109 protein-coding genes, 7 tRNA genes and 1 pseudogene (2 of these 117 cut by a window edge) are annotated in these 111148 nt (G+C 59.6%); 83 read left to right on the top strand and 34 right to left on the bottom strand.

Translation table 11 applies throughout. From position 1 onward, the window contains the following. A protein-coding gene (locus AB4Z35_RS09335) for an MlaA family lipoprotein (RefSeq protein WP_442096770.1) crosses the window boundary here: on the top strand, window positions 1–468 show its 3' portion. 222 nt of this gene lie to the left of the window's left edge; only the last 468 of its 690 coding nucleotides appear in the window; its start codon lies beyond the left edge, outside the window; its stop codon occupies window positions 466–468. Window positions 469–514: 46 nt separating this feature from the next. On the opposite strand, the pseudogene AB4Z35_RS09330 reads toward AB4Z35_RS09335, so the two are convergent. After that, window positions 515–580: pseudogene (locus AB4Z35_RS09330) on the bottom strand (PilZ domain-containing protein); the annotation flags it as partial. A gap of 276 nt (window positions 581–856) precedes the next feature. On the opposite strand from AB4Z35_RS09330, the gene rssB reads away from it, so the two are divergent. Both rssB and rssC read left to right on the top strand, forming a co-directional pair. Continuing rightward, window positions 857–2038 carry a two-component system response regulator RssB gene (gene rssB / locus AB4Z35_RS09325; protein WP_033052723.1) on the top strand — a complete coding sequence of 394 codons (1182 nt, stop codon included), beginning with the start codon at window positions 857–859 and terminating at the stop codon, window positions 2036–2038. Continuing rightward, entirely contained in the window at window positions 2038–2520 is a 483-nt protein-coding gene (gene rssC / locus AB4Z35_RS09320; RefSeq protein WP_116261680.1) for an anti-sigma factor antagonist RssC, read from the top strand. The genes rssB and rssC overlap by 1 nt, the downstream gene beginning before the upstream one ends. A 223-nt stretch (window positions 2521–2743) precedes the next feature. Here rssC and tal read toward each other — a convergent pair whose 3' ends face one another. Both tal and dusA read right to left on the bottom strand, forming a co-directional pair. Further along, window positions 2744–3670 carry a transaldolase gene (gene tal, locus AB4Z35_RS09315; protein ID WP_150758837.1) on the bottom strand — a complete coding sequence of 309 codons (927 nt, stop codon included), beginning with the start codon at window positions 3668–3670 and terminating at the stop codon, window positions 2744–2746. A 178-nt stretch (window positions 3671–3848) separates the two neighbouring features. Then, a complete protein-coding gene (gene dusA / locus AB4Z35_RS09310; protein WP_442096769.1) occupies window positions 3849–4847 on the bottom strand; it encodes a tRNA dihydrouridine(20/20a) synthase DusA in 999 nt (332 codons plus the stop codon). A 123-nt stretch (window positions 4848–4970) separates the two neighbouring features. Here dusA and AB4Z35_RS09305 point away from each other — a divergent pair, with 123 nt between their 5' ends. The 3 genes from AB4Z35_RS09305 (at window position 4971) to AB4Z35_RS09295 (ending at window position 8001) form a co-directional block, all read left to right on the top strand. Then, complete coding sequence (locus tag AB4Z35_RS09305; protein ID WP_442096768.1) at window positions 4971–6074, top strand: site-specific integrase; 1104 nt, start codon at window positions 4971–4973, stop codon at window positions 6072–6074. Between the two features lie 63 nt (window positions 6075–6137). Continuing rightward, window positions 6138–7052, top strand: a complete 915-nt coding sequence (locus AB4Z35_RS09300; RefSeq protein ID WP_442096767.1) for an endonuclease/exonuclease/phosphatase family protein — start codon at window positions 6138–6140, stop codon at window positions 7050–7052. Between the two features lies 1 nt (window position 7053). Next, entirely contained in the window at window positions 7054–8001 is a 948-nt protein-coding gene (locus AB4Z35_RS09295; protein WP_442096766.1) for a hypothetical protein, read from the top strand. Between the two features lie 69 nt (window positions 8002–8070). On the opposite strand, the gene AB4Z35_RS09290 is transcribed toward AB4Z35_RS09295, so the two are convergent. Genes AB4Z35_RS09290 through AB4Z35_RS09260 form a run of 7 tightly spaced genes read right to left on the bottom strand, consistent with a single transcriptional unit; the run spans window position 8071 to window position 10838 of the window. Then, entirely contained in the window at window positions 8071–8340 is a 270-nt protein-coding gene (locus AB4Z35_RS09290) for a pyocin activator PrtN family protein (protein WP_442096765.1), read from the bottom strand. After that, window positions 8337–9005 (bottom strand): hypothetical protein, encoded by a 669-nt coding sequence (locus AB4Z35_RS09285; protein WP_442096764.1) that lies wholly within the window; start codon window positions 9003–9005, stop codon window positions 8337–8339. Before AB4Z35_RS09285 ends, AB4Z35_RS09290 begins: the two co-directional genes overlap by 4 nt. After that, the gene (locus AB4Z35_RS09280; protein WP_442096763.1) at window positions 9002–9418 is read right to left on the bottom strand and encodes a hypothetical protein; all 417 of its coding nucleotides are present in this window, start codon (window positions 9416–9418) and stop codon (window positions 9002–9004) included. The genes AB4Z35_RS09285 and AB4Z35_RS09280 overlap by 4 nt, the downstream gene beginning before the upstream one ends. A 58-nt stretch (window positions 9419–9476) precedes the next feature. Continuing rightward, window positions 9477–9794 carry a pyocin activator PrtN family protein gene (locus tag AB4Z35_RS09275; RefSeq protein ID WP_442096762.1) on the bottom strand — a complete coding sequence of 106 codons (318 nt, stop codon included), beginning with the start codon at window positions 9792–9794 and terminating at the stop codon, window positions 9477–9479. Next, entirely contained in the window at window positions 9787–9966 is a 180-nt protein-coding gene (locus AB4Z35_RS09270; RefSeq protein ID WP_442096761.1) for a hypothetical protein, read from the bottom strand. The genes AB4Z35_RS09275 and AB4Z35_RS09270 overlap by 8 nt, the downstream gene beginning before the upstream one ends. After that, the gene (locus tag AB4Z35_RS09265) at window positions 9953–10237 is read right to left on the bottom strand and encodes a phage antirepressor KilAC domain-containing protein (protein WP_442096760.1); all 285 of its coding nucleotides are present in this window, start codon (window positions 10235–10237) and stop codon (window positions 9953–9955) included. The genes AB4Z35_RS09270 and AB4Z35_RS09265 overlap by 14 nt, the downstream gene beginning before the upstream one ends. A gap of 10 nt (window positions 10238–10247) precedes the next feature. Next, on the bottom strand, window positions 10248–10838 hold the full coding sequence (locus AB4Z35_RS09260; RefSeq protein ID WP_442096759.1) for a hypothetical protein: 591 nt from the start codon (window positions 10836–10838) through the stop codon (window positions 10248–10250). A 426-nt stretch (window positions 10839–11264) separates the two neighbouring features. Between AB4Z35_RS09260 and AB4Z35_RS09255 the strand changes: the two genes are divergently transcribed. Together AB4Z35_RS09255 and AB4Z35_RS09250 are read left to right on the top strand one after the other, a co-directional pair. After that, on the top strand, window positions 11265–11795 hold the full coding sequence (locus tag AB4Z35_RS09255) for a hypothetical protein (RefSeq protein ID WP_442096758.1): 531 nt from the start codon (window positions 11265–11267) through the stop codon (window positions 11793–11795). Continuing rightward, window positions 11792–12157, top strand: a complete 366-nt coding sequence (locus tag AB4Z35_RS09250) for a hypothetical protein (protein WP_442096757.1) — start codon at window positions 11792–11794, stop codon at window positions 12155–12157. Before AB4Z35_RS09255 ends, AB4Z35_RS09250 begins: the two co-directional genes overlap by 4 nt. A gap of 17 nt (window positions 12158–12174) precedes the next feature. On the opposite strand, the gene AB4Z35_RS09245 is transcribed toward AB4Z35_RS09250, so the two are convergent. Continuing rightward, window positions 12175–12906, bottom strand: a complete 732-nt coding sequence (locus AB4Z35_RS09245) for a S24 family peptidase (RefSeq protein ID WP_442096756.1) — start codon at window positions 12904–12906, stop codon at window positions 12175–12177. A 79-nt stretch (window positions 12907–12985) separates the two neighbouring features. Between AB4Z35_RS09245 and AB4Z35_RS09240 the strand changes: the two genes are divergently transcribed. From AB4Z35_RS09240 to AB4Z35_RS09070, 35 genes are all read left to right on the top strand, one after another. Next, window positions 12986–13246: a hypothetical protein gene (locus AB4Z35_RS09240; protein WP_442096755.1), complete on the top strand. Its 261-nt coding sequence runs from the start codon at window positions 12986–12988 to the stop codon at window positions 13244–13246. A 332-nt stretch (window positions 13247–13578) separates the two neighbouring features. Further along, window positions 13579–14097, top strand: a complete 519-nt coding sequence (locus AB4Z35_RS09235) for a phage regulatory CII family protein (protein ID WP_065940031.1) — start codon at window positions 13579–13581, stop codon at window positions 14095–14097. Next, window positions 14090–14317, top strand: a complete 228-nt coding sequence (locus tag AB4Z35_RS09230; protein ID WP_442096754.1) for a TraR/DksA family transcriptional regulator — start codon at window positions 14090–14092, stop codon at window positions 14315–14317. The genes AB4Z35_RS09235 and AB4Z35_RS09230 overlap by 8 nt, the downstream gene beginning before the upstream one ends. Beyond that, complete coding sequence (locus AB4Z35_RS09225; RefSeq protein ID WP_442096753.1) at window positions 14307–16523, top strand: VapE domain-containing protein; 2217 nt, start codon at window positions 14307–14309, stop codon at window positions 16521–16523. Before AB4Z35_RS09230 ends, AB4Z35_RS09225 begins: the two co-directional genes overlap by 11 nt. Continuing rightward, window positions 16516–16875, top strand: a complete 360-nt coding sequence (locus tag AB4Z35_RS09220) for a PA0613 family protein (protein WP_442096752.1) — start codon at window positions 16516–16518, stop codon at window positions 16873–16875. The genes AB4Z35_RS09225 and AB4Z35_RS09220 overlap by 8 nt, the downstream gene beginning before the upstream one ends. Window positions 16876–17401: 526 nt before the next feature. Further along, window positions 17402–17746, top strand: coding sequence for a phage holin family protein (locus AB4Z35_RS09215; protein WP_442096751.1), 345 nt, complete (start codon window positions 17402–17404; stop codon window positions 17744–17746). Between the two features lie 141 nt (window positions 17747–17887). Next, window positions 17888–18445 (top strand): terminase small subunit, encoded by a 558-nt coding sequence (locus tag AB4Z35_RS09210; protein WP_442096750.1) that lies wholly within the window; start codon window positions 17888–17890, stop codon window positions 18443–18445. Between the two features lie 4 nt (window positions 18446–18449). After that, window positions 18450–20468 carry a phage terminase large subunit family protein gene (locus AB4Z35_RS09205; protein WP_442096749.1) on the top strand — a complete coding sequence of 673 codons (2019 nt, stop codon included), beginning with the start codon at window positions 18450–18452 and terminating at the stop codon, window positions 20466–20468. Window position 20469: 1 nt separating this feature from the next. Further along, window positions 20470–20676 (top strand): phage head-tail joining protein, encoded by a 207-nt coding sequence (locus AB4Z35_RS09200; protein ID WP_442096748.1) that lies wholly within the window; start codon window positions 20470–20472, stop codon window positions 20674–20676. Further along, window positions 20676–22157 (top strand): phage portal protein, encoded by a 1482-nt coding sequence (locus tag AB4Z35_RS09195; protein ID WP_442096747.1) that lies wholly within the window; start codon window positions 20676–20678, stop codon window positions 22155–22157. Before AB4Z35_RS09200 ends, AB4Z35_RS09195 begins: the two co-directional genes overlap by 1 nt. Then, window positions 22154–23308 (top strand): head maturation protease, ClpP-related, encoded by a 1155-nt coding sequence (locus AB4Z35_RS09190; RefSeq protein ID WP_442096746.1) that lies wholly within the window; start codon window positions 22154–22156, stop codon window positions 23306–23308. Before AB4Z35_RS09195 ends, AB4Z35_RS09190 begins: the two co-directional genes overlap by 4 nt. Further along, entirely contained in the window at window positions 23305–23652 is a 348-nt protein-coding gene (locus AB4Z35_RS09185; RefSeq protein ID WP_442096745.1) for a head decoration protein, read from the top strand. Before AB4Z35_RS09190 ends, AB4Z35_RS09185 begins: the two co-directional genes overlap by 4 nt. A gap of 60 nt (window positions 23653–23712) precedes the next feature. Beyond that, window positions 23713–24708, top strand: coding sequence for a major capsid protein (locus tag AB4Z35_RS09180; protein ID WP_442096744.1), 996 nt, complete (start codon window positions 23713–23715; stop codon window positions 24706–24708). 2 nt (window positions 24709–24710) lie between these two features. After that, window positions 24711–25025, top strand: a complete 315-nt coding sequence (locus AB4Z35_RS09175) for a head-tail joining protein (RefSeq protein WP_442096743.1) — start codon at window positions 24711–24713, stop codon at window positions 25023–25025. Continuing rightward, a complete protein-coding gene (locus AB4Z35_RS09170) occupies window positions 25022–25687 on the top strand; it encodes a hypothetical protein (RefSeq protein ID WP_442096742.1) in 666 nt (221 codons plus the stop codon). The genes AB4Z35_RS09175 and AB4Z35_RS09170 overlap by 4 nt, the downstream gene beginning before the upstream one ends. Further along, a complete protein-coding gene (locus tag AB4Z35_RS09165) occupies window positions 25680–26204 on the top strand; it encodes a hypothetical protein (protein WP_442096741.1) in 525 nt (174 codons plus the stop codon). Before AB4Z35_RS09170 ends, AB4Z35_RS09165 begins: the two co-directional genes overlap by 8 nt. Further along, entirely contained in the window at window positions 26201–26782 is a 582-nt protein-coding gene (locus AB4Z35_RS09160) for a phage baseplate assembly protein V (RefSeq protein ID WP_442096740.1), read from the top strand. Before AB4Z35_RS09165 ends, AB4Z35_RS09160 begins: the two co-directional genes overlap by 4 nt. A 57-nt stretch (window positions 26783–26839) precedes the next feature. Then, window positions 26840–27046: a hypothetical protein gene (locus AB4Z35_RS09155; protein ID WP_442096739.1), complete on the top strand. Its 207-nt coding sequence runs from the start codon at window positions 26840–26842 to the stop codon at window positions 27044–27046. A 4-nt stretch (window positions 27047–27050) separates the two neighbouring features. Further along, window positions 27051–27377 (top strand): GPW/gp25 family protein, encoded by a 327-nt coding sequence (locus tag AB4Z35_RS09150; protein ID WP_442096738.1) that lies wholly within the window; start codon window positions 27051–27053, stop codon window positions 27375–27377. After that, entirely contained in the window at window positions 27374–28264 is an 891-nt protein-coding gene (locus AB4Z35_RS09145; RefSeq protein ID WP_442096737.1) for a baseplate assembly protein, read from the top strand. Before AB4Z35_RS09150 ends, AB4Z35_RS09145 begins: the two co-directional genes overlap by 4 nt. Continuing rightward, complete coding sequence (locus AB4Z35_RS09140) at window positions 28257–28895, top strand: phage tail protein I (RefSeq protein WP_442096736.1); 639 nt, start codon at window positions 28257–28259, stop codon at window positions 28893–28895. The genes AB4Z35_RS09145 and AB4Z35_RS09140 overlap by 8 nt, the downstream gene beginning before the upstream one ends. Next, window positions 28892–29419 (top strand): hypothetical protein, encoded by a 528-nt coding sequence (locus AB4Z35_RS09135; RefSeq protein WP_414920539.1) that lies wholly within the window; start codon window positions 28892–28894, stop codon window positions 29417–29419. The genes AB4Z35_RS09140 and AB4Z35_RS09135 overlap by 4 nt, the downstream gene beginning before the upstream one ends. Beyond that, the gene (locus tag AB4Z35_RS09130; RefSeq protein ID WP_442096735.1) at window positions 29400–32234 is read left to right on the top strand and encodes a phage tail protein; all 2835 of its coding nucleotides are present in this window, start codon (window positions 29400–29402) and stop codon (window positions 32232–32234) included. The genes AB4Z35_RS09135 and AB4Z35_RS09130 overlap by 20 nt, the downstream gene beginning before the upstream one ends. 55 nt (window positions 32235–32289) lie before the next feature. Continuing rightward, entirely contained in the window at window positions 32290–33867 is a 1578-nt protein-coding gene (locus AB4Z35_RS09125; protein ID WP_442096734.1) for a phage tail protein, read from the top strand. A gap of 68 nt (window positions 33868–33935) precedes the next feature. After that, window positions 33936–35096: a phage tail sheath subtilisin-like domain-containing protein gene (locus AB4Z35_RS09120; protein ID WP_442096733.1), complete on the top strand. Its 1161-nt coding sequence runs from the start codon at window positions 33936–33938 to the stop codon at window positions 35094–35096. Window positions 35097–35108: 12 nt separating this feature from the next. Next, on the top strand, window positions 35109–35612 hold the full coding sequence (locus AB4Z35_RS09115) for a phage major tail tube protein (protein ID WP_442096732.1): 504 nt from the start codon (window positions 35109–35111) through the stop codon (window positions 35610–35612). A gap of 11 nt (window positions 35613–35623) precedes the next feature. Continuing rightward, a complete protein-coding gene (locus AB4Z35_RS09110) occupies window positions 35624–35941 on the top strand; it encodes a phage tail assembly protein (protein ID WP_442096731.1) in 318 nt (105 codons plus the stop codon). Between the two features lie 132 nt (window positions 35942–36073). After that, on the top strand, window positions 36074–38614 hold the full coding sequence (locus tag AB4Z35_RS09105) for a phage tail tape measure protein (protein ID WP_442096730.1): 2541 nt from the start codon (window positions 36074–36076) through the stop codon (window positions 38612–38614). A 9-nt stretch (window positions 38615–38623) separates the two neighbouring features. Next, the gene (locus tag AB4Z35_RS09100) at window positions 38624–39469 is read left to right on the top strand and encodes a phage tail protein (RefSeq protein ID WP_442096729.1); all 846 of its coding nucleotides are present in this window, start codon (window positions 38624–38626) and stop codon (window positions 39467–39469) included. After that, complete coding sequence (locus AB4Z35_RS09095; RefSeq protein WP_442096728.1) at window positions 39444–39653, top strand: tail protein X; 210 nt, start codon at window positions 39444–39446, stop codon at window positions 39651–39653. Before AB4Z35_RS09100 ends, AB4Z35_RS09095 begins: the two co-directional genes overlap by 26 nt. 72 nt (window positions 39654–39725) lie before the next feature. Next, window positions 39726–40766 carry a phage late control D family protein gene (locus tag AB4Z35_RS09090; RefSeq protein ID WP_442096727.1) on the top strand — a complete coding sequence of 347 codons (1041 nt, stop codon included), beginning with the start codon at window positions 39726–39728 and terminating at the stop codon, window positions 40764–40766. 54 nt (window positions 40767–40820) lie between these two features. Further along, window positions 40821–41480: a glycoside hydrolase family 19 protein gene (locus tag AB4Z35_RS09085; protein ID WP_442096726.1), complete on the top strand. Its 660-nt coding sequence runs from the start codon at window positions 40821–40823 to the stop codon at window positions 41478–41480. Then, window positions 41471–42016: a lysis protein gene (locus AB4Z35_RS09080; protein ID WP_442096725.1), complete on the top strand. Its 546-nt coding sequence runs from the start codon at window positions 41471–41473 to the stop codon at window positions 42014–42016. The genes AB4Z35_RS09085 and AB4Z35_RS09080 overlap by 10 nt, the downstream gene beginning before the upstream one ends. Before the next feature lie 149 nt (window positions 42017–42165). Next, complete coding sequence (locus AB4Z35_RS09075; RefSeq protein WP_442096724.1) at window positions 42166–42960, top strand: DNA adenine methylase; 795 nt, start codon at window positions 42166–42168, stop codon at window positions 42958–42960. Between the two features lie 806 nt (window positions 42961–43766). Next, window positions 43767–44363 (top strand): hypothetical protein, encoded by a 597-nt coding sequence (locus AB4Z35_RS09070; protein WP_442096723.1) that lies wholly within the window; start codon window positions 43767–43769, stop codon window positions 44361–44363. An 89-nt stretch (window positions 44364–44452) separates the two neighbouring features. Here AB4Z35_RS09070 and AB4Z35_RS09065 read toward each other — a convergent pair whose 3' ends face one another. The 5 genes from AB4Z35_RS09065 to AB4Z35_RS09045 form a co-directional block, all read right to left on the bottom strand. Continuing rightward, window positions 44453–45844: a HEPN domain-containing protein gene (locus AB4Z35_RS09065; RefSeq protein WP_442096722.1), complete on the bottom strand. Its 1392-nt coding sequence runs from the start codon at window positions 45842–45844 to the stop codon at window positions 44453–44455. 605 nt (window positions 45845–46449) lie between these two features. Further along, window positions 46450–47343, bottom strand: a complete 894-nt coding sequence (gene cas7c / locus AB4Z35_RS09060; protein WP_150814317.1) for a type I-C CRISPR-associated protein Cas7/Csd2 — start codon at window positions 47341–47343, stop codon at window positions 46450–46452. Then, window positions 47340–49130 (bottom strand): type I-C CRISPR-associated protein Cas8c/Csd1, encoded by a 1791-nt coding sequence (gene cas8c, locus AB4Z35_RS09055; protein ID WP_150814318.1) that lies wholly within the window; start codon window positions 49128–49130, stop codon window positions 47340–47342. The genes cas7c and cas8c overlap by 4 nt, the downstream gene beginning before the upstream one ends. After that, a complete protein-coding gene (gene cas5c, locus AB4Z35_RS09050) occupies window positions 49127–49801 on the bottom strand; it encodes a type I-C CRISPR-associated protein Cas5c (RefSeq protein ID WP_150814319.1) in 675 nt (224 codons plus the stop codon). The genes cas8c and cas5c overlap by 4 nt, the downstream gene beginning before the upstream one ends. 794 nt (window positions 49802–50595) lie before the next feature. After that, on the bottom strand, window positions 50596–50973 hold the full coding sequence (locus AB4Z35_RS09045; protein WP_150814320.1) for a hypothetical protein: 378 nt from the start codon (window positions 50971–50973) through the stop codon (window positions 50596–50598). Window positions 50974–51572: 599 nt separating this feature from the next. On the opposite strand from AB4Z35_RS09045, the gene AB4Z35_RS09040 reads away from it, so the two are divergent. Beyond that, window positions 51573–53024, top strand: coding sequence for a DUF1254 domain-containing protein (locus tag AB4Z35_RS09040; protein WP_442096784.1), 1452 nt, complete (start codon window positions 51573–51575; stop codon window positions 53022–53024). A 286-nt stretch (window positions 53025–53310) separates the two neighbouring features. Here AB4Z35_RS09040 and AB4Z35_RS09035 read toward each other — a convergent pair whose 3' ends face one another. Further along, window positions 53311–53520 carry a hypothetical protein gene (locus AB4Z35_RS09035; protein ID WP_442096721.1) on the bottom strand — a complete coding sequence of 70 codons (210 nt, stop codon included), beginning with the start codon at window positions 53518–53520 and terminating at the stop codon, window positions 53311–53313. 734 nt (window positions 53521–54254) lie between these two features. Here AB4Z35_RS09035 and AB4Z35_RS09030 point away from each other — a divergent pair. After that, a complete protein-coding gene (locus tag AB4Z35_RS09030; RefSeq protein ID WP_442096720.1) occupies window positions 54255–54635 on the top strand; it encodes a DUF6124 family protein in 381 nt (126 codons plus the stop codon). A gap of 105 nt (window positions 54636–54740) precedes the next feature. Beyond that, a complete protein-coding gene (locus AB4Z35_RS09025; protein WP_442096719.1) occupies window positions 54741–54962 on the top strand; it encodes a hypothetical protein in 222 nt (73 codons plus the stop codon). Window positions 54963–55259: 297 nt separating this feature from the next. On the opposite strand, the gene AB4Z35_RS09020 is transcribed toward AB4Z35_RS09025, so the two are convergent. The 6 genes from AB4Z35_RS09020 to AB4Z35_RS08995 all read right to left on the bottom strand — a co-directional run bounded on the left by AB4Z35_RS09020 (window position 55260) and on the right by AB4Z35_RS08995 (window position 60931). Then, complete coding sequence (locus AB4Z35_RS09020) at window positions 55260–56021, bottom strand: transporter substrate-binding domain-containing protein (protein WP_442096783.1); 762 nt, start codon at window positions 56019–56021, stop codon at window positions 55260–55262. A 115-nt stretch (window positions 56022–56136) separates the two neighbouring features. Beyond that, complete coding sequence (copD, locus tag AB4Z35_RS09015; RefSeq protein ID WP_442096718.1) at window positions 56137–57060, bottom strand: copper homeostasis membrane protein CopD; 924 nt, start codon at window positions 57058–57060, stop codon at window positions 56137–56139. A 3-nt stretch (window positions 57061–57063) separates the two neighbouring features. Beyond that, a complete protein-coding gene (gene copC, locus AB4Z35_RS09010; protein WP_277536417.1) occupies window positions 57064–57447 on the bottom strand; it encodes a copper homeostasis periplasmic binding protein CopC in 384 nt (127 codons plus the stop codon). 52 nt (window positions 57448–57499) lie between these two features. Beyond that, window positions 57500–58402 carry a copper resistance protein B gene (locus tag AB4Z35_RS09005; protein WP_442096717.1) on the bottom strand — a complete coding sequence of 301 codons (903 nt, stop codon included), beginning with the start codon at window positions 58400–58402 and terminating at the stop codon, window positions 57500–57502. Window positions 58403–58412: 10 nt separating this feature from the next. Then, window positions 58413–60119, bottom strand: coding sequence for a copper resistance system multicopper oxidase (locus AB4Z35_RS09000; protein WP_442096716.1), 1707 nt, complete (start codon window positions 60117–60119; stop codon window positions 58413–58415). A 110-nt stretch (window positions 60120–60229) separates the two neighbouring features. Beyond that, window positions 60230–60931 carry a murein L,D-transpeptidase catalytic domain family protein gene (locus AB4Z35_RS08995; RefSeq protein WP_442096715.1) on the bottom strand — a complete coding sequence of 234 codons (702 nt, stop codon included), beginning with the start codon at window positions 60929–60931 and terminating at the stop codon, window positions 60230–60232. 81 nt (window positions 60932–61012) lie between these two features. Between AB4Z35_RS08995 and AB4Z35_RS08990 the strand changes: the two genes are divergently transcribed. Further along, window positions 61013–62593, top strand: coding sequence for a L,D-transpeptidase family protein (locus AB4Z35_RS08990; RefSeq protein ID WP_442096714.1), 1581 nt, complete (start codon window positions 61013–61015; stop codon window positions 62591–62593). A 79-nt stretch (window positions 62594–62672) separates the two neighbouring features. Here the strand turns inward: AB4Z35_RS08990 and AB4Z35_RS08985 are convergent, their stop codons facing one another. Further along, complete coding sequence (locus AB4Z35_RS08985; RefSeq protein ID WP_442096713.1) at window positions 62673–63140, bottom strand: hypothetical protein; 468 nt, start codon at window positions 63138–63140, stop codon at window positions 62673–62675. A gap of 202 nt (window positions 63141–63342) precedes the next feature. Here AB4Z35_RS08985 and AB4Z35_RS08980 point away from each other — a divergent pair, with 202 nt between their 5' ends. Next, the gene (locus AB4Z35_RS08980; protein ID WP_442096712.1) at window positions 63343–64956 is read left to right on the top strand and encodes a sensor domain-containing diguanylate cyclase; all 1614 of its coding nucleotides are present in this window, start codon (window positions 63343–63345) and stop codon (window positions 64954–64956) included. 69 nt (window positions 64957–65025) lie between these two features. Here the strand turns inward: AB4Z35_RS08980 and AB4Z35_RS08975 are convergent, their stop codons facing one another. Next, window positions 65026–65352 (bottom strand): hypothetical protein, encoded by a 327-nt coding sequence (locus AB4Z35_RS08975; protein WP_442096711.1) that lies wholly within the window; start codon window positions 65350–65352, stop codon window positions 65026–65028. Window positions 65353–65690: 338 nt separating this feature from the next. Between AB4Z35_RS08975 and AB4Z35_RS08970 the strand changes: the two genes are divergently transcribed. Further along, entirely contained in the window at window positions 65691–66521 is an 831-nt protein-coding gene (locus tag AB4Z35_RS08970; protein ID WP_442096710.1) for an arylamine N-acetyltransferase family protein, read from the top strand. A gap of 55 nt (window positions 66522–66576) precedes the next feature. Here AB4Z35_RS08970 and AB4Z35_RS08965 read toward each other — a convergent pair whose 3' ends face one another. Further along, complete coding sequence (locus AB4Z35_RS08965) at window positions 66577–66882, bottom strand: BrnA antitoxin family protein (protein WP_442096709.1); 306 nt, start codon at window positions 66880–66882, stop codon at window positions 66577–66579. 3 nt (window positions 66883–66885) lie between these two features. Continuing rightward, window positions 66886–67167 carry a BrnT family toxin gene (locus tag AB4Z35_RS08960; RefSeq protein ID WP_442096708.1) on the bottom strand — a complete coding sequence of 94 codons (282 nt, stop codon included), beginning with the start codon at window positions 67165–67167 and terminating at the stop codon, window positions 66886–66888. A 252-nt stretch (window positions 67168–67419) separates the two neighbouring features. Here AB4Z35_RS08960 and AB4Z35_RS08955 point away from each other — a divergent pair, with 252 nt between their 5' ends. Then, window positions 67420–68937, top strand: a complete 1518-nt coding sequence (locus AB4Z35_RS08955) for a nucleobase:cation symporter-2 family protein (protein WP_442096707.1) — start codon at window positions 67420–67422, stop codon at window positions 68935–68937. A gap of 148 nt (window positions 68938–69085) precedes the next feature. On the opposite strand, the gene AB4Z35_RS08950 is transcribed toward AB4Z35_RS08955, so the two are convergent. After that, window positions 69086–69161 (bottom strand) — tRNA-Asn (locus AB4Z35_RS08950). A 227-nt stretch (window positions 69162–69388) separates the two neighbouring features. Between AB4Z35_RS08950 and AB4Z35_RS08945 the strand changes: the two genes are divergently transcribed. Beyond that, window positions 69389–69619, top strand: a complete 231-nt coding sequence (locus AB4Z35_RS08945; protein ID WP_007978659.1) for a hypothetical protein — start codon at window positions 69389–69391, stop codon at window positions 69617–69619. On the opposite strand, the gene AB4Z35_RS08940 is transcribed toward AB4Z35_RS08945, so the two are convergent. Beyond that, window positions 69616–69825 (bottom strand): hypothetical protein, encoded by a 210-nt coding sequence (locus AB4Z35_RS08940; RefSeq protein WP_116261663.1) that lies wholly within the window; start codon window positions 69823–69825, stop codon window positions 69616–69618. The two genes, AB4Z35_RS08945 and AB4Z35_RS08940, sit on opposite strands and share 4 nt — an antisense overlap. Window positions 69826–70062: 237 nt before the next feature. Continuing rightward, window positions 70063–71259, bottom strand: a complete 1197-nt coding sequence (locus AB4Z35_RS08935; RefSeq protein ID WP_007997526.1) for an amino acid aminotransferase — start codon at window positions 71257–71259, stop codon at window positions 70063–70065. 335 nt (window positions 71260–71594) lie between these two features. On the opposite strand from AB4Z35_RS08935, the gene uvrB reads away from it, so the two are divergent. Continuing rightward, window positions 71595–73610 (top strand): excinuclease ABC subunit UvrB, encoded by a 2016-nt coding sequence (gene uvrB, locus AB4Z35_RS08930; RefSeq protein ID WP_429366653.1) that lies wholly within the window; start codon window positions 71595–71597, stop codon window positions 73608–73610. Window positions 73611–73839: 229 nt separating this feature from the next. Here the strand turns inward: uvrB and AB4Z35_RS08925 are convergent, their stop codons facing one another. Then, window positions 73840–75330, bottom strand: coding sequence for an MDR family MFS transporter (locus AB4Z35_RS08925; RefSeq protein ID WP_442096782.1), 1491 nt, complete (start codon window positions 75328–75330; stop codon window positions 73840–73842). A gap of 49 nt (window positions 75331–75379) precedes the next feature. Further along, window positions 75380–76468, bottom strand: coding sequence for an HlyD family secretion protein (locus AB4Z35_RS08920; protein ID WP_442096706.1), 1089 nt, complete (start codon window positions 76466–76468; stop codon window positions 75380–75382). Window positions 76469–76710: 242 nt separating this feature from the next. On the opposite strand from AB4Z35_RS08920, the gene gltX reads away from it, so the two are divergent. The 10 genes from gltX (at window position 76711) to AB4Z35_RS08870 (ending at window position 82792) form a co-directional block, all read left to right on the top strand. Beyond that, window positions 76711–78192 carry a glutamate--tRNA ligase gene (gltX, locus tag AB4Z35_RS08915; RefSeq protein WP_108230026.1) on the top strand — a complete coding sequence of 494 codons (1482 nt, stop codon included), beginning with the start codon at window positions 76711–76713 and terminating at the stop codon, window positions 78190–78192. Between the two features lie 295 nt (window positions 78193–78487). After that, window positions 78488–78563: transfer RNA gene (locus tag AB4Z35_RS08910), tRNA-Ala, on the top strand. A 79-nt stretch (window positions 78564–78642) separates the two neighbouring features. Continuing rightward, window positions 78643–78718, top strand: a tRNA-Glu gene (locus AB4Z35_RS08905). A gap of 53 nt (window positions 78719–78771) precedes the next feature. Further along, window positions 78772–78847, top strand: a tRNA-Ala gene (locus AB4Z35_RS08900). Between the two features lie 80 nt (window positions 78848–78927). After that, window positions 78928–79003, top strand: a tRNA-Glu gene (locus AB4Z35_RS08895). A 185-nt stretch (window positions 79004–79188) separates the two neighbouring features. Further along, a complete protein-coding gene (locus tag AB4Z35_RS08890) occupies window positions 79189–79728 on the top strand; it encodes a TetR/AcrR family transcriptional regulator (protein WP_442096705.1) in 540 nt (179 codons plus the stop codon). 29 nt (window positions 79729–79757) lie between these two features. After that, a complete protein-coding gene (locus AB4Z35_RS08885) occupies window positions 79758–80591 on the top strand; it encodes an alpha/beta fold hydrolase (RefSeq protein WP_442096704.1) in 834 nt (277 codons plus the stop codon). A gap of 48 nt (window positions 80592–80639) precedes the next feature. After that, window positions 80640–81089 carry an acyl-CoA thioesterase gene (locus AB4Z35_RS08880; protein WP_442096703.1) on the top strand — a complete coding sequence of 150 codons (450 nt, stop codon included), beginning with the start codon at window positions 80640–80642 and terminating at the stop codon, window positions 81087–81089. A 165-nt stretch (window positions 81090–81254) separates the two neighbouring features. Next, window positions 81255–82214 carry a tRNA dihydrouridine synthase gene (locus AB4Z35_RS08875; protein ID WP_442096702.1) on the top strand — a complete coding sequence of 320 codons (960 nt, stop codon included), beginning with the start codon at window positions 81255–81257 and terminating at the stop codon, window positions 82212–82214. 131 nt (window positions 82215–82345) lie between these two features. Next, entirely contained in the window at window positions 82346–82792 is a 447-nt protein-coding gene (locus AB4Z35_RS08870; RefSeq protein ID WP_007986945.1) for an Hsp20 family protein, read from the top strand. Between the two features lie 196 nt (window positions 82793–82988). Here the strand turns inward: AB4Z35_RS08870 and AB4Z35_RS08865 are convergent, their stop codons facing one another. After that, on the bottom strand, window positions 82989–86267 hold the full coding sequence (locus tag AB4Z35_RS08865; RefSeq protein ID WP_442096701.1) for a sensor domain-containing protein: 3279 nt from the start codon (window positions 86265–86267) through the stop codon (window positions 82989–82991). Between the two features lie 67 nt (window positions 86268–86334). Then, window positions 86335–87225 (bottom strand): LysR family transcriptional regulator, encoded by an 891-nt coding sequence (locus tag AB4Z35_RS08860; protein ID WP_007997545.1) that lies wholly within the window; start codon window positions 87223–87225, stop codon window positions 86335–86337. A 147-nt stretch (window positions 87226–87372) separates the two neighbouring features. Between AB4Z35_RS08860 and leuC the strand changes: the two genes are divergently transcribed. The 21 genes from leuC to AB4Z35_RS08755 form a co-directional block, all read left to right on the top strand. Next, window positions 87373–88803: a 3-isopropylmalate dehydratase large subunit gene (gene leuC / locus AB4Z35_RS08855; protein ID WP_007986951.1), complete on the top strand. Its 1431-nt coding sequence runs from the start codon at window positions 87373–87375 to the stop codon at window positions 88801–88803. A 2-nt stretch (window positions 88804–88805) separates the two neighbouring features. Next, entirely contained in the window at window positions 88806–89450 is a 645-nt protein-coding gene (leuD, locus tag AB4Z35_RS08850; protein WP_442096700.1) for a 3-isopropylmalate dehydratase small subunit, read from the top strand. Window positions 89451–89595: 145 nt separating this feature from the next. Then, the gene (locus tag AB4Z35_RS08845; protein WP_442096699.1) at window positions 89596–90363 is read left to right on the top strand and encodes a class I SAM-dependent methyltransferase; all 768 of its coding nucleotides are present in this window, start codon (window positions 89596–89598) and stop codon (window positions 90361–90363) included. A 50-nt stretch (window positions 90364–90413) separates the two neighbouring features. Beyond that, window positions 90414–91496, top strand: coding sequence for a 3-isopropylmalate dehydrogenase (gene leuB / locus AB4Z35_RS08840; RefSeq protein ID WP_007997553.1), 1083 nt, complete (start codon window positions 90414–90416; stop codon window positions 91494–91496). Between the two features lie 66 nt (window positions 91497–91562). Beyond that, window positions 91563–92675 (top strand): aspartate-semialdehyde dehydrogenase, encoded by a 1113-nt coding sequence (gene asd, locus AB4Z35_RS08835; protein ID WP_007975660.1) that lies wholly within the window; start codon window positions 91563–91565, stop codon window positions 92673–92675. Window positions 92676–92954: 279 nt separating this feature from the next. Beyond that, window positions 92955–93965, top strand: a complete 1011-nt coding sequence (locus tag AB4Z35_RS08830; protein ID WP_442096698.1) for an aspartate-semialdehyde dehydrogenase — start codon at window positions 92955–92957, stop codon at window positions 93963–93965. A 205-nt stretch (window positions 93966–94170) separates the two neighbouring features. Beyond that, entirely contained in the window at window positions 94171–96798 is a 2628-nt protein-coding gene (locus tag AB4Z35_RS08825; protein WP_442096697.1) for a FimV/HubP family polar landmark protein, read from the top strand. Between the two features lie 282 nt (window positions 96799–97080). Then, complete coding sequence (truA, locus tag AB4Z35_RS08820) at window positions 97081–97905, top strand: tRNA pseudouridine(38-40) synthase TruA (protein WP_033052338.1); 825 nt, start codon at window positions 97081–97083, stop codon at window positions 97903–97905. A gap of 63 nt (window positions 97906–97968) precedes the next feature. Then, window positions 97969–98595: a phosphoribosylanthranilate isomerase gene (locus AB4Z35_RS08815; RefSeq protein WP_007997562.1), complete on the top strand. Its 627-nt coding sequence runs from the start codon at window positions 97969–97971 to the stop codon at window positions 98593–98595. A gap of 217 nt (window positions 98596–98812) precedes the next feature. Further along, window positions 98813–99733 (top strand): acetyl-CoA carboxylase, carboxyltransferase subunit beta, encoded by a 921-nt coding sequence (accD, locus tag AB4Z35_RS08810; protein ID WP_442096696.1) that lies wholly within the window; start codon window positions 98813–98815, stop codon window positions 99731–99733. After that, window positions 99730–101037, top strand: a complete 1308-nt coding sequence (gene folC, locus AB4Z35_RS08805; RefSeq protein ID WP_442096695.1) for a bifunctional tetrahydrofolate synthase/dihydrofolate synthase — start codon at window positions 99730–99732, stop codon at window positions 101035–101037. The genes accD and folC overlap by 4 nt, the downstream gene beginning before the upstream one ends. Further along, window positions 101021–101674: an SPOR domain-containing protein gene (locus AB4Z35_RS08800; protein ID WP_116261647.1), complete on the top strand. Its 654-nt coding sequence runs from the start codon at window positions 101021–101023 to the stop codon at window positions 101672–101674. The genes folC and AB4Z35_RS08800 overlap by 17 nt, the downstream gene beginning before the upstream one ends. A 98-nt stretch (window positions 101675–101772) precedes the next feature. After that, a complete protein-coding gene (locus tag AB4Z35_RS08795) occupies window positions 101773–102333 on the top strand; it encodes a CvpA family protein (protein WP_007975669.1) in 561 nt (186 codons plus the stop codon). A 41-nt stretch (window positions 102334–102374) separates the two neighbouring features. Then, window positions 102375–103880, top strand: coding sequence for an amidophosphoribosyltransferase (gene purF, locus AB4Z35_RS08790; protein ID WP_007975670.1), 1506 nt, complete (start codon window positions 102375–102377; stop codon window positions 103878–103880). An 81-nt stretch (window positions 103881–103961) separates the two neighbouring features. Next, window positions 103962–105173 (top strand): O-succinylhomoserine sulfhydrylase, encoded by a 1212-nt coding sequence (locus tag AB4Z35_RS08785; RefSeq protein WP_007995100.1) that lies wholly within the window; start codon window positions 103962–103964, stop codon window positions 105171–105173. Then, on the top strand, window positions 105170–105946 hold the full coding sequence (locus AB4Z35_RS08780) for an SDR family oxidoreductase (RefSeq protein ID WP_442096694.1): 777 nt from the start codon (window positions 105170–105172) through the stop codon (window positions 105944–105946). The genes AB4Z35_RS08785 and AB4Z35_RS08780 overlap by 4 nt, the downstream gene beginning before the upstream one ends. A gap of 232 nt (window positions 105947–106178) precedes the next feature. Beyond that, window positions 106179–106254: transfer RNA gene (locus AB4Z35_RS08775), tRNA-Val, on the top strand. A 53-nt stretch (window positions 106255–106307) separates the two neighbouring features. Beyond that, window positions 106308–106384: transfer RNA gene (locus AB4Z35_RS08770), tRNA-Asp, on the top strand. 462 nt (window positions 106385–106846) lie between these two features. Continuing rightward, window positions 106847–109678 (top strand): xanthine dehydrogenase family protein molybdopterin-binding subunit, encoded by a 2832-nt coding sequence (locus AB4Z35_RS08765; RefSeq protein WP_442096693.1) that lies wholly within the window; start codon window positions 106847–106849, stop codon window positions 109676–109678. Beyond that, window positions 109671–110210 (top strand): (2Fe-2S)-binding protein, encoded by a 540-nt coding sequence (locus AB4Z35_RS08760; protein ID WP_007982256.1) that lies wholly within the window; start codon window positions 109671–109673, stop codon window positions 110208–110210. The genes AB4Z35_RS08765 and AB4Z35_RS08760 overlap by 8 nt, the downstream gene beginning before the upstream one ends. 2 nt (window positions 110211–110212) lie before the next feature. Further along, on the top strand, window positions 110213–111148 hold the 5' portion of the coding sequence (locus AB4Z35_RS08755) for a c-type cytochrome (protein WP_442096692.1). Its footprint extends 303 nt past the window's final position; only the first 936 of its 1239 coding nucleotides appear in the window; the start codon lies at window positions 110213–110215; its stop codon lies beyond the right edge, outside the window.

Here is a 111148-nt window from a genome sequence, read left to right as displayed (position 1 = left end):
CGGAACATCGGTGATGTGCGCAACCTGGCCAACGATATCCTGCAGGCCAAACCTCGCGCCGCAGGCGTTGATACCGCGCGGATCATTTTCAACACCACCTTCGGCTTGCTGGGCGTCATTGATGTCGGCACCAAAATGGGCCTGCAGCGCAATGACGAAGACTTCGGTCAGACGCTGGGTTACTGGGGTGTCGGCAGCGGCCCTTATGTGATGCTGCCTCTGCTGGGGCCAAGCACCTTGCGTGATGCGCCGTCCAAGTACGTCGACAGCTACACCGGCGCTTATCGTTATGTAAACGACGTTCCGGTGCGTAACTCGTTCTACGCCCTGGACATCATCGATACCCGGGCCAACCTGCTGTCGAGCGAGAAGCTGATCACCGGCGACAAGTACACCTTCATTCGTAATGCGTACTTGCAGAACCGTGAGTTCAAGGTGAAAGACGGTCAGGTCGAAGACGATTTTTAACGTCGACCGGTAAATTGAGAAGGCGGCCATCAAGGCCGCCTTTTTTGTCTGCGAAGACCCGCATGCGGATGAAATCGCGCTTTTCGCTGTAGTCCCGACCGGTTTGACTCATGGAATCGATCCTTCCATTGGGTTACGGATTTGCCTGTTCTTATAACTCTCTGTGATTTGACAAATAAAGACGTCAAGCGACCATCGGCGTGAGCTTGAAACGCCCCGCGGATGGGAGTACCGTCTGCGCCTTAGAAGGGCACCTCTGGTGTACATGTGTGTAGGGCTAATGCCCGAAAGCGGTGCGACAGAGAGGCTAGAAAGCGAATCCAGTAGTCAGCGCCGGGCCAAAGTCCCCGCCTGCTACGCCAACCTAATTCTGGCGCCGTTTGCCCACATGCCAAAAACCAGTGCCACGCTGCTGATAATCGATGATGACGAAGTAGTGCGCGCGAGCCTCGCCGCCTATTTGGAAGACAGTGGTTTCAGTGTCTTGCAGGCCAGCAATGGTCAGCAGGGTCTTCAGGTATTCGAGCAAGACAAGCCCGACTTGGTTATCTGCGATCTGCGCATGCCGCAGATGGGCGGACTCGAACTCATTCGCCAGGTGACCGAACTGTCGCCGCAAACGCCGGTGATCGTGGTGTCGGGTGCGGGCGTGATGAACGACGCGGTCGAAGCCCTGCGCCTGGGCGCGGCGGACTACCTGATCAAGCCTCTCGAAGATCTGGCCGTGCTCGAGCACTCTGTGCGCCGGGCCCTGGATCGCGCGCGCCTGCTGCTGGAGAACCAGCGTTACCGCGAGAAGCTGGAAAAGGCCAACCGCGAGCTCGCCGCCAGCCTGAACCTGCTCCAGGAAGACCAGAACGCCGGTCGCCAGGTGCAGATGAACATGCTGCCGGTCAGCCCCTGGACCATCGACGAGTTGAAATTTGCTCACCAGATCATCCCGTCGCTGTACCTGTCGGGTGATTTCGTCGACTACTTCCGGGTCGACGAGCGCCGGATAGCCTTTTACCTGGCGGACGTTTCCGGTCATGGCGCCTCTTCAGCCTTCGTCACCGTGCTGTTGAAGTTCATGACCACGCGCTTGCTGTTCGAATCCAGGCGCAGCGGCACCTTGCCGGAGTTCAAGCCTTCAGAGGTTCTTGGTCATATCAACCGGGGCCTGATCAGTTGTAAGCTGGGTAAACACGTCACAATGGTCGGTGGAGTCATCGACGAGGAGACCGGTTTGTTGACCTATAGCATCGGCGGTCATTTGCCGTTGCCTGTGTTGTACACGCCAGACAGTGTTCGTTATCTGGACGGGCGTGGTCTGCCAGTGGGCCTCTTCAACGAAGCCACCTATGAAGATCACGTACTGGAACTGCCGCCGACGTTCAGCCTGACGCTGATGTCCGATGGCATTCTGGACCTTTTGCCAGAACCCACACTCAAAGAAAAAGAGGCGGCATTGCCCCAACGGGTCAAGGCTGCGGGCGGCACCCTGGATGGGCTGCGGCAGGTTTTTGGATTGGCCACGCTAGGGGAGATGCCGGATGATATCGCCCTGTTGGTGTTGAGCAGGAATCTTTGATGAGTACCGGTAGAATCCAGTTCGCCGAGCAGGATGGCACCTTCGTCCTGAAGTTCGTCGGTGAAGTTCGCCTGACCCTGTGTTCGGCGTTGGATGCGACTATTGAGCGGATCTTCAGCGCGTTGAATTTCAATTCGATCGTGATCGATCTGACTGAAACCCGCAGTATCGACAGCACTACACTTGGCCTGCTGGCCAAGCTGTCGATCCTGTCGCGGCAGAAAGTCGGCCTGCTGCCGACCGTCGTCACCACCCACGAAGACATCACGCGGCTGCTGCAGTCCATGGGCTTCGAGCAGGTGTTCAACATCGTTGACCAGCCTGTACCGTGCCCGGAATGCCTGGACGACCTGCCAGACCAGGATCAGTCCGAAGAAGTGGTGCGGATCAAAGTGCTCGAAGCGCACAAGATCCTCATGGGCCTGAACGACACCAATCGCGAAGCCTTCCATGATCTGGTGAATGCGCTGGAGCGACACTGATCCCTTGAGGTGATGCTGTCTTGTCTGGCTAAACACAGATTCGCCATTCACCACAATCCACTGTGGGAGCGGCGGTGCGGCGATCCGGCTTGCCCGCTCCCACATTGGTTTTGCACTGAGCGCACGATTCGATTTCAACCCACAATCCCTGTGAGTGCGAGATTACTGACAAAAAAGGGCGAACCCACCAAGGTTCGCCCTTTTTGCATTACACCCACTCAGATCACAGCTTGGCCTGCAACAGCGCCTCAAGCTTCTCCTGATCCCGCGCGAACTGACGAATGCCTTCAGCCAGTTTCTCGGTCGCCATCGCATCTTCGTTGGACTGCCAACGGAACTGCGACTCGTTGAGGCTCAGGCGTGCTTCACCGGCATGGCCAGGCGCCAGTTTGCGCTCAAGCTTGCCGGTATCCGCTGCCAGCTTGTCGATCAGGTCCGGGCTGATGGTCAGGCGGTCGCAGCCGGCCAGTTGCTCGATCTGGCCCAGATTGCGGAAGCTCGCCCCCATGACCACGGTCTTGTAGTCATTGGCCTTGTAGTAGTTGTAGATGCGGGTTACCGACTGCACGCCCGGATCGTCCGCGCCGGTGTAGTCGTTGCCGTTGGCTTTCTTGTACCAGTCATAGATACGGCCCACGAACGGCGAAATCAGGAACACCCCGGCGTCGGCACAGGCGGCTGCCTGAGCGAAGGAGAACAGCAGGGTCAGGTTGGTCTGGATGCCTTCCTTTTCCAGGATTTCGGCAGCGCGGATGCCTTCCCAGGTGGATGCGATCTTGATCAGCACGCGGTCGCGGCCAATACCGGCCTTGTCGTACAGCTCGATCAGGCGATGCGCACGCTTCAACATGGCGTCAGTGTCGAACGACAGGCGCGCATCGACTTCGGTGGAAATACGGCCCGGGATCACTTTCAGGATTTCTTGCCCCACGGCCACGCCAAAACGGTCGCTGGCCAGGCCCACATCGCCCTTGCAGTCGTTGACGCTGGCGTTCAGCAGCCCGGCATACGCAGGAATGGCCGCGGCCTTGAGCAGCAGGGAAGGGTTGGTGGTGGCGTCCACCGGTTTAACGCGAGCGATAGCTTCGAAGTCGCCGGTGTCGGCAACCACGGTGGTCATTTGTTTGAGTTGTTCCAGCTTGGAAGTCATGGGCGTGCTCTGTCCTTTGGGTCTTATGACATTACCCGAGCGCTGACAGCCACTCAAGGGCGTGTATGTGTATCAATGCCCCCTGTGGCAACAACCTGAAAACGGATGTTTGAAAGGTGGGGCGCGGTATCGAAGAATACGATGCCGAAACGCCTCACAGGTTCAACGAGACCGACCGTTAACGCCCTTCGAGCAGCGCCGCCGCCTGATCCAGCAACGCCAACGGATCTTTCGCCTTGTGAATATCCACCGACAACAGCTGCCGGAACTTGCGCGCCCCCGGAAATCCGGTGCCCAGGCCCAGTACGTGGCGGGTGATGTGGTGCATGGAACCACCGGCATCGATATGCGCCGCGATGTAAGGCCGCAACTGCGCCAGCGCTTCGGCGCGGCTGATCACCGGGGCCGTACTGCCAAACAGCTGTTGATCCACTTCAGCCATCACATAAGGGTTGTGATAAGCCTCACGGCCCAGCATCACGCCATCGAACGTCTGCAAATGCTCATGGCATGCCTCCAGCGTCTTGATCCCGCCGTTGAGAATGATCTCCAGCTCAGGAAAGTCCGCCTTCAACCTCGCCGCCACGTCATAGCGCAGAGGCGGAATGTCCCGGTTCTCCTTTGGCGACAACCCCTCCAGAATCGCAATGCGCGCGTGTACGGTAAAACTGGTGCACCCGGCATCCCGCACGGTGTCGACGAAATCACACAACTCTTCGTAACTGTCCCGCCCGTTGATCCCGATCCGATGCTTCACCGTCACCGGAATCGACACCGCATCGCGCATCGCCTTCACACAATCGGCCACCAACTGCGGATGCCCCATCAGGCACGCGCCGATCATATTGTTCTGTACCCGATCACTCGGGCAGCCGACATTCAGGTTCACCTCGTCGTAACCATGCTCCTGCGCCATCCGCGCGCAAGCAGCCAGGTCCAGAGGAACACTGCCACCGAGTTGCAGGGCGAGCGGGTGTTCGGCTTCGTTGTGACGCAGGAAACGGTCGTGGTCACCGTTGAGAAGCGCGCCAGTGGTGACCATTTCGGTGTAGAGCAGGGCGTTTTTCGATAATAGGCGTAGGAAAAAACGGCAGTGTCTATCGGTCCAATCCATCATCGGCGCCACGCTGAAGCGGCGCGACGGCTCAGAGCGGGTATGGCTAGTGTTTACTGGCATTTCAGGTTTTTCGAAATTCATTGATACTGATCTTTTATACAGCGGTTTTTACCCATTTTTCCTTGTTTTTCGAAGTCTGTTGCTACAATGTAGCAACCGAGATCAGCAATGTAGCAACTGGAAATGGGCACGATCACATCACGCAAGCGCAAGGACAACTCGACGGCCTACACGGCGCAGATACGGATCAATCGGGACGGGAAGACAGTTTATCAGGAAAGCCAGACCTTCGACCGCAAGCAGGTCGCCCAGGCCTGGATCAAGCGCCGCGAGACGGAGCTGGCGGAGCCCGGTGGTATCGAGCGCGCGAACCGCAAGGGTGTGACGATCAAGAAGATGATCGAGCAGTATCTGGACGAGTACGAAAAGATCCGCCCGCTGGGCAAAACCAAAAGCGCGACGCTGAATGCGATCAAGGACACCTGGTTGGGCGAGCTCGACGACTCGGCATTGACCAGCCAGAAACTGGTGGAGTTCGCCCAATGGCGAATGGGCAAGGAGGGCGGTGGTGTCCAAGCGCAGACGGTCGGTAACGATCTGTCGCACCTCGGCGCGGTGCTGTCCGTGGCGCGGCCGGCGTGGGGCTATGAGGTCGATCCGCTGGCCATGCCGGATGCGCGCAGGGTGTTGCGCAAGCTCGGCATGGTGAGCAAAAGCAAAGAGCGCAACCGCCGGCCGACGCTGGAAGAACTGGACAAGCTAATGGCGCATTTCTTCGAGATGCAGACCCGGCGTAAAGCCCAGATCGACATGCCGAAGATGATCGCCTTTGCGCTCTTCTCGACACGCCGGCAGGAAGAAATCACGCGAATCCGCTGGGACGATCTCGACTGCGCCCGGCAGGCTGTCCTAGTGCGCGACATGAAAAACCCGGGACAGAAAATCGGCAATGACGTGTGGTGCCATCTGCCTGACGAAGCCTGGGCGATCCTGCACACCATGCCTAAGGTGGAGAGGGAGATCTTTCCCTACAACGCTAAGTCGGTGTCGGCTTCTTTTACCCGCGCGTGCCCGATGTTAGGCACCGATGATCTGCATTTTCACGACCTGCGGCATGAGGGGGTAAGCCGGCTGTTTGAGATGGACTGGGACATTCCCAGGGTCTCGAACGTCTCTGGCCATAGAGACTGGAACTCGTTGCGACGCTATACGCATTTACGTGGGCGGGGTGATAAATATCAGAAATGGCCTTGGCTGCGCAAAATATTAGCTATGAGCGCTGAATGAAATACTATGCTTCTTTGTCAGTACCTTTGCCCGATAATGTTTAGGAAAGTCTGTGGGTGAGAGATGGAATTAAATATTGCATGGTGGAACACTGGGATGTCTCCACCGACGACGAAGAGAAGCGCACAGGGCAAGAGAGAGGCTGAAGGGTTTTTAACCGTATTGCGGCACCTGCTTATTGACGACGAAATTGATTTGTTAGGGCTGTGTGAGGTCGGTCCGTTGGAGATATCAGCGATTGGGGTGCTTCTGGAGGGGTTAGAGGTAAGAGACTTTCGAGTTTGCTCGTTGTATAGTTCGAGTGGTAATAGTGTTAATGATTTTTGCGTTATCATTAATGAGCAGAAATTAAAGTATTTAGATCACCAATTTGTAGATCGGCGAGACGAAGCTAGAATATTTTATAAGGCTGGAGTTAAAGTTAGATTTAGTGTTTGTGAGGAATCTATTTTTAACGTTTATCTTTCGCATTGGCAGAGTAGGCGTTCGGTGCCTGAAAAGCCTCATAGGGCGGGATTGGGTAGCACCCTCAGAGACTCAATCAATACGGTGTTTCAGACGAGTGGTGACAACTCCCATGTCATACTGATGGGCGATTTCAACGATGATCCGTACGAAGATTCAATGACTCACCACCTGAAGGCTACGCGCGATACAAGCTTTGTCCTGGCCAATAAGCGTGTGTTGTACAACCCCTTTTGGAGGGAGATGGGAGCATTGATTCCGTATGTGCATACTGATCAGCCGTTGTGGAATTATCCTTACGGTACTTGCTATTATAAGCAAAATAGAGAAATGACTTATTGGAAGACGTTCGATCAGATATTGTTTTCTTCATCATTTTTTGGTCAGAATCAGTGGCACCTTTCGGAGTGCTCTACTAAAATCTACTCTCTGGTTGAGTTTGGCCGTTATTTTGAAGATTGGAGTTCGGTTTCTGATCATTTACCAGTTTCAACAAAAGTTATGAGGGTCTGATATGTTTGATTTCGTGGGGGCTTTCAAGCGAGGCGTCAGGGCAGCTAAAGATCTAAATAAATATCAGCTTGAAATTGACGAGATTTTTTCAGAGCTGTCCAATAAGTTTTTGGAAGCTACCCATGGTGATTTTACTATAGAACGTAATGACTCGTTCATCTCCAGCGCGTCAGCGGCATTAGATGTGTTGGCGGGTACCCCGCCTCGCTCACAGAATCAATCTAACGGCGCAATTTTTATGCGTTCTATGAAAGATTCCAGTAAAAAAATAAGGCTCGCAAATTGGGTGCAACAACCCAAAGGCTTTACTTTTGTATTGCAATTTGAACAGCGTGAAATAATTTCAAAAAGCAAGGCTGAGCTTGGTGCTGCATTAGAAGAATTTTTAAGTTCCCCTATTGTTGGTAAGGCTTATTTAAGTCTACTTCAAATGCTTGAAGTGGATACGCAAAGTAAACAAGAGCTCGTAGTCCGCCAACTGAAAGCGGTAGAGGTTCATAGGGCGCGCGGTCATGGGTATACCGCTAAACCGGCGGCGGCGAAAACTGCTTCTGGTGGTAGGTTAGTTGCGAAGCCTGCCGCAGCGGCCAAACCTGCCGCAGCTAAGCCAGCAGCCAAATCTGCAGCCAAGCCAGCGGCCAAACCTGCCGCAGCCAAACCTGTTGCAGCCAAGCCAGCGGCCAAACCTGCCGCAGCCAAACCTGTTGCAGCCAAGCCAGCGGCCAAACCTGCCGCAGCCAAATCTGTTGCAGCCAAGCCAGCGGCCAAACCTGTCGCAGCCAAACCAGCGGCCAAACCGGCGGTCAAAAAACCTGCAGCAGCCAAGCCCGCCGCTGCAGCTAAGCCTAGGCCTCCCGAAGTAATTGCGCCAAAAGCTGAGGTGTTCAATGAGGGGGTGGAAATGAAGCCTGGAGTCACTCAAAGTCCGCCAACGCCGGCCAACCAGTGACCAAAGCGGCTGACTCTTAGCATTGAGATACTCAAAAAAGGCCGACTTATTTTTCAAGTCGGCTTTTTGTTATGCGGCTCTGCCCATGAATTTGTTTTGTTCTTTGGCGGCTTTTTCTCTCTGCTTGTCAATGTAGTCTGCAAGGTCTTTTAGATATACGCCTAAAGCTGCTTTTTGACTGTCAGCTCCTAGTCGAACAATCGGTAGATCAATTTCTCCTGATAAACATTTCAGTTTGAATTTTTCGACAGTCAGATGCATATAATCCTCGCAAACACGGGCTAATGGTATTACGGCTTGAGCATTGTATTGGGCCATCAGTAAAAATAAGGTGTTCATTGCTCCTCCTCCCACTGAGCCACATTTAAGACGGCGGCCACTGGCTGTACTGATATTGAAGCGTTGCTGAGCATAAAGGACTCGCCGGCCTTAGCTGGTTTGGGAGCCTCCTCTGCGCACACGCCATCAATGAATAGAAGCAACGGATTATTAGCGCACTCTCGGCCTGTAGGCTGCTGGTCGACCAGAACGGCGTGCTTCCAAGCTCGACGCATCCACGCGGAATAACCTGCTCTGTACGCATAATGCTCACGCGAAAATTTGGCAGACGTGCTCGCACCAGGGGGCGTAATGTACGTCCCACGTTGTTTGCAATACTGCAGCCCCTCAGGTACTGGAAACTCTTTCTCGAACTCGACGCGTTCATCAATCTGAGCGACCTTGACGGCTTCCTGCTTCAGAACGTCCTGAACATGCAGAAGTGGTTTATACCCCACGACAGGCTGCGCGAGCGGGCCATTTTGAGCAATTAGCGTTGCATCAGGTGTCGCTGCCCTGCGCAGCTTTTCGTGGGGTATAAGTGCCTCGGCAGTGGCGCTGAGAGGGGCAATAATGCCTGCTGCTGCGCAGCAGAGGCTGTTTGTTTCCTGCGCGTCGAGGCTCGTTTTGGCGTTTGGGTCGAGTAAGTCGAAGCGCTTGCCGGTATTGGTGAGGATCTGGCTCATGCTGCCTCCTGTTCTACTGGCTCCAGCAGGGCGGCCATGGCGAGCGCTTGTTCGCGAAGCGCGACAGACTCACGTTCGAGTTTTTTGCCGGTGCGGAATGCGGCGAATGTCTCGGCGGCGATCCTGAGTTTTTCCGCGATGGCCAGCAGGGTTTTACGTTCTGGTTCCCCCAGTTTCGAAGTGGCCAGTGCGCTCTCATGGCGGGCGTACAGTTGTTGGTGGTGTTTCCGAGCCTGGTTAAGTGAAAGCTCCAGGTTGCGGACGGTTTGCGAGTTGTCGGATTGTTGGATGGCCATGCCTTCATCAATGCCCTCTACGCGTCCGTCGATGAGGCCGCCGCGGTAGCCGGCCCAATAGGTGAGGGCGATGAGCAAGATGAGGACGATCAGTGCGCAGATTTGAATTGCGGTCATGTGGTGTGCTCCTGGTGATTTCATCGGCTGGTGGTGGCAGCCGTTCGGTTTGTGGGTGTTACTCGTTGGTCTCTTCCTGCTGTCGCTGCATGTCTTCGTCGGCCTTATAGGCACGGATGTCGATCAATGAGGCGACGTGCCGGATATGTGCGTACTTCGGTGCCTTGCGGCTGGTGTCCAGCGTGGTGATGGGAAGCTGGATGCGGCCGCTGCTGATCTCGGCTACGAACGATTGCTCGTTGAGGTTGCGGAAATACTGCTCGCGCACTTTGTCCAGCGGGATCAGGACGTCGCCGAAGATGCGGTAGAGCAATTCGACGGTGGCTGACTCCGGTGCAGGGTGCAGGCGGAGTGGGTTTTGTGCTGCGTTACTCATGGCTTTGTTGGGCCTCCTTGCGTGGTGTTCTTGCCGGATGGTTCCAGGCGTTCAGGCAGTGGCGTTTGGTCAGCTCGCGCAGATGCTCGGGTACTTCGAGGAGCGCGGCATTGCGCTCCTCTCGTGTCCGCATGGCGATGATCTGGCGGGCGTATTCCCTAGGCCACGTCACGGGTGTCTACCGGGATGTCGGGTAGCGCCAATCCCAGTTGCTCGGCCAGCCAGCGAATGCCGGGTTGTTTGACCCGGGTTGATTGGCTGTACTGCATGCCGAGTTGATCGTGATACCAGTGGCCGTCCTTGACCCGCAGATAGTCGCGATCACGGGCGGGGTAGGACGGCAGGTTCCGTTCGTTGAGCAGGTCCTTTTCGCGCATCAATTTGATGAGCTTTGGCCGGGTCAGGGCAAGTTGGCTGGCGGCTTGAGCGAGCGTGCGTTCCATGGCATCCCCCTCATGCGGCGTGTGCGGCAGGTGTCGCCACAGCAGCCAGATGGTTAATGGACTCGACGACCTTGCAGTAGATCTCGACATCGGTGCCGCACACGGTGAAGCATTTGGTGCGTGGACTCTTTACACCGATGCTCAGGATGGTGGTGACACCAGGGCGGGTATGGGTGCGGTGGATCGCGATATGGATGGGCAGTTCGAAACCCAAGTCGAGGCTCAGGGTGCCGCCGGTGATGACCAGTTCGAACACGCGTTGCTTGTCCTGGAGATCAAACCGGCCGTATTTGCGGCTTGCGTGAGGCAGGTGCACCAAGTCGTCCGTGTTGCTCGGGTAGAAAGGGCCGTTGGCGATTTCTTCGATAAAATCGGCCAGCTTGAGGTGCATTTTCTTTTCGTTGTTCAAGGTCAGCGTGTGGCGTTCACTGCCCAGTTCGACGACGAAAATGGTCTCTGCTGTGCCACGTTCAACCTTGAGGCGGAAGGCCACGCCTTCACGCTTGGGTGCGGACCGCAATACGTGGTTGAAGGTCTCGGTCAGGTTCACCTGGGCGTTGAGCAACTGCAGGGTGCGGTTGTCGAGTTTGAATTTGCTCATGCTGCGTGCCCCCCGCCGTTAGGTTCGAATTTGGTGGGCGCGGTGGGGGCTTTCTGCTTTGGTTTGGTGGGAGCAAACGAGCAGCCGCATTCACGGGCTAGGCGGCGAATTTCGAAGATGCGGAAGGGGTTAGCTGTGGCCGGATGGACGTGTAAGGTTGTAATGGTGTGCATGATGTTGCCTCGCTCTGTGGTGGAAGAGTGGGGCAAATATCAACCAGTGGTTGCTAAATGTCAACCTTTGGTTGATTTATCGATTGTTATTTTTCGTTCATTGATCTGTAGATTGAACAAGTTTCCTATTTTGAGATGGGTTAGTTAATCGTGTTTTTAACAATATGAGCTGCTTGAAGGTGGTTCAAAAAACGTGTAAGTTTGCATAAATATTTATTCTTTTATTAGGGATGTTGCCTTAAGAAAGTATGGAGTGAGTATATTGATACCTACACATCCCGCTGTGCCCAGCGAGTCGGTTGACGATGCGCATGTAGAGCTGGCACCTACAGAGGCAGAGGCTATTGAACCAGCGCCATCAGAGCAAGAAGTTACACCTCATATCTCGTCAGTACAAAGTCAACCTATTGAGGCTAAAAAAAGGGGGCAACGTAAATCTTTAACTAGCGCTAGACGAGAACTCAGTGAGAAAGAGTTTTCATCGCCTGCGGTACTGAAACTGATATTAGACGATCTTGATAGATTGGAGGAGGACAAGTCAGAACTGGCTTCATTTAGGGAAGAGTATCATCGTGTAGATAAGGCAGTCGCAGTGTTGACTGAGAAATTCAAAACCAACGTTGCCCTCGAGGTTTTGTCTCTGGGAAGCATCACTGTAGGGGCAGCGGCAATAGGTTACGCCCCGAACGTTTGGAACGCGGGGGGTGTCACACCTTACCTTCTTCTGGCTTTTGGAGTCCTACTCGTAGCGTCTGGTATTGGTGCGAAAGCGGTGAAAATATGAACTTAAAACTTCAGTCGATCGCTGATAAAGGTGATTTGACCAAAGAAAGATTAGTTATAAAGGTTCTAAAGAATACCGATATTGCTGACTACGTGATTCTTAGGACGGGGTGCGGGACTAATGGTGTTCCAACTACGAAAGTGCACAATACCCTTTGGCTTGCATCGAAAAAGCTCGCTGCCGGTGATCTTGTTGTAATTTACTCAAAGGCCGGGGCTAATAGTGAGAAAGAACTTAGTGGTGAGCGTACGGCGCACTTCATATATTGGGGGAGTACGACCGCATTGTGGGGGGCAAAAGATAAAGTTGCAGTTTTACTGCATGCCCCTGAGTGGGAGTCAAAAACCGTAGAGGAATTGTGATTTATAAAGTTGGCTCTCTATTCCGGAATGAATGAGCCAACTACTTTACCACATATGTGAGTTTCCTCTGTAATATCGATTATTGGATATTGAGGATTGATGGGTTTCAAATATTGACGCCCTGCATCTGAAACTAGAACTTTAAATGTGGCTTCATTGGTTCTAGGAACCCGGGCTATGACGCGATCTCCTGTTTTGGTTTCTGCTTCCGGATCTACAAATATAATACAACCCGTTGGGTAACTGCGGCCTGGGGCAGGATTTGTCATCGAGTCGCCCATTACTTTCAATGCGTATCCTTGGTTGCTAATCGGTACAGGGCAAGACAACCAGGAGTCAGCATCGTAAGCCTCAAAATTTGAAATCGCTTCGCACCAAGCGCCGGCCTGAACCCAAGAAATCAACGGTACTTTTCCAAAGCGTTGTCTAACTTCGCTGACGTTGCTCCCACCACTGACGGCGGGCTGATGACTATTTCTACCGCTGGTTTGTTCTTTAGGCAAAACACCGTACTCCAACCACTCCCGGCGTACGTTCAGCCACGAGCAGAGCGCAGTCATGCTATCTGCTTCTGCCATAGCTTCGCCGTTCAACCATTTGCTGATGGCTTGCGTAGTTTTCTCAACCCCCAAGCTCTGTAACTGGCGGTGAATGTCCACACCACGGCCTCGGCTACGTACGCCGGCATCGTCGAGGGCTTCGTGTAGGCGCTCGCTGAAAGCTGCGCGGAGTGCATTTTTATCAACCATGAGTTGAGAGTCTCATAAAGGTTGCGCAATAGTCAGTTGATCTATAACATCAACCGTAAGTTGATAAATGGAGGCTGTCATGTTGGACCCCGCAGATTTTCCGAACGCCATTGCGTTCGCGTTTGAGGCCGTAGGCGGCATCGGGGCCGCCGCGAAGGTATGCAATAGAAGCTATCAGGCATTGAACAAATGGCGTCAGGCTGCATGTCTGCCGCGAACGGATTACACCGGTGAAACCAAATACGCTGAGCTGTTGGCTACTGCGGCGAAGAAGAAAGGCAACGCTTTCCATGCCGCTTGGTTGCTGAATGCGTCGGCTCCTCAAAAAACCGCTGCTTAGCAAGAAAAAAGGCGACCCAAAGGCCGCCCAGTTCCTCCCGACACGCACCACCACAGCGCTGTCGGGTCGCAGTAAAGGTAGGCGGGCACACCACATGCTAACCACCTCCCTTTACTGCGCTTTCCAAGGCACGGAATGCCTTGGTGTTGCTGCCTTTTCCACCACAGATTGGGCAGCGGTTGCGCCAGGGGTGAACAAAGGATTGTTCGCCCCGGCACGGTGCCGGTGTCGATCCTGAAGATCTAGCCGGCGTTTGGGCCCTTTCAAGCCACGCGGCAAATGTATCACCACTGCATGTCGCGCGGCACTGGCAACTGTTAAGGATTAATGCCATGAGCCGAATCGCTTTGAGTTCTGTTGAGCGGGCGCAGCGGGAAGTTCTGCCGCTCGACCTCGCGCTTTACCATGCCGCTCGGGATTACCCGGGCGGTGCCGCTGCCATCGCCGCCACCACCGGCAGAAACGCCACCACGCTGCAGCACAAGCTTTCCCCAACCCATCCCAGCCATACGGTGAACATTCAGGAATTCGGCGAGATCCTGGAGTTGACCAAGGATCGCCGCATTCTGGATGCGGTGCATGCCTTGGTAGGTGATACGACCTGGCAGGAGCTGGCCGAGGCGTACACCAACGACATGCCCGAAACGCTGACCACAGGGATTGCTGAGTACTTCCGGCAGGTGGCGGATTTGGCTGATACCTGGGCCAAGAGTATCGGCGATGGGGTGGTGACCGACGATGAACTCGCCGCGATTCGCCTGCAGGTGTTTCGGGGGATTCAGGGGCTGCTGGGGATGTTCAACCGCGCCACGTACGTTAACCAGACGACGCGGGGTGCTGATCGTGGCTGATATTGCTGATTTCGCTAACGACCTGGTGCAGGAGCGGATCGATCAGGCGCTGGCGGCGCGTAATGCCGCCAAGTCTACGTCGGTGGTTCATTCGTTTTTGTTCTGCGAAGGGTGCGACGACCCGATTCCTGATGCACGCCGAGTCGCATCTCCGGGTTGCACGCAGTGCGTACAGTGCCAGTCTATAGATGAACAGCGGGAGGCTCGCCATGCTCGATGAGGTGTTGGGGCAATTCGCAGACTATGGCCTTGAGCCTGAGCAGCCGCTGATTTTCGGCAAGCTGACCCGCTGTAAAACGGCGCAGGACATGGGCAAGGAAAAGAACGGTTGGTATGTTGTCCACGAGCACCGAACGGAGAAAGGCGAGACGCTGATTTTCGGCAGCTTTGGTGATTGGCGTTCGGGTGAGACACAGAAGATCAAAGTCAAAGCCGGGCGGATGTCGCCAGAAGAACGTGAGGTGATACGAGCTCGGCAGGAGGAAGCCAAACGTCGTGCTGCCGAGATCGCTGCCAACGCGGCCCGTCGTGCGGCGAAACGGGCAGCGGGGCTGTTCAAACGCATGCCGGAGAAGGGCCGCAGCGACTATCTGGATCGAAAGCAGATCGTTGGTTTCGGCGTTCGATATGCACCGCACTCCGGCGCGCTTTTGGTGCCTATGTGCAACGTTCGCGATCAGATTGTCGGCCTGCAGGTGATTTTTCCATCCAAGCAGGAGGACACCGGCCGGGACAAATCCTATTGGCCGTACGGCATGTCGAAGGAGGGTGCTTTCCACCTGATCGGGCCGCACCCAGAGCCGGGTGAGCCGGTATTGGTGTGTGAGGGCTACGCCACCGGCGCCAGCCTGCACATGGCGACCTCGCTGACGGTGGCCATCGCCTTCGATGCGGGCAATTTGCTGGTGGTGTGCAAGGCCATGCGCGAGCGCTTCCCTGGTTGCCCGCTGATTGTGTGCCGGGACGATGACTGGAAGACCAAACGGCCGAATGGCGAGCCATGGAACCCCGGTGAAGAGAAGGCGAACAATGCCGCACTGATCGTCGGTGGCCAGGTGGTCGCGCCGATCTTCTCCAGTGAGCGGGAGGACAAGTGGACCGACTTCAACGACCTGCATGTTGCCGAGGGTTTGGAAGCGGTGCGCCGCCAGGTGTTGGCGGTGGTCAAACCACCGGCTGCAGGTGGTTGGAAAGACATGCTGGCCCGCAGTGAGAGCGGTGCTCTGATTGCGCATATGCAGAACGTCGAGCTGATTCTGGCCAATGACGAGCGCTGGGCTGGGGTGATCAGTTACAGCGCGTTCAGTTCGAAGATCGTGAAACTGCGCGCTGCACCTTATGGCGGCGGCACTGGTGATTGGGCGGACATTGATGATGTGCGGGTGATGAAGTGGCTCGCGCAGCAGTACAACTTACGGGTGAAAGCCTCGCATGTGATCGAGGCGGTGAGCGTCGTTGCGCATGACCATGCATTTCATCCAGTGCGTCAGTACCTGCGCAAGCTGGAGTGGGATCGTGTACCACGTCTCGAAAGCTGGCTTACGGATGTCATGGGCGTTAAGGCCACTGATTACTCTTCGAAGGTCGGCAAGCGTTGGATGATGTCTGCCGTGGCCCGGGTGATGAAGCCAGGCTGTAAGGCTGACTCGGTGATGATTCTGGAAGGCGCTCAAGGCGCGGGTAAATCGACGGCGATGAGTATTCTCGGCGGCGAGTGGTTCATGGATACGCCGTTTGCGCTGGGTGACAAGGACGGCTTTCAGGCGATCCGGGGCAAGTGGATTGTTGAGTTGGGGGAGCTGGATAGCTTCAACAAGGCTGAAAGCACCAAGGCTAAGCAGTTTTTCTCGGCGTCCACCGACACCTATCGCGAGAGTTATGGCCGCAGAACCATGGACGTGCCACGCCAGTGTGTATTTGTGGGTACGACCAACCAGGACGAGTATCTGAAGGACGCCACGGGTAACCGGCGTTATTGGCCTGTGGCCTGTACCAAGGTGGATCTAGAGTTGTTGCGCACGATGCGCGATCAGCTGTGGGCCGAGGCGGTGTTCTGTTATGACGCGGGCGACCTTTGGTGGGTGACGCTGGATGAAGCGGCAATGTTCGGCGAGGAGCAGGATGAGCGCTTTGTGGTGGATGAGTGGGAAGGGCCGATTCTGACCTGGCTCGAAGAGTCGCAGATCGGCGAGACCACCACCGGCAGTGATGTGCTGACCAGTGCGTTGAAGTTGGATTATGGGCATTGGGGCAAGCCGGAGCAGATGCGGGTGGGGGCGATCATGCATCGGTTGGGGTGGCGTCGTGTGCGTTTGCCCGCGTTGGTTAAGAGTGGGCAGCGGCCTTGGGCTTACAAGAAACCGGCAGGGTGGGGTGGTGCCTCGGCGTTGCAGCGAGAAGCGTTCGAGGAGCCTTGCTTTGATTAAGGAAGTCGATTCGCTGCTCAGGTTGTGGGCGCAGGAGCTGCATTCCGACCTGTCGAAAGGCGGGCTTGCTGGGGGCAACATGGTCGCCATGATGATGGAGAGCAACGGTCAATTGATCCGTGGCCGGCGCGCAAGCCGTGCGCCGCTGGAAAGCTCTCTCGACATTGAGCTGATTGTGACCAAGCACCTGAGCGCCGACCTGGAGAAGGTCGTGCGGGAGCACTACTGCAATTTCGATATCGACATGCGCTTACGGTATGCGCACTGCGGTTGTGGTCGCGACACGTATTACCAGCGTCTGCATGACGCGCATCTGCACATATTTGGCATGTTAATGGGGATGGCTGCGTGACCCCAGGCATGACCTCGGCTGTTGTTGTCCCATTGGCCCGTCTTGTCTCGCTGCATTCTGATGCAGTGGGACAGGTGCGGGCCTTGTCTTTGTTGGGCTGTCCCACCGTCCCGCCACCAAGTGCCTCCCGCCCGTGTAAGCGTAGCGGGCAGCAGTACGCGCGGTTCACGCGCATGCGTGTTATTTAAATTCTTCCTTTACACGAGAAGGAAAGAGATAAGTAGGACAGTGGGGCGAAGCCCCGAATTTAGGTTCTCCCAGGCGTCCCACTCCGATTCCGAATGGTAGGACAGATGGGACGCCGCCGAAACTGCAGAATGCCGGGGTGGGATATTCGCCGACATTCGTTAGGCGTTCACCCGGTGTTACCCACTTATTCGCCGGGTGGCATTAAACCGGGGTTGCTGCCACCGGAATCGACCTGTAAAAAGTAGTCATCTTCGATAGGTGCGACCGCAGAGAGCGGCAGGCACCACACCACCAAACCCGGCCATTGCGTCGGGTTTTTGCGTTTATGGGGAAGGCGATGACGAATGAGCAACAGGCGTTGGTAGATATGCCGGTTTGGATGGTGATTGTCCTGTCGCTGGTCGGCGGCGTGTCCGGCGAGATGTGGCGGGCAGACAAGGCTGGTGTGCGAGGTTGGCCGCTGGTGCGGCGGTTGGCACTTCGGTCTGGTGCCTGCGTTGCGTGTGGGCTGTCGACGATGATGCTGTTGCATGCCGCCGGGGTTTCAATTGTGGCGGCAGGGGGCATCGGATGTTTGACAGCCATGGCCGGCGCCGATGTTGCCATTGGGTTGTACGAACGCTGGGCGGCGAAGCGGTTGGGCATTTCCGATCTGCCCCCAACTAGCGGCGGGTCGGCCTGAAATCGCCGGGGACCCTGGGGTTATCCGGTGGGTACGGGGTCGGAAACCCGCGGGAAAGTGTTAGCGGACGGTTCACCAGCTTAGTGAACTGGGGTGAACAGGTGAACCCCCGAATTCATGGGGTGAACAGGACATTCCATCATGACTGTAATCAGTAAAACGGAGTTCGCCGCACGGCGTGGCTGGGCCAAATCGTATGTGTCCAAGTTGGCTAATCAGGACCGATTGGTGCTGACCGAGGATGGCAAGGTGGAGCTCGAAGCCACCGAAGCACTGCTGGCCGAGTCTGCCGACCCAAGCAAAGCCGCCGTTGCCGACCGACACGAACGCCTTCGTCTTCAGCGGGAAGCTCAAATCACCGCTGAAGAATCTGCGGTGCCGCAAGTCGGGCAGGCGGTGGACTTTCAAAAGTCTCGGGCGCTGCGGGAGCATTATCTGGCCCTGCAAGAGCAAGCCAACTTTCACAAACAGCAAGGAACTCTGGTGGAACGCGTCGCGGTGGAAACCGGTGCCTATAACGCGGGCCGACTACTGCGCGACCAACTGCTGGGCATGCCTCCGCAGCTTGCACCGGAACTCGCCGTCATGACCGACCCCTGGCAGATCGAAAAGCATTTGACGGCGGCTATTCGTCGCTCGCTTGAGGACGCAGAGCGCTTGTCCTCGGCGGATCTTGAACACGCCCTGACCACGAGTTAAACCAATGCCCACGGAAATCCCCGACGGTGCAGAGGTGTACCGGGAGGCATATTTCCGTGGTCTTCATCCTGACCCGGACGTCTGGATCGATGAGTGGGCCGACGAGTACATGCGCATCCCGCGTGACACTGGTGCGGCCGAGCCCGGCCAGTACCGCACTTCACGTACACCCTATGCCCGCGAGCCGATGCGCTGCTTGTCGCCGGCTCACCCCTGCAAGCGCGTGGTCACCATGGTGGCCTCGCAGCTGATGAAAACGCAGATTGCGTTGAACTGGATCGGCGGCCTGATCCACATGGCGCCCTCCAATATCCTGACGCTGTTGCCGAGCCTCGGTCTGGCCAAGCGGGTGTCCTCGCGGATCGGTAAGACCATCAAGGCCACCCCGGTCTTGCGTGAACGTGTGGCCTCTAGTCGCTCGCGGGACTCGCGCAACACCATGGACACCAAGGAGTTCGAGGGAGGGTCGTTGTACGTGACCACCGCCGGCTCCGCCGCCAACCTGGCGGAGCTCTCGGCGCGCTACGTTTACGGCGATGAGATAGACCGTTGGGAAGTGGATATCGGCGAAGAGGGCGATCCCATTGAGCTGGCGGAAACGCGCGGCAGTACCTTCGGCCGCAACGCCAAGTTTTACTTCTCCAGCTCACCAACGATCAAAGGCGCCTCGCGGATCGCCGATCTATTCGAGGGTAGCGACCAGCGTCACTACTACGTGCCGTGCCCGACCTGTGGGCACATGCAGACTCTGGAATGGGAACGCCTGCATTACTCAATAGATTACAGCGTGGTGCATTACCAGTGCGCCGGTCCTGACTGCGACGTGCTGATCGATGAGTACCACAAGGGCGAAATGCTCGCCCAGGGCGAATGGCGGGCTCACGCCGAAGGTGACGGCGAGACAGTGGGTTTCCACCTCAATGCGCTGTATTCGCCGCTGGGCTGGATGGACTGGAAATCACTGGCCAAGCAGTTCGAAAAAGCCAAGAAGGCCCAAGCCAAAGGCGACCTTGAACCCATGCAGGTGTTCTACAACACCCGCCTGGCGAAGGTCTGGGACAGCGCACAAGAGCAAACCAAAGCCGATGTGCTGAGACAACGCGCTCGGTTGGAAAGCTATGGTCTGGGTTCGATACCGGCCGGTGTGTTGATGCTCACCGGCGCCGTCGACGTTCAAGCCAATCGCCTGGAATTCATGGTGATGGGCTGGGGTGTCGGGATGGAGCGTTGGATTGTCGACTTCCAGGTGGTGCCAGGCGATCCCGCAGACGAACGCACATGGGCTGCGTTGGATGAATTGCTCAAGGCTAAATATCGCCATCCGTGCGGTGTGGGTCTGGGCATTCTCGCCACAGGCGTCGACTCTGGTGGTCACCACACCGATGAGGTCTACCAGTTCTGCCGCGTTCGTCGCTGGCGAAACGTGTTCGCCATCAAGGGCGCGAGCAAGCCAGGTAGACCGGTGATCGCTCAGCGGCCTTCGATGGTTGACGTGACCTGGAAGGGCCAGACCGAACGCAACGGTGCCGAACTGTGGTTTGTCGGTACCGACACGGCGAAGGACTGGATCTACAACCGCTATCCGTTCGAGGCCGGGCCTGGTGCATTGCACTTTGCTAATGACCTGCCGGATGACTTTTTCGACCAGTGCGTTGCGGAGCGCAAGGTCGCGCGCTACGTGCGCGGCCACAAGCGCATCGAGTGGGTCAAGGGCAAGGCCGAGCGTAACGAAGCACTCGACCTGATGGTGTACTGCCTGGCCATGGCGCATTACCTGGGCCTCAACCGTTACAAAGAACACGACTGGGAGCGGGTGCGTCAGTCGCTGGCGCAATCGGGTCTGTTCGACGAAGCCTTGGGCATCAAACCGATTCAAGGCGAACGCGTAAGCACTACCGGTCAAACAGATCCGGCTGCTGCACCGCAATCAACACGACAACTCGCCGCTTCGGTTGTGCCCTCGCGACCCGCAACACCACCTCAACGCCGCAGCTCCAGCAGCGGTTACCTGAAGAGACGCTGATATGTCATTTACCCAGAAGCACCTCGACGCAGTTGAGGCGGCGATAGCTCGCGGTGAAAAAACCGTGCGTTACGCCGACCGTACCGTGGAGTACCGCACCGTCGACGAGCTGCTCAAGGCGCGTGAAGAAATCCGTACGTCACTGATCAGCGCAGCCGGGCCACGCTCTCGGGTGGTTCGGTTGTATCACGGAGGCAAAGGACTCTAATGGCCCGCCACTATCCGACGCTCACCCGTAACGGATTCGTGTTGCCGTCGAACATCAAGGCCAGTTACGAAGGCGCCGGTGAGGGCCGACGGTCTACTGGCTGGGATGCACCCGACAACGGGATCAACAGCATCAACACCCCGGCACTGCGTAACTTGCGGTCGCGCTCCCGGGCAGCGGTTCGCAATGACCCGTATGCCTTCAACGTGATCGATAAGCGCGTCAGTAACTTGATCGGTACCGGCATCACGCCGCGACCGAAAACCGACGATGAAGTCCTGCGCAAGATTCTGCAGGAGCTGTGGGATGACTGGGTTGATGAATCGGACGCCGATGAGCGCACCGATTTCTACGGCCAGCAGGCGTTGGTGGCTCGAACGGTTGAAACATCAGGCGAATGTTTTGTACGACTGCGACCTCGCGGTCTGGATGAAGGTCTCGCGGTTCCGCTCCAGCTCCAGATTCTGGCCCCGGAGTTCGTGCCGCATGACAAGTTCGAAACAACCAAAGCCGGCAACATTATCCGCGCCGGGATCGAGTTCACTCCAGGTGGAAAGCGGGTGGCGTATTGGATGTATCTGGCGCATCCGCGTGATGCGTCGTCGTTGAACGCCGGTTACAACCAGCTGGTGCGGGTGCCTGCCTCGCAGGTGTTGCACATCTTTGAGCCGGTCGAGCCCGGCCAGTTGCGCGGCGTGCCTCGATTGTCACCGGTGCTCAAGCGCCTGCGCAGTCTCGACAATTACGACGACGCGGTGTTGTTCCGCCAGGAAGTGGCCAACCTGTTTGCCGGTTTCATCAGCCGGCCGGCACCGGATTCAGGACCCACACCCCGGGATCCGGTCACCGGCCAACCCTTGAACCTCGATCACGACGGCTTCACGCCGATGGTGGCGCTGGAGCCCGGCACCATGCAGGAGCTGGGACCCGGTGAAGAAGTCGAGTTTTCCAAGCCGCCGGATGCCGGTAACAACTATCCGGACTTCATGCGACAGCAACTGATGGCGGCGGCAGCCGGCACCGGCACGCCTTACGAGATCCTCACTGGCGACATGCGCGAGATTAACGACCGTGCATTACGCGTGGTGCTCAACGAGTTTCGGCGGCGGCTGGAGCAGCTGCAATTTGGTGTTTACGTACACCAGCTGTGCCGCCCAGTGCGCGCGGCCTGGATGGACATGGCGGTGCTGTCCGGTGTCCTGGTGCTGGAGGACTACGCGCAACGCCGTCGTGAATATTTGCGGACCCGTTGGGTGCCACAAGGCTGGGCTTACATCCAACCGGTGCAGGACGTTCAGGCTCGACGCATGGAGGTGCAGGCCGGCTTTGCATCACGCAGCGAAATGGTCTTGCGCACCGGCTACGACGCTGAAACCGTCGATGCAGAAAACGCCGCCGACCTGGCCCGTGCCACCGCGCTTGGCCTCAATTACAACACTCTCGCCATCCTCGAAAAGATCGACGACAAGGAGCAAGAATGAGCAAGAAAACCCGCCCGCGCATTTATGACAAGGCCGGAAAGCTGGTCAAAGTCGAGGACAAGAGTTGGTATGCGTTGCAAGCCAGCGGTGAAGCAAATCAGCGCACTATCGAAGTATTTGTCTATGGCGAGATTGGCGGTTGGGGCATTACCGCGAATCAGTTCTCCCGGGACTTGCGAGCCATGGATGACGGCGTGTCGCCGGTGATTGCGGCCTTCAACAGCATTGGTGGTGATCTGTTCGACGGTCTGGCCATGCATAACGCTCTGGCTCGGCTGGGTGAGCGTTGTACTGGCCGCATTGATGCATTGGCCGCCAGTGCCGCCAGCGTCGCCGTATGCGGTGCCCATCGGGTAGTGATCGCGGCCAATGCCATGATGATGATTCATAACCCCTGGACCCACGTGGCCGGCGATGCCGAGGACTTTCGCAAGGTCGCCGATGTGCTCGACCAGACGACGGAGGCAATCATCGCTTCCTACAAGTCGAAAGCGCCCAACATTGACGAGGAGGAACTGCGTCGACTGGTTTCTGCGGAAACTTGGCTGACGGCCAACGAAGCGGTGGCGTTGGGTTTGGCCGACGAAGTCGGGGACGGCGTCAAGGTCAAGGCCTGTCTAGGCCAGGGCGCGGTGCTGCAGCGTTACCAGCGTGCGCCGGCCGAGTTGCTGGCCCAACTTGACGCGCCGGAGGAGCCGGATCCGGACACTGAGCCTGAAGACACGCCGCCGACGCCGCCCGTGGTCGACTCGACCAAGCTGGCGCTGATGATCACCCAGCGTTGCGCTGAGGCGGGGATCAGCAACCTGGTCGCGCCACTGCTCAGCTCGACCAAGCTTGAAAGCGAAGAAATCGTGCAAGCCGGTTTAACCCGCGCCAAGGCCGTGAATGACCTGTGCGTTGCAGCGCGATTGCCTGAATTCAGTGCCGAGTATGTCGCGGCCGGCTTGGATGCGGCGGCGGTTCGGGCGCGCTTGTTCGACAAGATCGTCAGCAGTGGCAAAGGCTTCGAGATTGATAACAGCCTGCCGCTGGACGACGACAAGCCGCTGCAGTCCCAAGCCAAACAACCCAATTCCGGTTCGATCTGGGCGGCGCGCAAAGCTGCTCACGGTGGTAATCCCAACACTGCTCGAGGAGCACATTCATGAGTCACATCCAACGCGAACCGGTTCACGCCGGTGAGTTCCTGCTGTCCGAAGGTGCCGGGCAAATTTCCCGCGAGGTGATCAACGTCGCAGCCGGTCCTGCGCTGATGCCTGGACAGGTGCTCGGTCTGGTCACGGCGACAGGATTTTTTACGCCGTACGACCCGGAGGCTGAAAACGGCAGCGAACACGCAGCCTGCATCCTGTTCGGGCTCTTGGGCGAGTCTGATGTTACCCGCCGTGCGCGGGCCGTCGTGCGCTTGGCGGAAGTCAGTGAAGCCCATCTGACCGGGCTTGATCCCGCCGCCGAGCAAGCCCTGGCCGAGCGATTCATCATCGTTCGATAGCCCATCTGAAACTTCCCCAACCCCGCCCCGAGCGGGGTTTACTTTTTCTGGAGTACCTTCATGGCCGATATCGCCATTTTTGAAGAGCAGGCGTTCTCTGTTTCTTCCCTGACCCATGCCATCAATGAGCAGGCCTATCTGCCCGGACGCATCAGCAGTCTCGGCCTGTTCCAGGAGGAGGGCGTCACCACCCTGACCGTCCAGATCGAAAAAGACGGCGACACCTTGGCGCTGGTACCCGCCGGCGAACGCGGCACTTCGGGTTTGGTGGTCGGTGCCAGCAAGCGTGATCTGATCCCGTTTAACACCGTGCACCTGCCGGAGCGCTTCACCATTCGCGCTGATGAGGTTCAGGGCATCCGTGCCTTCGGTGAGCAAACCGAGCTGCAGGCAGTCCAGGATGTGGTCAACGCACGGCTGGCCAAGGCTCGCCGTCAACTGGATGCCACCCATGAATTCCAGCGAGCCGGCGCCCTGAACGGCCTGATTCTGGATGCCGATGGTCAACGTGTGCTGCTTAACATCTATGACCGCTTTGGTGTCCAGCGCCAAGAGCTGTCGATGGGCCTAAACGCCGCCGACACCGAGGTGCGGGTCAAGTGCGGTGACGCGCTAGACATGCAGGAGGATGCGCTGGGCAGCACCACCAGCTCGGGCTCCCGTGCGTTCTGTGGCAAGACGTTTTGGAACAAGCTGGTGGCGCATAAATCGGTCAAAGAAACCTACCTGAACAGCGTCCAGGCAGCCGCGCTACGCGGAGATGCGCGAGATAGCTTCGAATTTGGCGGGATCGTTTGGGAGCGTTACCGCGGCAAGGTCGGTGGAGTGGCCTATGTCCCGGATGATGAAGCGCGCCTGGCGCCAGAAGGGGTACCGGATCTGTTTATCTCCGCGTTCGCTCCCGCGGACTACATGGAAACGGTCAATACCCTGGGTATTCCGTACTACAGCCGAATCGAAACGCTGCCGTTTGGCAAGGGCGTGGCGGGCGAAGCCCAATCCAACCCCTTGCACCTGTGCACGCGTCCGCGCGCGCTGCTTCGCCTGAAGCTCTAAGCATGAGCTTTCGGGACCTGGTCGATGACATCGACAGCACCGTGTTCGACACCCTGGCTGACACTGGTTACATCGAAGGTCGCCAGGTCCTGGGCATGTTTTCTGCGCCTTGGCTTCAGCCGCAGATGGGGCGGCTGAACACAGGCCTGCGGGAGCCGCGCTTTGTCATTCGTGTGGCCGATGCCGACGGAGTGGACAAGACGCAGACGGTGCGTATTGATTTGCCGGCGCTGGACGGCGGCGGCGTTTATACCCTGGTCAATGTCGAACCCAGCGGGGATGGTCTGGTGGCACTGATATTGAGGATGCAGGCATGAGTGTTGGGAGTTACTACAAGACATCCGCCAACAGCGCGATGATCACGCTGCAGCCTTCAGCCTCCGATCTTCAGGCCTTCCAGGAATTTGCGGCACGGGTGCCGAAGGCTGCAGCAAATGCCCAGCGGCGGGCGATCAACAAGACCCTCGGATGGTTGCGCACCCAGATCGCGCGCACGGTCGGTAAACAGGAGCGCATCGCGGTGGCTGCGGTTCGGCAACGGCTGCGTAGCTACCCGGTCAAGGGGAGCACCGGACAGGGCAAACTCTGGTTCGGTATCAACCCCATCGAAGCGAGCCGCATCGGTCGCCCTCGGCAGGGCAAGGCAGGCGTGTCGGTAGCAGGTCGTCGGTACCGGGGGGCGTTCTTCAAACGGGTTTACGGCAGTCGGGCTGATATCTGGATACGCACCGGCAGCAAGCAATTTTCTGTCGATGATTACCCAGACACTCACGCATCCACCGGCGGAGGTCATCGCTCAGGATGGATCGCGGAAAACGACAACCGATTCCCTTTGGCGAAAGCCAAGGTTTCGCTCGAAGACGTTCGTCCGCATTTCGAGTCGTGGACCCGGCGCGCCAATGAGCGATTACTGGTGGTGCTCAAGCAAGAGCTGAATTTTGAACTGCAGAAATCTATGAAGGGGAGCTCGCGTGTCTGATCAACCATTCAGCCTGGATCAACTCTACAGTGCGATCGAGCAACATCTGCGTGAGGCATTGCCTGCTGTGCAGTTCGTAGCTACTTGTCCGGATATCCGGGACCGGGTGGCCCTGCCTGCGGTGTTTCTTGAGCTGGCCGAGTTGGAACCGGGTCGAGACATCGGTACCGGCGAGGCGACGCTGGTGGCCAAGTTCGAGGCGCGGGTAATCGTGGCGCCCGAGCAGGCCCATCATCAACAGAAGGCCGCGCACTTGGCTGCGCAAATTGCCGTGCTGCTGCGCCTGCAAAATTGGGGTTTGGCGGTCGAGCCTGCCGAGTTCATTCAGGCCTCGCAGGACTGGACCAAACCCGAGCTGGATGGTTACACCGTCTGGGTGGTGGAATGGACGCAGCAGATCTACCTGGGTGAGATCGAATGGCCCTGGCCGGATGAGCCGCCCGGCACGCTGCTGATCGCCATCCATCCGGGCGCGGTGGACCCTGACGAGTCGCTGGTGGCGCCGGAGGCTGGATGAATTACGCCAATGCCGAACACGACCGCATGCTGGCCGGACTGGTCAAGCATTGCTACGTGGTCGCCCTGGACTTGGCGGCGGTGCCGCCGGTGTGTCGGGTGTCGGACGGCGAATGGGTCAGCGCCTGGGTGCGCTGGCACAGTTTGGCCGCCGGCAAGGCCCGGCACTGGCGGGTGCCGAGCATGAACGAGCAGGGCGCGTTGATCAGTGCCAGCGGTGACGTGTCACAAGGCACCTTTGTGCCGGGGCTGTACGGCAACGCGGGACCGGCCCCGGACAGCCGCGACCATGTCGAGCGCTGGCTGTTCGACGATGGTGGCTCGCTGACCTACGACTGGCAGGCCAAGCGTTACAGCATTGTCCTGCCGAGCGGGTCGGTGGACATCGAAGTCGGCAGTTCGGCCGCCACCGTGACGGATAACGCCGTGGTGGTGACGTCCGGCGCGATCGCCCTGGACGGTGACGTGACGATTTTCGGTGATGTGCTGATCAATGGCGCGTTACGCGTAACGGCCGACATTCTCGGCGGCGGATCGATCATCGACACCGCCGGCAACACGCCGAACCACCAGCACTAAACGCAACCCCTTTAACCAGCCCGCCGCGTGCGGGCTTTTTGTTACCTGGAGAACACTGTGGCCAATCCCACTACCCCCAAGGCCGAGGCGGAAAGCCCGCGACCGATCACCTACCAGGACAGCGCGTTCACGTCGCGCACCCTGATCATGAACAGTGGCCGACAGCATGCGGTAGCGGTCGGCCAGGTCACGGTCAGCAGTGCCGACGCCGAGGCGCTGGCGTTCCTCGACAGCGACCCGGCTTTCCAGCGCTTGCCGGAGTAAACCCATGATCGGAATGGACCGCCAGACGGGGCAGCCGATATCGGGCATCGAGCACTTGCGCCAGTCCATTGCCGACATCCTCGGCACGCCGCTGGGCTCGCGGGTGATGCGGCCCGAGTACGGCAGCAAGGTGCGCCGCTTCGTCGACCTGCCGGTTAACGCCGGTTGGAAAAGCGCCGTGCAGGCCGAGGCCGCCCGCGCCCTGGGGCGCTGGGAAACACGCCTGACGCTGGAAAGCATCCAGGTGATCGCGGTGCTGGATGGTCAAGTGCGCTTTCGCTTGCGCGGCACCTTCAACGATTTGCAGATTGAGACTGAGGTGGACGCATGAGCACTCTGGACCTGGCCAGCCTGCCGGCGCCGACCGTGATCGAGGTGCTGAGCTTTGAAGAGTATTACCAGCAGGCGCTGACCGAGTTTCGCGCGCTGATGGGTGCCAACTGGAACGCCGACCTGGAGTCGGACCCGGTGGTCAAGCTGTTGGAGCGGGCGGCCTATGAAAAGCTGATGACCCGGGCCCGGATCAATGACGCGGCCAAGGCGCAATTGGTGGCCTATGCGCGCAAAACCGACCTCGATCACCTGGCGGCCAACTACAACGTCAAGCGCCTGACCGTGATCGAGGCCGACCCCACGGCTGTGCCGCCGATCGAAGCGCAGTACGAGGAAGACAATTCGCTGATGGAACGGGTGTTGCTGGCCTTCGAAGGCATGGCCGTGGCGGGGCCGAGCGGCGCCTATGAGTTTCACGCGCTGTCGGCCGATGGCCGGGTGGCCGACGCCAAGGCCAGCAGCCCGAGCCCGGCCACGGTGCTGGTGAGCATCCTTAACCGGCTCAATGGGGGCGTGGCCACCGAAGACCTGTTGAACAATATCCGCCTCGCGCTGAGCGATGAGACCATTCGCCCGGTCGGCGATCGGGTGATTGTGCAGTCGGCCGAGCTGATCAATTACGAAATTGAGGCGGTGCTGTACCTGTACCCGGGCCCGGAAAACGAACTGAGTCTGATCGAGGCCAACGCCTCAATGAAACGCTACGTCAACACCCAGCGCCGTTTGGGCCGCGACATTCGGCGCTCGGCGATCCATGCCGCGCTGCATGTGTCGCGGGTGCAGCGGGTCGAGTTGATCAAGCCGGCGGCGGATGTGGTGATCGCTGATCACCAGGCGGCCAACTGCATCCGCTCGCTGGTGACGATCGGGGGCACCGATGAATGATGCCAGCCTGTTGCCGTCCAACCGCACGCCGCTGGAGCAGGCCCTGGCGCAAGTGGGCCTGGAAAACCCGGGGCTGGCGGACGTGCTGCGCGACACCAAGTCGCCGGAAAATTGCTCGGCCAACATGCTGCCCTGGCTGGCCATTGAGCGCAGCGTGGACCGCTGGGACCCGGAATGGTCGGAGGACATCAAGCGCAAGGCGGTGCGTGCGTCGTTCGAGATTCACAAGCGCAAGGGCACGATCGCGGCGTTGCGCCAGGTGGTCGAGCCATTCGCCGACATCATCGAGATTGCCGAGTGGTGGCAGCTGGAGCCGATGGGGCCGCCGGGCACCTTTAGCCTCGGCCTGGCGTTGCTCGATACCGGCCTGAGCGATCGCGGCATTGCCGAGCTGGAACGGATGATCACCGACACCAAGCCGGTCAGCCGGCACCTGGTGGGCCTGAGTATTACCTACAGCCCGAACGGGGTGTTTCACCTGGGCGCGGCCGTGTTCTCGGGCGATGAGGCCGAAATCCTGTCGCCGGAGCTGATGGCAGGGGACTTCCTGGACCTTGAGTTGATCATGCTGGCCAACGACCTGAACTATTTCAGCAACCACCTATTACCCGGACTGATGAGGGTTACATGAGCGAACTTTCAGACCGCCAGCGCGCCGCCATCGAATTGCTGGAGGCGGCGGCGCAAGTGGCACACGACATCGTGCACAAGCCGGCCAGCGAGGTCGTCGACACCGAGTCGGGACCGGCTCCGACCTTTCAGGCGCTGTCGGGGATGATCACCAACCTGGTGGGCGGGCTGTTGCTGCCGCGCCGCGTGGCGATCGCGTCGGCGGGCACGGCGCGGGCCTTGGATGTGAATTATATCGCTGGGGTGTCGTTCTTTGACGTGACCCTGGATCAGCCGCACTGCGCGCTGACGTTTCTCAACACGGCGGTGCCGGCCGGTTATACCTGGTCGTTTACCGTGCGCCTGGTGCAAGGCACCGGGGCCAACCAGGTGACGTTCCCGGCCGGCATTCAATGGTCGGGCAACCGGCCGCCGTTGCTGTCGTATGAAACCGGCGCGGCCGACCTGGTGACGTTCACCTGGGATGGTGCGCATTGGCTCGGGCTTTATGAGGGGGGTTGGTTCAATGTTTCAAGTCCCGCTTAACAGTCGCCGCCCGACCAGCCAGAAAGCCACGCTGGCCAATGCCCTGAGCATGATCGAAGGGCACCACCGCTTCCTGCAACGCAACACCGGCGACACCCTCGACGCCACGGTGCAGCACTACGTGCAGAACACTCAAGGCGTGCTGGCGAACAACCGGCATTTCATCGCGCATTCGCAAATGGAGTACCAGCCCAACGGCGACGGCACCACCGAAGGCCAGGCCTTGCAGATCCTCGGCTATGCGCATGCCTACCTGGCCACCCGCGACCCGCGTTACCTGGAGGCGGCCGTGTGGTGCTGGGAAGCCTACGAGGCGTATTTTTACGTGGGCCAGCCGATCCCGGAGACGCCGCAGCGGCGGATAGCCAACTGGATTGTCAATTCCAAGGAGCCGGTGCTGGCCAACTGGCCGATCAACGCCGCCGAGCCCACGCACAGCGGCTTCAAGGGCGTGGAATTCACTTTCAGCAACGGCGCGCTGGCGATTCCGCACGGGGCGCCGCACTGGGGCGAGTACCTGGACAAGGCCACGTTTGCCTTTGACGGGGCGCTGGCCTGGGACGCGATCAACGCAACCGTCAAGGGCGTGAAGCCGGACGGCGCGACCGATTGGGATCAGGCCGGCGTGCAATATGACGTCGATTGGATCATTGCCTGGACCGGGCAAAAAATTAATTGGGATGGCGACGTGTTGTCGGAGGGCCACCCGCTGGCCGAGCGCGGCCGGGTCCAACTGAAAAACACCAGCCTCAACGGCGTGCACAAGTTCAACTATGCGACCCGGCAGCCGGTCGAGCACGGCGGCTACCTGATCCCGCGTAACGCGGTGCAGCACAACCGGCCGCTGCATGTGCCGCTGCTGGGCAGTGTCAACCAGATGGGCAACGCGGCGGACGGTGAAGAGTGGTACATGGACGCCTGTTATCTGCTGTGGCGGATCACCGGCGAAAGTCGCTACAAGAAGGCCATGGACGCGTGCCGCTTCACCGCGCACGAGTACACGCAAATCGACTCGACCGACCGCTTTTTTCGGCAGAGCACGACGGCGGGCACGCCATTTACCGATGGCATTTCCTATGAGTTCACCTACCCGGAGGCGGTCACGCCGGTGCTGGGTCGCGACTCGCTGGGCTACATCACGATGCAGACCGACGCGGCCGCCCAGGTGTCGATCGAGCAGCAATCGGTGTGGTTTCGCATTACCCCGGCGTCGCTGGTGCGCACCTGTTACGGCGGCGTCGACATCAACAACGGCCCGCTGACGGCCAAGGTGGAATTGACCATTTCCCAAGACAAGACCGAGGGCAGTGGCATCAAGTACGGCTGTGCGCTGCCCAAGTCGGTGTCCAGCGTCGAGCTGGTGACGCACGACATACCGCTGTCGCAGTTCAATCGCCTGACCAAGGACGACGGCAGCGAGTACATCATGGCCGACCTGCGCGCCGTGTCGAGTTCGGACGATATCGTTTCGGTGGAGAGTTACGAACCGGCGATTTTTGAAGGGCGCGCCGGCACGGTGGTGAAATCGTTTTTCCCCGATGATGAGGGCTGGTACTCGATCGGGCATTACCTGCTGGCCAGCGAAAAGGCGCCGATGCAGAGCATCACCTATCGAGCGGACGGCTATTTCAACTTGCGCTTTGCCGATGACAACGGCTGGCGCTGGTGGTGGATGCTGCCGCCGACTGGCGACGCCTTTGTCACTTTGCAGATTCGCCCGGAGGACGCGACGCTGTCGGGTTATCAGCCGGGCGCGGCGGGGCGGCCTGACCCGGCGGCGCCGGTGTATTCGCAGATTGAGGAATTCAGCATTTTGATGGATTCGTCGGACACCAACCTGACGTTTGAATATTACTGCGTCAACGAGCTGCCGCCGGCCTTCGCCGAGGAAGACGGTTACACGCTGCAATATCGGTTGACGGTCAGCGGCCAGGCGAAGTTTCGGGCGCTGGTGGGTGATTGCACGATTCGCGATTACCGCAACGATTCATTGGCCTATTGCCCCGGGGTGATCCCGTTTTCCAACATCTACTCGGAGGGCGCCGACCAGATCGGCGCGTGGCACGGCATGCCCTACCCGGGCTATCAGTACCCGTTTATTTACTGCATCGATCCGCTGGACCAGTACGTCAACGAACTGAAGCACATGGTCGATTTTCTGTACGACTCGCAGCAGTGGTATCAGCAGCGGTTCGGCCAGCTCGGCCCGGGCGCCTCGGCCTACGTGTGGAACCGCTGGGATAACTTCAAGTACGGCGACCCGGACACCTGGACCATGCACCACTGGGGCGACGGTACTGCCTGGAGCGGCTACCAGTCCCGGGCCTTTTTCGGCGCCTGTCGCGCCTGGTATGAACTGGTGCAGCAGGGCAAGCCGGTGCCGCCCAAGCTGATCGCCTACGCGGAAAACTGGATCACCTGGTTGATTCAGTTTGTGAAGGCGCACAACGGGGTATTGCCCACGGATTTTCCCATGGCCAGCGTGCCGCAGCCGGTGCCGGACGACTTCACCGGGCACATGACCGGCCTGTGGCTGGCTGGGGCCTGTATGGCGGGTTTGGCGGGCAGTCAGGTGGCTGAGCTGGATGTGCTGATCGAGGCCTGCGTCAGCGAGCTACAGCAGCACTACGTGGTCACGCCCGTGCCGGGCCAAGCTATGAACGGCAGTTGGTCGCCGGGGGTGCGCCTGGGCACCGATAACGGCATGTTCTTCGGCTTTTGGGCCGGGGAAATCCTGCGCGGCCTGAGCCTTTACATTCAGTACCGCACCCACGGGCCCGGGGCGAACATCTACGGCGCGCCGCTTCCGGCGTAGCCATTCAAGGCCCCGCCGGTAAGGCGGGGCGCAGACTTCAACACAAGGCGCAGGTATGGCAGAGCAGGATATTATTTATATCGCGATGCTGACGGAGGTAGGCGCGGCGCAGTTGGCCAAGTCCATTGCCAACGGGACACCGTGGAAAATTCCCAAGATGGCGGTCGGGGATGGCAACGGGGTCACGCCGCTACCGTCGAAATTGCAAAAGAAGCTGATCGGCGAAAAATACCGTTTCAATTTGAACCGGCTCACGGCGCAAAGCGAAAAGTCGGCGATCGTCGCCGAGGGTATTCTGTTGCCGGAAATGGGCGGCTGGTGGGTGCGCGAGGTCGGTCTGTACGACGACGCCGGGCTACTCATCGCCGTGGCCAGCTACCCGGCCACCTACAAGCCGGTGCGCGAGCAGGGCAGCGGCCGCACCCAGGTGATCCGCCTGGTGATCCAGGTCAGCAGCACGGCCACCGTGCAAATCATCAACGACCCGAACACGGTCACGGCCACCCTCGGCGTGGTCCAGGAGGCGATCGACCAGGGCGAGGCGGCCAGCGCGCGCAAGCTGAAGACGCCGCGCGCCATCGCGCTCACGGGCGACGCCACGGGGCAGGGCCAGTTCGACGGCTCGGCGCCGTTGAGCATCGCCCTGGCGCTGTCCAAGACCGGCGTCGCCGGGGGCACTTACACCAAGGTTACGGTCGACGACAAAGGCCGGGTGAAGTCGGCGGGCAATCTGGCGGCGGCGGACATTCCGGCGCTCGATGCCAGCAAGATCACCAGCGGCACGCTGGACCGCAACACCACCGGCAACGCGGGCACGGCGACCAAGTTGCAGACCGCGCGCAAGATCAGTTACAGCGGCGACCTGGCGGGCAATGGCCTGTTTGATGGCTCGGGCAACGTCGATATCAACTTGACGCTGGGCAACAGCGGCGTGTCGGCCGGCAGTTACGGTAAGGTCCGGGTCAATGCCAAGGGCCTGGTGGTGGAAGGCATGGGCCTGACGGCGGCGGACATTCCGGCGCTCGATGCCAGCAAGATCACCAGCGGCACCCTGACCCGCAACACCACGGGCAATGCGGCCAGCGCGACGCAGTGGCAGACCGGGCGTCTCCTGAGCTTTTCCGGCGCCGCCACTGGCGGGGCCTGGATGGATGGTTCAGCGAACGCCCACGTGGCGCTGACGTTGGCCGGCTTTGATGCCAGCGCCATGGTCTCGGGTCAACTGCCGCTGTCGCGCGGCGGGACCGGCGGCTGGGACGCGGGATCGGCCCGGGCGAACATTGGCGCCGCGTCGCCGGCGTCGCTGTGGCACAGCGCCAATGGTTTCTGGTGGGACAAAAACACCGGGCTACTTGTGCAATGGGGTGTCCGCGAACTCGGGGACGCACCCGGCGGGATGTGGAACGTGCCGTTTGGCTTCAACTGGTACTTTGATACGGCGCCTTTCATTGTCTTGCCGGTGATTACCCAACTGCCTGGCGGCAATGTCGCGGCCGCGACGGTGACGTGTGCCCTGAACGAAGGTTCCATGACCACCGCCGGCTTCACCCTGAGTTTCGCCGAATGGAACAGCAATGTGCAGAACATCGGCGTGCGCTGGCTCGCCGTGGGCTACCGCATGACCCCGATGTAATTCAGGCAATACCCGTTTCACGCAACCGCCAATTGGGCGGTTTTTTCGTTTCTTAGGAGAGCGTTTTTATGAGTGGCTTCTTTCACGGTGTCACGACCAGCCTGGTCGAGTCCGGCGCCCGCATTATCAGCTTGCCGTCGTCGTCGATCATCGGCCTGGTCGACACCTTCACCCCGGGGCTGGGTCTGGTGGAGGACAACGTGCCCACCCTGCTGACCAGCCCGCGCGAGGCGGTGGCCGCGTTTGGCGCTAACTCGCCGATCACCAAGGCCGCCCTGACGATTTTTGACCAGGCGGCGGCGGTCATTGTCGCGGTCGGTGTGACGTCCTCGGGCGAGGCGGCGGCGCTGACCAGCGCAGTGATCGGTGGTGTCCAGGCAAATGGTAAGCGCACCGGCCTGCAAGCCCTGCTGGACGGTAAGAGTCTGTTCAACCTGCAACCGCGGCTGGTCGTGGCGCCCAAGCACAGCGCGACCGAGGCGGTGGCCATGGCCATGGGGGTGCTGGTGGGCAAGCTGGGTGCAATCGGCATCGTCGATGGCCCGGGCACGACCGACGAGGCGGCGATTGCCTACGCCACCGAGCTGAGCAACAAACGCCTGTTCCTGGTCGACCCGGGCATCAAGCGCTGGAACACCACCACCGACGCCGAAGAGATCCTGCCGGCCTCGGCCATGATGGCCGGGCTGTTCGCGCAGACCGACGCGCGTTATGGCTTTTGGTCGTCGCCGTCGAACAAGGAAATCGCCGGCATCACCGGCACCGGCCGCGCCGTGGAGTACCTGGACAACGACCCGTCGTGCCGGGCCAACATCCTCAACAACGCCAAGATCACCACCATCATTCGCGACGGCGGTTATCGGGCGTGGGGCAACCGCACCCTGTCCAGCGACGAGAAATGGTCGTTTGTCACCCGTGTGCGCACCGTCGACATGGTCATGGCGGCGATCCAGGCGGGCCACCGTTGGGCGGTCGACCTGGGCATCACCAAGACCTACATCAAGGAAGTGACCGAAGGCCTCAACGCCTTTATGCGCGACCTCAAGGCCCAGGGCGCGGTGATCAACTTCGAGGTTTTTGCCGACCCCGAGCGCAACACCGCGACCCAGATCGAGCAGGGCAAGGTGGTCTGGTCGATTCGTTTCTCTGATGTGCCGCCGGCGGAAAACCCGATTTTCGAAGTCGAGGTAACCAACCAGTGGATGACCGAAGTTCTCGACGTAGCCTAAGGAGGCGCGCAAATGATTCCTGAAGTACTGCACAACACCAACATGTTTGTCGGTGGTATCAGCCTGCAAGGCGATGTCCCGAGCCTGAATTTGCCCAAGCTGGCGGTCAAGGTCGAGGAATACCGCGCCGGCGGCATGGATGCGCCAATCGACATGGACATGGGGCTGGAGAAGCTGGACGCCAGTTTCACCACCAACGGCGTGCGCCGCGAGGTGCTGAAGCACTTCGGCGCCTTCGATCAGACCGGCTTTAACGCGTCGTTCCGGGGCGCGTTCAAGGGCCAGAAGGGCGCGACTAAGGCGGTGGTGGCCACCCTGCGTGGCGGCCTGCGTGAAGTCGATCCGGGGGAGTGGAAGGCGGGCGAAAAGGCTGAGTTCAAGTACGCGGTGTCTGTGACCTATTACAAGCTGGAAATCGACGGCCGGGTGATGTTCGAAATCGACCCGGTCAACTGCGTGCGCGTCATTGATGGCGTGGATCAACTGGCCGATGTACGCGCCGCCCTGGGCATTTAAGGATTAAGACGATGACGACTACCAAGACACTGCCTAGCTGGCTGGAACTGACCGACGAGGGCGCAAACATCACCTTGCGCAAGGCTTCGGACATTAACCAGGTGAAAGTCCAGCGCGTTAGCCTGCGCGCGCCCACGGTGGCCGAGTTGCGCGCCGCCACCCTGCAAGCCGCTGGCGATGCGGAAAAGCGCGAGGTGATCCTGTTCGCCTCGTTGGCGGACGCCGGCACCAAGGACATGGAGGCGCTGACGATCGTGGACTACAACCGCATTCAGGCCGGTTATTTTCGCCTGGTCGAAGATGATGAGCCTTACCCCTACGACAATTAAGGCGGTGGCCAAGCGGCTGGCCCGGGAGACGCATTTCTCGGCCAGCGAAATCGAAGCCATGCGGTTCGACCGCATGCTTTGGTGGCTCACGGATTGAGCCTTTCCCTTCGTTACGCGTAACAGGGCATTCCTATGGCAAACAAGATGGCGCTCGGCCTGGTGATCGGCGGCGCGGTCAGCTCGACCGTGGGCGCCGCATTCCGGGACGTGGAAAACCGCGTCAAGTCGCTGAGCGACAAGGGCAAAAAAGCGCGGGTGCTGCAAAGCAGCATCGGCGAAACCATGCGCCTGCAAAGTGAGTGGAAAAAGGCCCACGACGCGGGCGAAAAAGGCGCCGCCGGGTTGCTGCGCCGCCTGGAAAACAACCTGACGGTGCTGCGCAAGGAGGGCATCGAGGTCGGCCGCCTGGCGCGCGAATATGACCGCCTGGGCCGGGCTGGGCGCAGCGCGGAGTTGCAGGCCAAGGGGCACCACCAGATTGACCAGGGCAAGCAGGGCCTGCGCGATGGCATTGCCCAGGCCACCATTGGCACCGGCCTGGTGGCGATCCCGGCCAAGGTCAGCGCGGACTATCAAGCGATCATCCGGGACATCGCGATCAAGGCCGGGGTGGCCAAGACCGACCAGGAAGCGCAGATGTCGCGCCGGGTGATTCAGACGTCGCAGGACGTCGGCATGGGTCGCAACGACGTGGCCAACGTGGTTAACCAGCTGGTCGGCGCCGGCATGGAGCTGCGCCAGGCGCTGGAGTTCGCCCCGGTGGCCGCCAAGTTCGTCGTCGGTCAGGGTTCGACCGGGGTCGACACCGCCAAGATGATTTATGCGTTGCAGAGTAACGCCAAAATCACCGACCCCAGGCAGTTGGAAAAGGCCTTGGAGGCGGTCGCCTTCCAAGGCCAGGCGGGCAGCTTTGAAGCCAGCGACATGGCGCGCTGGTTCCCGGAATTGCTGGCCGGCATGCAGAAACAGGGCATCACTGGCATGGATGCGGTAACGCAACTGGGCTCGATGCTCCAGGTGCAGATGAAGACCGCCGGCACCGCCGACGAGGCGGCCAACAACCTCAAGAACTGGATCGAAAAAATCGGTTCCGGGGATGTGGTCAAGTCGTATGCAGACGCGGGGATTGATTACCAGAAGTCGCTCAATGACGGCATTCAAAATGGCATGTCGACGCTGGAGGCGAGTTTTGGCTTGGCCAAGCGGTATGTCGAAGCCACCGACCCGAAAAAGGCTCAGGCAATGGCCGAGGCGACGGCCAAGATCAACAAGGAGACCGACCCGGCCAAGGCCAAGGAAATGCTCGCCAACCTGGAGCAGATGCTGCGCACCGGCGACATTTTCGCGGACATGCAAGTCAAGTCAGCGCTGGCGGCCTACGTGCAGAACAAGGCCTTGTATGACCAACTGAAAAAGGACGCGGGCAACGCCTCGGGCATCCTCGACAAGAACCTGGCCGAGCGCCGCGATACGTCGTCGCAAAAGTGGAGCGAGGCGCTACAAGCGGGCAACGATGCGTTGCGCAGTGTGGGTGATGCGATTCGCCCGGCCACCGATGCGCTGGCCAGCGGGTTGGCCTCGGCGGCCAAGGGCATCACCAGCATCAGCGATGCGTCGCCGACGCTGGTCATGGGCCTGACCGGCCTGGGCGCCAGTGCGCTGGCGGCCATGACGGTGCTGAAAACCATCAAGATCGGCCGGGGCGTGTTCAACGTCGGCCGGGGGCGGTTGGGCGCGCGTGACGGCGGCGCCCCGGATGACGATGCGCCGGCGCCGTCAGTCGGTCGACGCCGTGATCCGGTGGACCCCGGCCGGACAGTGCCCGATGCCCCGGGCGGGGGCAAACCGGGCGTCCCTGCCGCGCACATTCAAAAGGTCTTTGTGGTCAACGCCGGGGACTTCGGCGGGCCGGGCGCGGGGGACGGCAGTCGGCGCGCGCCGCGTCGATCGCGCCGGCCCGGGACGCGACCGCAACCGGCCCCGCGTCCGTCGCCGCGACCGGCACCACCACCGGCACCACCACCGGCGCCGTCGTCCGCTGGGTTGGGCTTGCGGGATGTGGTCGGGACGGTGAGCAAGCTGGGCAAGCTGGGCAAGGCGCTTCCGGGCGAAACGGTGGTTGAGGCGGGTATCAAGGTCTTTGAGACGTACAACACGGCCAAGACCGACGACGAGAAGGGCGAAGGCTACGGCGCCGCCGCCGGCGGCCTGGCGGGGACCGTGGCCGGTGCGGCTGCCGGTGCGGCGATCGGTTCGGTGGTGCCCATCCTCGGCACGGCGGTGGGCGGCATGGTCGGCGCTATGCTGGGCGCGATGGGGGGCGAATCACTGGGGGCGATGCTGGGCAAGTCGACGCTGGCCAAGTCGCTGTTTGGCAGTGAGTCGGCGCCGGGGGATGTCGTGCGCTCGATGACGGCACCGGCGGGTCCGCCGCTACCGCCGTCGCCGCTGTTGCTCAAGCCGGAGATCCAGCCGGCCGCGATCGATCAGAAAATCACCTTTGCCCCGCATATGCCGATCACGATCGAGGGCGATGTAAAGGCCCCGGCAGAGTTGACCCGCCAGCTGGACGCGATGTTGCAGGACCGATTCCGCGACTTTTCGCGGGAGCTGGAAGACTCGGCCCGTCGGGCCAATGCTCGCCAACTGTACGACAGCCCGCACGTCGGGTAAGGAGGTGCCATGGCCTACATGGAACAGATGCAAAGCACCCTTGCTTATCTGGCGTCGGCCGGTGAGGCGGGGCGGCGCAGCCTGGACGGCATGCTGGGCCCGGTCAACGGCGCGATCAGCGAAATCACCGGCGCCGCCTCGGAGCTGGAAAGCCTGCCGATCGTGGGGCCGATCGTCGGCGAGAAACTACAGCGGGTGATGCGCGGCATCGGCACCGCCCAGGCCACTGTCGGCCGGGTGGTATCGGTCTACAACCAGGCCACGCGCGCCGCGTCGCAGATCGATGAGCGCTTAGGCGTGTTGGGCGAGCAGGCGGCCCGGGCCAAAAGCGCGATCAACCAGATCGCCGGCAAGCTCAATCCGGCGTTGGCCGACATCCTGCCCACCAGCGCGTTTGCCCCTAACGAAACGCCGGCGGTGGAGGCGATCAAGGCCTTTCCGCACCTGCTGATTCTTCAGCCGCACAAGACCACCGCGCAGCCGTATTACTTCAACCTGGACACGGCCGCCTTTGACGAACTGCGCCGGCAAAGCGCGTTCCGCTGGGCCAGCCAGGAGCGGCTGACGCGGCGCCAGGCGCAACAGGCGGTCGGCATCGGCGATGAGAAAATGACCCTCAAGGGTGCGATCTTTCCCGGGCACAAGGGCGGGCTCAAGCAGCTGGACACCCTGCGCAGCATCGGCAACCAGTTGCTGCCGCTGGGGTTGACCACCGGTTATGGGCTGGTCCTGGGCGATTGGTGCCTGACCAACATCGAGGAAGAACAAAGCGCCCTGTTGCAGGGCGGTATCCCGCGCAAACAAGCCTTTACCCTGGAGTTTGTCCGCTATGGCGAGGACTTGCAGAACCTCTGACGGAGACGTGTTGTTCACCCTCTGTCACAACTATTACGGCCACCTGGACGGCAGCGTCGAGGCGGTCCTGGCGGTCAACCCCGGGTTGTCGGTCGAGGTCCAGCCGTATCGCGGCGGGCTGCTGATCGTGCTGCCCGAGCTGGCCCGGGCCAGCGATGACCAGGTGATCCAGTTGTGGTCTTAAGCGTTACGCGTAACGGCCTGTTGAAATCCCCCCGAGCCCCGCCTTAGTGCGGGGCTTTTTCTTGGAGCCGCCATGACCCCCTTGTTTCGGATCGTTGCCAACGGCAGCGACATTACCCGCCTGATCAACGACCGCCTGCTGTTGCTGCGCACCCTGGACAAGCCCGGCATGGAGTCGGACGAATTCGAGTTGCGCATCGATGACCGTGACAGCGCCGTGTCGCTGCCCGATCGCGGGGCCAGCATCGAAATCTATTTAGGTTATGCCGAGACCAGCCTGGTGCGCCTGGGGCGTTACACGGTCGACGAGGTCGAGTTGTCCGGCCCACCGGATACCCTGGTGATCCGGGGCAAGGCCAGCGACATGCGCGGCAGTGGCAAGACCACGCGTAGCGGCAGCTGGGAAGGCGTCAGCCTGGCGGCGATCGTGGCCACCGTCGCCCGGCGCAACGGCTGGGAGCCGGCCTGTACCGTGGGCACGATCGTGCCCCGGGCTGACCAGCTCGGCGAATCGGATTTTAATTTCATCACCCGGCTGGCCAGGCAGCACGATTGCACCGCCAAAGTGGCGGACGGCAAGTTGCTGGTCATGCCGCGTCAGGGTGGCGTCACGGCCAGCGGCAAGGCTTTGGGGGTCGTGACCATCACCCGGGCCGACGTCAGCCGCTTTTCATTCCGTCTCGGCGATCGCTCGACCCACAAGGCGGTGAATGCGCAGTTCCAGGACAAGGCCACCGGCAAGCTGACGGTGGTCAGTCTGAGCAACGCCGACGCGCCGGACGGCCTGCCACCGGTGCATACCGATCGGCATATTCACCCGAACAAGACCGCCGCCGAGCAGGCGGTCAAGGCGCGCCTGGCCGCGTTCAACCGCTCGACCGCCGCCGTGCGCCTGGAAATGCCCGGGCGTACCGACCTGTTCGCCGAGCGGGTGATTAACGCCTCGGGTTTCAAGGTCGGGCTCGATGGTGAGTACCTGGTCGATTCCCTGGAGCAGGTATTCACCCAGTCCGGCTGGTCGACCACCGTTGAATGCAACGGCGGCAAACAGGGCAAGGCCAAGGCCAAAGGCAAGAAGCCCGCCGCGCCGCTGAGAGTCGTTTCCCCGCTGTAATCCCTATCCCTCTGACCGCCTACGGGCGGTTTTTTTATGCCTGGAGTTTATGCAATGGCTTACCCCCCGCTGACCCAACAACACCTGCTGGCCATCCTGCCCAACTGCCGGCCGGTGGTCGGTGCGTTCCTGCCGGCGCTGAATCGCGCCATGGCCCGTTTCGATATCAACACCCGGGCGCGCCAGGCGGCGTTTCTGGCACAGATCGGCCATGAGTCGGCGCAACTGACCAAGCTGTCGGAAAGCCTGTACTACAAGGACGCCGAGCGGGTCGCGCAGTTGTTCAAGTATGGCTTTGACCTCAACCATAACGGCCGCGTTGATCCGGCCGAGGTTGAGTTTGCCCAGGGTTATTTGCGCAATCCGGAAAAGCTGGCCAACCGGGTGTATGGCGGGCGTTACGGTAACGGGCCTGAAGCGTCCGGCGACGGCTACAAGTACCGCGCGCGCGGCTTGATCGGCATCACCTTTCGCGACAACTACCGGCTGTGCGGCAAGGCCCTGGGCGTGCCCCTGGTCGAGCAACCCGAGCTGCTGGAGCAGGCGGAATACGCGGCGCTGTCGGCGGCCTGGTTCTGGTGGGATCGGAACTTGAGCGAAAAGGCCGACCTCGGGTTGTTCGACGGCATCAGCAGCGTGATCAACGGCGGCGGCAATGGCCGGGCCGAGCGCCGCGAGCTGTGGGCCACGGCCAAGGCGGTGTTATGCAGATGATCGACCTGATTCCGTCGGCGCTGCGCCCTTGGGCGGTGGCCCTGGTGCTGCTGGCGATCGCCGGCGCAGCCGCTGGCGGCGCCTGGAAGGTGCAGGACTGGCGTTATGGCAAGGCCTTGGCCGAGCAGGCCGGCCAGGTCGATCAGGCTGCCCGCAAGCGCGCCGAGGATGCCCTGGTCGCGCTGGCTATCGAGCAGGCCAAGCGCGGCGCTCTGGAGCGCCGCCTGCAAGTCAACGATGAAACCCACTACAAGGAGCTCAAGGATGCAAAGGAAACTCAGCAACGCCTGTCTGATGGCCTTGCCACTGCTACTGTCCGGCTGTCAGTCCTTCTTGCCGCCGGCTCCGACCGCGCCGGCGGTGACGGACTGTCAGCCACCGCCAGCGCCCGCGGCGTGGTTCATGGCCCCGCAAGAAGCCAACTTGACCCAGCGCATGCTCAACGAATTATCAGCATCACCGATGCCGGCGACCAAGGATTGATCGCATTGGCGGCCTGCCAGGCCTATGCCAAAGAAGTCTCAACACCGAAGTGAAAAGAGCGACCGGTCTGGATGCGTCAACATCCAACCCGGCCGCCGTCCCTGCAGATGGTCCCTGCAAGTCCAGCCAAGGCTCTTGCTCCGTGCACAAAGCGCGGCGAGCCTAGCACCTGTTTATATATACAGTAAAGGTCTTGCTCCCTATGTCTACTCCCATCATTCCTTGGATGGGCGGCAAACGCCGCCTGGCCGACCGCCTCATTCCTCTTTTCCCGCCACACGAATGCTACGTCGAAGTCTTTGCCGGCGGTGCCGCGCTGTACTTCATGCGGCCCCAGGCTGCGCCCGTTGAAGTCCTCAACGACATCAATGGCGACCTGGTGACGTTGTACCGCGTCGTGCAGAACCACCTCGAAGAGTTCGTGCGCCAGTTCAAATGGGCGCTCAGCTCGCGTCAGGTATTCGAGTGGCAGAAGATGACCCGCCCCGAAACCCTCACTGACATCCAGCGCGCCGCGCGATTCTTCTACTTGCAGCACCATGCCTTCGCCGGCAAGGTCACCGGGCAGACCTTCGGTACCGCGACCACTGGCCCAGCCATCAACCTATTGCGGATCGAGGAAAACCTTTCGGCCGCTTGGCAGCGCCTGTCCGGTACCTACGTCGAAAACCTGCCCTGGCTCGAGTGCGCCGAACGCTACGACCGTCCCCACACCTTCCACTATATGGACCCGCCGTATTGGCAAACCGCTGGTTACGGCGTGAACTTTCCGTTTGAGAACTACGAGCGGATGGCTGACTTCATGCGCCGCTGCAAAGGCAAGGTGATGGTCAGCATCAACGATCACCCAGACATTCGCCGGGTGTTTGGCGGCTTTTATTTCGAGACGCTGGACATTCGCTATTGCAACACTAACCAGCGGCAGGGGAAGGCCGAGGTAAGTGGTGAATTAGTGATCATGAATTGGGAGCCTGCATCGCTAGGTGGATTGTTTTAGTTACCAAAGCTGCCCGCCTGCGTATAGGGTCAACACCAGGTTTATAAGGCGAACGGTCTCAATGTAGGCAATCATTATCAACGTGTTGGTCATATTTTTTCTCGCAAAGGTACGGCGCCGCGTAAAATGCGGTGCTGTATTGTCGGGGGGCGGCGTTGCTGTTTAAAACCTTACTGCTTGGTGCGTGGGTGCGTCAATAAGTTGGGGGTGCGGTTTCTGATGATTTTTCACGTATATGCTTTTATTTCCATCTTTTTTTCTGTGTTGTATTGGCTGTAGTGCCCGGTTTATAAGGGTTTTGTGGGTTTGTGGCTGTCTGTAAATTTTTTTTGTGGCATGTCGAAAAGTTGAAGTCCTAACTTTGGATGTGAAAGCAAAAAGCTATCGTGAAAAGTTAAGTTAAAAACCAAGGTTAGGAATTGAAAGCAAAAAGCTATCGCGAAAAGTTAAGTTAAAAACCAAGGTTGGGAATTGAAAGCAAAAAGCTATCGCGAAAAGTTAAGTTGAAAACCAAGGTTAGGAATTGAAAGCAAAAAGCTATTGCGAAAAGCTAAGTTAAAAACCAAGGTTAGGAATTGAAAGCTGAAAATTGCCGCAGAAAGCTAAGGTAAAAATCTGAAGCTATCACCTATCGATCACGCGAAACCTCATAAGGCATATGAAGCCTTTCCTCCAGCTACGCGGAGAAAGGTTATTTTGCAGGTAAAGCTTGGGCGGCGGGGCCGACGCCAAGTGTGCCAATAGGTCTGTTAACATCTCTCGATTGGTGACCGACGAATCTATGGTTCAGAGAAGGATTAGTTTTAATGGTAGGGACTGCGCCGGCATTGATTGCCTTCATTTCTGCAATTTTGGTTGGGTTCGTTACCCATTTTGTGGCTGAGGACTATCGTCGATTCAGGGATGGCCAGGCAGTTGCGGCATCACTAGCTGGTGAGCTGGACTCAATAACGTCATCGCTACCAGATTTGCACCATGGCCTCGCCGATATGAAAGATATGCTCGAAAATCTACAACCGCTGCCTTTCCCGGAGTTTCCAGACCAAACCAGCCCAATTTTCGAGGCAAACACCACAAAGGTTGGCTTGTTGGGGGCTGAATTGGCAGGTGAAGTAGCCTACATCTATGACCAAATCAGTGCGTTCAGAACGTCATTTCAATTGCTTTCAAAGCATCACCCAGTGATGCCGGAGTCGTGGAGCTGCGCGCTTGTAGGACGCTGCATGCTACTTATAGAAAGCAACGAACATAGGGCTCGAAACCTGATCGTAAAGCTGAAGGATAACTCGTCAACTAATTACGTGATGTCTAGGCCTTTTGGTGCCGCAGTCATTTTTGGAGGTACCCTAATTGGCCTGAGTAGCTTATTCGGAGCCGCATTCAGTGCTTTGGCTGCCTCCTAAAAACAAGCCCATCGAGAAAAACATCGGTGATGCACCACCGCACTGTCACCAGTCCGGCAGGACCTGTAGTCGGCGACGATGCTGGAGGATTAAATGCCTTCGTAGTCCCCGGCTCCATGGATCGCGTTAGCAGTCGAGAGCATACGCTTCAGGTAGTCGAAGTCGGCGACCTTGATCGCCTCTTCCTCGGTGTAGCCTAAACGCACTAGCAGACTCAATGTGAACAGCACTCGCAGGCGGTAGGTTAGCGCAACGAGGGCTGCACCTTTGAGCGCTTTGGCTTCCCCAAGGGGATCGTAGTGGGCGTGGTAATTTCTGGTGTTTACCGTTCCCCGGACTATTTGGTGTATCGCATCTTCGTCGCCAAACACGGCGCCGAACCTGTCAATGAGTTGGTGTAACCGCTCCGCCAGCGAGATCTCATTGCCATGTGCGAGCTTTCCATTGAGCCACACCCGTTCGTCTTCCGGACATCCTGCTAGGATGGCCCGGACCTTCTCCTTATACTCAACTTTCGGCCATTTCCGAGTATCAAAGGTCCGGCGGTGGAACGCTTCGACGGCCTGCGCGATGGCGAGGAATTTGGTGTCTGCGTAGCGATGGCTGCCGTCCTGAACAGAATAGTGATGATGGAGGGCCGGCATCAGGTTATCGTAGTCATTGAGCCAGGCGCCGAGCAGGGCCTCCAGGCGTGGGGCGAGCCTCCGGTATCCTAATAGCATCTCCCTGCGGGAGAATTCGGCTTTGTCCGTACCGTTGAGGCTGCGGAAGTACACCCTGACGCGCTTCTGAAAATCAGAGAGCTCGTCGTCCTCGAAGTCGGCATTCAGGGAGTGGATAGCTACAGTCTTGCCGATGGTGAACGAGAAGAACCGGGTGAGTTGGTGCGATAGCTTCTGAAAGAACTTTAATGGCTTCGGTTCGGTGGGCTTCACCACGATGTAAGCCTGCTGGAATAGCTCAGTTGTCGGGAATTTGATGCTGCCAGGCACCTTCATCTCGATGTTGATTTCCAGGGCTGTGCCGTCAGGCAGGGTGCACCTTACTTCTTCTGGACGCTGCATCGTGATCGTCGTGTCTTCAAAACTCTTTGCGTGGTTGATCTGAAAGGCTGACGCTCCGAGCCACTCGCTGAGCCCATCTATGCAGAACCGCAACGACGAAAACGGGGGGAGTTCGTCAAATCCCACTCCGTCGAACACAGTTTCGGCAGTGATAAGGGACTTTTCTGGTGTCGCTCCAAAGGGGAAGGACATGGTCCGATATGTGCACCCCTCCAGGGTTACATAGCCCCCTTCCACCTCTCCGATTAGTCGGCCGATCTCCGTCTCATTGAAGGAAATGAAGGCCACCTTGGTCGAGGTGATTTCCAGCTCTGCTCTGCCTCCTTCCGAAATGGTCAGAGTTCCTGGGTACTTATCATCGGAGTTTGATGGGGTGAAGAAGAAGCCGCTTTTGACGATCGGCTCGGGAATGAGCATACGACAGTTCCTTGCTGGGAGAGTGCTGGCACTCTGTCCTACGCGCTAACTACTGTCCAGCGTCGGTAGAGCACCTTCCTGCTTCTTAAACTTCCCTGTAATCATAGATTTTGAAGGTCTTCTTCTGGCGGAAAGTAGGTTGCCGGAATTGTTTATATTGACCTTCGTTAGGATTGCTGGAGCTCAGCTTGATTTCGTCCTGACCTGAGGGGCCGTTTTCGACCCATTGCTGCCTGTCATGAAGGGCGGCTAGAGCAGTCGTAAGCGTCCGGCAAACACGCCTTCCTGAAGCCATCGCTTAGGACGATGGTGTCCACCTATTTAAGTGGACACCATTTTTAGCCCCACAAGCGGATCGCCATGCGCCAACGAACCTCTTACGTAGGCAGGGTTTATGGAGCGCTGTTGATGCATTGCGCTCTATATGCCGTTGTTCGATTGGCGGCTGGTCGGTACATTCATGCAGCAAGCGCCCTTCGGTCGTATGGCAGATTCTCTGCCTACAACTGCTCGGCATGTACTAGGGCGCACCGCCGGGAACAGTCGAGATAATGCTACTAAAGCGAACAGTGAAATCAGATCGGTATCTTCCATGACCGTCCCCTTCAGATCAGCTCACGTACGCTGACACCTTTTGGCAGGGACTCTCTGTTGATAGTTACCTGGTAGTCACCGAAGCTGCGGGCGGGTGTATCGGTCTCACCATGCACCCGAGCGACCTTCACTGTATCGAACAGCACATGGGCCGGCGCATTACCCATTGGATGTTCGTGTTTGAATACGATCAGCTTGCGTGCCGCCATTTCACCACGGGTAGAGGATCGGTCATGTTCGAACATGTTGATCAGGCTGCGCCAGAGCAGTTCGAGATCGTCTTCAGAGAAACCAGTCCGCTCAGCCAACTTGGCTGAGACAAAACCGTGGGCGCGGTACAGTCCGTAGGGAATGATGTGTTTACGGCCCATTGTACGGTTGTCGCCGCCTTGCTCCTCGGCTTCTTTCATCGTGGTCACGGCCATGCGGGTGATGGCGATTTCAATGGGCACCACCGGATCGATGGAGGTGGCAAAGGCCATTTGAATCGGGCCTCGCACCTGACCGCAGTTAACGCCTGTGCTCATCACCGCGCCAAATGTACGTACGTCGAAGAAGTTGGCGCACATCCAGTCGGTCAGCTCCTTGGCCTTCGCCAAGTCTTTGGGTAGTTTTTTGTAGCCATCCTTGACATCAGCTGCGATATCCAAGGCTTTCCATGCCAATTCGTGCTGACTATTCAGTACGGATTTCTCCTGCATATAAATGGCGTAACCCGCACCGTTCTCTTTCTCCAAACTGACGTAGTTGCGGATCTTGCGTTTGAGGCAAACATCGGAGACTAACCCCTGGCTGGTCTCAGGGTCGAGGCGCGGAAGGTTGCCAGCATCCGGATCGCCATTCGGATTGCCATTAATGACATCGAACAAGAAGACAAACTCGTAACGGTTGGCGATGATACTCATTGCTCTGTTCCTTGCACTTTGTCGGGCGACTTATTGGTGCTGGCTTCGCTGTTAGGGCTAAAGTGCGCGTGGGATTGTTGGTAGTAGCCGATGGCGAAACGCCCCTGATCCTCAAGTTTCAATCCGCGTGGGAATTGGGTACCGAAGCCATCGATGATTTCGCCTATCTCGCGCTCCAGGTGATGGGCCAATCCCGGTTTTTCTTTACGCAGCTTGGCCAGATGGTTTTGCGCATGGCGCAACAGCATCGGAAAAATCGTGGTGGGGGTTGCTGACGCCACGCCGTAATAGCGATCACGGATGCTGGTATTGATAGCGCCTAAGGCACACAGCTGGGCGCTTTCCAGTGCGGCGAACAGCCGCCCCAAGCGATAACCGGTGTTGCTGGCTTCCTTATCGAGGCTCACAGGCACTTCCTCGTTGACTCCCTTGACGCCAAGGCGCAGGTCGCGCACCAGGACTGCCTTACACAGCGCTACCCGCAAACCGGAGACATCTTTATCGGCGCGCATACGCATGATCACGTTGGTCAGCAGGCTTCGCGGGTAACGGCTGCCAGTCAAAACGGCGCGGGTCATTTCACCGGCCAGTTGTGGCGTAATGTCTTCGGCTTTAGCTTTGCCATCTCGGCTGGGGGCCGTAGCTTTGAGTAAGCGCCAGATTGCTGGCTCGTTTTTCCAAGGCGCCGGCTCAATATGCAGATCCTGGTAATGCTCGGCCAGACGTTGCGCAAAAAAAACCAAACTGCCTGTCTGCCAGAAGCGAACCGACAGGCGAGCGGCATTCGGTACCAGACCCAGCACAAACAACTGCGTGTTCTCATCCAGTTGCAACCCCAGATCACGTAAGGAGCAACCCATGGCTACAGCGTCCAGTATGCAACGTAACTTGGCGGCTTCCCGGACATCGTCGCTGGCTGGACTGAGCAGGTCAGCAAACACCAGTTCGGCATTACTAGCCTCCTCTAAGGTATCGGCTATGGCCCAGAACACGACGCTGGCATCACCAATTTGCATGCGCTGGCGGTTATGTTCATCCCGTCGCAACAGATGGTTAAGCGCCATTGTGTAGGCGAAAGCCACGGCCTCGGAGATGGGTGCGTTTGCGCCCTGGCTTTTATCGTAGGAGCAAAAGGATTCCAGGTTGAAGGAGACGATGGAAGCACCGGAACTCTGGGCACCATTGACCCCCTTTATAGCTGGGTGAAGACGCGCCAGTGGCAGCCACTGGCCAGTCACCAGGCATAAACCTTTACGACTTTTAGAGCTCGTCAGCAGCTTGGCTCTGAGAAGTTGCGCGGCAGGTTGCTCATGCAGGTAGCTTTGCTCACCTTCGAGACGGAACACAAAGTTGGCATCGAGCATTTCTTCACTGAACAACGGCGCTTGAAATCGATCAGGAGACCAGCTATCAAGAAAAGCCAAAAGTGCTTGAAGGGAGGGATCAAGTTCATCGATTAGGCATTGCTGATGTAGACTCTTGAAAGCCTGGTGTTCTTGGTTGCTGCGCCCGATTGCCTTAGCACTGACGCCCAATACATAACTGGACTTGTCCCAGAGAAAATTGGGCTTGATTCCGATTGTTCGTTTTTCTGATTGAGGAACAGTTAGGCGCTTGGGCTGCGGTTTCTTGCCGGATTTGTCGCGCACATCCAGCACATCCACCAGATCGCCCTTGGCCGACAGTACTAGCGCATAGCTGATGTTCTCCTTGCTATAACCAAACACAGGTACCTTGTCTTGCCCGGCCAAGCGCAGGTAATAGTCATTGAGCGCAGCGAGGATCATGCCTTGACCTTCGCCGCGATAAAGGGCGGCACTTCGATTAGGCCATCGAGCATCTGCGCCCGGAAAAAATGTGGGGTTATGTCATCAGCAAAATCGATGTCATGCAGCATCCAGCCTAGATCACGAGCCCCCACCAACGCAGCATCGGCAATCGGCTCGACTATGCCGGGCTCAAGCAACTGGAAATTGGCGGGAAACTCGCGTACCCCCAAACAGGGCGAATGGAAGTACTGCCCCTTGCGAGCGCGACGATTGAAAATATCCAGGTGTTTTCCAATAGAATCGCTGTCATCGGCTTTTTCGGTCAGCACGAAGTGTGCCTCGATGACATAGGCCACATCCCTCAGGACGGTGGCAGCGCGTTGCTGACGGTGTTCATTGACAAAGGTAATCAGACCGTCTGTACGGTTGGCCTTCATGGCCTTACCAACACTGTCTGAGGATAGTTTTCCGCCCACCTCGTTACGCCGTAGTGACTCGAATTGAATCGGTTTGAGAACCTTAATTCTATCCACCGACCAGCGAATTGCTGGTTTCCAATGTATGGCATCGAGAATACCGCGCGCCGCAGAGGGAGTGATAACGTCATAAGAGACGCGCTCAACCTTCATTTCTGGCCGGGTAAAACAAGCGCGTTCGCCCCAGATCAGCAATCGAACTCCGTAGGCCATCTGGCCCTCCTTCTCAGTTTGCATTCCGCGCCAGCGAGCGCGCGACTTCTGCTTACCAAAACAACCGTTCGCTACTGATTAAGCCTGGATTAGGCGTCTCTCTCCAGAAGGTATAGTCGCCGATAGGCAATCGCAGGTTGCCCTGGCGGAATTCAACGCTGTTTCAGCGAGGAATAGATTTTGATCGCGTGATTGATGATTTTGGTTGAAGGCGAGCTTAAGCGTCACCTAGATACGCAGCTCGGCCGCACTACGATGATCAAACGCAGCCGAAACTGCTTCAAGCGAGGTTTGGTAGCTGTTCAATCCGCACAAACATGTCGGGTGCGACATCCATCGGATAGTCGTCTTCCTGATGCCACGGGAAGCGTCACTCCCCACCCGCGTGAGGAGCGACATAACAATCTGGGCTACAGTAGTGCCCTGGGAAGTTTCAATCCGCACGCCCGCGCAGGGCGCGACACCACCTTTATCTTATAGTCCAATTATGGATATAAAGAAAACTCTCCAGTTTTCGCGCACCGCAACGTATTACCACGGTATGCGTCGTGGGGTTTGCGATTTTTTTCGAAATCTGTCCACCGACCGCTTTTGGCCGTTTTCAGCCTGCCGCGACCGACTGAAAACGACCCTTCTCGGACGTTTATGTACGTCGCGACATATGATTTCTTTGCGCCTCAAGTCGGTCGTTATGCAGTCGCTTGCCCTGTTCCGATTGGGTGAGCAGAAGCTGATCGACGTGATGCTGTCGAGTGAAGAGTAGGTGTGCCGCAGGTGAGTGCAGCACGGAAGCGTTACTTGGCGACTCTCCAATAAACGACAGGGTCTGAATAGCCTGCTTCTCTGAGTGCCTGAGCTTTGTGCAAGTCACTATCGAGCGACATAGAGGCGGTGCCGCTTAGCTTGTCCTGGACATGGTAGTAAAGGACATCCTGAGCTGGCGCTAGCGCCGTTAAGATTGTGACCGTCTGGGGCAAGTTGTCATGCTTGAATTTCAACTCGGCAGAAAGCTGCTCGCCACGATTGAGCGCGTCGCAAACTGAATATGCGTCGCTCTCAACTTCATAAGTCAGGCCGCGTAAAGGCCATGATTCGTTGTGGATCGTGAAGATCGTTCCTTTGCCGCCCTTGTACCACTCAGGGTTTGACGTCACGACGCGAAATTTATTCAAAATCAGCTCTCCATGCGATCTATCGAAATTTAGTGATACAGGCAACCTGCCACTACTTCAAGTCCTACTTTAGTCCTGATCGAGACAATTTATAACAACCAAGCAACCCGACTGGGAGGCAATCGAACGGCCCTGACAGTCGGGGCATCATACTGAGACTTTTATTGGCTAACCTGCTGAATCAAGCATGCCCCAAGGCTTCTGCCACATTTCGGACGTTTGACCTCTCACGTGCCAACGTCTGCACTTGGCCGATTTCTGCCTGTCACGACCGGCTGAAACCGACCCATAGCGGTCCTTGGCGGGCCTCTAAAGTGAATCTCTGACTATCCGCTTTTTGGCTGCTGATCACGATTGGCTGTCTAGAAGCCAGATGGTCCGTAACGGCAGCGCGTAAGTATTACGGAATTGAATCGGAGTTGCTCAGCTGCGCAAGGTGATGCTGGCTTATTGTGATCTACACTCCCTGAGCGCGTGAGTAGGCGCTTCGCCACAAGACGTATTCAAATTATTTCACCGTGACCATGAACGCTCACGGTGCCAGCTTGCTCAAAACTAACGAGGTGGAAATGAACAGGAAGTTTAACCGGGGCTGGTCAATGGCTGCGGCACTCGTCGTAGTGGGTTCAACGCTTTTTGCGGGGTGTGCGAGCAAGAACGATCCCATCACGCAGGCAGACAAGACGGATGTGACCAAGGGCGTACCCGCGCCGAGTCTCGAGCAGACCAAGGCGATCGCCGAGGAAGGCTTTATCTACGGCTTACCGCTGGTCATGAACTACGCCGTGATGCACGAATATGCTGTGGACAAGGGCGGCCCGCAATACAAGGCGCCGTTCAACCAGATCAAGAACGAGCCTCGCGTCTACACCTACCAAGACACGGCCATCATCACTCCGAACAGCGACACCCCGTACTCGTTTGTCTGGCTGGACCTGCGTGCGGAACCGATGGTGATCTCGGTGCCGGCAGTGGACAAGCGGCGTTACTACTCGGTGCAGATGATCGACGGCAACACTTACAACTACGGTTACATCGGCAGCCGTGCCACCGGCAACGAGCCAGGCCAATACATGGTGGTCGGTCCCGATTGGAAAGGCGCGCCGCCTCCCGGTATCAAAAAAGTCTTCACCTCGACCACTCCCTTCGCCGTGAGCGCCATTCGGACTCAGCTCTACAATGCCAAGGACATGCCGAATGTCGAGAAGGTGCAAGCGGGCTACAAGGTCCAGCCGCTGTCCGCCTTCCTCCATCAACCCGCGCCGCCCACTGCGCCGAAGATTGATTTCGTGCCGGCTACGACGGAAGGCATCAAGGCCAACTTCTTCGAGTACCTGTCGGCCGCGATGGAGTATGTGCCTCCATCGGCTGACGACCAGGAGATACGGGCCAAGCTGGCGAGCATTGGGGTGGGCCCCGGTCGCACCTTCGAATTTAAGGACCTCTCGCTTGAGCACAAGGCCGTGGTCCTGCTCGGGATGAAGGCCGGTGACGAGAAGGTCGACAAGTTCCTCGCGAGCGGGACGAAGATAATCAACGGCTGGAACGTCGGCGCGTACTTCGGCGACCAAACATTCTACAAGGCCGACTGGCTGAAGCGTGCCGGTGCCGCGAAAGGCGGCCTCTACGGCAACGACGCCGTCGAGGCGATGTATCCCAACACGCGCACCGACGGCACCGGCCAGACGCTGGATACCAGCAAGCGCAAGTACACGCTGACTTTCCCGGCCGGCAAACTGCCGCCAGTCAATGCCTTCTGGTCGGTGACCATGTACGACGGCAAGAGCCAGCTGCTGATCAAGAATCCGCTCAACCGTTACCTGATCAATTCGCCGATGCTGTCGGCGATGAAGAAAAACACGGATGGTTCACTGACGCTGTACATCCAGAAAGACTCCCCCGGCAAGGCTAAGGAGGCAAACTGGTTGCCCGCGCCCAACGACACGGTCTTTCTGGTAATGCGCCTCTACTGGCCGAAGACCGCACCTCCTTCGATTCTTCCCGCTGGCGACGGCAGCTGGCAGCCACCGGCGCTGGTGGTCACGAAGTAAATCTTGCGGCCCAGTGCTGACACTCGCCGTAGGTCGGTGTCGGCTTGTGCTGCCTTTTTGCCAACAGCAGCCAATCATCAAGGGCTGCTATTGGCCGATTCTGTTGAAAAAGTCGGCCATGGTTTTTTCGGCAGAAAAGTACGCGCGTGAGATTGAATTTTTTACATTGAGCAGAGGAGTCGGGGCTCAGATTTCGCGTAGCGACGTGCATAAAAGGCGTTTTCAGCAGCCAGTACGCGGGCAGTCTGGAAATACCGACTTTTTCAACAGAATCGGCCGATAGGCGTCATTCCTGCGTCATCATCACGGCGAGCGTCATCTTGATGAACTCTTCATTTTTGTCGATGGCTTCCAGAGCGCCGCGCACGTTGTCGGCAACATCGGCAGCTCCCCGCTGCTCCACCCAGTTCGTCAGTTCCATGATGGCAGCTTCCAGAGCGAGTTGGTTTTCATTGATCTTGAACAGCAGGGAAGGGAGCAAATCAGAGTGTGGCATCGCGAATCCTCCGTGAAGAACTCAGCGTAGCAGTCGAATGTTGGGTGGGTGACTTGCTGCTATCCCTTCGGAAGCAAGGTCGACTCCCTCAAGACGACAAACCAAGAACCGGTAGTGCCCGTGACAGGCCTGTGTGAAAGCCTGCTTAAAAATTGCTACAAGAGTGAAGAGATAAGGCGGGGTGGGCTAGGCTGGCTGGGGCTATGGGGGATAGCTATGTCCAATCCATCATCGGCGCGACGGAGAAACGGCGGGAGAGCGGGGCGGGTGTGGCGTTGGTTACGGACATGGGGGATCTGGAATCGGTGAGGCTGGGAGGTGGAGGAGTTTATCAGGATTGGGATTGTGGGGCTTGGGCGAGTCGGACGGTGGTTAGCCAAGAGATGGGTGCCTTGTTGAAAGAAGCGCGAAAATGTCAGAAATTTCCCGCAACTCGCGTCCCCATCGCCCATATTGCCTGCCACGCAATCATCCAGATAACCTTCTGCCGTCGCTGCAAAGTCAGCGACAAGGGTGTGGAAGCCCTTCACAAGATCTAGGCGCACAGGGCGCCACCTAAATTTAAGCAGGCGCTTTTTTCATGTCTGCTGTTAAATTATGGCGGCTGTGCGCGGGGCACCTTCAGGTGCGCCGGGTTCCTAGATCCCTGGTCTTCCACACCCGTGCACAGCTGCCACCCCATCATGTGGAAGTGATGCTGGCAGTTCCTTTGGTTAATTCTAGGAACGAAAACGATGAAAAAGATAACGCCTGATCCTCCGGAAACCGCAACGGCTTCCGATTCTCTCGATCTTGCTCAACTCTCCGCTGACTCTCAGCGGGTGGTCAGCAAACGACTACGAAACCCGAATCACGCCGACCCCGTCTGCCATGTGTTCACCATTCTTCCCAACGTCGATACTGAAACGCTCCTGTGTCACGCCTGCGAAACCCTCGCATCGTTGAACGTCTTGACCACTGACCTGGCTTGCAAGCTCGAAGGTTCAACCCGCAGTTTGGCGCTGTCGATTCAGCAACTGGCGGTGGTGGGGGAATTGTTGGTGAATCGAGCATTGGACAATGTCGATCCGCAAGGCAGTGGGGGTGAGATATCGCCAGTTGCGCACGGTTCCTGAACCAACGCTGACTTGCCGAAAAGTTTCATGATGTGTCGTTGAAGTGAGGCATAGGATGACCGCCAAAGGACATGTCCCCGCGCCTCAACCCACAGGAATAAAAAAATGATCGCAAACCTCGTCAAAGTTTCGTTGATGGCCGGTGCTTTGTTGTTGAGCGCCTGTTCGGGTGTGAGCACCCATAGCGATTATTCGACCGACTCGGTGCAGCCGGCCGGCTTTGGTCCGGGGCCGACCAGCAGCAAACCCGACAAGATGAATTTCCATGGCAGCGCGCTCGGCAATAGTTTTGGCGAATATGGTTCAGGTTTGCTGCACGACGATTGATACGCGGTCCGCAATGAAAAAGGGCGCTCCTTTGGGGTAATGCCAGTCAGTTAAGCAATTTCAGCCGCGACACCCTCTGTAGCAGCTGCCGAGCCCGCGAGGCTGCGTTCGGCTGCGAAGCAGTCGTAAGTCCAGCTGACGCGGTCTGCCTGATGTACCGCAATGACTGATTTTACGACTGCTTCGCAGCCGAACGCAGCCTCGCGGGCTCGGCAGCTGCTACAGATCGCATTACCGCTTGACTGACTGGCATTGCTCCTTTGGGAGTGCCCTTTTTTTGTGAGAAAAAACAATCCGTTACTTGGCGTCAGGTACCGCCAGCCATTGCCGCAGAATCCTCTGGTAGTTGCCTGTCGCCTTGGCCAAATGCAGCCACTGATCGACGTACAGCTTCCAGGTGATGTCGTCGCGGGGCAGCAGGTAGGCTTTTTCGCCGTATTGCAGGTAGTGCGTGGGGTTGACCGCGCACAGGCCCGGCTTGAGCTTCTGCTGATACAGCGCCTCCGATGCGTCGGTGATCATCACGTCGGCTTTTTTATCCAGCAGTTCCTGAAAGATGCTCACGTTGTCGTGCAGTTGCAATTGCGCCTTGGGCAGGTGGGCGTGAACGAACGCTTCGTTGGTGCCGCCGGCAGGTTCGACCAGGCGAACCGATGGCTGGTTGATCTGTTCGACGGTCTGGTACAGCGCCTGGTCTTCGCAACGCACCAGCGGGATTTTGCCGTCGACGTCCAGGATGCTGCTGAAGAAGGCTTTTTTCTGCCGTTCCAGGGTGACCGAGATGCCGCCCATGGCGATGTCGCACTTGCCGGCGAGCATGTCGGGCATCAGGGTTTTCCAGGTGGTGGGCACCCACTCGACCTTGACGCCAAGGCTGTCGGCCAGGGCGCGGGCCATGGCGATGTCGATGCCGGAATGCTCGCCGTCCTCGGCTTTGAGGGTGTAGGGCTTGTAGTCGCCGGTGGTGCAAACGCGCAGTTGTCCCTGTTGCATCACGCTGTCCAGGTGCGAAGGTTCTGCCTGGGCGCCAAGGGAGAGTGCGAGCAAGCCGCCGAGCATCATTGCTCTGTTGATTTTCGTCATTGTTATCGGGCTTTTGTGCTGGAGTGGTTTTGAAGGGGGAGTGTAGTGAAACTTTCACCAGTGTGAAAAATCAACGCCCCCTAAAGATTGCTCATTCCACTTCCGGGCTCAACGTCCCCAACCACGCCACCAATCCCACAATCAATACCGCAGCGGTCATTTCCAGCACCACACTGCGCCGAAGTGCGTTAGCCGCTGCGCCATATTGGCCCTCTCGCAATGACCGCTCCAGCAAGGGGCCAAGATGAAAGCGGTTCAACGCCGCCAACACCAGCATTCCGGCAAACAGTAGCACTTTGATCGCCAGCAAAATTCCGTAATGGCCGAGTAAAACCTCATCGAGCTTCGGCCCGACGATGAACAGGTAGTTCACCACGCCCGTCACGGCGATGATCATAACGATCAGCGCACCGACAAGTTCGAATCGCTCAACAGCGCGGGCCAGCAAGCGTATGTGTGTTTCGGTTTGCAGGACCCGGATTTGCGCCATCAAGGCAAACGCAAGCAACGCGCCAAGCCAGGCGCCGGCCGCCAGCAGATGCAGGATGTCCGCCGTGAAGTGCCAGAAACGGCGACTGCCTTCGTCCATGGCGCCATGCCCGCTCCAGGCCAGGCTGGTGAGGGCGATGCCGCCGGCAGTGGCGGCGATCACCAGGCTGACGCCGGGTGATCGTGAGTTGAGCATCAACGCCAAACCCGCGACCGCTAATGCAATCATCCGCACAGCCCAGGCCAACCCGACGTCTGTCTCGAACAGCATCATCTCGAGGTGAGGACGCAACTCGGCAACGTCGGATTCACCGCTCATGGTGCTGACCATCAGCACCATGCCCGCGATGGACAGCATCGCGCCGAGTACGGCTGGTCCCGTCAACAATCGGTGAAAGGGCAGCACCGTCCCGGATAGCCGTTCCTGCCCTTTGAGGCTGTAAAGCCCGAACAGCGCCACGCCAAACAACAGCATCAAATCCACATACAACACAAACCGCAGCACGACGTTGGCCGAGTCGCTCATCGATCATTTCACTTTGAAGGTGACGTTGCCGGTGATCGGGTGGGTATCCGACGACACCGCGCGCCATTCGACTTTGTAGGTGCCAGCAGTCAGGGGCGCTGTCGGAATGATGAACATGGTCTTCGGATCACTGCCGCCGCTGACTTTGGCCTTGACCGGCATCGGGGCGTGGGCCATGCCGGACATTTCGGTCATCAGCAGTTTGGCGCCGGAAAACTGGGTGACCAGGTTTTCGGAAAAGTGCAGTTCGATCTTGTCGGGTGATGCACCTTCTACGCCTTCCGCCGGGGTGGAAGAGAGTAGTTTGGGGTGTGCTTGAGCGAGGGTGCTAACAAGCAGGCCGCTGAGCAACGCTATTGCGACGGCGGTGGGTTTGATGATGCGCATGCAAGGTCCTTTACCGCTCGAAGCGGTTGTTGTTGGTTTGAGGTGAGTCTGTTCAGAACCACATCCGAATGCCGAGCACGAGGCGGGTTTCGCTGCGGTCCTCGCCTTCGTCGTTGGCGTAATCGGCGCTGTTGCCGTAGGTGCGGTTCCAGGTCACGCCGAGGTAGGGCGCGAATTCCCGGCGGATTTCGTAGCGCAGGCGCAGGCCGGCTTCGGTGTTGGACAGCCCCGCGCCGATGCCCCGTTGCGGGTCGTTTTTGCCGTAGGCGTTGAGTTCGACGGTCGGCTGCAGGATCAGCCGATTGGTCAGCAGGATGTCGTAGTCACCTTCCAGCCGCACGGCGCTCTGGCCGCCTTCGCCGATGAAGGCCGTGGCTTGGGCCTCGAAGTTGTACAGCGCCATGCCTTGCACGCCGAACGCGGCCCAGGTTTGCGGGGCGCCCGGTTTGAAGTCCTGGCGCACGCCGCTGACGACGTCCCACCACGGGGAAATCGCGTGGCCCCACAGGGCCTGGATTTCCGCGTCCTCGGTCACGCCGTTGGTGCGTTCGCCTTCGGAGCGCAGCCACAGGCGATCGATGTCACCGCCGACCCAACCGGACAAGTCCCAGGCCAGGGTGCTGCCGTCATCGGCGTCCTGCCATTCCAGTTTGTCGGCGAGGAAAAAGGAATTGAGCGTGTTGTCGTGCACATGGTGACCGGCGGGATCGGCATACACCGCAGCGCGATCGGCATCGGTCAGCGGCGGGATCGGCGTACGGCTTTCGCTGGGCGCGGCGGGCTGCATCTGGCCCTCGTCCATGCCTTGCATCTGACCGTGGTCCATCTGGCTATGATTCATGCCTTGCATCTGGCCATGGTCCATCTGGCTGTGATCCATGCCTTGCATGTCATCGCTGGCGGCCATCGCCGTCGAGGTCACGAGTGCTAAAAAAAACGGGGTGAATCGAATCATGGGGTGCGCCTCATTCTTCCACGCGAACTTCACGGAACATGCCCATTTCCATGTGGTACAGGAGATGGCAGTGATAGGCCCAACGGCCGAGCGCATCGGCGGTGACCCGATAGCAGCGCCGGGAGCCCGGTGGCATGTCGATGGTGTGTTTGCGCACCATGAACTGGCCGTTCTCGTCTTCGAGGTCGCTCCACATGCCATGCAGGTGGATGGGGTGCATCATCATCGTGTCGTTGACCAGCACGATCCGCAGCCGCTCGCCGTACTTGAGGCGCAGGGGCTCTGCATCAGAAAACTTCACGCCGTTGAACGACCAGGCGAATTTTTCCATGTGGCCCGTCAGGTGCAGCTCAATGGTGCGGTCGGGCTCGCGGCCGTCGGGGTCTTCGAAGGTGCTGCGCAGGTCGGCATAGGTGAGTACGCGGCGACCGTTGTGGCGCAGGCCCGTGCCGGGGTCGTCGAGTTTCGGTGAGGTGGACATCGCTTGCATGTCCACCAGCGGGTTGTCGGTTTCCGAGGCCGGGTGGGCCTGCATGCCGGGCATGTCACCCATCGCCATGTTGCTGTGATCCATGCCCGCCATGCTGCCGTGGTCCATGCCGGCCATACCCATGTCATCCATGGTCACCAGAGGGCGCGGGTCCAGTGGCGGCAGCGGCGCAACCAGTCCCGACTTCACTGCCAGGGTGCCGCGTGCGTATCCGGTGCGATCCATCGCCTGGGCGAACAGGGTGTAGGCCGCTTCGGTCGGCTCGACGATGACGTCGAAGGTTTCCGCCACGGCAATGCGAAATTCGTCGACGCTCACCGGTTTTACGTGGAGGCCATCGGCGGCGACCACGGTCATTTTCAGGCCGGGGATGCGCACGTCGAAGTAGGTCATGGCCGAGCCGTTGATGAAGCGCAGCCGCAGCTTTTCCCCCGGGCGGAACACCCCGGTCCAGTTCATGTCCGGCGCCTGGCCGTTCAACAGGTAGGTGTAAGTGGCGCCGCCGACGTCCGCCAGGTCGGTGGGGTTCATCTTCATCTCGGCCCACATTTTGCGGTCGGCGACGGTCGGCCCCCAGCCTTTTTCGCTGACGTCGTGGATGAAGTCGCCCACGGTGCGTTTGTTGAAGTTGTAGTAATCGGACTGTTTTTTCAGCGTCTTCATCAGGCCGACCGGGTCTTCGTCGGTCCAGTCGCTGAGCATCACCACGTAGTCGCGGTCGTACTGGAACGGCTCCGGGTCTTTGGCGTCGATCACCAGCGGGCCGTAGACGCCGGATTGCTCCTGAAACCCCGAATGGCTGTGATACCAGTAGGTGCCGTTCTGCCGCACGGTGAACTGGTAGACGTAGATGCCGCCCGGCACGATGCCCTTGAAACTCAGCCCCGGCACGCCGTCCATGTTGGCCGGCAGCAAGATGCCGTGCCAGTGAATGGAGGTGCTGTCCTTGAGTCTGTTGCGCACCCGCAGTGTCACCGTATCGCCTTCGCGCCAGCGCAGCAGCGGGCCGGGAATGCCGCCGTTGATGGTCATCGCGGTGCGTGGGCTGCCGCTGAAGTTGACCGGGGATTCGCCGATGAACAGGTCGAAATCATTACCGGCCAACACCTGTGGTTCGCCGGGACTGCTGATCGCCCAGGCGGGTGTGCGCCATAACCCGAGGCCGCCGAAGAACCCGCCGATGGCCAGGCCTTTGACGAAGGTACGTCTTGAAGTGTGGGAGTGCATGCCGTCTGTTCCGCCCGTCAGCCTGTTGAACTTGTCGACGAGGCTAGCGGGCGGTGCCTTTCAGCAGGCTGAGGCGAAGATTACAGTTTTGACAGGTGGAGGGGCGTTGCTTATCGGCGTGAAGTGGAGTTTTCCCTTGAGGCCACGGTGCCGCTGCCGCAGTTGATGTAGGAAGACGACTTCAACCAGCGTTGGTCCGGATAGTAGGAAAACAACAACTGCCCGTCCTTCATCGAATCGATCAGCCGATGGGCAATCGCCGGTCTGACGGCCGGGCAACCCAGGCTGCGGCCGATGCGGCCATTGGCGCGGGCCAGCACCGGGCTGACATAGGGCGCGCCGTGAATGACGATGGCCCGGTCATAGGCGTTGTCGTTGAAACCGGGCTCCAGGCCCTCCATGCGCAACGAGTATCCATTCTGGCCGCGGTAGCTTTCCTGGGTGCGGAACAGGCCGAGGCTGGTGGCGTGGCTTTCATTCTGGTTGGAGAACAGCGTGGCCATGTTTTCACCGCTGTTGCGGCCATGGGCGACCAGTTCGTGAAACAGCAACTTTCGTCGTTTAAGGTCGAAGACCCACAGCCGTTGTTCGGTCGAGGGCAGGGAGTAATCGATCACCGCCAGTCTTTGGGCCGGGGCGATGCCTTGGGCACGGCTGCATTGGGTGGCACGAACGGCCAGGGCAATCACTTTGGCGTCGGCGCCTGGTGCTGCTTTGACCAGCGCGTTTTCAAGCGAATCGGCGTAGGCTGACGTTACTGAAAGGCACGTCAGTAAAATGGCAAATAAAAGGCCAAAGCGGTTTAGCGCCATAGTCGGGTCTCATCATGATAATTTCGAGTCTAGCAGCGCGCGGGAAGCTGGCTGTTTGAAACGGGAGATTAAGGATTATCCATGGTGCAATTAACAAGGTCATTCGTCATAAGCCGCATATTTTTTATGGGCTTTCTGATCAGTGGTGCAGCGCTTGCGCAAACTTCGCCGATCGAGCCGGTATCTGCTGCGAGCAGCACCATCGATGCCGCGGCGCCCGACGATGCGGTTGGCCAGGCGATTCAGGCGACGCTGGAGCCGCTGCGAACGGCATTTCCACCGTTGCTCACGTCCAGGCGCCATCAGCGTGTGGATGTCAGTCGGGTGGTGCTGGATTTCTATATGCATCGCAACTATCGCGCCGCGTGGACGGATGATCGTGATGTGGCCCAGTTACTCAAGAGCCTCGAAGACACCCGGATCGACGGCCTGAATCCGGCGGATTTTCGCATCACCGAACTGGCTCAGGCCCATGAATCGCTGGTAGCGGCCGTGCCTTCCACGGCGCAACGGGCGATGTTCGACATGGCGGCGACCCGCACGTTCATCACCGCGCTGCTGCAACTGCGACGGGGCAAGGTCGATCCGTCGCGGCTGGACATTCACTGGAATTTCGAACCTGCCGGTGGCAATGCCCGCGAGGACATGAACCGCCTGTTCGCCGCCCTCGATGCCCATGACGTGGGGCGTGCCTTTGCCGAGGCACCTCCTCAGGAAGAGATTTACCGCAACTTGCGTGAGGGCCTGGCCCGGTTGCGCCAGGTCCGTGATGCGGGCGGCTGGCCGAAAGTCACCGAAGGGCAATCGCTCAAGCCCGGCATGGACGGGGTGGCGGTCGCACAATTGCGTGCGCGTCTGGTGGCGGGCGGTTACCTGGACTCACACCTGTCGAAAAAGGCCGGTTACGACGGCAAGGTCATTGCCGCGGTGAAGAAGTATCAGACCGAGCAATACCTGGGTGCCGATGGCGTGGCGGGGGCGGCGACGCTGGCGGCACTGAACGTGCCTGTCGAGGCACGGATCGATCAGGTGCGGGTCAACATGGAGCGCGCCCGCTGGCTGTTGTACAAACTTCAGGGCACGTTCGTGATCGTCGATATCGCCGGATACAAGGTGGCGATGTACCGCGACGGTCTGCCGATCTGGCGTTCGCGGGTGCAAGTCGGTAAACCGGTGCGCAGTACGCCGGTGTTCCAGGCCGAAATCACCTACATCACGTTTAACCCCACCTGGACCGTGCCGCCGACCATCCTCAAGCAGGACGTGATTCCAAAAATCCAGAACGATCCTGGCTATCTGGAGGCCAACCGGATTCGCGTGATTGATCGCGAAGGCAATGTGCTCGATCCGTCGAGCGTTGACTGGAGCAACCCGCGAGGCATCCATCTGCGTCAGGATGCCGGGCCCGACAGTTCGCTGGGGCAGGTGGTGATCCGCTTCCCCAACGACTATGCGATTTACCTGCATGACACGCCGCACCGGGAGCTGTTTGCCAAAACGGTTCGGGCCACCAGTTCAGGCTGCATCCGTGTGGAAAACCCGTTGCAGCTGGTCGAGCTGTTGTTCAACGACCCGGTGCGCTGGAACAGCGACGGTATTCAGAAGCAGTTGGCCAATGGCAGGACCGAGAACATCCTGCTACGTCAGACACCCATTGTGTGACTGTCCAGCCGTCATCGCGAGCAAGCTCGCTCCCACAAGGTTTACGGTGTTCAAACACTTAACAGACTGGCATTAGCCCCTAAAGCGCCAGCCCTTGTTGCACCACTGCAAGCAGATCGGTTTCCGTCAGCGCTACCGCGTCCAGCTGCGTTGTGGCCTGCTCGATCGTTTGCAGCCACCAGTGTGTTTCACCGTGTTCGCCCACGGTGCGCAACAGGGCGAGTTCGTTGTCTTTGCAGTGAATCTCGACCCGCCCCTCGCCATCGGCAGTGAAACGCGCAACCGGGTCGAAGGTAATGCTGTGCTCGTTGCCGACGATCACCAACTGGTCGATGGCGTAAGCGTAAGAGTCACCATTGGGGTGACTCTCGTATACGTGGGTGGGGTTGCGCCTCAGGACCAGGCCGGCTTCGGTCAAGGGCAGCAGCCAGGTCTCTATCCGTTGATACAGTTCGTAGACCTGACCCGGCCAGCCATCGATCGCCTGATCCGTGCCGGTCAGCCGTGTTTGTTTCAATTTTGCGGCGAGTTCGTCTGCCTTGCTCATGTCGATTCCCTGTTTGAGGTCAGTCTAATCGTAGCTCGTTGACGCACAGGCAGCGCTTGCCCTGGATCATGTTTGCAGCTCAGGCCGGGTGTGGACGTTGTGCCCGGGCAGCACCTGCGGGCAGGTGTGATACCGCTGGGCAAGTGGCCACCCATTTATCCTGGATAACCCCGTAAACTACGGCCCACAAAGACTGAGGGCTATGGCTCGTTGCCCCTGCCTTGCCCCCCGACAGGATGAACTTTTGCCCACTCGCTTTAACGACCCGGACCACGCCCCTGGCACCGCATTGAAACGCATACCGCTGCGCAAGGCAGCGGTATTGTTCATTGCCACGGTGTGTCTGTGCCTGTGCGGTTTGCTCTACCTGCAACTGGAACAGTCCCGTCGCCATGATCTGAGCCTGGCGCAAGTGGCGTCTTCGAACCTGACACGGGCCATGGCGCAGCAAGCCGAAGACACCTTCATGAAGGCCGACCTGGTGCTGACCAGTCTGGTGGACTGGATTCAGGCCGACGGTTTCGGTCCGGACATGCGACCACGCTTGCAGCAGACCTTCGCCCGGAGGGTGCTGGCGCTGGATCAACTGCACGGCATCCTGCTGTTCGACCAGAAGGGCCAGTGGGTGGTGACCTCATTTGAAAACCTGCCCCGGGGTGCCGGGGTCGCGGATCGCGAGTACTTCAAGTATCACCAGCAGAACGTATCGTCGGTGGCGCACATCGGCCCGGCCATCCGCAGTCGGGAAAACGGCGAGTGGATCATCCCGATTTCCAAACGGGTCAACGACAGGAATGGCCACTTCCAGGGCGTGTTGCTGGCCGGCATCAAGATGTCGTACTTCGACCGGTTCTTCAAAAGCTTCAGCCTCGACGACAACGGCACGATGTTTCTCGGCCTGACCGATGGCACGTTGTTGGCGCGTCGACCTTTTGTAGAGGGGCAGATCGGCGCGTCGCTGGCCCAGAGCGAGATTTTCCAGAAGTCCCTGCCACTGGCCACCTCCGGCAATGCGATGTTCACGTCGATCATCGATGGTGTGACACGCCTGTACGGCTACCGCCAGCTGGAGGCGTATCCACTGGTGGTCGCCGCGGCGGCGTCCACGGAATCCATACTTGCGGGCTGGTACGACACGGCGTTTCGCTCCAGCCTCATCGTTGCCCTGGTGTTGCTGGGCGTGGGGTTGTTCGGTTGGGGGTTCCTTCATCAGGTGCGTGTTGGCGAGCGGGTCGAGGCGGACTTGCGCAGGGCCCAGGAGGCGCTGGAGCTGATCGCCACCCACGACAGCCTGACCGGGCTGGCCAACCGCCGGTTGTTCGAGCGGGCGCTGGACATCGAGTTCGGGCGCGGCGCCCGGCAGGTGAGCCCCTTGAGCCTGATCATGCTCGATATCGATTACTTCAAACGCTACAACGACACCTACGGCCATGTGGTGGGGGATCATTGTCTGGCTGAAGTGGCCCGCGCGCTGAAGAGTTGCTGCCACCGCAAGGCCGATCTGGCGGTGCGTTACGGCGGTGAAGAGTTTGCGGTGTTGCTGCCTGACACCGACATCCACGGCGCCATGACCATTGCCGAGCAGATCCGCCGCGGCGTCATCGACAAGAACATCAGTCACACCGGCTCGCCCAACGGTTACGTGACGGTCAGTCTGGGGTGCTATTCGTTCGTGCCGTCGGGGCGTGACAGCATGGACGTGTTTGTTGAGCGGGCGGATGCCGCGTTGTATCAGGCCAAGCATTCGGGGCGAAACCGCGTGGCAACGTTGTCGATGGCCGGTGGTGTCGAGGCGTTGATGCGTTCCGATCGTTGAAGTGTTTTTCCTGTCGGCGGTCATGCCGATGTAAGCCCCAGGCGACAAAAAGCAGTCAATGACTGCGCGTCATCGGCTGCTTTTGCCTGTCCAGCTGCCGGTCCCGCCGCCAGCGCCACCGGTTCCACCTCCGGGAGCTCCGGTGCCACCGCCTGCGCCACTGCCCGGACCATTGACGCCGGTGCTGCCGCTAGACGAGCCGGGGCCATGGCCGCTGCCGTTATTGCCCGAGGGTACGCCGGGTCTGTTGTTGTCTGGCAGCATGGTCGAGTTGCGGGTTGCGCCCGATGTCGTACCGGTTGCGTTAACGCCATCGCCGGACGCCGCAAACGTGGCCAGGGGCATCGCCGACAACCATCCAGCCAGGAGCAGCGAAGTCATTCTGATGTTCATCATGGTCGTCTCCTGGGAGGGGTCGTTACCTGATGTTGGCGTGAAGGGTCGCGCGGTGGGTGCCGGACGGTTGAAAAGTGGCACGGATTTGACCGTGACCGGCACTGGACCGCAGAGGACCACCGATCCATGTTCAAACGAGAACCCTGTGGGAGCAACTGTCTTCACCGTGCCACTCGTCACCGCCACTCGGTGCCATCGCGCAACATGCCATTCAGCCTGATCGGCAGGACCCGCACTGGGCGATTGGCGAAATCAATTGTCGGCCGTACCGGTTCATCCCTTATACATAACGCCTATCGGCGGAGCGATCCGCAGCGAACGTGCAAAAGGATTGAACGATGAGCGAGCCACGCCTGACCGATCGTGCTTTGTATCTGCGACGCCTGGGTTTCGATGCACCTCCGGCACCGACCCTGGAAACCTTGCGCCAACTGCAACTGCGCCATACCGGCGCTTTCCCGTTTGAAAACCTCACCACGTTATCCGGCGAGCCGGTGCTGATCGACTTGCCGTCCATCGAGCAGAAGGTCTTGCACGATGGTCGTGGCGGTTACTGCTACGAACTCAACAACCTGTTTCTGGCCTTGCTTCAAGCGTTGGGTTTCGACGCCCGTGCCATCAGCGGTCGGGTGGTGATGGGCCAGCCGGAGGGCGCCTGGACTGCCCGGACCCATCGCCTGAGCCTGGTCATCATCGATGACGTGCGCTACATCACCGACGTCGGCTTCGGCGGCATGGTACCGACCGCGCCCCTGTTGCTCGACTCCCGCGCCGAACAACTCACCCCTCACGAGCCGTATCGCATCGACCTGCACGTCGACGGTTTTACCCTGCGCGCCAACGTTGCCGGTGAATGGCGAGCGATGTACATCTTCGACCTGCAGCGCCAGGAAGATATCGATTTTGCTGTGGGCAACTGGTACGTCTCGACCCACCCCGAGTCGACTTTCGTCAAGCAGTTGATGGTGGCGCGCACCGGGGAGGGGTGGCGGCGTACGCTCAACAATGGCAGCTTCGCGATTCACCGGATTGGCCATGATAGCGAGCGGCGGCAGGTGACGGATGTGCAGGAATTGATTGGTCTGCTGGACAGCGAGTTCGGCATTCGCGTACCGGAACAGGCGCAATTGACGCGGACTCTGGAACGATTGATCGCAGCGCCGCAATAGCTGGCTGAACGTGGGCAACACAAAGGGCTGATCTGATTGATCGGCCCTTTGTGTTTCAGGGCCGAACACCCGGCTCCATCACCCGTTGAATTTCGCGCAGGGCCTCTGCGAGTTTCTGCTCCAGGCCCTTGAGTTCGGCAGTGGTGAGGGTTTGTTTCAGTTGTGCGCTCTTGCCTTCGTTGAGCAGGGCCCGGCGCAACGTATTGTTGATCGCCGTCTGGTAGCCGTACCCCTCGTGTTCTGCCAGTGCCCGGGCGGCTTCGATGACAGCGTCATCAAGCATGATGGTAATGCGGGTCTTGCCTTTGGCGGGCACTACGGCCCCGCGCCTGGCGTTACTGAAATCGTATTCGTCTTTCATCGGTCATGCCTCCAGATACTGACGGCGCTCGCTTTTGGTGGCGATGCGCGCGGAAATGATTCGAACGAAATTCGGATCGCGGTGGGTGTACGCGACGACCAGCAATCGGCCTTTGGCATCCCGCCCCAGGGTGATCCAGCGTTGTTCCTCATGGTGGTTGTCCTCGATGGTCAGCGCTCGTTCGTCATGGAATACCGGTTCTGCCTCCGCGAGGCTGATGCCTTGGTGCTTGAGTTTGTTGGCTGCGTTCTTTGCCTTGTGGTACTGAATTTCGAATGACTTCATTATGCATATTTTATATGTATAAAAAAGAGGCGGGTCATACCGATGGTCGCCAGGAATTCGAAAGACTAGTCAGCACCCGGGGGTGGACAGGGAGGGATGTATTTCAAGGTTTTTTGGCGGGGCCAGGGGGGTGGCAGGCGGAAATGGACAGGTATCCATTTTGTGACTGATAAGTTGTATACAACTCTATAGACATTTGTCCTGACTATTGCATACAGTGTGCGAATAACAAAAACCAGGGAACCCCCTACCATGAAAACGCCCCATGTTTCACACCAACGGCCCGAGGACGAAAACCTAGGGATCGGCGCGAATATGGCTTATGGCCTGCAACATGTTCTGACCATGTATGGCGGTATCGTCGCGGTACCATTGATCATCGGCCAGGCGGCCGGGCTCTCGCCGGCGGACATCGGTTTGTTGATTGCTGCTTCATTGTTTGCGGGGGGGCTGGCAACGCTGCTGCAAACCCTGGGTTTACCGTTTTTTGGTTGTCAATTGCCGCTGGTACAGGGCGTGTCCTTCTCCGGCGTCGCGACCATGGTGGCGATTGTCAGCAGTGGCGGGGAGGGCGGGTTTCAATCGGTGCTGGGCGCGGTGATAGCGGCGTCCCTGATCGGATTGCTGATCACCCCGGTGTTCTCGCGTATCACCAGGTTCTTTCCGCCGCTGGTGACCGGCATCGTGATTACCACCATCGGCCTGACGCTGATGCCGGTAGCCGCGCGCTGGGCCATGGGTGGTAACAGTCACGCGCCGGACTTCGGCAGCATGGCGAACATCGGTCTGGCGGCGGTGACGCTGGTGCTGGTGCTGCTGCTGAGCAAAATCGGCAGTGCGACCATCTCCCGCCTGTCGATTCTGCTGGCCATGGTGATCGGCACGATCATCGCGGTGTTCCTCGGCATGGCCGACTTCTCGTCCGTCACCCAGGGTCCGATGTTCGGCTTCCCGACACCGTTCCACTTTGGCATGCCGACTTTCCACTTCGCTGCGATCCTGTCGATGTGCATCGTGGTGATGGTGACGCTGGTGGAAACCTCGGCCGACATTCTGGCTGTTGGTGAGATCATCGGCACCAAAGTTGACTCCAAGCGCCTGGGCAACGGTCTGCGTGCCGACATGCTGTCGAGCATGTTCGCGCCGATCTTCGGTTCCTTTACCCAAAGCGCCTTTGCCCAGAACGTTGGGCTGGTGGCGGTTACGGGTATCAAGAGCCGCTACGTGGTAGCCACTGGCGGTCTGTTCCTGGTGATCCTCGGCCTGTTGCCATTCATGGGCCGGGTCATCGCCGCCGTGCCGACCTCAGTACTGGGTGGCGCCGGCATCGTGCTGTTCGGTACTGTCGCGGCCAGCGGTATTCGTACCTTGTCCAAGGTCGATTACCGCAACAACGTCAATCTGATCATTGTCGCCACCTCGATTGGCTTCGGCATGATCCCGATCGCGGCGCCGAACTTCTACGATCACTTCCCGAGCTGGTTCGCGACCATTTTCCATTCGGGCATCAGTTCCTCGGCGATCATGGCCATCGTGCTGAACCTGGCCTTCAACCATCTCACCGCCGGTAACTCCGATCAGCAATCGGTGTTTGCGGCCGGTACCGAGCGGGTGCTGCGTTATCAGGATCTGGCGGCGTTGCGTGAGGGGGACTATTTCAGCGACGGTAAGCTGCATGACTGCGACGGCAAAGAGATTCCGGTGCTGGAATCGGAACACGGCGTGGCAGAGCCACGGTCGTTGCACGCGAAAAGCAGTGAACATGTCTGACGTTCACGGCGACTGAAAAGGGCCGATCTGTCGAATAGACAGATCGGCTTTTTTCTTTTCAGGGGACGGATTTTCAAGAGATGGCTTTTCATCGGCCACAAAAAAGCCCCTGATCTTACGATTCAGGGGCTTTTCGATGTTGCTTGTCTGGCTCCACGACCTGGACTCGAACCAGGGACCCAGTGATTAACAGTCACTTGCTCTACCAACTGAGCTATCGCGGAATGGCGCGTATCTTACTGATTCAAAAAGAGAAGTCAAGCACCGAATAACAATTGGAGCGAATCATCGGGACGGGCGGTGGTTTAGCGGCGATTGGCGGTTACCAGGATCGCCCCAGAGGTCTACCATGGCTGCCCGGAAGTGGTGACACGCGCTGCCGGCCATTCGCCGAAAAGGTACGCGCCATGAATCATTTGACCCTCACACCTCGACACCACGGGGTGCACCCATGAGCATCTCTCAGATCAGCCTGCCCAAGGGTGTCGGCCCCCACGCCGAAAAGTTGTTCGACGCCATCACTCAGGCCGGCACCGCTGAAGCATTGAACCGCGCGGGTGGCAAGGCGGAAGGTTTTGTCCTGGGGCTGGAAAGCACTAAAGCGATCAAGAGCCAGGTCGCGGAATCTCTGTATGTCGCCTACGACGACGCTGCCAGCCAGCGTGCGACCGAACTGGCTTAGCCGCCGAAGGTAATCGTGGCAAGCATCAGTTTGGCGTAGAGCGCCGTGGCACCCAATTGCACCAGCCACAGGGCCAGGCCACCGAGAAACACACCGGCAGCCACTTGCATCACCAGGTTGTTGCCGCGTTTTGTCGGGGCGCGGGGGATGAAGTGATCCAGGTCATCCAGGTCATCGCGGTCGGCGCGCAGGTCATCGTTTTTCATGTGTTTTCTCGCAGGAATTCCAGGGTGTACATAATTCCTGTAGGAGCGAGCCTGCTCGCGATGGCTGCAGCACATTCACCATCAACGGTGGCTGATACATCGCTATCGCGAGCAGGCTCGCTCCCACATTTTGAATTGTGTGGAGTTTAGAGGGCTGAGCCCGTGGTTTGAGATTTATCTGCGACAAATAAAAAACGGGAAGCACCATGGCTTCCCGTTTTTCATTTCAAGGTGTTATCAGATGACTTGGACAATCGCGTCCGTCACCACCTTGATGTTGCTCTGGTTCAGTGCGGCCACGCAGATGCGGCCGGTGTCCAGGGCGTAGATGCCGAACTCGTTGCGCAGACGGTGAACTTGCTCAACCGTCAGGCCGGAGTAGGAGAACATGCCGCACTGACGACCGACGAAGCTGAAATCGCGCTGCGGCGCTTTTTGTGCCAGCAGGTCGACCATCTGGGTACGCATGCCACGAATGCGCAGGCGCATTTCGGCCAGTTCGGCTTCCCACTGGGCGCGCAGTTCCGGGCTGTTCAGCACCGCAGCGACAACGCTGGCACCGTGGGTCGGCGGGTTGGAGTAGTTGGTGCGGATCACGCGTTTGACTTGCGACAGCACGCGCGCGCTTTCTTCTTTCGATTCGCTGACGATCGACAGGGCCCCCACGCGCTCGCCGTACAGCGAGAACGACTTGGAGAACGAGCTGGAAGCGAAGAAAGTCAGGCCCGACTCGGCGAACAGGCGCACGGCAGCGGCGTCTTCATCGATGCCATCGCCGAAACCTTGATACGCCATGTCGAGGAATGGCACGTGGTTCTTCGCTTTCACTACTTCAAGAACGTTTTTCCAGTCCGCCGGGCTCAGGTCCACGCCAGTCGGGTTGTGGCAGCAGGCGTGCAGCACAATGATCGAGCCGTTTGGCAGCGCGTTCAGGTCTTCCAGCATGCCGGTACGATTCACGTCGTGGGTCGCGGCGTCGTAGTAACGGTAGTTCTGTACCGGGAAACCGGCGGTTTCGAACAGGGCGCGGTGGTTTTCCCAGCTCGGGTCGCTGATTGCCACGACGGCGTTCGGCAGCAGTTGCTTGAGGAAGTCGGCACCGATTTTCAGTGCGCCAGTACCGCCAACGGCCTGGGTGGTGATTACACGGCCGGCAGCGATCAGCGGCGAATCATTGCCGAACAGCAATTTCTGCACAGCCTGGTCGTAGGCGGCGATGCCGTCGATTGGCAGGTAGCCACGGGAAACGTGTTGAGCGGCGCGAATGGTTTCGGCTTCGACAACGGCGCGCAGGAGTGGAATTCGCCCCTCCTCGTTGCAGTAAACACCGACCCCCAGGTTGACTTTGTTGGTCCGGGTATCGGCGTTGAATGCTTCGTTGAGGCCCAGGATTGGATCGCGTGGTGCCATTTCGACAGCGGAGAACAGGCTCATTATTGCGGCGGCTCTGAATGGAGAGTGGAGGGACGTGTCGCGCTCCAGCCGAATGCACTAGAGCGGTGCACAAACGGGGAGCTAGTATAGAGGCCATCAGCGATGGCTGGCGACAGGCGAATCAGCATTTCGGGTAAGTTTTTCCGATTATTTATCGACCGTTAGTCGAATGGCGTCGGCAAAGGTTTTGCGTGATGTAGGACGTTTGCCTTGAAAGCGCTGGCAATCGGCTCCACATTGAGCACAATCCAGTTTTTTCTTCGGGCGACATCGGTCGTTTGCGGTCTTTCTCGTTCGTGCCGGTTTTACCGGCAAGAGTGATCCAGAGGTATTTCATGTCTGAATTCCAGCTAGTCACCCGATTCGAGCCCGCCGGCGATCAGCCGGAAGCCATCCGCCTGATGGTCGAGGGTATCGAGGCCGGGCTGGCGCACCAGACGCTGCTTGGTGTGACCGGTTCGGGCAAGACGTTCAGCATCGCCAACGTGATCGCCCAGGTGCAGCGCCCGACGCTGGTGCTGGCGCCGAACAAGACCCTGGCGGCGCAGTTGTACGGCGAGTTCAAGGCGTTCTTCCCGAACAACGCGGTGGAATATTTCGTTTCCTACTACGACTACTACCAGCCTGAGGCCTACGTACCGTCCTCGGACACCTTCATCGAGAAAGACGCATCGATCAACGACCACATCGAACAGATGCGTTTGTCGGCGACCAAGGCGTTGCTCGAGCGCAAGGACGCGATCATCGTCACCACGGTGTCGTGCATCTACGGTCTGGGCAGCCCGGAAACCTATTTGAAGATGGTGTTGCACGTGGATCGCGGCGACCGGCTCGATCAGCGTGAGTTGCTGCGCCGCCTGGCCGACCTGCAATACACCCGCAACGACATGGATTTTGCCCGTGCGACCTTCCGCGTGCGTGGTGATGTGATCGATATCCACCCGGCGGAATCCGATTTTGAAGCGATCCGCATCGAACTCTTCGACGATGAGGTGGAAAGCCTGTCGGCGTTCGATCCGCTGACCGGCGAAGTCATTCGCAAGCTGCCGCGCTTCACCTTCTACCCGAAGAGCCACTACGTGACGCCACGGGAAACCCTGATGGGCGCAGTCGAAGGCATCAAGGTCGAGTTGCAGGAGCGCCTGGAATACCTGCGTTCCAACAACAAACTGGTGGAAGCCCAGCGCCTGGAGCAGCGCACCCGTTTCGACCTGGAGATGATCCTCGAACTGGGTTACTGCAACGGCATCGAAAACTACTCGCGTTATTTGTCTGGCCGCGAAGCCGGCGCGCCGCCGCCGACGCTTTATGACTATCTGCCGCCGGATGCCTTGCTGGTGATCGACGAATCCCACGTCAGCGTTCCGCAGGTGGGCGCCATGTACAAGGGCGACCGCTCGCGCAAGGAAACCCTGGTCGAATACGGTTTCCGTCTGCCCTCGGCCCTGGACAATCGGCCGATGCGTTTCGATGAATGGGAAAGCATCAGTCCGCAGACGATTTTTGTCTCGGCGACGCCGGGCAACTATGAAGCCGAGCACGCCGGGCGCGTCATTGACATGGTGGTGCGCCCGACCGGACTGGTGGACCCGCAAATCGAGATCCGCCCGGCACTGACCCAGGTCGACGACTTGCTGTCGGAAATCACCAAGCGTGTCGCTCTGGAAGAGCGAGTGCTGGTCACGACGCTGACCAAACGCATGGCCGAAGACTTGACCGACTATCTGGCGGATCACGGTGTGCGCGTGCGTTATCTGCACTCGGACATCGACACCGTGGAACGGGTCGAAATCATCCGCGACCTGCGCCTCGGCACCTTCGATGTGTTGGTGGGGATCAACCTGTTGCGTGAAGGTCTGGACATGCCGGAAGTCTCATTGGTGGCGATCCTCGATGCCGACAAGGAAGGCTTCCTGCGTTCCGAGCGCTCGCTGATCCAGACCATCGGCCGCGCGGCGCGTAACCTCAATGGTCGGGCGATTCTGTATGCCGACCGCATTACCGGTTCCATGGAGCGCGCGATCGGCGAAACCGAGCGCCGTCGCGACAAGCAGATTGCCTTCAACCTGGCCAACGGCATCACGCCCAAAGGCGTGTTCAAGGACGTTGCCGACATCATGGAAGGCGCCACCGTGCCCGGTTCACGCAGCAAAAAACGCAAAGGCATGGCCAAGGCGGCCGAGGAGAACGCCAAGTACGAAGCGGAATTGCGCTCGCCGGGCGAGATCGCCAAGCGTATCAAGGCCCTGGAAGAGAAGATGTATGCGTTGGCGCGTGATCTGGAATTTGAAGCAGCGGCGCAGATGCGCGATGAAATTGGCAAATTGCGCGAGCGGTTGATCACTGTTTGAGATTTGCAGTGCCTGTCAGGCCGCCATCGCGAGCAGGCTCGCTCCCACAGTTGATCGGGTTGTCCTGAGGGACGCGGTCCGATGTGGGAGTTTTGATTTGCAGTGCCTGAACTGGCCTCATCGCGAGCAAGCTCGCTCCCACAGTTGATCGGGTTGTCCTGATGGACTCGGTCCAATGTGGGAGCGAGCTTGCTCGCGATGAGGCCGGTCAGGACACTGCAAGTATCAATTAGTGTGCTTCCCCAGCCTTCAACCCCGCCGGCAACTTCTTGGTCAGCAACACCGCCAGCATGCTGATCCCCAGCGCAATCCCGACAAAATGAAACGCATCGTTGTAGGCCATGATCGATGCCTGTTGGTGGGCGATCTCGCTGAGTTTGCCCAGTGCTGCCGTTTCATTGCCCAACCGGTCGGTCAGCGAGGCAATGCGCTCGGCCACCTGCGGATTGCTCGGCACGATGGCTTCGCGCAAGTAATCAAAGTAAACCTTGGTCCGCGCATCCAGCAGCGTGGCGAGCAGGGCGATGCCGATGGCACCGCCGAGGTTGCGCAGGATGTTGAACAGGCTCGAGGCCGATCCCGCATCCTGGGGCAGGATGTAGGCGGTGGCGATCAGCGAGATGGTCACCATGATCAGCGGCTGCCCGAGGGCGCGGATGATCTGGATCTGATTGAACTGCGGCCCGGCAAAGTCCGGGTTCAGCACGCCCGAAGAGAAACTCGCCAACCCGAACAACCCGAAACCCAGCGTACACAGCCATTTCGGCGAGATGAACTTCATCAGCTTGGGCACCAGCGGGATCAGAAACAGCTGCGGCACGCCCATCCACATGATCACTTCGCCAATCTGCAGGGCGTTGTAGTTCTGGATCTGCGCCAGGTACAGCGGCAGCAGGTAGATCGAGCCATACAGCCCGACCCCCATCCCGACACTGGAAATACTGGATAAGCCGAAGTTGCGGTTGCCGAGAATGCCGAGATTGATCAACGGATTGGGTTTGGAAAACTGCACGATGACAAAGGTGATCAGGCTGACCAGTGCGATACTGCCCAGAGTCACGATCAGGCTGGACTCCAGCCAGTCCTTGCGATGGCCTTCCTCCAGGAACACCTGCAAACAACCGAGCCCGACGCCGAGGGTGAGAATGCCGGCGTAGTCGGTGCTTTTCAGCAACTCCCAGTGCGCTTCTTTTTTCTCCAGACCATACATCAGGCCGGCGATCATGATCAGGCCGGGCGGGATGTTGATGTAGAAAATGTATTCCCAACCCCAGTTCTCCGTCAGCCAGCCGCCGAGGGTCGGGCCGATGGAGGGTGCGAAGGTGGCGGTCATGGCGAACATGGCCATGCCTTTGGCGCGGTGGTGTTCCGGGAGCTTGATCAGGGTCAGGGTGAACGCCAGCGGAATCAGCGCGCCGCCGGTAAAACCCTGCAGGGCGCGGAACACGATCATGCTTTCCAGGCTCCAGGCCATGGAACAGAGCAGGGACGCGGCCAGGAAACCGAGGGACACCCACACCGCCAGACGCCGGGCCGACAGCAACTGCACGAGCCAGGCGGTGAGCGGGATCATGATGATTTCCGCCACCAGGTACGAGGTGGAGATCCACGAACCTTCTTCCAGGGTCGCCGACAGCGCGCCCTGGATGTCCTTGAGCGAGGAGTTGGTGATCTGGATGTCCAGCACCGCCATGAACGCGCCGAGCATCACGCTCATCACCGCGATCCAGTCGCGCCGGGTCGGTTCGCCGACCGTGCGGATCAGTTGATCACCGGCCATTGTCAGGGGTGTCTTTGTTGCTCACTTTGGGGGTGACATCTTCAGGGGCGTCCTTGATGTTCACCTTGGCGGTGACCGACATGCCCGGACGAATCTTGCCGCGCAACGGGTTGTCCGCGGCGAAGGTCAGTTTTACCGGAATCCGTTGTACGACTTTGGTGAAGTTGCCCGTGGCATTGTCCGGCGGCAACAGGCTGAACTGAGCACCCGAAGCGGCGAACAGGCTGTCGACCCGGGCTTTGATCGGGGTGTCGCTGTAGGCGTCGAAGGTCAGTTCGGCTTCCTGGCCGGGCTGCATGTGGCCAATCTGGGTTTCCTTGAAATTGGCCTGAATCCAGATGTCTTCGTCCGGCACGATCGACAACAGGTAAGCGCCGGCCTGCACGTATTGGCCTTCGCGGGCTGCGCGCTGGCCGATCAGGCCGCTGATGGGCGCGTGGATTTCGCTGCGGGTCAGGTTCAATTCGGCCTGGGCGAGGTCGGTCCTTGCGTTGGCGATCTGCGCGTCGAGGCGTTTGATCTCGGCACTCAGTGCGTTGACCTGCTGGCGCTGACTTTGCGCGTCGGCCTGGGCCTTGGCCACTTGCGAGCGGGCAATGTGGTTGTCGGCGGACAGGGTGGTTACCCGTTCTTCCGACACGTAACCGGGTTTGCGCAAGGTTTCGGCGCGGGTCAGGTCGATCTGCGAGCGGCCCAGGCTGGCCTGGCTGGACGCGACTTGCGCTTCGCTGGCGGCAATCAGGCTGGCCTGCTGGGTCAGTTTGCTCTGGGCCTGCAGGCGCTCGGCCTGGCGGGTGGCCAGGGCGGCATCGGCGCGGTCGACAGCGAGGCGGAAGTCGTCGACTTCGAGTTTGATCAGCAACTGGCCTTTCTCGACATGCTGGTTGTCCTGCACCAGCACCTGATCGATGCGCGCCCCCAACTGGCTCGACACACGGGTGATCTCGCCCTGGACATAAGCGTTGTCGGTGCTTTCATAAAAGCGCCCCTTGAAGAGCCAATGGGCAAACAGGCCCCCGGCAATCAACAGGGCAATCAGCAGGAACGTGAAGAGGCGACGCTTGAGTTGGGCAGGCATGGGGCAAACTGTAGTCGAGAAATTGTAAGAGAAGTTATTAGCAGGCAAATCTGGCATACAGCTGATAAACGGTAAATGCCATCGGCCGAGATTCGGCCATTCACCGCGCCATACGGGCGTTACAGACGCAACCTTGGCTTAAATGCCCTGTTCACTGGAGCGTGGCCTGTGTCGCCTGTTACCATTCGGCTCTTGTTTGAAGTTCGCTTTGAACTTCGCTTTTTATCTTTTCGAGACATGCCATGACCACCGTCCGCACTCGCATCGCGCCATCGCCTACCGGGGATCCCCACGTAGGTACCGCCTACATCGCCTTGTTCAACTACTGCTTTGCCAAGCAGCACGGCGGTGAGTTCATCCTGCGGATCGAAGACACCGACCAGCTGCGTTCGACCCGCGAGTCCGAACAGCAGATTTTCGACGCCTTGCGCTGGCTGGGGATCGACTGGAGCGAAGGCCCGGACGTCGGCGGCCCGCACGGTCCATATCGTCAAAGCGAGCGTGGCGATATCTACCAGAAGTATTGCCAGCAGCTTGTGGAACTCGGTCACGCTTTCCCGTGCTTCTGCACTGCCGAAGAGCTGGACCAGATGCGTGCCGAGCAGATGGCTCGCGGCGAAACCCCGCGTTACGACGGCCGCGCGCTGCTGCTGTCCAAGGAAGAAGTTGCCCGCCGTCTGGCGGCCGGCGAGCCGCACGTTATCCGCATGAAAGTACCGAGCGAAGGCGTCTGCGTGGTGCCGGACATGCTGCGTGGCGACGTTGAAATCCCGTGGGACCGCATGGACATGCAAGTCCTGATGAAGACCGACGGCCTGCCGACGTACTTCCTGGCCAACGTGGTCGACGATCACCTGATGGGCATCACCCACGTACTGCGTGGCGAAGAATGGCTGCCATCGGCACCGAAGCTGATCCTGCTGTACGAGTACTTCGGCTGGGAGCAACCGGAACTGTGCTACATGCCGCTGCTGCGTAACCCGGACAAGAGCAAGCTGTCCAAGCGCAAGAACCCGACCTCGGTGACGTTCTACGAGCGCATGGGCTTCATGCCCGAAGCGATGCTCAACTACCTGGGCCGCATGGGCTGGTCGATGCCGGACGAGCGCGAGAAGTTCTCGTTGCAGGAGATGGTCGACAACTTCGACCTCAAGCGCGTGTCCCTCGGCGGGCCGATCTTCGACATCGAGAAGCTGTCGTGGCTCAACGGCCAATGGCTGCGTGACCTGCCGGTGGAAGAGTTCGCCGCGCGCGTGCAGAAGTGGGCGTTCAATTCCGAATACATGATGAAGATCGCGCCGCACGTGCAGGGCCGGGTCGAAACCTTCAGCCAGGTTGCACCACTGGCCGGGTTCTTCTTTGCCGGTGGCGTCAACCCTGATGCCAGGTTGTTCGAATCCAAGAAGCTCTCGGGCGATCAGGTTCGCCAGTTGATGCAGTTGATCCTGTGGAAGCTCGAAAGCCTGCGCCAGTGGGAGAAGGACAGCATCACCGCCACCATTCAGGCGGTGGTCGAATCCCTTGAGCTGAAGCTGCGTGATGCCATGCCGCTGATGTTCGCTGCGATCACTGGCCAGGCCAGCTCGGTGTCGGTGCTCGATGCGATGGAGATTCTCGGGCCGGACCTGACCCGTTTCCGTCTGCGCCAGGCCATCGACCTGTTGGGCGGTGTGTCGAAGAAAGAAAACAAAGAGTGGGAAAAGCTGTTGGGCGCTATCGCCTGATTCCCACCGTTACCCTGTAGCAGCTGCCGCAGGCGGCGTTGGGCTGCGAAGCGGCCCCGATGGCCTTGACGCAATCTGTCTGAAAGGACGCAGTGTCCGAATCACGAGCGCTGCGCGCTCGAACGCAGTCTGCGGCAGTTGCTACAGGGGCGGATATGCCCCGGATTTACGGGGGGAGGGCGGTAAGTGATTGTTATGCCGACAAAAAATTTTGAAATTTTTCAAAAATAAGTTTGACAGGCTTTCGATACACCCTTAAGATTCGCCCCGTCCTCAGCGATGACATCAACGATGAGGGGCTATAGCTCAGCTGGGAGAGCGCTTGCATGGCATGCAAGAGGTCGACGGTTCGATCCCGTCTAGCTCCACCAATTTACACTTCAAGGTCTGGCCACACCGGCCTTGAAGCGATCAACACTCAGCGTTGATCTGTTGTATAGAAGGGTTTGCGTCCCCTTCGTCTAGTGGCCTAGGACACCGCCCTTTCACGGCGGTAACAGGGGTTCGAGTCCCCTAGGGGACGCCAGTTTTACAGAAGCGATGTTGCAAGATGTCGCTCCGCCGCGAGGCGAAAAATCCGGGGCTATAGCTCAGCTGGGAGAGCGCCTGCATGGCATGCAGGAGGTCAGCGGTTCGATCCCGCTTAGCTCCACCAATTTTACAGTTCAAGGTCTGGCCACACCGGCCTTGAATCGATCAGCTCTCAGCACTGATCAGTTGTATAGAAGGGTTTGTGTCCCCTTCGTCTAGTGGCCTAGGACACCGCCCTTTCACGGCGGTAACAGGGGTTCGAGTCCCCTAGGGGACGCCACGATTACCCGCTCTGCGGGATTTTATAAGGGTCATTCAATTATTGAATGGCCCTTTTGTTTGTCTGGCGTTTGGCCAAACTCCTCCATTTCCAAAAAAAACAGTCTTCAGACCAGCGGTCACACTCTTGACTTGCTAAAATTTATTATGAGAATAATATTTCAATCGTAATATTCGGAGGCAACGATGAACGATAAAAAAGCTCAAACCCGCGAACGCATCCTCAAGGCTGCCAGCGCAGCGCTGATTCAGCGCGGCCCGGCCGAGCCAAGTGTGGGCGAAGTGATGGGTGCGGCGGGCCTGACGGTCGGCGGCTTCTACGCACACTTCGAAAGCAAGGACGCGATGATGCTCGAGGCGTTCAAGCAATTGCTCGGTCATCGCCGCGACCTGATTGCCGACATGGATGCGCAGTTGACCGGCGAAGAGCGTCGCACTCTGGTGGCAGCGTTTTACCTGTCGCGCAAGCACCGTGATTCCTCCGAGTCGGCCTGTCCGATCCCGGCATCGGTCGGCGAGCTGGGGCGGCTGCCGGAAGCGTTTCGTGTCGCTCTGAATGAGCATGTGGAATTGATGGTCGCGCAGTTGGCGGCCAGTCCTGAAGACACCGAAAAAGCCTTGGCCGACATGGCCTTGATGGTGGGTGGGCTGGCTCTGGCGCGGGCGCTGGGGCCTGGAGAGTTGTCCGATCGATTACTGCGCGCCGCCAAATCGGCAGTGCGTTGACCTGAAGGCTGCGTCCTGAGGAGAATGCGATGAGCGCGTTAAAGTGGGTTCGTGGCGTTAATGGCACCTTGGGCTGGTTTGCCCCGAAACTGGTCGCTAGCAAAATGCGACTGGCCTTCATGACACCGCGGGATCTGCCACCCCGTGACTGGGAGCTGCCGCTGTTGGCGAGATCCGAGCGTATTACCCTGCGGTTTGGCCTTTCGGCCCTGCGCTGGGGGCAAGGCCCGGCTGTGATGCTGATGCACGGCTGGGAAGGGCGGCCAACGCAGTTTGCCAGCCTGATCACGGCGTTGGTCGATGCCGGTTACTCGGTCGTGGCCCTGGATGGTCCGGCCCATGGTCGCTCACCGGGCAGTGAAGCGAATGTGGTGCTGTTCGCTCGCGCCATGCTTGAAGCGGCTTCCGAACTGCCACCCCTGCAAGCGGTTATCGGCCACTCCATGGGTGGCGCCAGTGCCATGCTCGCGGTCCAGTTGGGCTTGCGCACCGAAACTCTGGTCACCATTGCCGCACCGGCGCGGATTCTCGGCGTGTTGCGTGGTTTCGCCCGTTATGTCGGGTTGCCACCGAAGGCCCGCTCGGCGTTCATTCGCCAGGTCGAGCAAGACGTCGGCATGCGAGCCGCGACGCTGGATGTCGCGCACTATCAACTCGACATGCCCGGCCTGATTGTCCACGCTGAAGACGACAACCTTGTCTCTGTGAAGGAATCCCAGCTGATCCACGAAGCCTGGTTCGACAGTCGTTTGCTGCGCCTGCAGGAGGGTGGGCATCAGCGGGTGCTGGCTGACCCTCGGGTGATTGATGGTGTGTTATCACTACTGGCCGGCCGCCGACTGCAATCGCGCCAATCGGCTTGAGCATCCGTTACACTGCCCCGGTCGAATCTATATGACCGGGAGTGGGGCATGGGCTGGGATCGGGAAACGCCATTTATCATTGATCTACAAGTGGACGCCGAGGACATCGACGGGTTGGGGCACGCGAACAACGCGGTCTACGTGACCTGGCTCGAACGCTGTGCCTGGCGCCACTCCCAGCGTCTTGGCCTGGATCTGGTCGAATACCGGAGGCTGGACCGGGCGATGGCGGTGGTGCGCCACGAGATCGATTACCTGGCGGCAGCCTATGAGGGCGATGAGCTGCAATTGGCGACCTGGATCGTCGATTGGGACCAGCGCCTGAAAATGACCCGGCACTTCCAGTTGAAGCGCCCCAGCGATAATTCGACGTTGCTGCGGGCGCAGACCACTTTCGTCTGCATCGAGCTGTCCACGGGCAAGCCCAAGCGCATGCCGGCCGAGTTCATCGAGGGCTATGGCTCGGCGATCCGGGCGCAGGAGTTGGTACAACCCTGACTTCCTGTGGGAGCGGGCTTGCTCCGGGCGGCGTTCCGACGAAGGCGTCGTGTCTGACACACCGCTTTCGCGAGCAAGCCCGCTCCCACAGGTGGTCGCGATGTTCTGCAGATTTTCTCCGAAACCCAGTAAACTGCCGCACGTTTTTCCTCGAGTGTGTTTTTCATGCAAATTGCTTTGGCGCCCATGGAGGGGTTGGTCGACGACATCCTGCGCGATGTGTTGACCCGCGTGGGTGGTATTGACTGGTGCGTGACCGAGTTCATTCGGGTCAACGACCAGTTGCTGACACCTGCCTATTTCCACAAGTTCGGCCCGGAGTTGCTCAACGGTGCCCGGACGGCCTCAGGCGTGCCGCTGCGTGTGCAATTGCTCGGTTCCGATCCGGTGTGCCTGGCAGAAAATGCCGCGCTGGCTTGCGAGCTGGGTTCCGAAGTGATTGACCTGAACTTCGGCTGTCCGGCCAAGACCGTCAACAAATCCCGTGGTGGCGCGGTACTGCTCAAGGAACCCGAGCTACTCAACCAGATCGTCGAGCACGTCCGTCGTGCCGTCCCTGCACACATTCCGGTCACCGCCAAGATGCGCCTGGGCTTCGACAGCCCGGACGGTTCGCTGGTGTGTGCCACGGCCCTGGCCGAAGGCGGCGCGGAACATATCGTGGTGCATGCGCGAACCAAGGTCGACGGCTACAAGCCGCCGGCGCACTGGGAGTGGATCCCGCGCGTGCAGGACGTGGTCAAGGTGCCGGTGTTCGCCAACGGTGATATCTGGAGCGTCGAAGACTGGCGCCGTTGCCGCGAGATCAGCGGCGTGGAAGACATCATGCTCGGTCGTGGCCTGGTTTCGCGTCCGGATCTGGCCCGGCAAATCGCCGCGGCGCGGGCCGGCGAAGAGGTCGTCGAGATGACCTGGGCCGAGTTGCTGCCACTGATCCAGGACTTCTGGCTGCAAGCCAAGGCACAGATGACGCCACGCCAGTCGCCGGGTCGCCTGAAACAATGGCTGGCGATGCTGACCCGCAATTATCCCGAGGCGGTGGAGCTGTTTACCGTGCTGCGCCGTGAGACCGAGCTGGATAACGTCTCGCGTTTGCTGGGGCTGACGGTAGCGGAAGCGGCCTGAAACTCTTTTTGAAAAAGCAGAAAATAATCTCTTGAAATGCAATCAGCGGTCCCTATCTAAGGATTACGCGATGCCGAATTCGGGTCGCGGAGACAAAAAACCTTGCTGATTGTTTTCAGGAGATTTGAATCATGGCTACTACATTTTCCCTGGCCCCACTGTTCCGTTCCTCGGTAGGTTTCGACCGTTTCAACGACCTGTTCGAGACCGCCCTGCGCAACGAGCCAGGCAGCAGCTATCCACCCTATAACGTGGAAAAACACGGCGACGACCAGTACCGTATTGTCATCGCAGCGGCTGGTTTCCAGGAAGAAGACCTGGAGCTCGAAGTCGAGAAAGGTGTGCTGACCATCAGTGGCGGTAAACGCGACGCGAACGAAGACGTCACTTATCTGTATCAGGGCATTGCGCAACGTGCCTTCAAACTGTCCTTCCGTCTGGCGGACCACATCGAAATCAAGGCTGCCGGCCTGAGCAACGGTCTGTTGAGTATCGACCTGCTGCGGGTGATTCCGGAAGAGGCGAAAGCCAAGCGCATCCCGATCAACGGGACGCAGAAACCGGCTCTGCAACACTAAGCCAGAGCAACGAAAAGGGCGCCCTTGCAGCGCCCTTTTTTATTTTACGCATGCCCTGTAGCAGCTGGCGAAGCCTGCGTTCGGCTGCGAAGCAGTCGTCAAGCCTGACTCCGCGGTGTTTCAGGAGCATTTGGCACACAAGTTTTACGACTGCTTCGCAGCCGAACGCAGGCTTCGCCAGCTGCTACAGGGGGGGTTATTTCAGGAGTTTTTGGAACTCTTCCACCGGCAATGGCTGACTGTGCAAATACCCTTGGTAGAAGTGACACTCCAACCCCTGCAAGAACTCCAGTTGCTCCGCTGTTTCCACCCCTTCGGCAATCACCTTCAAGTCCAGGCTGTGGGCCATGGCGACGATGGCGCGGATGATCTCGGCGTCGTTCGGGTCGCTGGTGGCGTCGCGGATGAACGACTTGTCGATTTTCAGGGTGTCGACCGGTAAGCGCTTGAGGTAGGTCAGCGAGGAATAGCCGGTGCCGAAGTCGTCCATGGCGAAGCTCACTCCGAGTTTTTTCAGGCGGCGCATTTTGCTGATGGTGTCTTCCAGGTTCTGGATGACGATACCTTCGGTGATTTCCAGCTTCAACAGTGAGCAGGGCAGGCCATAGCTGGACAGGCTGTTTTCGACGCGCTCGACGAAGTCATTCTGACGGAACTGGCGCGGGCTGATGTTCACGCACAAGCTGAATTTGTACGGATTCACCAGGCCGTCGTCGATCAACTGTTTGAATGCCTGGCAGGCTTCGTCGAGGATCCAGTTGCCGACCTCCAGAATCAGTCCGCTGTCTTCCAGCACCTTGATGAACTCGGTGGGTGACTGCGCGCCGAGCTGCGGATGATTCCAGCGCACCAGGGCCTCGGCGCCGACGATGCGGTCGCCCCGGGCATCGACCTGGGGTTGGTAATGCACGTGAAATTCACCCCGGGAAAGCGCCAGACGCAAGTCGGTTTCCATGCGCAGGCGTTCGCTCGCAGCCTTCTGCATGGTGTTGTGGTACATCTGCGCGGTATTGCGGCCCGAGTCCTTGGCGCGATAGAGCGCGATGTCGGCGCGCTTGAGCAGGTCGGTCGGGGTCGAACCGTGATCGGGGATCAGCGCAATGCCGATGCTTGGCGTCACTTGCAGGCGCTGGCCGTCGAGGAACATCGGTTCGGACAGCAACTCGCGGATGGTGTCGGCCAGTTCGCGAACCTGATCGCTGACCTCGCTGCGCGAGCCTTCGAGACCGCTGAGCAGCACCACGAATTCGTCACCGCCCAGGCGCGCAACGGTGTCCTCCATGCGCACGCTGGCCTCCAGGCGCGCGGTGATGATTTTCAGCACGGTATCGCCCACCGGGTGCCCGAGGGAGTCGTTGATGTGCTTGAAGTGGTCGAGGTCGAGGAACATCAGCGCGCCACGCAGGTTATGCCGTTTGAGCAGGGCGATCTGCTGGCTGAGCCGATCCATCAGCAGCGCCCGGTTGGGCAGGTTGGTCAGTGGGTCGTGGTAGGCCAGGTGGCGGATCTGCGCTTCGGCGTTTTTCAGCAGGCTGACGTCTCGCGCGGTCAGCAGCAGGCAGGCGGTTTCGTTGAGGGTGATCGGCTCCACCGAGACTTCGACGGTGAGCAGTTCGCCGTTCTTGTTGCGCCCGAGCATTTCCTGGTGATGAACCCGACCCTTGATCTGCAATTCGGCCAGTAGCGCCGAGCGTTGTTTTTCTTCCGCCCAAATCCCCACCTGATACACCGTGCGGCCCACTACTTCCTCGGCGCGATAACCGGTCAGGCGGCAGAAACCGTCGTTGACCTCCAGATAGCGTCCGGTGTCGCGCTCGGTGATGGTGATGGCGTCGGGGCTGGAGTGGAAGGCCTTGGCGAATTTCTCTTCACTGGCCTTGAGCGCCGCTTCCGAGCGCTGTTGCTGGGTGATGTCGCGCAGGGTGGTGACGATGCAGGGCTGGTCGCCGACGCTGATCTGGCGGCTGGAAATCACGCACGTCAGGGCCTGTCCGTCCTTGTGCTGGACCAGAATGGCCACGTTGTTCAGGCCTTGCTCGCGGATCACTTGTTCGATCCGTCGCAGGCTTTTCGCCGAAGCGTCCCACAGGCCGATTTCGTCGGCGCTGCGGCCGATCACATCGGCGGTACTCCAGCCGAAGGTCTGGGTGAAGCTGGAGTTGATTTCAATGAACTGGCCGCTGTCCTGGTGGGTGACGCAGATCGGATCGGGGCTGACCTGGAACAGCGTGGCGAATTTTTCTTCGGAGGCCACCAGCCGTTGTTCGCGCTCTACCTGGTCTGTGATGTCGAGCAATGTGCCGGCCATACGCACCGGCACGCCGTTTTCATCGCGGTAGAGGCGGGCGCGGCTTTCCAGGTAACGCGAGCTGCCATCGGGCAATTGCACGCGGTAGGTCAATTGATAGTTGCCGGCCGGACCTTCACGCAGGCTGCGGTAAGCGTCGCGCATGGTGTCACGTTCTTCGCCGGGCACGCCTTCGAAGAACTCGTCGAAGGATTCGTGAAAGGGTTTGGCGTCCAGGCCGTGCAATTGGGCGGCCCGTGCCGATCCGTAGAGCATGCCGCTGGGAATGTGCCAGTCCCAGGTACCGAGTTGTGCCGAATCCAGGGCCAGGTCGAGGCGTTCCTGGCTGTCCTTGAGGGCATGTTCGGCGATTTTGCGTTCGGTGGTGTCAAGGAACGTGCTCAGTAGATAGGGCTGACCTTCGAGCTCGACTTTTTGCGCACTGAGGATGCCGTCGTGGATTTGGCCATTGCTGGCGCGAAACTGCACTTCCATGCTGACCAGGTCGCCTTTGGCTTTGGTGGCCTTGACCAGTTCGGCCCGTTGCTCGGGATGCACCCAAAGGCCCAGTTCAAGCGTGGTGCGGCCGATCGCGTTTTGCACCGGCCAACCGAACAGGCTTTCGAAATACTGGTTGGCTTCGGAAATCAGGCCGTCTTCCTGGCGGGTCAGCAGGACCATGTTCGGGCACAGGTGAAACAGGGTGGCGAAGCGTTTTTCCGAGCTGCTCAGCGCCTGTTCGCGCTGACGCTGGTGGGTAATCTCGCGGATTACGCCGATCATCCGTGGCCTGCCGTGCTTGTCCGGCAACAGGCTGCCGTTGATTTCCAGCCAGTGCAGGCTGCCATCGGGCCAGCGGATGCGGTGATGCATCGCTTGCTCCAGTGGCGCGCCTGCGATGACCGCGTGAAACGCGCGAACGGCTTTGGCGCGATCTTCCGGAGGCAGCAGGTCGAGGTATTCCAGATCCTGTGGCAGCGGTTGCCGGGGATCGAAGCCGAACAGCGCCTGCGTGCCCCGGGACCAGCTGATCTGCCCGCGCTCGATGTCCCAATACCAGGCGCCCAGGCGCGCGCCGTTGAGTGCGGCCAGCAATTGCGGTGCACTTTCCCAGCTCTGCTCGGAGCTTTTTGGGTCAATCGCCTGAATCCGCGGCATCGGCGGAATACGGTCAACAGATTTCGGCATTGGCAAGCCTTAGGCTGAGTTTGGGCGTTTGTTGCAGGAATTCGCGGCTTTACAGGAGTAGCACAAATCAGCCTTGAGTCCCTGGCAGATCGAGTTGAGCGTCCAGTAAGGCCATGAAGGCCCGCGCAGCATTCGACAGCGTCCTTTCCGTGTGCAGGATATAGCCTAGCTGGCGAGTGAGCTGTATGCCCGGTAAAGGTATGCGTGCCACTTGGTCATCGAGCATGGTGCGCGGCAAAACACTCCAGGCCAGGCCGATCGAGACCATCATCTTGATGGTTTCCAGGTAGTTGGTGCTCATGGCAATGTTTGGCGTCAGGCCCTGGGCCTCGAACAGCCGCTGCACGATGTGGTGGGTAAAAGTGTTGCCGCCGGGGAATACCGCCGGGTGTCGGGCGATGTCCGACAGGCTGACTTTGCCGTTGTTGAGCAGTGAATGCTCTGGTGCGACCACGAAATCCAGCGGGTCGTCCCACACCGGGGTGGCCTTGACCAGTGCATGGGGTTCCGGTGCGAGGGTGATGACCGCCAGTTCGGCACGGCCATGGAGAATTTCCTCGTAGGCCACTTCCGAATCGAGGAATTGGATATCCAGCGCCACTTGTGGGTAACGCCGGGTGAATTCCCTTAACAAGGGTGGCAAGCGGTGCAGGCCGATGTGGTGACTGGTCGCCAGGGTCAGACGGCCGGTCACTTCGCCTGTGAGGTTGGTCAAGGCGCGACGCGTATCATCCAGCACATTCAGAATCTGATAGGCCCGCGGCAGCAGGGCGCGTCCGGCCTCGGTCAGGCCGACTTCCCGGCCCAGGCGATCAAACAGCCGCACCTTCAACTGCTGCTCCAGCCCGGCGATGCGTTTGCTGATGGCCGGTTGGGTCAGGTGCAGTCGTTCACCGGCACCAGAGAAACTTCCTGTCTCGGCAATGGCAATAAAAGCATTGAGGTTGGCGAGGTCCATGGCTGCATTCCAGTTGGTTATCCAAAGCATAAAAAATATGAATTTGAGTTATTTAATGTAACCCCATAGGATCAGCCTCACAAGCCAAGGGGTTATTGAGTCATTCAAAATCCGGGGCATAGAAACAAGCTGATGAGGAACCGTCTGATGGCCGGCAAAACGCTCTACGACAAGCTCTGGGATTCGCATTTGGTCAAGCAGCGCGACGATGGCTCTGCGCTGATCTACATCGATCGTCACATCATCCACGAAGTGACCTCGCCGCAAGCCTTCGAAGGCCTGCGTCTGGCCGGGCGCAAGCCATGGCGCATCGATGCCAACATCGCGACCCCGGACCACAACGTACCGACCACGCCGGAGCGCAAGGGCGGCATCGACGCTATCGTTGACCAGGTTTCGCGCCTGCAAGTCCAGACCCTGGACGACAACTGCGATGAATACGGCATCGTCGAGTTCAAGATGAACGACGTTCGCCAGGGCATCGTTCACGTCATCGGCCCGGAGCAGGGCGCCACCTTGCCGGGCATGACCGTGGTCTGCGGCGACTCCCATACCTCGACCCACGGCGCATTCGGCGCCTTGGCGCACGGTATCGGCACTTCCGAGGTCGAGCATGTGCTCGCCACCCAGTGCCTGGTCGCCAAGAAAATGAAAAACATGCTGGTGCGCGTCGAAGGCCAATTGCCGTTCGGCGTGACCGCCAAGGACATCGTCCTCGCCGTGATCGGCAAGATCGGTACCGCCGGCGGTAATGGCCACGCCATCGAATTCGCCGGTAGCGCGATTCGTGACCTGTCCGTCGAAGGCCGCATGACCATCTGCAACATGTCCATCGAGGCCGGTGCTCGCGTAGGTCTGGTAGCGGCTGACGAAAAGACCGTGGCTTACGTCAAGGGCCGTCCATTCGCTCCGAAAGGTGCGGAATGGGATCTGGCCGTCGAAGCCTGGAAAGACCTGGTGTCCGACGCCGATGCCGTGTTCGACACGGTTGTCGAGCTGGACGCGACCCAGATCAAGCCGCAAGTCAGCTGGGGCACCTCGCCGGAAATGGTGTTGGCGGTCGATCAGAACGTGCCGGATCCTGCGAAGGAAATGGACCTGGTCAAGCGCGACTCCATCGTCCGTGCCTTGAAATACATGGGTTTGACCGCTAATCAGGCGATTACCGACATTCAGCTCGACCGCGTGTTCATCGGTTCCTGCACCAACTCGCGGATCGAAGACCTGCGTGCTGCGGCCGTGATCGCCAAGGGCCGCAAAGTGGCCTCGACCATCAAGCAGGCCATCGTGGTGCCAGGCTCGGGTCTGGTGAAGGCTCAGGCCGAATCGGAAGGCCTGGACAAGATTTTCCTCGAAGCCGGTTTCGAATGGCGTGAGCCGGGTTGCTCGATGTGCCTGGCGATGAACCCGGACCGCCTGGAGTCCGGCGAGCATTGCGCATCGACCTCCAACCGCAACTTCGAAGGCCGTCAGGGCGCCGGTGGCCGTACCCACCTCGTCAGCCCGGCCATGGCCGCCGCAGCCGCTGTGAACGGTCGTTTCGTCGACGTCCGTGAAATGATCCAGGGAGCGCAGTAATCATGAGAGCATTTACCCGACACACTGGACTTGTCGCGCCTTTGGATCGTGCCAACGTCGACACCGACCAGATCATTCCCAAGCAGTTCCTGAAGTCGATCAAGCGCACGGGTTTCGGCCCGAACCTGTTCGATGAATGGCGTTACCTGGATGTGGGCCAGCCCTATCAGGACAACTCCAGGCGCCCGCTGAACAAGGACTTCGTCCTCAACGCCGAACGTTACCAGGGCGCCAGCGTGTTGCTGGCCCGCGAGAACTTCGGTTGCGGCTCCAGCCGTGAACACGCGCCGTGGGCGCTGGAAGAATACGGTTTCCGCAGCATCATCGCGCCGAGCTACGCCGACATCTTCTTCAACAACAGCTTCAAGAATGGCTTGCTGCCGATCATCTTGAGCGATACCGAAGTCGACGAACTGTTCCAGCAGGTCGAGGCCAATCCGGGCTACCAGTTGCAGGTCGATCTGCAAGCCCAGACCGTGACCCGTCCGGATGGCAAGGTGTTGAGCTTTGAGATTGATGCGTTTCGCAAACATTGCCTGTTGAACGGTCTGGACGATATCGGCCTGACGTTGCAGGACGGCGATGCGATTGCGGCGTTTGAGGCCAAACACCGTGCTAGCCAGCCTTGGTTGTTTCGCGACGCTTGATTTTGCGTAAGGCGTAATGACGCCATCGCGAGCAAGCTCGCTCCCACATTGGATTTGCGGCGTTCACAAAACCTGTGGGAGCGAGCTTGCTCGCGATGAGGCCAGAACAGACACCCCAAGACTCACCGCCAAAAAGGAAGTCCGCATGACCAGCACCGCCCAGCACACCCAGGTAGTCCAGAAGCAATTCGGCGAACAGGCCGCGGCCTACCTGAGCAGCGCCGTTCACGCTCAAGGCACTGAATTCGCACTGCTACAGGCTGAACTGGCGGGGCAGGGCGAGGCGCGGGTTCTGGATCTGGGTTGCGGCGCCGGTCACGTGAGCTTTCATGTGGCGTCCCTGGTGAAAGAAGTGGTGGCCTACGACCTGTCGCAGCAGATGCTCGACGTGGTGGCTGCCGCTGCTGCCGAGCGTGGTTTGGCTAACGTGTCCACGGTCAACGGCGCCGCCGAGCGCCTGCCGTTCGCCGATGGCGAGTTTGATTTCGTCTTCAGCCGTTATTCGGCGCACCATTGGAGCGATCTGGGCGTGGCCCTGCGGGAAGTGCGTCGAGTCCTGAAGCCGGGCGGTGTGGCGGCATTCGTCGACGTGTTGTCACCGGGTAGCCCGCTGTTCGACACTTACCTGCAAAGCGTCGAAGTGCTGCGCGACACCAGCCATGTGCGCGATTATTCCGCCGGCGAGTGGTTGCGCCAGGTCAGCGAGGCAGGGCTGCATACGCGCAGTACCACCCGTCAGCGCTTGCGCCTGGAGTACAACAGCTGGGTCGAGCGCATGCGCACACCGCAAGTGATGCGCGCAGCGATCCGCGAGTTGCAGCAGTCGATGGGCAATGAAGTACGCGAATATTTTGAGATTGAGGCCGATGGTTCGTTCAGCACCGATGTGCTGGTGCTGATCGCCGAGCGATAGAATTTTTCCGGGCGCGCCCAAGGCGCACCGACTGATGACATGAGGAAAGCATGAGCAAGCAGATTCTGATTCTCCCAGGTGACGGTATTGGCCCGGAAATCATGGCCGAAGCGGTCAAGGTTCTGGAGTTGGCTAGCGACAAATTTGCTTTGGGCTTCGAACTGAGCCACGACGTGATCGGCGGCGCCGCCATCGACAAACACGGCGTGCCGTTGGCTGACGAGACTCTGGAGCGTGCCCGCGCGGCCGACGCCGTGTTGCTGGGTGCTGTTGGCGGTCCGAAATGGGATGCCATCGAACGTGACATCCGCCCTGAGCGCGGCCTGCTGAAAATTCGTGCGCAACTGGGCCTGTTCGGCAACCTGCGTCCGGCGATCCTGTACCCGCAACTGGCCGAGGCTTCCAGCCTGAAGCCGGAAATCGTTGCCGGGCTGGACATCCTGATCGTTCGCGAACTGACCGGCGGTATCTACTTCGGCGCACCACGCGGTACCCGTACCCTGGAAAACGGCGAGCGTCAGTCCTACGACACCCTGCCGTACAGCGAAAGCGAAATCCGCCGCATCGCCCGTGTCGGTTTCGACATGGCCATGGTGCGCGGCAAGAAGCTGTGCTCGGTGGACAAGGCCAACGTACTGGCTTCCAGCCAGCTGTGGCGCGAAGTGGTCGAGCAGGTGGCCAAGGATTATCCTGAAGTCGAATTGAGCCACATGTACGTCGACAACGCCGCCATGCAACTGGTGCGCGCACCGAAGCAGTTCGACGTGATCGTCACCGACAACATGTTCGGCGACATCCTGTCCGACCAGGCGTCGATGCTCACCGGCTCCATTGGCATGCTGCCGTCGGCGTCCCTGGACACCAACAACAAAGGCATGTACGAGCCGTGCCACGGTTCGGCGCCGGACATCGCGGGCAAGGGCATTGCCAACCCGCTGGCGACCATTTTGTCGGTGTCGATGATGCTGCGTTACAGCTTCAACCAGCAGGCCGCGGCCGATGCCATCGAGAAAGCCGTCAGCCTGGTGCTGGATCAGGGCTTGCGTACCGGTGACATCTGGTCGGCCGGTTGCACTAAAGTCGGTACGCAGGAAATGGGTGACGCAGTAGTCGCCGCGCTGCGGAATCTGTAATCTCTCGGGCCCGCTGCCAAATTCAAGACAAGGCAGCGGCCCACATTTCAAGAAGGTGTAGTTGCGATGAAACGTGTAGGTCTGATCGGTTGGCGCGGTATGGTCGGTTCCGTGCTCATGCAGCGGATGCTGGAAGAGCAGGATTTCGATCTTATCGAGCCGGTGTTTTTCACCACTTCCAATGTCGGTGGCCAAGGCCCGTCCGTGGGCAAGGACATTGCTCCGCTCAAGGACGCTTACAGCATTGAAGAGCTGAAAACCCTCGACGTGATTCTGACCTGCCAGGGTGGCGACTACACCAGCGAAGTCTTCCCCAAGCTGCGCGAAGCCGGCTGGCAGGGTTACTGGATCGACGCCGCTTCCAGCCTGCGCATGCAGGATGACGCGGTGATCGTTCTGGACCCGGTGAACCGCAAGGTCATCGACCAGCAACTGGACGCGGGCACCAAGAACTACATCGGCGGCAACTGCACCGTCAGCCTGATGCTGATGGGCCTCGGTGGCCTGTTCGAGGCCGGTTTGGTGGAATGGATGAGTGCCATGACCTATCAGGCGGCATCCGGTGCCGGCGCGCAGAACATGCGTGAACTGATCAAGCAGATGGGCGCGACCCACGCCGCTGTCGCCGATCAACTGGCCGATCCGGCCAGCGCGATCCTCGACATCGACCGTCGTGTGGCCGAAGCCATGCGCAGCGATGCGTACCCGACCGAAAACTTCGGCGTACCGCTGGCCGGCAGCCTGATCCCGTGGATCGACAAGGAACTGCCGAACGGCCAGAGCCGCGAAGAGTGGAAGGCCCAGGCCGAGACCAACAAGATCCTCGGTCGCTTCAAGAGCCCGATCCCGGTCGATGGCATCTGCGTGCGCATCGGCGCCATGCGCTGCCACAGCCAGGCGCTGACCATCAAGCTGAACAAAGACGTGCCGATCGCCGATATCGAAGGGCTGATCAGCCAGCACAACCCTTGGGTCAAGCTGGTACCGAACAGCCGTGAGACCAGCATTCAGGAGCTGAGCCCGAACAAGGTCACCGGCACCCTGAACATCCCGGTCGGCCGTCTGCGCAAGCTGAACATGGGTTCGCAGTTTGTCGGCGCGTTTACCGTCGGCGACCAGCTGCTGTGGGGCGCGGCCGAACCGCTGCGTCGCATGCTGCGGATCTTGCTCGAGCGTTGATCGACTGACGCAATGAAAGAGCCCGTGCCTTGAAAGAGGTGCGGGTTTTTTTATGCGCGTCGATAATTTCTGTAGCAGCTGGCGAAGCCTGCGTTCGGCTGTGCAGCAGCCGTATTTCCTGAATGCGTGGTCTTCCTGAATGATAGGGGATCCCCCAAGGCGAGGACTTCGTCCTCGAACGCAGCCTTCGGCAGCTGCTACAAGGTTTCGCCGATCAATTGCCTCACCATGAACCACCCGGTAAAGTGCCGCTCCGCCCGTTTCGCCAGAGGTAAAACCATGAGCCAGACCATTGATATTGCCGTGATCGGCGCCACCGGTACTGTCGGCGAAACGCTCGTGCAGATTCTCGAAGAGCGCGACTTCCCGATAGGCACCCTTCACCTGCTGGCCAGCAGCGAGTCGGCCGGCAGTTCAGTACTGTTTCGCGGCAAGAACGTGCGGGTGCGGGAAGTCGATGAGTTCGACTTCAGCAAGGTGCAGCTTGGGTTTTTCGCGGCCGGCCCGGCGGTTTCCTTGAGTTTTGCTTCCCGTGCGACCGATGCCGGTTGCTCTGTGATCGATCTCTCTGGCGCCTTGCCGGCCGAAAAGGCGCCACAGGTTGTGCCTGAGGCCAACGCGCAGGTGTTGGCCGGCTTGAAAAAACCGTTTCAGGTCAGCAGTCCAAGCCCGTCGGCCACCACGCTGGCGGTGGTGCTCGCGCCGCTGATGGATTTGCTCGATTTGCAGCGCGTCAGCCTGACCGCCAGCCTGGCGGTATCGGCCCAGGGCCGCGAAGCCGTGAGTGAACTCGCCCGGCAAACCGCCGAACTGCTGAATGTGCGGCCGCTGGAGCCGAAATTCTTTGATCGGCAGATGGCCTTCAACCTGTTGGCCCAGGTCGGCAAACCGGATGAGCAAGGTCATACGCTGCTGGAAAAACGCCTGGTGCGTGAGCTGCGCCAGGTCATGGCACGGCCTTCATTGAAGATTTCCGTCACTTGCATTCAAGCCCCGGTGTTTTTTGGCGATAGCTATAGCGTGACCCTGCAGTCCGCGAGTGAAATCGACCTGGCGAGAATCAATGCGGCCCTGGAAGACGCACCCGGCATCGAGCTGGTGGAAGCCGGCGATTACCCGACGCCGGTGGGCGATGCGGTAGGGCAGGATGTGGTCTACGTCGGTCGGGTGCGCACCGGTATCGACGACCTGACGGAACTTAATCTGTGGCTGACATCAGATAACGTACGCAAAGGCGCCGCGCTGAACGCTGTGCAGCTGGCTGAGTTGTTGATTAAAGACCTGCTGTAAAAGATACTTTGCAACAATTTGTCGAATGATTCCGCGCGAGCCTATGCTTGCCGGAATGCTGAAGGCGAGCCACCCTGCAGGGCTTTCCGGGGCATCAATGAAATGACCGCGCGCGACGACCCTCGCCGTTGCGCGCAATGCCTTACGGCAGCGGCTATCAATACCTTCTCGCTGGCCGAGGAATGTTCAAACTAAGGATGAGCTAATGGTTCAAGTTCGCAAACTGGTGTTAGCAATAGCGGCCGCCTCGGCGCTGTCCTCCGGTATGGCGCATGCCCTCGGGCTCGGGGAGTTGACCCTGAAATCGACGCTCAACCAGCCGCTGGTTGCGGAAATCGAGCTGCTCGATGTCAAGGATCTCACCGCCGCCGAAGTGGTGCCGAGCCTGGCTTCGCCTGACGATTTCGCCAAGGCCGGTGTCGACCGCCAGGCGTTTCTCAATGACTTGACCTTCACCCCGGTGCTTAACGCCAGCGGCAAAAGCATCCTGCGCGTGACCTCCAGCAAGCCACTCTCCGAACCCATGGTGAAGTTCCTGGTTCAGGTCATGTGGCCGAACGGCCGTTTGCTGCGCGACTACAGTGTGCTGCTCGATCCATCGAAATTCTCGCCGCAAGCCGCCGAGGCGGCTGCGCAACCCGCACCGACTTCATCCGTCGCCGCACCGGTCACCGGCGCGACCAAACCGTCCCAATACACCACCACGCGGCGCGATACCCTGTGGGAAATCGCCGCGAAAGCGCGTAATGGCGGTTCGATCCAGCAAACCATGCTGGCCATCCAGGCGTTGAACCCGGACGCCTTCATTGACGGCAACATCAACCGCTTGAAAACCGGCCAGGTGCTGCGCCTGCCGGACCAGGCACAGAGCACGAGCCTGGCGCAACCCAAGGCCATTGCCGAAGTGGCCGCACAGAACACGGCCTGGCGCCAGGGTCGCCGTTATGTGGCGAAACCCGGTGCAGGGCAGCAACAGCTTGACGCCACCAATCGCGCTCGCACTGATGGTGCTCCGGCTCAAGCTACCACCGACAAGTTGAGCCTGGTGTCTGCCGAGTCCGGCAAGAACCGTGGCAAAGGGGCTGCCGGAGATGCCAGGGCCCTCAGCAACAAGCTGGCGGTGACCCAGGAAAGCCTCGACACCAGTCGTCGTGACAACGCCGAACTGAAAAGCCGCATGGCCGACCTGCAAAGCCAGGTGGACAAGCTGCAACGCCTGATCGAGTTGAAGAACAATCAACTGGCCAAGTTGCAGGCCGAGGGCGCGAATGGCGCACCAGACTCCGCAACGGCTCCGGCAATGTCGGCCGAGCTGACTCCCAATCCGGCGGTAGCGCCTGCTCCGGTTGATACTGCGCCAGCGGCCACAGCGCCCGATGCAACTCCGGCGCCGGCCGAGAAGCCCGTTGAGGCGACCCCGGGCACATCCGACGATCAGAAATTCAATGAGTTGCTGACCAATCCGGTGCTGCTGGGCCTGGCAGGTGGCGGTGCGGTGATTCTGCTGCTCCTGCTGCTGTTGCTGGCGCGCCGCCGCAAAGCCCGGCAAGAAGCCGAAAAGCATCTGCGCATGGCCCGTGCCTTGGCCGAAGAACAGCCGTTCTCGGCCGATTTCGACTTGCCGGAAAGCAGCTTCGAAGGCCTGGAAGTTCCGTCGCCAAGCGTGAAGCTGGCGACTGCACCGACGCCAGCTCCCGCGCCAGCGCCGGTAATTGCTCCGGTCGTGATGACCACGCCGATCGCCGCGCCATTGGTGGCGCCGGCTGCCGAGTACTCCGACGATGTGCTGGGCCAGGCTCAGTCACACATCAATGCCGGTCGCCTGAACCAGGCTGCCGCGTTGCTGGAGGACGGCGTCAAGCAAGAGCCTCAGCGCAGCGACTTGCGCTTGAAATTGATGGAAGTCTACGGCCAGCAAGGCGATCGCGATGCGTTCGTCGGCCAGGAGCGTCAGTTGGTGGCCAATGGCGACAACTACGCCCAGGTTGAAAAACTCAAAAGCCGCTTCCCGGCCATGGCGCTGGTGGCTGCCGGTGGTATCGCCGCAGCCGCCGTTGCTGCCGAACTGGACGCGCAATACGTCAAGGACCTGTTGCTCGATGAGCCGCAAGCACTGGCGCCAGAGCCAGCGCCGTTCGAGGATGACCTCGACAGCGCCTTCGACCTGAGCCTGGATGATCTGGACACGATTACGCCTGTGGCGCCTGTGGCGCCTGCACCAGCACCAGCACCGGAGCCTGAAGTGGCGGCGTTGCCAGATCTGGGAGAGTTCCCGCTGGACGACGACCTGAGTTTTGAGTCGGTGTTGCAGCAGCAGACTGAAATCAAGGAAAACCTCGACGACCTGTCGGACTTCGATCTTGACCTGGATCTCGGTGCGGAGCCGTCGCCGGCGATGCTGGCTGAAGACGATTTCCTTCTGGATCTGGATGAGGGAGTGAAGGATTTTCCGGTCGCAGAAACCCCGGCTGTTCCTGAGGTTGCGCTGGATGATCTGGAATTGCCGGCCGATTTCGATCTGTCGCTGGCCGACGAAATGGATGCGCCGGATGCGTTCGCGGCAGAGCTGGGTGATGTCAACGCCGAGCTGGAGAGCTTGTCCAACAGCATCGGCGAGCCGACCTTTACCGAAGCTGATGCGGCACTGGGTGACGATGATGACTTCGACTTCCTCTCGGGTACTGACGAAGCCGCTACCAAGCTGGATCTGGCTCAGGCCTATATCGACATGGGAGACAGCGATGGCGCCCGTGACATCCTCAATGAGGTGGTAAGCGAAGGCAGTGCCGAGCAGAAGAGCGAAGCCAGGGAAATGCTTTCGCGCCTGGCTTGAGTGTTCGGTACGTTGTAAACAAAGCGGCAGCCCATTGAGGCTGCCGTTTTTGTTTGGCCGATGAATTGATGTCGTCTGCTGTGGCCTCTTCGCGGGCAAGCCCGCTCCCACAAGGTTCTGTGGCGTTCACGAAACCTGTGGGAGCGGGCTTGCCCGCGATGAGGCCGGAACAGTCAAAGGAGATCTCTCTGGCATCCCCGCCCGGCGGCCTTATAATGCCCGCCTTTGCGTACATCATCAGGCTGTCCCTCCTTGGCAAATATAGATAACCCGGCCGCCGAAATGGCAGCCGACGGCTTTTTCCGGATCGCGCTGGGCGTCGAATACAAAGGCTCGCGCTACCGCGGCTGGCAGCGCCAGGCGTCCGGGGTGCTCACAGTGCAGGAAACCCTCGAAAACGCCTTGTCCAAAGTCGCTGACTCACCCGTTTCGCTGATGTGCGCAGGGCGTACCGACGCCGGGGTGCATGCCTGCGGACAGGTGGTGCATTTCGACACCCAGGTCGAGCGTTCGATGAAGGCCTGGACCATGGGTGCCAACATCAACTTGCCCCACGACGTCAGTGTCAGTTGGGCCAAGGTCATGCCGGCGCATTTCCATGCGCGGTTCAAGGCCATTGCCCGGCGTTATCGCTACGTGATCTACAACGATCAGATCCGCCCGGCGCACCTGAACGAAGAAGTGACCTGGAACCACCGCCCGCTGGACGTCGAGCGCATGGCCGAGGCTGCTCAATACCTGCTGGGTACCCATGATTTCAGCGCTTTTCGCGCCGGCCAGTGCCAGGCCAAGTCGCCGATCAAGGAACTGCACCATCTGCGCGTCACCCGTCACGGCAAGATGATCGTGCTGGATATTCGCGCCAGCGCCTTCCTGCATCACATGGTGCGCAACATTGCCGGTGTGCTGATGACCATTGGCGCCGGTGAGCGTCCGGTAGAGTGGATGAAAGAGGTGCTGGAGAGCCGGATCCGGCGGTCCGGTGGCGTGACGGCGCATCCATTCGGGTTGTATCTGGTGCAGGTCGAGTACCGTGACGAGTTCGAATTGCCCGAGCGTTACATTGGTCCACACTTCCTGACCGGCTTCTCGGAACTTGACGGCTGACGCCCTCGAACGCTTTTGTTACCATCCGGGACTTTCCCGGATTTGTCTTGGAGTTGTATCGACATGTCAGCCGTTCGCAGCAAGATCTGTGGGATTACCCGCATAGAGGATGCGTTGGCAGCCGTCGAGGCCGGGGCGGATGCCATCGGGTTCGTGTTTTATGCCAAAAGCCCCCGTGCGGTGACGTTCCAGCAGGCGCGCTCGATCATCAAGGCGCTGCCGCCGTTCGTGACCACCGTGGGTTTGTTCGTCAATGCGAGCCGTTGCGAATTGGGTGAGCTTCTCGATGCGGTGCCCCTGGACTTGCTGCAATTTCACGGTGATGAAAGCGTGGCGGATTGCGAGGGTTGGCACCGTCCGTACATCAAGGCGCTACGGGTCAAGGCAGGAGATGACATCGCCGCGGCCTGTGATGCTTATGCCAGCGCCAGCGCAATCCTGCTCGATACCTATGTCGAAGGGGTGCCCGGAGGAACCGGCGAGGCGTTTGACTGGTCACTGATACCGCAAGGCTTGAGCAAGCCGATCATTCTGGCGGGCGGTCTGACGCCGGATAACGTCGCCGAAGCGATTGCGCGCGTTCGGCCTTATGCCGTGGATGTCAGCGGCGGGGTAGAGGCGAGCAAGGGCATCAAGGATCACGCAAAGATTCAGGCATTTATCAAAGCGGTACGCGGTAGCACCTGTTGATGTGACGGCTGGCAGACTGCCGCCGTCCACTGCACTGTACAAAGCGGATGCACTGCACACAGCAGGCAGATCCGAGGGTTTCTGGTTGCACGCAGGTCATGTTTCGCGCTGACCGCGGCAGTCCATCGACCCTCTTCGCACACATGAATTTAGCGCTAGGGCATACACGGGGCCGCGAACCAGAGCGTTCGGGCCGCCGGTACTGGAGAAAGAAAGCATGAGCAACTGGTTAGTAGACAAACTGATCCCTTCGATCATGCGTTCCGAGGTCAAGAAGAGCTCGGTGCCTGAAGGTCTTTGGCACAAATGCCCGTCTTGCGAGGCTGTGCTGTATCGTCCGGAGCTGGAAAAGACCCTGGACGTTTGCCCCAAGTGCAACCATCACATGCGTATTGGCGCCCGCGCCCGTATCGACATCTTCCTTGACGTTGAAGGGCGTACCGAACTGGGTGCAGACCTGGAGCCGGTCGACCGTCTGAAATTCCGCGACGGCAAGAAGTACAAGGACCGCCTGACCGCTGCACAAAAGCAGACCGGCGAAAAAGACGCGCTGGTGTCCATGAGCGGCACTTTGCTGGGCATGCCGGTCGTGGTTTCGGCGTTCGAGTTTTCCTTCATGGGTGGTTCGATGGGCGCCATCGTCGGTGAGCGTTTCGTTCGCGCCGCCAACTACGCCCTGGAAAAACGTTGCCCAATGGTCTGCTTCGCGGCTTCCGGCGGTGCGCGGATGCAGGAAGCGCTGATTTCCCTGATGCAGATGGCCAAGACCTCTGCGGTGCTGGCGCGTCTGCGTGAAGAAGGCATCCCGTTCATCTCCGTACTGACCGATCCGGTCTACGGCGGCGTTTCCGCCAGTCTGGCGATGCTGGGCGACGTGATTGTCGGCGAGCCGAAGGCGTTGATCGGTTTTGCCGGTCCGCGTGTGATCGAGCAAACCGTGCGTGAAAAACTGCCGGAAGGCTTCCAGCGTAGCGAGTTCCTGCTGGAGCACGGTGCCATCGACATGATCATCGACCGTCAGGAGCTGCGTCCGCGCCTGGGCAATCTGCTGGCGCAAATGATGGGCCTGCCGACGCCGAAGTTCGTTGCTGCACCCGTCGAGTCGATCGTGGTTCCGCCGGTGCCAGCCAGCCTATGATCGAACGTACCCTTGGCGAATGGCTCGCCTACCTTGAACAGTTGCACCCTTCAGCCATCGATATGGGGCTGGAGCGGTCGCAGCAGGTAGCGTCCCGCATGGGACTGGGCAAGCCGGCGCCTCGGGTGATTACGGTCACCGGGACCAACGGCAAGGGCTCCACCTGTGCGTTTGTGGCCTCCTTGCTGCGGGCTCAGGGCTTGAGCGTGGGGGTTTACAACTCCCCGCACCTGCTGCGTTACAACGAGCGGGTACAGGTCAATGGCGTCGAAGCCACGGACACCGAGCTGTGCGAGGCCTTTGCTGCGGTAGAAGCCGGGCGCGGCGACACTTCCCTGACTTACTTCGAAATGGGCACCCTGGCGGCATTCTGGCTGTTCCAGCGCTCCGGGCTCGATGCGGTGGTGCTGGAAGTCGGTCTGGGCGGGCGTCTGGACACGGTCAACGTGGTGGACGCCGACGTGGCGCTGGTCACCAGTATTGGCGTCGATCATGCGGATTACCTCGGTGATACCCGAGAGTCCGTGGCCTTCGAAAAGGCCGGTATTTTCCGTCAGGGTGCGCCTGCGCTCTGCGGCGATCTGAATCCTCCACAACCACTGCTGGACAAGGCGCGCGAGCTCAATTGCCCGTTTTTCCTGCGTGGGCGCGATTTTGATCTCTGTATGACCGATCACAATTGGCAATGGCGCGGCGTCGATGCGCAGGGGCGTGCAGTCGAGCTGCGCGACCTGCCGCTGCTCGATCTGCCGATGGAAAACGCTGCACTCGCGTTGCAGGCTTACTTGCTGCTCGGCTTGCCTTGGGTGGATGCGCAGATTATCGAAGCGCTGCGGGCAACGAAGGTGGTCGGTCGCCTGGATCGCCGCGAGTTCGAGTGGCAAGGCAAACGCTTGAATCTATTGCTGGATGTGGGGCATAACCCGCATGCGGCGGAGTATCTGGCTCGTCGTCTGGCCGGTCGCCCGCCGGTCGGCAGGCGTCTGGCGGTGTTCGGGCTGCTGGCGGACAAGGACCTGGGTGGTGTTGTCGGCGAATTGAATGCTAGTGTCCAGCACTGGGCCGTTGCACCTCTGGATTCGCCTCGGGCGCGTTCGGTTGCGGATCTGCACGACGCGTTGCAAGGTCTTGGTGCTTCGGTCACGTCATACGAAAGTGTAGCGGCGGCCCTGGAAGGGCAGTGCGCGCAAGCCACGAGCGACGACGAAATCCTGTTGTTCGGATCATTTTATTGTGTCGCCGAGGCCCTTGAATGGCTGGCCCGGCGCTCCACGGAGGACGCGGCGAATGGCATTGCTGGATAAGGCATACAAACAGCGCATGGTTGGCGCCCTGGTGTTGGTCGCACTAGCGGTGATTTTTCTGCCGATGCTGTTTTCCCGTCAGGACGAGCAGCGCCAGGTGACGGTCGAAGCGCCTGCAGCTCCGCAGGCGCCGGCGATGCCCCAGGTACAGGTCGAGCCCGTAGTGGTGCCTGAGCCGCAAGCCTTGCCTCAGGAACCCGTGCCGAGCGATGACGAAATCGCCCAGCAGGAGGCGGCGGTGCCAACTGCGCCGGTGGCTCCGGCGCCTGCTGCCAAACCGGCTGCACCAGCGCCGGCCCCGGCCCTGGCGGCTAAACCCGCGACCGCGCCTGCCCAGCCCATCACGGCCGCACCGGGCAAACCGGACACCACGCAAAGCCGTGTCGATGCCAATGGTTTGTCTGTCAGCTGGTCGGTGCAACTGGCCAGCCTGTCGAATCGTGAAAGCGCAGAAAAACTTCAGAAAACCCTGCGCAGCCAGGGTTACAACGCCTATATCCGTACCGCCGACGGCAAAAACCGGGTGTTTGTCGGGCCGCTGATCGAGCGCGCTGAGGCCGATCGGCTGCGTGACTTGCTCAACCGCCAGCAGAACCTGAAGGGGTTTGTCGTGCGCTTTCAGCCGGAACGTGGCTAAAACTATCGCCCCGATATGAAATGCACTGACAATCGCAGCTTACCGATAAGCATGGGCTCTGCTAAAATGCGCCGCCTTATCCGTCTGTAGGCTGCACTGTGCCATTTACCTGGGTTGACTGGGCGATCGTAGCAATCGTCGCCATCTCCGCATTGATCAGTCTGAGCCGCGGCTTCGTCAAAGAAGCACTGTCGCTGCTGACCTGGATCATCGCAGGAGTCGTAGCCTGGATGTTCGGTGGCTCACTGTCCGAGTACCTCGGCGGGTACATTCAAACGCCGTCGGCTCGTATAATCACGGGCTGTGCCATCATGTTTGTCGCCACTTTAATCGTGGGCGCAATGATCAATTATCTTATCGGCGAACTGGTTCGCGTCACCGGGCTCTCCGGGACCGACCGATTCCTCGGCATGGCCTTCGGCGCCGCGCGTGGCGGGTTGCTGGTGGTCATCGCCGTCGGGCTGTTGAGCCTGGGGCCGGTACAGCAGGACGGGTGGTGGAAAGAGTCACAGCTCGTGCCAAAATTTCTATTGGTCGCAGACTGGTCCAAAAACCTGATACTTGGGTGGAGCAGTCAGTGGCTTGCCAGCGGAATCAGCGTACCCGCTGATATTCCGTTCAAGGAGCAACTCTTGCCGATGGCCAAAACGCCTCAGTGAGTAGTGCTCAGTTCAGATCCATTAAGTAGGGGTTGCGTCGCATGTGTGGCATCGTCGGTATCGTCGGTAAGTCGAACGTCAATCAGGCGCTGTATGACGCGCTAACCGTCCTCCAGCACCGCGGCCAGGACGCTGCCGGTATCGTGACCAGCCATGATGGCCGGTTATTCCTGCGCAAGGACAACGGTCTGGTGCGTGACGTGTTCCAGCAGCGTCACATGCAGCGTCTGGTCGGTCACATGGGCATTGGCCATGTGCGTTATCCAACCGCGGGCAGCTCGACATCGGCCGAAGCTCAACCGTTTTACGTCAACTCGCCTTACGGCATCACCCTGGCGCACAACGGTAACCTGACCAACGTTGAACAACTGGCCAAGGAGATTTACGAATCTGACCTGCGCCACGTCAACACCAGTTCCGACTCGGAAGTGCTGCTCAACGTGTTCGCGCACGAACTGGCCCAGCGCGGCAAGTTGCAGCCGACCGAAGAAGATGTGTTTGCCGCCGTCACTGACGTGCACAACCGTTGCGTCGGTGGTTATGCCGTCGTGGCGATGATCACTGGCTACGGCATTGTCGGCTTCCGCGACCCGCATGGCATTCGCCCGATCGTTTTCGGTCAGCGCCACACCGACGAAGGCGTCGAGTACATGATCGCCTCGGAAAGCGTTTCCCTGGACGTGCTCGGCTTCACCCTGATTCGCGACCTGGCACCCGGCGAAGCGGTCTACATCACTGAAGAGGGCAAGCTGTACACCCGTCAGTGCGCGACCAACCCGTCCCTGACCCCGTGCATCTTCGAACACGTCTACCTGGCGCGTCCGGATTCGATCATCGATGGCGTGTCGGTCTACAAGGCCCGTCTGCGCATGGGTGAAAAACTGGCCGAGAAGATCCTGCGCGAGCGTCCGGATCACGACATCGACGTGGTCATCCCGATCCCGGACACCAGCCGCACCGCGGCGCTGGAGCTGGCGAACCACCTGGGCGTGAAGTTCCGCGAAGGCTTCGTGAAGAACCGCTACATCGGCCGGACCTTCATCATGCCAGGCCAGGCCGCGCGGAAAAAATCCGTACGCCAGAAACTCAACGCCATCGAGCTGGAATTTCGCGGCAAGAACGTGATGCTGGTGGACGACTCCATCGTTCGCGGCACCACGTGCAAGCAGATCATCCAGATGGCCCGCGAAGCCGGCGCCAAGAACGTCTACTTCTGCTCCGCGGCACCAGCGGTTCGCTACCCGAACGTCTACGGCATCGACATGCCAAGCGCTCACGAGCTGATCGCGCACAACCGTTCGACCCAGGACGTGGCTGACCTGATCGGCGCCGACTGGTTGATCTATCAGGATTTGCCTGACTTGATCGAAGCCGTCGGTGGCGGCAAGATCAAGATCGACAAGTTCGATTGTGCGGTGTTCGACGGCCAGTACGTCACCGGCGACGTCGACGAGGCTTACCTGAACAAGATCGAACAGGCACGCAACGATGCCTCCAAGGTCAAGACGCAGGCAGTCAGTGCGATCATCGATCTGTACAACAACTGAGTTTCTACCGGCCCTGAGGGGCCGGTTTTGTATCTGGCAAAAAGACTTTTATCTATCAAGAGCAGGGCAAGGAGTGACAGCATGAGTCAGGAATGGGATGCCGGTCGGCTGGACAGCGACCTCGAAGGTGTAGCGTTCGATACCCTGGCCGTACGTGCCGGTCAGCACCGCACGCCGGAAGGCGAGCACGGTGATCCGATGTTCTTCACCTCCAGCTATGTATTCCGTACCGCCGCCGACGCCGCTGCGCGCTTCGCTGGCGAAGTACCGGGCAACGTTTACTCGCGCTACACCAACCCGACCGTACGCGCCTTCGAAGAGCGCATCGCCGCGCTGGAAAGCGCCGAGCAAGCCGTGGCCACGGCCACCGGCATGGCGGCCATCATGGCCGTGGTGATGAGCCTGTGCAGCGCCGGTGATCATGTGCTGGTGTCGCGCAGCGTATTCGGCTCGACCATCAGCCTGTTCGAAAAGTACTTCAAGCGTTTCGGCATCGAAGTTGATTACGTTGCCCTGGCGGATCTGTCCGGTTGGGACGCGGCGATCAAGCCCAACACCAAACTGCTGTTCGTCGAGTCGCCGTCCAACCCGCTGGCCGAGTTGGTGGATATCGCTGAACTGGCGAAAATCGCGCACGCCAAAGGCGCGATGCTGGTGGTCGACAACTGCTTCTGCACCCCGGCCTTGCAGCAGCCGCTGAAAATGGGCGCGGACATCGTCGTGCACTCGGCCACCAAGTTCATCGACGGCCAGGGCCGTTGCATGGGTGGCGTGGTCGCTGGCCGCAGCGAGCAGATGAAGGAAGTGGTTGGTTTCCTGCGTACCGCCGGGCCGACCTTGAGCCCGTTCAACGCCTGGATCTTCCTCAAGGGCCTGGAAACCCTGAACCTGCGCATGAAGGCGCATTGCGCCAACGCCCAGCAACTGGCCGAGTGGCTGGAGCAGCAGGAAGGTATCGAGAAAGTCCATTACGCCGGCCTCAAGAGCCATCCGCAGCACGAGCTGGCGCTGCGCCAGCAGAAGGGTTTCGGTGCTGTCGTCAGTTTTGAGGTGAAGGGCGGCAAAGAGGGCGCCTGGCGCTTTATCGATGCCACACGCCTGATTTCGATTACCGCCAACCTGGGCGACAGCAAGACCACCATCACGCATCCGAGCACCACGTCCCATGGTCGTCTGGCGCCGCAAGAGCGTGAAGCGGCGGGCATTCGTGACAGTCTGATCCGCGTTGCGGTCGGTCTGGAAGACGTGGCGGACCTGCAAGCCGATCTGGCGCGCGGCCTGGCTGCGTTGTGATCGAGTTGTCTGCGCCGACCACCGGCTCAAATGGCCGCGTAGCGCTGGTAACCGGTGCTGCGCGAGGCATTGGTCTGGGGATCTCGGCCTGGCTGATCAGCGAAGGCTGGCAAGTCGTGCTGACGGATCTGGACCGGGAGCGCGGTTCGAAAGTGGCGAAAGTGCTGGGCGACAACGCCTGGTTCATCGCCATGGATGTCTCCAGCGAGGGGCAGGTTGCGCTGGGCGTGGCCGAGGTGCTCGGCCAGTTCGGGCGCCTGGATGCGCTGGTATGCAACGCAGCGATTGCCGATCCGCACAACATCACCCTGGAAAGCCTCGATCTGGCTCACTGGAATCGGGTGTTGGCGGTGAACCTCAGTGGGCCGATGTTGCTGGCCAAGCACTGTGCGCCATACCTGCGCGCTCACAGCGGCGCCATCGTCAATCTGGCCTCGACCCGCGCCGCGCAGTCGGAGCCTGATTCGGAGGCTTATGCGGCGAGCAAGGGCGGTTTGTTGGCCCTGACTCATGCGCTGGCCATCAGTCTTGGCCCGGAGATCCGGGTCAATGCCGTCAGCCCTGGCTGGATCGATGCGCGCGACCCCTCGGTGCGACGTGCCGAACCCTTGACCGAGGCCGATCATGCCCAGCATCCGGCGGGCAGGGTGGGGACGGTCGAGGATGTCGCGGCGATGGTGGCCTGGCTGCTGTCGAGGAATGCCGGGTTTGTCACTGGCCAGGAATTCGTGGTCGATGGCGGCATGACCAAGAAGATGATTTACAGCGAGTAGATCGGATTGGCATGCAGATATTGATGTTGCATGTGCTGCCGTCTTCGCGAGCAGGCTCGCTCCCACATTGAAACGCGATCCACTGTGGGAGCGAGCCTGCTCGCGATAGCGGTCTGACAGTTGCAGATCCTGTTGTGAATGACACAATTTTGTCTTTTTCAGAAAAACTTCAAGCAGGGTATTGACTTAGGTTCTCTACCTGCGTAAATTTCGCGGCCTCGGAGATGCAAACGGGTGATTAGCTCAGCTGGGAGAGCGTCTGCCTTACAAGCAGAATGTCGGCGGTTCGATCCCGTCATCACCCACCACTCCCGAGATACTTGCGAAAGCAAGAGGTAGGCTGAAATGCCTCCACCGACGCGCAGCGGTAGTTCAGTCGGTTAGAATACCGGCCTGTCACGCCGGGGGTCGCGGGTTCGAGTCCCGTCCGCTGCGCCATATCTGCCCCGAGGCCCACTGAACGCCTTGGAGCTACGAAGAAAGCCGCTGGTTTACTTCGAGTCGATAGCAAAAACCCTGGTCGAAAGACCGGGGTTTTTTGTTTCTGGTATTCAGGTTTTCTCCTCTCGCCTTGTTCCTGGTGGACCTTTCTGCATGCCTCGTTGCCGGAATGGCCTATCGGACGCTGACGACGCCGTCGTCCAGCGGCACCCCTCCAGCCTCACGCTACCGAAATTCACGGCTACTCTTAATGTGCTGCGTCGAATAGTCGCGTTTTTTTGATTTGCTGGTCAGTTTTTAGTTTTCCGTCAGGCCATAAGCCTATAAACTTAACCTTTCGGTCAGCTTTGCACTGTCAACAACAGCCCTTTGTATCGTCAAAAGGGGCTTCTGCAAGACTCGAGATTTTCCAGTACATAACCAGAAGGGCGGACCCCATAACCGCCCAGAGGATGATCCATGTCCAACCGTGATATATCCCGGCGCTCGTTCCTTCAGGGCGGGCTGGTAGCGGGCGTGAGCGTGACGCTCACGCCGTTGAGCAGCCAGGCGCTGGCCGCCTTGATGGAAAACAGCGTGACCGTGCCGTCCGAGCAGTGGCTCGGCAACAATGGCAAGGCGCGCGCCCGTAACGATGCCTTGTCCAAGGTTTGCGGCAGCAAGGTCTTTGCCCGTGACATCCGTGCCAAGGACATGCCGGGCTGGCCGCAGCAGCAAGGCCACGCCATGTTGCTGAAAACCATCAAGGCTGACCACATCTTTGCAGGCATTGACCTGTCATGGCTCGGTGCCGAGCTGCAGCCGGACCGCATCGTTACCGCCGAAGACCTGGTCAAGGACGGTATCGTGTTCCCTGAGGAGCACGCGCCCGATCCACTGCTGCCGGCCGGCAAGGTGCCGATGTTCATCGGGCACCCCGTGGCGATCCTGATCTGGAACGATTTCGAGCGTTTCCGTCAGGCCAAGAGCAAGCTCAAGTTCAATGACAAGGCGATTCGTTACGGTGCCCAGGTACCGTTCTACGAAGGCGATCCGTACGGCAGCTTCCGCTATGTGCGCGTCGGCGGTGCGACCTCGGCGGATGAAGATGAGTTCGCCAGCCTCAAGGACTCGATCCTGTTCCCGATGCTGAAAAACCGTCGTCCGGTGTGGAACTCCCAACCCAACCTGCACGGCAACCTGACCGAGCGCGGGTTGTTTTACGCCGAGCGCATGAAGCAGCAGATCGATACGCCGCCGGACAACTGGCTGGTGTTCGACGAGCGCTACAAGACCCCGTCGATCGAACCGGCCGCCATGGAGCCGGACAACGGCAACGGCTGGTACGACCCGGCCACCAAGACCCTGCATTTCGTCGTCGCCACCCAGTGTCCGCTGGAAGCGGCGACCGAAACCGCGAAGATGATCGCGCCGTCGCGTTTCGGCCTGGCCAACCTGAACATGCACCCGGGTTATACCGTCGGTTACGGCTCCAAAGACCACAACATTTTCGTCTATTACGCAGCGTTGGCGGCGTTGTACGGAGCGGGTGTGCCGGTGCGCCTGGCCAACGACCGCTACGAGCAGTTCCAGAGTGGCATCAAGCGTCACCCGTTCGACATTCGCTACCAATTGGCGGTGGACAAGAACGACCACAGCTTCAAGATCTTCCGCGCTGAAATGAGCGTCGACGGTGGCGGGCGAATCAACTACAGCCCGTCGGTGGCTGCGGTGGGCGCCACGGCAGCGCAATCGATCTACTACATGCCGCAGAACGATCTGCAGGTCACGGCCTATCACTCCCGCGCAGTGGAGGCCGGGTCGATGCGTGGTTACGGCACCCTGCAAAGCATGGCCTCGACTGAAATGATGGTCGACGAAATCGCCGATCGCCTCGGTATCGATGCCATTGAGCTGCGCCGCAAGAACGCGCTGCGCTCGGGCATGAAAAACACCCAGGGCGCGATCCCGGCCGGTGCCCTGCGCCTGCACGAGATTCTCGACAAGGCGGCTGCCCACGAGGTCTGGAAAAACCGCGACGCGATCAAGAAACAACGCGAAGCTGCCGATCCGGACAACTGGTACGGGGTGGGTTTCGCCATCTGCCAGAAAGACTTCGGCACCGGTTCCGAAGCGCCGATGGCCAGCATTGAATTCACTGCCGAAGGTCGCATCAGCCTGCGCCACATCGGTATCGAGATCGGCACCGGCATGTCGACCTCGCAGGCCATGGTCGTGGCCGATTTCCTCGGTATTCCGGCCCACGAAGTGAAGACCGGCGAAACCGAATGGAAAGAGTTGCAGCTGATCAGTGGCGGCAACCCGTACATCATGAGTCAGGCCGAGCAGGACAATTTCCTGCGCAATCCACGCTGGGTCGGCAAAGTCGCTTCGGCTTCGTCGGCAACCAACTCGGCGTATTACTTCAGCCACGCCACCCGTGAAGCGGCCCGCGTGCTGTTCAACCACGGCCTGTGGCCGGCGGCGCTGGAGATCTGGCGCCAAGGCCCTTACGGCGGCCAGGCCAACCCTTATGTGGTGCGCCGCGAAGACGCCCATTGGGTCGACGGCAAACTTACGGCCAACGGTATGGAGCCACTGCCATTCGCCGTGCTGGCCAAGCGCGTTCACGAGCGTGGCCTGGTGAGCGGCGCCACCGTGCATGGTTTCAACCGCTGGAGTTGGGCCGAGGCCGAGTTCAGCATCGACGGCGTGCGTGAGCGCTTGCCGCTCGACGGCTTAGCTGTGAAGTACGGCGACGGTGCACCGAAGGCGAAGAAGGCGCAGATGAACAGCACCGGTTTCCATCTGCTGGATCGGCAGAACATCGCCTACCCGGCAACCCAGTTGAACAACGCGGCGGTGACTTACTACAGCCCGGTGGCGACGCTGGTGGAAGTGAAGGTCAACAAAGGCTCGGCGGAAGTCTCGGTGCTCAACCACCATTCGTGGGTCGAGTGTGGTCGGGTGTTGGTGGAAGAGCTGGTCAGGGGCCAGCTCGAAGGCGGTATCGCCATGGGCATCGGCCATGCGCTGATGGAAGAAATGCCGCTGTACGAAGGCGGGCCGGGGGAGGGTGACTGGAACTTCAACCGTTACCGCCTGCCGATGGCGCGGCACGTTGCGGTGTGGAAACAGACAGCGGACATCCTGCCGCCATTGTCGCCAAGCGACCCGTCCAAGGGTATCGCCGAAGTGGTGATGATCCCGGTGGTTGGCGCCATCGGCAACGCCGTGGCCCATGCCATCGGTAAACGTGTCCGCGACCTGCCTATCACTTCTGCACGCATCAAGGAGGCCCTCAATGGCTAACCGTCCGCTTCAACTGACCCTCAACGGTCAATCCGTCGGCCCGGTGGACATCCCTGATGACCTGCCGATGATCGACTACCTGCACGAATACAAGAACCTCACCGGTTCGCGCCTGGGCTGCGGCCAGGGCATCTGTCACGCCTGCGTGGTGATCGTCGACAACCCTGACGGCACCAGCGAAGAAGTGCGCACCTGCATCACCGGCGCGCACTATTTCGAAGGCAAGAAGGTTCGGACCATCGAAGGCCATGCGACCCGCGACGAGCAGGGCAAGGTCACCGAGCTGAATCCGATCCAGCAGCGCTTCGTCGATGAATTCGCCTTCCAGTGCAGCTACTGCGCACCGGGCTTCGTCAATGCCGCGACCGTGCTGGTGGAAAAACTGCAGCGTCAGCCGATCGTCAAAAGCCAGCTGGAAAAAGTCATCGAGGACAGCCTCGGTCATCACATCTGCCGTTGCACCGGGTACGTGCGCTACTACAGCGCCACGCGCAACGTGCTGACCGATCTCGGCCTGGTCAAGGAGGGTTAAGCATGAAGCTTCTACTTAGCCGCCTGGCGTTGGCGGTTGGTCTGGCTGCGCCTGTGTTGCTGGCCCACGCCGATGATGCACAGGTCAAGCAAGGCCAATACCTCGCCCGCGCCGCCGACTGCATGGCGTGCCACACCGTGCCGGGTGGTGCGCCCTATGCCGGCGGTCTGCCGATCGTGTCGCCGTTCGGCACGATCTACGGCACCAACATCACCCCGAGTAAAGAGCACGGTATCGGCCTGTACAGCGATGACGAGTTCTTTGCCGCGCTGACCGAAGGCAAGCGCCGCGATGGCTCGAACCTGTACCCGGCGATGCCCTACACCTCGTATCACCTGATGCCGCGCGCAGATTCCGACGCGATTCATGCCTACCTGAAAACCGTCGAGCCGATCGAGCGTGCAGCGCCGGTCACCAGTCTGAGCTTCCCGTTTAACGTGCGCCTGGGCCTGATGGGCTGGAACATGATGTACGGCAAGGACGTGAAGCTGGAGCCGGCTGAAGGTAAAAGCGAGGCCTGGAAGCGCGGCCAATACATGGTCGATGTGCTGGGTCACTGTGGCGAATGCCATACGCCGCGCGGCTTGCCGGGTGCGATGCAACAAGACAAGCGCATGACCGGCGGGCTGCTCAACGGTTATCTGGCGCCGAGCCTGCTGGCCACTGACCTGGCGGCTCGTGGCTGGAGCCATCAGGACCTGAGCTCGTTCCTCAAGCACGGCATGAGCGCCCAGGGCACGATGTTCAACGAGATGTTCCCGGTCTTCCACAACAGCACTCAGGGCCTCAGCGATCCGGATCTGGCGGCGATGGCGACCTTCCTGCTCGGCGATCAGCCGCCAGCGGCGAAAGTGCTCACCGAAGTGCCGTTGGACAAACTGAGCCCAAGTGCCCAGCGTGGTCGTCAGGAATATTTGAATGTCTGCGCCGGTTGCCAC

It is taken from the genome of Pseudomonas sp. KB_15, from assembly GCF_052114525.1.
In the GTDB taxonomy this organism is placed as follows: Bacteria; Pseudomonadota; Gammaproteobacteria; order Pseudomonadales; family Pseudomonadaceae; genus Aquipseudomonas.
Note: the sequence above shows the minus strand (reverse complement) of the source record. Positions and strands in the feature narration are given on the sequence as shown.

What these genes read in the sequence shown, in the direction of transcription:
- rssB (WP_033052723.1), top strand. Translation starts at nt 857, where the DNA reads ATGCCAAAAACCAGTGCCACGCTGCTGATAATCGATGATGACGAAGTA.
- rssC (WP_116261680.1), top strand. Translation starts at nt 2,038, where the DNA reads ATGAGTACCGGTAGAATCCAGTTCGCCGAGCAGGATGGCACCTTCGTC.
- tal (WP_150758837.1), bottom strand. Translation starts at nt 3,670, where the DNA reads ATGACTTCCAAGCTGGAACAACTCAAACAAATGACCACCGTGGTTGCC.
- dusA (WP_442096769.1), bottom strand. Translation starts at nt 4,847, where the DNA reads ATGCCAGTAAACACTAGCCATACCCGCTCTGAGCCGTCGCGCCGCTTC.
- AB4Z35_RS09305 (WP_442096768.1), top strand. Translation starts at nt 4,971, where the DNA reads ATGGGCACGATCACATCACGCAAGCGCAAGGACAACTCGACGGCCTAC.
- AB4Z35_RS09300 (WP_442096767.1), top strand. Translation starts at nt 6,138, where the DNA reads ATGGAATTAAATATTGCATGGTGGAACACTGGGATGTCTCCACCGACG.
- AB4Z35_RS09295 (WP_442096766.1), top strand. Translation starts at nt 7,054, where the DNA reads ATGTTTGATTTCGTGGGGGCTTTCAAGCGAGGCGTCAGGGCAGCTAAA.
- AB4Z35_RS09290 (WP_442096765.1), bottom strand. Translation starts at nt 8,340, where the DNA reads ATGAACACCTTATTTTTACTGATGGCCCAATACAATGCTCAAGCCGTA.
- AB4Z35_RS09285 (WP_442096764.1), bottom strand. Translation starts at nt 9,005, where the DNA reads ATGAGCCAGATCCTCACCAATACCGGCAAGCGCTTCGACTTACTCGAC.
- AB4Z35_RS09280 (WP_442096763.1), bottom strand. Translation starts at nt 9,418, where the DNA reads ATGACCGCAATTCAAATCTGCGCACTGATCGTCCTCATCTTGCTCATC.
- AB4Z35_RS09275 (WP_442096762.1), bottom strand. Translation starts at nt 9,794, where the DNA reads ATGAGTAACGCAGCACAAAACCCACTCCGCCTGCACCCTGCACCGGAG.
- AB4Z35_RS09265 (WP_442096760.1), bottom strand. Translation starts at nt 10,237, where the DNA reads ATGGAACGCACGCTCGCTCAAGCCGCCAGCCAACTTGCCCTGACCCGG.
- AB4Z35_RS09260 (WP_442096759.1), bottom strand. Translation starts at nt 10,838, where the DNA reads ATGAGCAAATTCAAACTCGACAACCGCACCCTGCAGTTGCTCAACGCC.
- AB4Z35_RS09250 (WP_442096757.1), top strand. Translation starts at nt 11,792, where the DNA reads ATGAACTTAAAACTTCAGTCGATCGCTGATAAAGGTGATTTGACCAAA.
- AB4Z35_RS09245 (WP_442096756.1), bottom strand. Translation starts at nt 12,906, where the DNA reads ATGGTTGATAAAAATGCACTCCGCGCAGCTTTCAGCGAGCGCCTACAC.
- AB4Z35_RS09240 (WP_442096755.1), top strand. Translation starts at nt 12,986, where the DNA reads ATGTTGGACCCCGCAGATTTTCCGAACGCCATTGCGTTCGCGTTTGAG.
- AB4Z35_RS09235 (WP_065940031.1), top strand. Translation starts at nt 13,579, where the DNA reads ATGAGCCGAATCGCTTTGAGTTCTGTTGAGCGGGCGCAGCGGGAAGTT.
- AB4Z35_RS09225 (WP_442096753.1), top strand. Translation starts at nt 14,307, where the DNA reads ATGCTCGATGAGGTGTTGGGGCAATTCGCAGACTATGGCCTTGAGCCT.
- AB4Z35_RS09215 (WP_442096751.1), top strand. Translation starts at nt 17,402, where the DNA reads ATGACGAATGAGCAACAGGCGTTGGTAGATATGCCGGTTTGGATGGTG.
- AB4Z35_RS09210 (WP_442096750.1), top strand. Translation starts at nt 17,888, where the DNA reads ATGACTGTAATCAGTAAAACGGAGTTCGCCGCACGGCGTGGCTGGGCC.
- AB4Z35_RS09205 (WP_442096749.1), top strand. Translation starts at nt 18,450, where the DNA reads ATGCCCACGGAAATCCCCGACGGTGCAGAGGTGTACCGGGAGGCATAT.
- AB4Z35_RS09200 (WP_442096748.1), top strand. Translation starts at nt 20,470, where the DNA reads ATGTCATTTACCCAGAAGCACCTCGACGCAGTTGAGGCGGCGATAGCT.
- AB4Z35_RS09195 (WP_442096747.1), top strand. Translation starts at nt 20,676, where the DNA reads ATGGCCCGCCACTATCCGACGCTCACCCGTAACGGATTCGTGTTGCCG.
- AB4Z35_RS09190 (WP_442096746.1), top strand. Translation starts at nt 22,154, where the DNA reads ATGAGCAAGAAAACCCGCCCGCGCATTTATGACAAGGCCGGAAAGCTG.
- AB4Z35_RS09185 (WP_442096745.1), top strand. Translation starts at nt 23,305, where the DNA reads ATGAGTCACATCCAACGCGAACCGGTTCACGCCGGTGAGTTCCTGCTG.
- AB4Z35_RS09180 (WP_442096744.1), top strand. Translation starts at nt 23,713, where the DNA reads ATGGCCGATATCGCCATTTTTGAAGAGCAGGCGTTCTCTGTTTCTTCC.
- AB4Z35_RS09175 (WP_442096743.1), top strand. Translation starts at nt 24,711, where the DNA reads ATGAGCTTTCGGGACCTGGTCGATGACATCGACAGCACCGTGTTCGAC.
- AB4Z35_RS09170 (WP_442096742.1), top strand. Translation starts at nt 25,022, where the DNA reads ATGAGTGTTGGGAGTTACTACAAGACATCCGCCAACAGCGCGATGATC.
- AB4Z35_RS09160 (WP_442096740.1), top strand. Translation starts at nt 26,201, where the DNA reads ATGAATTACGCCAATGCCGAACACGACCGCATGCTGGCCGGACTGGTC.
- AB4Z35_RS09150 (WP_442096738.1), top strand. Translation starts at nt 27,051, where the DNA reads ATGATCGGAATGGACCGCCAGACGGGGCAGCCGATATCGGGCATCGAG.
- AB4Z35_RS09145 (WP_442096737.1), top strand. Translation starts at nt 27,374, where the DNA reads ATGAGCACTCTGGACCTGGCCAGCCTGCCGGCGCCGACCGTGATCGAG.
- AB4Z35_RS09140 (WP_442096736.1), top strand. Translation starts at nt 28,257, where the DNA reads ATGAATGATGCCAGCCTGTTGCCGTCCAACCGCACGCCGCTGGAGCAG.
- AB4Z35_RS09135 (WP_414920539.1), top strand. Translation starts at nt 28,892, where the DNA reads ATGAGCGAACTTTCAGACCGCCAGCGCGCCGCCATCGAATTGCTGGAG.
- AB4Z35_RS09130 (WP_442096735.1), top strand. Translation starts at nt 29,400, where the DNA reads ATGTTTCAAGTCCCGCTTAACAGTCGCCGCCCGACCAGCCAGAAAGCC.
- AB4Z35_RS09125 (WP_442096734.1), top strand. Translation starts at nt 32,290, where the DNA reads ATGGCAGAGCAGGATATTATTTATATCGCGATGCTGACGGAGGTAGGC.
- AB4Z35_RS09120 (WP_442096733.1), top strand. Translation starts at nt 33,936, where the DNA reads ATGAGTGGCTTCTTTCACGGTGTCACGACCAGCCTGGTCGAGTCCGGC.
- AB4Z35_RS09115 (WP_442096732.1), top strand. Translation starts at nt 35,109, where the DNA reads ATGATTCCTGAAGTACTGCACAACACCAACATGTTTGTCGGTGGTATC.
- AB4Z35_RS09110 (WP_442096731.1), top strand. Translation starts at nt 35,624, where the DNA reads ATGACGACTACCAAGACACTGCCTAGCTGGCTGGAACTGACCGACGAG.
- AB4Z35_RS09105 (WP_442096730.1), top strand. Translation starts at nt 36,074, where the DNA reads ATGGCAAACAAGATGGCGCTCGGCCTGGTGATCGGCGGCGCGGTCAGC.
- AB4Z35_RS09100 (WP_442096729.1), top strand. Translation starts at nt 38,624, where the DNA reads ATGGCCTACATGGAACAGATGCAAAGCACCCTTGCTTATCTGGCGTCG.
- AB4Z35_RS09095 (WP_442096728.1), top strand. Translation starts at nt 39,444, where the DNA reads ATGGCGAGGACTTGCAGAACCTCTGACGGAGACGTGTTGTTCACCCTC.
- AB4Z35_RS09090 (WP_442096727.1), top strand. Translation starts at nt 39,726, where the DNA reads ATGACCCCCTTGTTTCGGATCGTTGCCAACGGCAGCGACATTACCCGC.
- AB4Z35_RS09085 (WP_442096726.1), top strand. Translation starts at nt 40,821, where the DNA reads ATGGCTTACCCCCCGCTGACCCAACAACACCTGCTGGCCATCCTGCCC.
- AB4Z35_RS09080 (WP_442096725.1), top strand. Translation starts at nt 41,471, where the DNA reads ATGCAGATGATCGACCTGATTCCGTCGGCGCTGCGCCCTTGGGCGGTG.
- AB4Z35_RS09075 (WP_442096724.1), top strand. Translation starts at nt 42,166, where the DNA reads ATGTCTACTCCCATCATTCCTTGGATGGGCGGCAAACGCCGCCTGGCC.
- AB4Z35_RS09070 (WP_442096723.1), top strand. Translation starts at nt 43,767, where the DNA reads ATGGTAGGGACTGCGCCGGCATTGATTGCCTTCATTTCTGCAATTTTG.
- AB4Z35_RS09065 (WP_442096722.1), bottom strand. Translation starts at nt 45,844, where the DNA reads ATGCTCATTCCCGAGCCGATCGTCAAAAGCGGCTTCTTCTTCACCCCA.
- cas7c (WP_150814317.1), bottom strand. Translation starts at nt 47,343, where the DNA reads ATGAGTATCATCGCCAACCGTTACGAGTTTGTCTTCTTGTTCGATGTC.
- cas8c (WP_150814318.1), bottom strand. Translation starts at nt 49,130, where the DNA reads ATGATCCTCGCTGCGCTCAATGACTATTACCTGCGCTTGGCCGGGCAA.
- cas5c (WP_150814319.1), bottom strand. Translation starts at nt 49,801, where the DNA reads ATGGCCTACGGAGTTCGATTGCTGATCTGGGGCGAACGCGCTTGTTTT.
- AB4Z35_RS09040 (WP_442096784.1), top strand. Translation starts at nt 51,573, where the DNA reads ATGGCTGCGGCACTCGTCGTAGTGGGTTCAACGCTTTTTGCGGGGTGT.
- AB4Z35_RS09035 (WP_442096721.1), bottom strand. Translation starts at nt 53,520, where the DNA reads ATGCCACACTCTGATTTGCTCCCTTCCCTGCTGTTCAAGATCAATGAA.
- AB4Z35_RS09030 (WP_442096720.1), top strand. Translation starts at nt 54,255, where the DNA reads ATGAAAAAGATAACGCCTGATCCTCCGGAAACCGCAACGGCTTCCGAT.
- AB4Z35_RS09025 (WP_442096719.1), top strand. Translation starts at nt 54,741, where the DNA reads ATGATCGCAAACCTCGTCAAAGTTTCGTTGATGGCCGGTGCTTTGTTG.
- AB4Z35_RS09020 (WP_442096783.1), bottom strand. Translation starts at nt 56,021, where the DNA reads ATGCTCGGCGGCTTGCTCGCACTCTCCCTTGGCGCCCAGGCAGAACCT.
- copD (WP_442096718.1), bottom strand. Translation starts at nt 57,060, where the DNA reads ATGAGCGACTCGGCCAACGTCGTGCTGCGGTTTGTGTTGTATGTGGAT.
- copC (WP_277536417.1), bottom strand. Translation starts at nt 57,447, where the DNA reads ATGCGCATCATCAAACCCACCGCCGTCGCAATAGCGTTGCTCAGCGGC.
- AB4Z35_RS09005 (WP_442096717.1), bottom strand. Translation starts at nt 58,402, where the DNA reads ATGATTCGATTCACCCCGTTTTTTTTAGCACTCGTGACCTCGACGGCG.
- AB4Z35_RS09000 (WP_442096716.1), bottom strand. Translation starts at nt 60,119, where the DNA reads ATGCACTCCCACACTTCAAGACGTACCTTCGTCAAAGGCCTGGCCATC.
- AB4Z35_RS08995 (WP_442096715.1), bottom strand. Translation starts at nt 60,931, where the DNA reads ATGGCGCTAAACCGCTTTGGCCTTTTATTTGCCATTTTACTGACGTGC.
- AB4Z35_RS08990 (WP_442096714.1), top strand. Translation starts at nt 61,013, where the DNA reads ATGGTGCAATTAACAAGGTCATTCGTCATAAGCCGCATATTTTTTATG.
- AB4Z35_RS08985 (WP_442096713.1), bottom strand. Translation starts at nt 63,140, where the DNA reads ATGAGCAAGGCAGACGAACTCGCCGCAAAATTGAAACAAACACGGCTG.
- AB4Z35_RS08980 (WP_442096712.1), top strand. Translation starts at nt 63,343, where the DNA reads ATGGCTCGTTGCCCCTGCCTTGCCCCCCGACAGGATGAACTTTTGCCC.
- AB4Z35_RS08975 (WP_442096711.1), bottom strand. Translation starts at nt 65,352, where the DNA reads ATGATGAACATCAGAATGACTTCGCTGCTCCTGGCTGGATGGTTGTCG.
- AB4Z35_RS08970 (WP_442096710.1), top strand. Translation starts at nt 65,691, where the DNA reads ATGAGCGAGCCACGCCTGACCGATCGTGCTTTGTATCTGCGACGCCTG.
- AB4Z35_RS08965 (WP_442096709.1), bottom strand. Translation starts at nt 66,882, where the DNA reads ATGAAAGACGAATACGATTTCAGTAACGCCAGGCGCGGGGCCGTAGTG.
- AB4Z35_RS08960 (WP_442096708.1), bottom strand. Translation starts at nt 67,167, where the DNA reads ATGAAGTCATTCGAAATTCAGTACCACAAGGCAAAGAACGCAGCCAAC.
- AB4Z35_RS08955 (WP_442096707.1), top strand. Translation starts at nt 67,420, where the DNA reads ATGAAAACGCCCCATGTTTCACACCAACGGCCCGAGGACGAAAACCTA.
- AB4Z35_RS08945 (WP_007978659.1), top strand. Translation starts at nt 69,389, where the DNA reads ATGAGCATCTCTCAGATCAGCCTGCCCAAGGGTGTCGGCCCCCACGCC.
- AB4Z35_RS08940 (WP_116261663.1), bottom strand. Translation starts at nt 69,825, where the DNA reads ATGAAAAACGATGACCTGCGCGCCGACCGCGATGACCTGGATGACCTG.
- AB4Z35_RS08935 (WP_007997526.1), bottom strand. Translation starts at nt 71,259, where the DNA reads ATGAGCCTGTTCTCCGCTGTCGAAATGGCACCACGCGATCCAATCCTG.
- uvrB (WP_429366653.1), top strand. Translation starts at nt 71,595, where the DNA reads ATGTCTGAATTCCAGCTAGTCACCCGATTCGAGCCCGCCGGCGATCAG.
- AB4Z35_RS08920 (WP_442096706.1), bottom strand. Translation starts at nt 76,468, where the DNA reads ATGCCTGCCCAACTCAAGCGTCGCCTCTTCACGTTCCTGCTGATTGCC.
- gltX (WP_108230026.1), top strand. Translation starts at nt 76,711, where the DNA reads ATGACCACCGTCCGCACTCGCATCGCGCCATCGCCTACCGGGGATCCC.
- AB4Z35_RS08890 (WP_442096705.1), top strand. Translation starts at nt 79,189, where the DNA reads ATGAACGATAAAAAAGCTCAAACCCGCGAACGCATCCTCAAGGCTGCC.
- AB4Z35_RS08885 (WP_442096704.1), top strand. Translation starts at nt 79,758, where the DNA reads ATGAGCGCGTTAAAGTGGGTTCGTGGCGTTAATGGCACCTTGGGCTGG.
- AB4Z35_RS08880 (WP_442096703.1), top strand. Translation starts at nt 80,640, where the DNA reads ATGGGCTGGGATCGGGAAACGCCATTTATCATTGATCTACAAGTGGAC.
- AB4Z35_RS08875 (WP_442096702.1), top strand. Translation starts at nt 81,255, where the DNA reads ATGCAAATTGCTTTGGCGCCCATGGAGGGGTTGGTCGACGACATCCTG.
- AB4Z35_RS08870 (WP_007986945.1), top strand. Translation starts at nt 82,346, where the DNA reads ATGGCTACTACATTTTCCCTGGCCCCACTGTTCCGTTCCTCGGTAGGT.
- AB4Z35_RS08865 (WP_442096701.1), bottom strand. Translation starts at nt 86,267, where the DNA reads ATGCCGAAATCTGTTGACCGTATTCCGCCGATGCCGCGGATTCAGGCG.
- AB4Z35_RS08860 (WP_007997545.1), bottom strand. Translation starts at nt 87,225, where the DNA reads ATGGACCTCGCCAACCTCAATGCTTTTATTGCCATTGCCGAGACAGGA.
- leuC (WP_007986951.1), top strand. Translation starts at nt 87,373, where the DNA reads ATGGCCGGCAAAACGCTCTACGACAAGCTCTGGGATTCGCATTTGGTC.
- leuD (WP_442096700.1), top strand. Translation starts at nt 88,806, where the DNA reads ATGAGAGCATTTACCCGACACACTGGACTTGTCGCGCCTTTGGATCGT.
- AB4Z35_RS08845 (WP_442096699.1), top strand. Translation starts at nt 89,596, where the DNA reads ATGACCAGCACCGCCCAGCACACCCAGGTAGTCCAGAAGCAATTCGGC.
- leuB (WP_007997553.1), top strand. Translation starts at nt 90,414, where the DNA reads ATGAGCAAGCAGATTCTGATTCTCCCAGGTGACGGTATTGGCCCGGAA.
- asd (WP_007975660.1), top strand. Translation starts at nt 91,563, where the DNA reads ATGAAACGTGTAGGTCTGATCGGTTGGCGCGGTATGGTCGGTTCCGTG.
- AB4Z35_RS08830 (WP_442096698.1), top strand. Translation starts at nt 92,955, where the DNA reads ATGAGCCAGACCATTGATATTGCCGTGATCGGCGCCACCGGTACTGTC.
- AB4Z35_RS08825 (WP_442096697.1), top strand. Translation starts at nt 94,171, where the DNA reads ATGGTTCAAGTTCGCAAACTGGTGTTAGCAATAGCGGCCGCCTCGGCG.
- truA (WP_033052338.1), top strand. Translation starts at nt 97,081, where the DNA reads ATGGCAGCCGACGGCTTTTTCCGGATCGCGCTGGGCGTCGAATACAAA.
- AB4Z35_RS08815 (WP_007997562.1), top strand. Translation starts at nt 97,969, where the DNA reads ATGTCAGCCGTTCGCAGCAAGATCTGTGGGATTACCCGCATAGAGGAT.
- accD (WP_442096696.1), top strand. Translation starts at nt 98,813, where the DNA reads ATGAGCAACTGGTTAGTAGACAAACTGATCCCTTCGATCATGCGTTCC.
- folC (WP_442096695.1), top strand. Translation starts at nt 99,730, where the DNA reads ATGATCGAACGTACCCTTGGCGAATGGCTCGCCTACCTTGAACAGTTG.
- AB4Z35_RS08800 (WP_116261647.1), top strand. Translation starts at nt 101,021, where the DNA reads ATGGCATTGCTGGATAAGGCATACAAACAGCGCATGGTTGGCGCCCTG.
- purF (WP_007975670.1), top strand. Translation starts at nt 102,375, where the DNA reads ATGTGTGGCATCGTCGGTATCGTCGGTAAGTCGAACGTCAATCAGGCG.
- AB4Z35_RS08785 (WP_007995100.1), top strand. Translation starts at nt 103,962, where the DNA reads ATGAGTCAGGAATGGGATGCCGGTCGGCTGGACAGCGACCTCGAAGGT.
- AB4Z35_RS08765 (WP_442096693.1), top strand. Translation starts at nt 106,847, where the DNA reads ATGTCCAACCGTGATATATCCCGGCGCTCGTTCCTTCAGGGCGGGCTG.
- AB4Z35_RS08760 (WP_007982256.1), top strand. Translation starts at nt 109,671, where the DNA reads ATGGCTAACCGTCCGCTTCAACTGACCCTCAACGGTCAATCCGTCGGC.